Consider the following 115,343-nt stretch of genomic DNA (forward strand, 5'->3'; position numbering starts at 1 on the left):
CGTCGGCGACCCGCACCGAATTGGTCACCACCGTCAGATCCGGCACTTCCAGCAGGTGCCGGGCCAGCGCGTACGTCGTGGTACCCCCGGACAGCGCGATCGCGCTGCCGGGCACCGCCATCGCGGCGGCCGTCCGCGCGATGGCCTCCTTGGCGTCCGGCTCCAGGCCCGACTTGGCCTCGAAGCCCGGCTCGTGCGTACTGGCCTCGACCACCGGCACCGCACCGCCGTGCACCTTCTCGACCACACCCTGCCGCGCCAGCGCGTCCAGGTCCCGGCGGACCGTCATGTCGGAGACGTTGAGCCTCCTGGTCAGCTCTTGGACCCGGACACCGCCGCGCCGCCTGACCTCGTCGAGGATCAAGGCACGGCGCTGCTCCGCGAGCAGGTTCTGACTGTCGGTCACGGTCGGTCCGGTCCCTTCGTACGGCAGTACAGGCATGAGGGCCGTTCATCCTCGCACGGGTGCGCGGCGGCCGGACCTCGGGGAGATTCGGTGAGATTCGGCGAGACCGGTGCGGCGGCCGCCCGTGATCCGGGATCCTTGGACGCCGCGCCACGCCGCACCGTGCGCGGAAGACGATCCTCCCGATCCTCCCACCACGAGAGCGAGCCACAGAAGTGCCCCGTGTCACACCGACACCGCCTCGCGACGACAGCGGAGCCGCGCTCGAACTCCTGGTCCACGGAGTCGGCGGCACCACCCCCAGGAGATGCTCGGCGACCCGCGTACGGTCCGTGTCACCGGCGACGAGACCGCCGCCGTGTACCGCCGTACCGAGGACGCCGAAGCGGAACTGCGCCCGGGAGATCCGGACGGCGGCCCCCGCGACCGGCCGGTCCCCGAGGCATACGTCTGGTGCAACCTCACCTCCGGCAACGGCGCCCGCGCGCTGTGGCTGCTCCTGCTGCCCTTCATGGTCGCCAACCTCACCCACTGGATGCAGCCCACCACCCGCGGCCTCACCAGGACCGTGCGCATGTACGGCGTGCTCGTGCGGCTCCTGGCCCTCAGCCTCACCGTGCTGCTGATCGCCGCGGCCTGCGAGGTGGCGCTCGACCTCACCGCATGGCAGTGCGCGGGCTCCTCCCGCTGCTCCGGCGACAAGTCGTGGCTCGGCTTCCTGTCTCCCGAGCGGGGCGGCTGGTGGGCCCAGCCGGGCCGGCGCCTCGCCCTGGCCGCCGTCGTGCCCGCCGCGCTGACCGGCCTCCTCTGGTACCTGTCCCACCGCACCTGGAGCGCGTACGAGTCCCAGCGCCCCCTGCCCGCCGGCGCCGAGCACGACCTCGACGAGCCGACGGCCCGCCCCGTCCTCGGCATGCCCGGCTTCTGGTACGGCCGCCGCCTCGTCGCCCGGCTCCGCGCCGCCCACACCGCCGCCGGTTTCCTCACCGTCGCCGCCGCCCTCGCCGTGGCCGGGGCCCGCCACGACCGCCGGGCCTCGGGCCCGCTCCTGGAAGCGACCGGCCGGGCGCTCGAACTGGCCCTGCTCGCGGGGGCCGCCGTGGTGGTCTGGGTGGTCTGCCGCAGGGGCCGCTGCGAAAGCCGCCTCGACCTGAAGCTCGACCGGGCCGCCGTCACCCTGCTGCCCGGCTCCGCGCTCGTCCTGCTGGCCCTGACCGTGCTGTACACCGCCTGGTCCCGCCCCGGCTGGGTCTCCGAGGGCCGGCTCCCCGGCGACCGTGCCTTCGGCATCATCGTCCTGGTCCAGGGCGCGCTGATCGTCGTGCTCGCCGCCGTCGCGCTCACCATGTTCCGGCGGGCGCCCGACGCCCGTACGGTGATGCGCGGACTCGGCGGCCCCGCCGTCGCCATGCTCGCCTGCGCGCTCGGCGGCGTCATGACCGGCGGCGTCGCCCAGCGCGTCGCCGACTGGCTCGACGGAGCGGGCACACCGGGGGAGTCCGGCGGCGTCATCGTGGGCCCCCCCGTGCTGCTGACCTGGCAGGCCTCCGTCATCCCGCCCCTGCTGGTGCTCCTGCTGGTACTCGGCGCCTTCCTCGCCGTGCGCACCCGGCGCGCCCGGCGGGCGATGTCCGACGGGATCGAGGCGGAGTACCCGGACGCCGAACCCGACTCCGTGCGCACCCGCCGCATCGCCCGCACCCGCGCCATGGCCGCGCTCACCGACCGGGCCCCCGCGATCCTCGGGGTCGTCTCGGGCGCCACCCTGCTGCTGGGAGCCGCCGCGCTCGTCGGCGCCTGGACGACCGGGAAGGTGCCGGGCAGGGCCGCGGCGGGCGCCCCCGACTTCGTCGCGTCGGCGGCGCAGGCCGCGCAGGCACTCGGCTCCTGGCTGATCGGCGTCGGCTTCATACTGTTCGTCACCTGGGGCCGCCGCGCCTACCGCGACCCCGCGGCCCGCCGCACCATCGGCATCCTCTGGGACGTCGGCACCTTCTGGCCGCGCGCCGCCCACCCCTTCGCGCCGCCCTGCTACGCCGAGCGGGCCGTCCCCGACCTGACCTGGCGCATGGCCGGCTGGACCGACCGCACCGGCGGGCGGCTCGTCATCTCCGGCCACTCGCAGGGCAGCGTGCTGGCGGCGGCCGCCGTCTGGCAACTGCCGCTGCGCGCCAGGCGCCGGGTGGCGCTGCTCACGTACGGATCACCGCTGGAGCGGCTGTACGGACGCTGGTTCCCGGCGTTCTTCGGCACCGCCTGCCTGGAGGCCCTGAGCGGCGAGGTGCACTGCTGGCGCAACCTGTGGCGCCGTACCGACCCCATCGGCGGCCCGGTACGCGTCAAGGGGGGCGACCGGGGGCCCGAAGTGGACCGGGCCGCGCTCCAGGACCCGCTCGCTTACGGACGCACCAGGGAACAGCCGTTGCCCGCTCCCGTGCTGGGGCATTCCGACTACCAGGCGGATCCCGAGTTCGACCGGGAGAGGGCCGCGCTGCTCGACCGGCTGCCGCCGTCCGCGGTGCCCCGGCAGCGGCCGGACGCCCCGCTGGATCAGGGAAGTTCCGGCAGGTCCTCGGGGTAGAGGAAGGTCAGGTCGTCCGTGTTCATCTCGGTGAGCCGGGCGACCCGTCCCGCGTGCCGCTCCACCATCGACTCGAAGGTCTGGCGCGCGGTGCGGCCGTTGCCGAACGCGGGTCCCTTGGGCAGCGCCGTGAAGTACTTGAGAAGCGCTTCGCCCGTTCCCGTACCGAGCCGGTACTCGTGCTCCTCGGCCTGCTGCTCGACGATCCGCAGCAGCTCATCCGGTTCGTAGTCGGAGAAGGTGATCGTGCGTGAGAAACGGGACGCCACACCGGGGTTGACGTTCAGGAAGCGCTCCATCTCCGCCGTGTACCCGGCGACGATCACGACGACCGCCTCCCGGTGGTCCTCCATCAGCTTCACCAGCGTGTCGATGGCCTCCTTGCCGAAGTCGCGCCCGGAGTCCTCGGGGGACAGCGCGTACGCCTCGTCGATGAACAGCACACCGCCGCGCGCCCGGTCGAACGCCTCCTGGGTACGGATCGCCGTCGAGCCGATGTGCTCGCCCACCAGGTCCACCCGCGACACCTCGACGAGATGACCGCGCTCCAGCACCGCGAGCGAGGCCAGGATCTCGCCGTACAGCCGCGCGACCGTGGTCTTTCCGGTGCCGGGGGAACCGGTGAAGACCAGATGGCGGCGGACCGAGGCGGCCTTGAGCCCGGCCTCCTGACGGCGCCGGCCGATCTCGATCATGTCGGTGAGGGCGCGCACCTCGCGCTTGACGCTCTCCAGGCCCACCAGCGCGTCCAGTTCACCGAGCACCGCCTTCGGCGTACGGACCGGCTCCGCGTCCGCGAGAGGGGCGGCCACGGGCTCTGTGGCGTGCTGTCCGGGGACCGCGCCGAGCAGTCCGGTGGTCTGCGTCGCGGTCAGCGCGGCGGGGACCTCGGGCGCCGGGGCCCGTACGCCGCTCTCGTCGCTGGTGCAGTCCTCGACGAGCGGGCCGTCCTCGGCGAACTCGTAACCGCCGCGCGCGCAGCGCTCCGTGCGGCAGCGGGTCAGCGTCGTACGGCAGCCGTCGATCACGTGGAAGCCGTAGCCGCTGCTTCCCGTCACCCGGCAGCCGTGAAAGGTGCCGCGGCCCTCCGCGGAGACGTAGAAACCCGCTTCGGCGGGCGAGGTGACCGTGCAGCGCTCCACGCGCGGGTCGGCGCCCTTGGTGACGATGACGCCGGTCTGCGCCCCGTCGATGGTGCAGCCGGAGAGCGTTCCGCCACTGCCGTGGTCGCGGAACCACGCGCCGGTCGCCGTCTCGCGGATCCGGCAGTCGTCGAGCTGCGCGGTCGCGCCGTCACTCACCGAGACCGCCGTGTTGCGGACCTGGGACAGGTCACTGTCGACGACATCGACGCGCGAGCCGCGGTCGAGGACGAAGAGCGCGTCGGGGACGTCGTGCACCCGGCAGGCCTCCAGGACGGCGGTCGCGCCGTCGCTGATCCAGACGGCCGGATAGTCGCCCGTACTGTCGTGGATCTCGCACTGGTTGGCGTCCACACGCGTGCCGGGGTCCCAGACGGACAGCCCGTTGCGGCCGAACCGGCGCACCGTGGAGCGGGTGAGCGTGAGGACCGCGCGCGAACGCAGATCGATCGCGTTCTCCGGGATGTCGTGGATGTCGCAGTCGGAGAGCGTCAGCACGGCATCGGTGTCGAGGGTGACGCCGTCGGCCGAAGTGCGGTGCACCGTGCAGTCGGTCAGGTGGGCCGATCCCCGGGCGGCGACCTGCACGCCGCTGCCCTTGACCTCGTACACCTCGCATCCGACGGCCTCCAGGCCGCTGCCCTCGCCGTTCACGGAGAGGCCCGAGCCCGAGGTGTGGTGGATGCGGCAGCGCTCCAGACGCGGGTGCGCGCCGCCGCGCACCGAGACGCCCGACTGGCCGGCCGCTACCACCTCGCACTCCTCGAACAGCCCGCCCGCGCCCTCCAGTACGCCGATGCCGACGCCCGCCGGGTTGTCCACGGTGCAGCGGCGCACGGTCGGCCGGGCCGCGCCGCGCACCTCTATGCCGACGGCGGAGCGGGTCACGATGCGCAGGCCGACGAGTTCGGGGGTGCCGTCCTCGACGAGCAGGGCGGGGGAGGCCGCGTCCTGCCCCTCGACGTGCAGGTCCTGGAGGACGGCGGAGGCGCGCACGGTCAGTGCCACACCGTCCACGGGGGCGATACGGACCGAACCGACCGTTCCCTCGGGGCCGCGCAGGGTCACGGCGCGCTGGACGACGAGGTTCTCCCGGTACGTACCGGGAGCGACGGTGAGCACGTCACCGTCCCCCGCGGCCTCCAGGGCTGCGGCGAGGGAGGCGTATTCGCCTGTGCGGCGCCGCCACCGCGATGTGCCGGTGTGCGTCACCTGGACCGTGCCCTGTGCCATGGCGTTGCTGTGCCCCCACCTTGTGCTGACGATCTGGCCGCTCCACCGTAGCGCGCGGGAGGGCGGCGAGTTGACCGGTCAGCCGTGGTTCAGCTGCCCGTACCCGTCCGTCCCCAGTCGGGACCGGCCTCGGCCCACGCCCGGTCGAGCCGGGTGTACCGGCGCAGCACGAGCCGCCATACGAACAGGCGCCTGCCGCCCTCGAGGAACGCCGCTGTCGCCGCCGCCGCGCCGATGCCCGCGAGGGTGGCGTGGGTGGAGGCCGTGACGCCGTCCATGGGGCGCCCGACCACCTCGCCCTGTTCGTCCGTCCAGACCGGGAAGCGGTCGCCCGGCTGTGCGGCTCGCGGGGAGGTGGACACCGTCCCGGTGCGGCGACTGCCGTCGGGCGCCTTCCAGTTGGCCACCACCCGGGTGTGGGCCGCGCGCTCCGAGGAGACCTCGGGGTCGGCGATGACGGCCGGACCGGGCGCGGCCCGGACGACGAGGGCCGTCGTCCGGTGGCGCTGCTCGTGCTGCACGCGCACCGACTCCCGCAGTGCCGCATGGGTGAGCGTGCCGCACAGCCAGCCCGCGGCGGGCGCGGCGAAGACGATCAGCAGCACGGTGGCGAAGGCCACCCATGCCTCGACGAGATCGGTCGTACGGCACAGCGGATTGCCCCGCCAGCGCCATACACCGGCTGCTGCCCGCACAGTCCCGCACCCCCTTCCCCTTCCGTGCCCGCCCCCTCAACGCGCCTGTCGGCCCGGCGGGTTCCCACGGCCACGAGGTCCTACACGAGGTTCTGCCCGAGGATTCTGACGGGATCACCGACCCGGAGGGTCCCGGTACCTTCCGGCACGAGATTCTGCCCGAAGATCAGCTGGTCGCCCGAGCGGCGGTGCCGGGCGAGCGTACGCAGGGGCTCCTTGCCGCGCTCCGCCGTCCGCTGGTCCGTGGTGGTGACGACACAGCGGCCGCAGGGCTTGGCGACGCGGAAGGTGACCTCGCCGATCGCGATCCGCCGCCAGCCGTCCTCCGCCCAGGGGGCGGTGCCGTCCAGGACGACGTTCGGCCGGAAACGGCTCATCGGGAGTGGTCCCTCGTCGGGGTGGTCGCCCTGCGCGACGAGCGAGTTGAGGGCGTCGAGGGAGGCCAGAGTGGTGACCAGCAGGGGGAAGCCGTCGGCGAAGCTCACGGTCTCGCCGGGCTTCGCGTAGCCGGGGTCGACGGGGCGGCGGCGTGCCGGGTCGTCGAGATGGACAAGACGCACTTCGGTGCCCAGGTAGTCGCTGAACCAGGCGTGTGCCCCCGCGTCCGCCTCGACCGCCTCGACCTTGTCCTTCCAGATGTGCACCACCGTGGTGGCCGCCGGCTCGGGCACGGCGACACTCAGCGCCTCGCGGCCGGGCGCGGACAGCCGTACCCCGCCGCCGGGCAGGAGTTCGGCCCGCGCCAGGGCGAGATGTGGCTGCGGACGCTGCGTGACCACCCTGCCGGCCGGGTCGACCAGCATCCACCTGCGGTCCCCGGCCGGACCCCACGGCTCGACCTTCACTTCGTTCGGCGCACACCCTGCCACCGACTTGACCGGGTAGACATGGACCGCGTGGAGAAGTGAATTCGGCATGCGGCCAATCCTGCCAGCCGGGTCGGACAGTCGTGCGGCCGGTCAGTACCCCCGGCTCTGGTACTGGTGGTTGTACGGGTCGTCGTACGGCGTGGCCGTGGGCACCGGGCGCGGCGCCGCGGGGCGCATGGCCTCGTACCCGGTGGCGGCGGGCTGGCGCGGCTGCTGCTGGTACTGCTGCGGACCCGGGTAACCACGGGGGCCCGTGGCCTGCTGCGGGATGTACGGCGCGGGCGCGTACTGGAGCGGCGCCGGCTGGGGCGCGGCCTGTTGCGGATAGCCGTACGAAGGGGCGGGAGCGTAGTGGGAAGGTGCCGAAGGAAGCGCGGGAAGCGCCGCCGGGAGAGCCGGCAGATAGCTGTTTCCGGTGTCGTACGCGGAAGGCACCCGGATGGGAGCGATCTGGGGCGTACCCCGCTCTGCGACGAGGGAGTCGTAGATCGGGGTGTCCGTGAAGGACGGGGCGGGGGAGTAACCGCCGCCGTAGGTGGCGCGGGGGGAGCTCATGACACCTAAGTTAAGCCGAAGATGTTCTGGTTGGGGAGCCGGATAAGAGGGTTGTTTTACGAGTTGCGAGTGAGGACGGAACCCCAATACGAGCGAACTTGGGAAAAATGGTCGCCGCGCGGTGTCGGGATCATGTAAAGGGTGCATTGGCCATGGGTTACCCGGGGTTGCCAGGTGATCTTCGGGCTGCCGCAGGAGGGCCTGTGGAGCGCAGAGGAATAGGTTGGCCGTACGTAGATCCTCAGACACTCGGACCCGTGATGGGGGCGATCATGTCCATGCTTAAAGGAACCAATGTGCCGGTGCCGGCACAGGCTGTGCGCGTCGAATTGGGATGGCGTTCAGGCCCCGGTGCACCGGACGTCGACGCTTCGGCCCTCCTGCTGGTGTCGGGAAAGGTCCGCTCCGACGCGGACTTCGTCTTCTACAACGAACCCGCCCACGTCTCGGGCGCGGTCCGGCACGAAGGGAAGAGGGCGTCCGGGCACAGCGTGACGGACACGCTCTCCGTCGATCTCGCGCGCGTGGAGGCCGCGGTGGAGACCGTGGTGGTGGCGGCCTCGGCGGACGGCGGCAACTTCGGACAGGTGCCGGGACTGTACGTACGTGTGCTGGACGCCGTGAACGGTACCGAGATCGCGCGTTTCGACAGCCAGGACGCGAGCGTCGAAACGGCTTTCGTCCTCGGTGAGCTCTACCGGCGGCAGGGCGCCTGGAAGTTCCGCGCCGTGGGACAGGGATACGACAGCGGCCTGGAGGGTCTGGCGAGGGACTTCGGCATCAGCGTCGACGAGCCCCAGCAGCAGGCCCCGGCCTCGATCCCGGTCCCGGCCTCGGTCCCGGCTCCGATCGCGGCCCCGGCCCCGGCGGCCCCGCCCTCCGCTCCCGTACGCCTCACCAAAGTCACGCTGACCAAGGAATCCCCGGTCGTCTCCCTCGCCAAGCAGGGCGGTACCACGGGCACGATGCGCGTGAACCTCAACTGGGAGGTGCGCAAGCAGTTCAAGGGATGGGGCGCCAAGCTCGGCAGGGCCATGGCCCTGCACGGCGACCTCGACCTCGACCTGTGCGCCCTCTACGAACTCACCGACGGGCGCAAGGGAGTCGTCCAGGCCCTCGGCAACGCCTTCGGCTCGCTGCACCAGCCGCCGTACATCCACCTGGACGGCGACGACCGCACCGGTTCCGTGAGGACGGGCGAGAACCTGACCATCAACCTCGACCACAAGGACGAGCTCCACCGCGTCATCATCTTCGTCGCCGTCTACGAAGGGGCGCGTTCCTTCGCCGACCTGCACGCCACGGTCACGCTCACACCGCAGCACGGCGCCCCCGTCGACTTCTCGCTCGACGAGTGCACCGTGCCGTCCACGGTCGCCGCGCTCGCCCTCATCACCAACGAGGGCGGCGATCTGACCGTGCGCCGCGAAGCGCGCTACCTCGTACCGGAGCGCGGCGTCAGCCCGCAGCGCACCATCGACCACGCCTACGGGTGGGGCATGAACTGGACGCCCGGAAGGAAGTGACGGTCCCGGAGTCTGCGCGGGTCCCGGCGGCCGGCGAGGCCCGGCGGCAGGCGTGGGGACCGGTCAGCGCTCCGGTGCGGTTTCGGGGCGGGGGTACGTACGCCCCTTCCAGGCCGCGCCCCGCCCCCGGTAGTGCTGCACGGCGGAATCGACGGTCATCAGCAGATAGAGGACCGCGGTGAACGGCAGCGCCGGGGCGAGCCACAGCGGCTGCCGGTAGTAGCGCAGTACAGGAAGGTACGTGGCGGTCATCACCGCCCAGGCCAGGCCGCCGGCCCGGGCCGCCACGCCGTCGACCGACAGCAGACCGGCGCACAGCGTGAGCGGGGGAGCGAGATACACCAGCGCGAGCCCCGCGACCGTTCCCGCGAGCAGCGACGGGCTGTGCCGCAGCTGGGCGTACGCACTGCGGGAGACCATCCGCCACAGATCCCCCAGGCGCGGATACGGGCGCACGCTGTCCACCCGCTCGGCGAGCCCCAGCCAGATCCTGCCCCCACCGCGCTGCACGGCTCCGGCGAGCGACACGTCGTCGATCACCGCCTGCCGGATCGAGTCGGGCACGCGCGCGCGTGCCGCGGCCCCGGTCCGCAGCAGCACACAGCCGCCCGCGGCGGCCGCCGTCCGCGCCCCCGCCCTGTTGACCCACCGGAACGGATAGAGCTGCGCGAAGAAGTAGACGAACGCGGGAACGACCAGCCGCTCCCACCCACTGACGACGCGCAGCCGCGCCATCTGGGAGACCAGGTCGAGACCGTTGGCGCCGGCCGCGGCCACCAGTTCGCGCAGACTGCCCGGGGCGTGTGCGATGTCGGCGTCCGTGAGGAGCAGGTACTCGGGTTCGCTGCCGGGTCCCCGCGCGCGGGCCAGCGCGATGCCGTGCCGCAGGGCCCAGAGCTTTCCGGTCCAGCCCGGCTCCGGGGCGCCGGGTGAGACCACGGTCAGCGGCAGTCCGCCGTGCAGGTCGGCCAGCTCCCGCGCCAGCGCTCCCGTACCGTCCTCGCTGCCGTCGTCGACGAGAAAGACCTCCGCACGTCCCGGATAGTCCTGCGCGAGGAGCGACGGCAGGCTCACGGGCAGTACCTCGGCCTCGTCGCGCGCCGGGACGACGACGGCGACATCCGGCCACCCGTCGGGCTCCTCGCGCCGCGGCAGCCGCTGGTCCGTACGCCAGAAGAAACCCCGGCCCAGCAGCAGCCACACCCACGCGGCCAGTGATCCCACGGCAATCCAGGCAACGGCGCTCATCCGCCGCAGTCTGCCCCACCCCGGAGCCGCCGCGAGGGCGGTCGACTATGGTGACCGGGTGAAGATCGCGCTCATGGACTCGGGAATCGGCCTGCTCGCGGCGGCCGCCGCGGTACGTCGGCTGCGGCCCGACGCCGATCTGGTCCTCTCCTCCGACCCCGACGGCATGCCCTGGGGGCCGCGTACGCCGGCCGATGTCACCGAACACGCGCTCGCCGTGGCGCGGGCCGCCGCCGCACACCGGCCCGACGCGCTGATCGTGGCCTGCAACACCGCTTCCGTGCACGCTCTGCCCGCCCTCCGCGCGGAGCTGGAGCCCGGCATCCCGGTCATCGGCACCGTGCCCGCGATCAAGCCGGCCGCCGCGGGCGGCGGCCCCGTCGCCATCTGGGCCACCCCCGCCACGACCGGCAGCCCCTACCAGCGCGGCCTCATCCGTGAGTTCGCCGACGGTGTCGACGTCACCGAAGTGCCCTGCCCGGGTCTCGCCGACGCTGTGCAGCAGGCCGACGAAGAGGCCGTCGACCGGGCCGTCGCCGCGGCCGCCGCCCTCACCCCCCGCGAGGTGAGGGCCGTCGTCCTGGGCTGCACCCATTACGAACTGGTCGCCGAACGCATCCGTACCGCCGTCCGGCCGCACGGTCTGCCGCCCGTCGTGCTCCACGGATCCGCCGAAGCCGTGGCCGCCCAGGCGCTGCGCCGCATCGGCGCGCAGCCCGCCCCCGCGGCCGCGCCGGGCGCCGGCCTCACCGTGCTGCTCAGCGGCCGGCACTCCGCGCTGCCCGGCCCCGCCCTCGCGTACGCCGAAGGCCGTCTGCTCGACACGGTCGACGCCGCGCGCTGACCACCGCCGGGCCGGGGCCGGTCCGGCGCTGCCCCGAACGCGGAACGTGAGTACGCTGATCGTATGAGTGACCACTCCTCCGGCAAGGCGCGCGGAAAAGAGCCCACTCCCGTGATATGGAGCGGCCGTGCGACCAACCGCGCGCAGTGGCTGCTCGCGGTCGCCGGCGGCGGCTGCCTCGCGCTCGGTATCCAGCTGGCCTTCGGCTCTCCCTGGAGCGTTCCGCTGCTGATGTCGGTCGTGGGCTGCCTGGCGGCCGGCCTGCTCATCCTGTTCGGGACCGTCGCTTTCGTTCATGTGGCGGTCAAGGTCGACAGCGAGACGTTCGAGGTGCGCTGCGGCCACATGGGCCTGCCCCGTCGGCGCATCCCGCTCGCTCATGTGATGGGCGTGGAATTCGATCCGAGCATCACGCCACGGCAGTGGGGCGGCTGGGGCTACCGCTGGCGCCCCGAGAAGGGGATGGCCGTGATCGTCCGCAGGGGCGAGGGAGTCGTCCTGCGCCTCGGTGACGGCCGGATCTTCACGGTGACCGTCGACGACGCGGAAACGGCGGTACGCGTCATCCGCGCGCGCCTGCGCGCCGCCGCGACCAGCAAGACCCCGTAACCGGAGCCCGTAACCGGGGAGGAACCGCCGGGTGGGTTCTACGGCTGACGGCTGCGCGCCCGCGTCTTCGGGCCCACAGCGGCCGCGCCGTCCTCCGCGCAGCCCCCCGTTCCGCCCTCCGCGGTGATGTGTGTACGGGTTGCGCGGGAACGTTGCCTCAGCTGCCGAGGCCGCCCTCTCCGGACCCCGCCCGGCCACCGTAGACTCCGCTGGGTGAGCGCCGCCCCCACCGCCGTGGACCAGCCCGCAGAACAGCTGGCCCCGCACTCCGATGCCCCCTCGCGCGGGAGAAGCATGCTGACCCGGCTCGCGGCCCCCGTGGCCGCCGTACTCTCCGGTCTGCTGCTGTACGCCAGCTTCCCGCCCCGCCCGCTGTGGTGGCTGGTGCTGCCGGGCTTCGCCCTGCTCGGGTGGTGTCTGCACGGGCGGCGGGCCCGGGCCGCCCTCGGTCTCGGCCTCCTCGCCGGTCTCGGCTTCCTGCTGCCGCTGCTCAGCTGGACGGGAGAAGAGGTGGGCCCGGTGCCGTGGCTCGCGCTCGCCGCCGCCGAGGCCCTGTTCGTCGCCGTGTGCTGCGCCGGTATCGCCCTGGTGACCCGGCTGCCGCTCTGGCCGGTGTGGGGCGCCGCCGTGTGGGTCCTCGGCGAGGCGGCACGCGCGCGCGTACCGTTCGGCGGCTTCCCCTGGGGCAAGATCGCCTTCGGCCAGGCGGACAGCGTCTTCCTGCCGCTCGCGGCGGTCGGCGGCACGCCCGTCCTCGGTTTCGCGGTCGTGCTGTGCGGCTTCGGACTCCACGAAGCGCTGCGGCAGCTCCACACGTACCGCTCGACCCGCCGGACACCGCGCGGAGGAGCGGCCCTTGCGGCACTGAGCGTCGTCGTACCGGTCACGGCCGCCCTGGCCGCCCTGCCGCTCGTCGACAACTCCGCGCAGGACGGCACCGCGACGGCCGCCGCGGTCCAGGGCAACGTGCCGCGGCTGGGCCTCGACTTCAACGCCCAGCGCCGCGCGGTGCTGGACAACCACGCACGGCGTACGGAAGAGCTCGCCGAGGACGTCGAGGCCGGCAAGGTGCCCCGGCCCGACTTCGTCCTGTGGCCGGAGAACTCCTCCGACCTCGACCCCTACCGCAACAGCGACGCCCGCACGGTGATCGACCGCGCCGTGCGCGCGATCGGCGCCCCGACGGTCGTCGGAGCGGTGCTCACACCGGACAGGGGCAAGCTGCGCAACACCCTGATCGAGTGGGACCCGGAGCGCGGCCCTGTCGCGACGTACGACAAGCGGCACGTCCAGCCGTTCGGCGAGTACATCCCGATGCGTTCCTTCGTGCGGCTCTTCAGCTCCGACGTCGACCGCGTCCGCAGGGACTTCGGCCCCGGCGACAAGGTGGGCGTCTTCGACCTCGCCGGCACCAAGGTCGGGCTCGCCACCTGCTACGAGGCGGCCTTCGACTGGGCGGTGCGGGACACCGTCACGGGCGGGGCCCAGCTCATCACCGTACCCAGCAACAACGCCACCTTCGGACGCAGCGAGATGACGTACCAGCAGCTCGCGATGTCGCGGGTGCGGGCGGTCGAGCACAGCCGGGCCGTCGTCGTTCCCGTGACCAGCGGGGTCAGTGCCGTCATCCGGCCGGACGGCGAGGTCGTGCGGAAGACGCGGATGTTCACGCCGGACGCCCTGGTCGCCGAGGTGCCGCTGCGCTCCTCGCTGACCCCCGCGACGCGCCTCGGCGCGCTCCCCGAGGGCGTGCTGGTGGTGCTCGCCGGAGCCGGTCTCGGGTGGGCCGTCCTCCGTGGCGTGCGGGCCCGCCGGCGCACGTCGGAGTGAGTCCGGGTGGGTTCCGGGTGAGTTCCGTCCCGGAAACGCCCCGTTAGGGTCGGACCATGGCAACTCCCGAATTCATCCGCGAGCTCCGGGCCACCGCGGGTCACCAGCTCCTCTTCCTGCCGGGCGTCAGCGCCATCGTCTTCGACGAGGCGGGCAGAGTGCTGCTCGGACGCCGCACCGACACCGGGAAGTGGTCGGTCATCGGCGGCATCCCCGACCCGGGGGAGCAGCCTGCGGTGACGGCCGTGCGGGAGGTGTACGAGGAGACCGCCGTGGAGTGCGTGGCGGAACGCGTCGTTCTGGTACAGGCCCTGAAGCCGGTCGAGTACCCGAACGGCGACCGGTGCCAGTACATGGACATCACGTTCCGGTGCCGGGCGGTCGGAGGCGAGGCGCGCGTCAACGACGACGAGTCGCTGGACGTGGCCTGGTTCCCGGTGGATGCGCTCCCGGACCTCAGCGAGTTCTCTCTCCTGAGGATCAAGCAGGCCGTCACCGACGAACCCACATGGTTCGAGCCCACCACGCAGTTCTGAAGTATGGGTCGTGACCACATGGGTGGTGTGGTGGGCGCTGCTTAGTGTCGTGGTTATGACCGCGCCCACCACACCCTCACCGCACGTACCCGGACCCGGCCTCGGAGGCCGTACCGCGCTCGTCACCGGCGCGGCGGGCGGCATCGGCCGCGCCTGCGCGCTGCGGCTCGCGGCTGCCGGCGCCAAGGTCAGAGCCGTGGACCGGGACGCGGAAGGGCTCCGCACCCTCACCGGGCAGGCACGGGGCCTGGCGGGCACGGTGGAGCCGCGGACCCTGGACCTCACCGACCTCGACGCGGCGGAGCAGGTGGCGGCGGGCACGGACATCCTGGTGAACAACGCCGGACTGCAGCTGGTCCGCGCCATCGAGGAGTTCCCCCCGGACGTCTTCCACACCGTCCTGACCGTGATGCTCGAAGCGCCGTTCCGGCTGATCCGGGGAGCGCTGCCGCACATGTACGGGCAGGGCTGGGGGCGCATCGTCAACATCTCCTCCGTGCACGGGCTGCGCGCCTCCGCGTACAAGTCGGCGTACGTCGCCGCCAAGCACGGCCTCGAAGGGCTCTCCAAGACCGCGGCGCTCGAAGGCGCCGAGCACGGCGTCACATCGAACTGCGTCAGCCCCGGGTACGTCCGCACCCCGCTCGTCGAGCGGCAGATCGCCGACCAGGCCGTCCTCCACGGGCTGCCGGAGGAGCGCGTACTCGCCGACGTACTGCTCAAGGACTCCGCGCTCAAGCGCCTCCTCGAACCGGACGAGGTCGCCGAGGCCGTGGCGTACCTGTGCGGCCCCCAGGCGTCGTTCATCACGGGAATCTCGCTGCCCCTCGACGGCGGCTGGACCGCTCACTAGCTGGTTGAGTGTGCCCATGTCCCACGACCAGCCACAGAGCGGCAGCGAAACCCCGTACCTGGAGCTCCTCGCGCGCGGGGCCGCCGCCGACGCCTACGAGCGGCCCGTGCTGGTGGCCCGTGCGGACGGCGCGACGCCCGAGGCACTCGCCGCGCTCGAAACCGCGAAGCTCCACGCGCTGCGGGTACGTGCCGAACTGGAGGGGCGGCGGCGCCGCGAGGCCGAGCTGTCCGCGCTCTACGAGACCGCCCACGACCTCGCCGGGCTGCGCGATCTGGACGCCGTACTGGCGGCGATCGTGCAGCGGGCGCGGTCGCTGCTCGGCACGGAGGTCGCGTATCTGAGCCTCAACGACCCGGTGGCGGGCGACACGTACATGCGGGTCACCGAAGGGTCGGTGTCGGCGCGCTTCCAGCAGCTGCGCCTCGGCATGGGGGAGGGGCTCGGCGGGCTGGTCGCCCAGACCGCCCGCCCCTACGCGACCGAGAGCTACTTCGACGACCCCCGTTTCCAGCACACCTGGACCATCGACTCGGGCGTACGCGACGAGGGGCTCGTCGCGATCCTCGGCGTACCGCTCACCCTCGGCAGCCAGGTGATCGGTGTGCTCTTCGCCGCCGACCGCCGCGCCCGCGTCTTCGAGCGCGAGCAGATCGCCCTGCTCGGGTCGTTCGCCGCGCATGCCGCTGTCGCCATCGACACCGCGAACCTGCTGGCGGAGACGCGCTCCGCGCTCGCGGAGCTGGAGAAGGCCAACGAGATCATCCGCGACCGCAGCGGCGTCATCGAGCGTGCCTCGGACGTGCACGACCGGCTCACCGAACTGGTGCTGCGCGGCGGCGGCGTCGACGACGTGGCGCGCGCGGTGTCCGAAGTACTGGACGGAACGGTGGAGTTCACGGACGCTGAGGGGGAGCCGACGGGAGCGGACGGCCATGCGGTGCGGCGCGGTGACGACTGGGTGGCCACCGTCTCGGCCGGCGGGGAACTCCTCGGCGCGCTCGTCCTGCACGGTCACCCCGCCCTGGACCCCGTCGACCAGCGCACACTCGAACGCGCCGCCATGGTGACGTCGCTGCTGCTGCTGGCCAGGCGTTCGGCGGGCGAGGCCGAGCAGCGCGTACGGGGCGAACTCCTCGACGACCTCCTCGACGCCCCGGACCGCGACCCCCGCCTGCTGCGCGAACGCGCCGCCCGGCTGCGCGCCGACCTCGACGCCTCCCACGTGGTGCTCGCCGCCCGCATCGAAGCGCCGCGGACGGCCAGCGTCGAGCGGGAGAGCGCGGACCGCAGGCGGCTCTGGTCCGCGGCCTCGCACCTGGCGGCGATCGGGCAGGGCCTCGCCGCGGCCCGCGACGGCGGCACCGTACTGCTGCTCCCGCTGGACAGCGGTGACAGCGCCGCGGCCCTCGCACGCCGGACGGCGAAGCACCTGGGAGGCGCCCTGCGCGAGCCCGTCACGGTCGGAGCCTCGGGACCGGTGGACGCGCCCGCGGCCCGCCCCGGCGCGGTGGCGGCGGCGTACGAGGAAGCACGCCGCTGCGTCGACGCGCTGCGGCTGCTCGGCCGCTGCGGTGAAGGCGCCGCGGCCGAGGACTTCGGCTTCCTGGGCCTGCTGCTCGCGGACAGCGGGGACGGCCGTTCCGGCGGCGCCGTCGAAGCGTTCGTACGCCGCACGATCGGCGAGGTCGTCGCGTACGACCGGCGGCGGGGAACCGACTTGGTGCGCACCCTGGACGCGTACTTCGCGTGCGGGATGAGTCCTGCCCGTACGAAGGACGAACTGCACGTCCACGTCAACACGGTGGCGCAGCGCCTGGAGCGCATCGGCAGGCTGCTGGGTGCGGACTGGCAGTCACCGGAACGGGCACTGGAGGTGCAGCTGGCGCTGCGGCTGCACGGGCTGTTGTCGGCGATCACGCGCTGAAAGCCACGCGCGGGAACGTCCGAAGACCGTTCCCGCGCGTGGCTGTTCTTCTGCCGCTCGTGTCTGCTCCGCTCGTGTCCGCTCAGACGGTACGGGCGCCGGCGGCCCGTACGGCGGGGCCTTCCTCTCCCTTGCCCGACCCGGCCCCGATGTCCGCCAGATCCCGGTGCCGGGTCTCCTTCGCGCATCCGATCGCGACCACCGTGATGAGCGCGGCGGCGATGACGTACAGGGCGATCGGTGTGGAGCTGCCGTAGTCGTTGAGGAGGGCGGTGGCGATCAGCGGCGCCGGGGCGCCGGCCGCGACCGAGGAGAACTGCGCGCCGATCGAGGCGCCCGAGTAGCGCATCCGGGTCGCGAACATCTCCGAGAAGAAGGCGGCCTGCGGGGCGTACATCGCCCCGTGGAAGACCAGCCCGACCGTGACGGCGAGGAGAAGGCTCCCGAAGCTGCTGGAGTCGATGAGCATGAAGAACGGGAACATCCAGAGCCCGATCCCGACCGCACCGAGCAGGTAGACGGGCCTGCGTCCGAACCGGTCCGACAGGGCGCCCCAGACAGGGATCACAGCGAAGTGGACGGCCGATGCGATCAGTACCGCGTTGAGCGCCGTCTGCTTGCTCAGATCCGCCTTCGTCGTCGCGTAGACGAGGATGAAGGCGGTGATGACGTAGTAGCTGATGTTCTCCGCCATACGGGCGCCCATCGCGATCAGCACATCGCGCCAGTGGTGACGGAGGACGGCGACCAGCGGCATCTTCTCGGTGGCGGCGGAGGCGCTCTTGCGGGCCTCCGCCTGGGCCAACGCGGCCTTGAAGACAGGGGATTCGTCGACGGAGAGACGAATCCACAGACCGACGATCACCAGTACGCCCGACAGCAGGAACGGTATGCGCCAGCCCCATGCGAGGAAGGCGGACTCCGACAGCAGCGCGGTCAGCGCGGACAGCACCCCGGTGGCGAGCAGTTGCCCGGCGGGCGCCCCGGTCTGCGGCCAGGAAGCCCAGAACCCACGCCGCTTGGCGTCGCCGTGCTCCGACACCAGCAGCACCGCCCCGCCCCACTCGCCACCGAGCGCGAAGCCCTGGACGAGCCGCAGCACGGTGAGCAGGACGGGCGCGACGGAGCCGATCGTGGCGTGCGTCGGCAGCAGGCCGATGGCGAAGGTGGCACTGCCCATCAGCAGCAGGCTCAGCACCAGCAGCTTCTTACGGCCGAGCCGGTCACCGTAATGCCCGAAGACAAGAGCTCCGAGCGGCCTGGCGGCGAAGCCGACCGCGTAGGTCAGGAAGGCCAGCAGGGTCCCGACGAGAGGGTCGGAGTCGGGAAAGAAGAGCTTGTTGAAGACCAGCGCGGCAGCTGACCCGTAGAGAAAGAAGTCGTACCACTCGATCGTGGTCCCGATGAGGCTCGCGGCGACGATGCGCTTGAGGGAACTGGGCGCTGGTGGGGCGGATGCTGGGGCGGCCATGAGTACCACTTCCGGACAGTTGGCGGGGACGTTTCCGTGTCGCCACACCGTAGGAACGCCCAGGTCAGTGGCGTATGTGGCGGGGCACCATAGTTCTGTCTGCCGGAGTGCGCGTGACCACCATGGGGACGGTGCCGGAGCCTTGGTGACGGCTTCGGCGAGGCTGTGAAGAGGACTGTCCGAGTTGCGCCGTCCGGGCATGATTTGGGGGTGCCGTGTTCCGCTCAGACGTGTTCCCGCCGTTCCGGCAGGCGGCGCAGATCCCGAAGACGGCGGTCGGCCCTACGCGGACGCCCGTCCCGCCCATCAGCGTGCGGAGTTCCTGGGCGGAGACGAAGCCGGGCAGCCGGCGAGGGCTTGCCCGACGGCGGTACGCCGGCGGGTCGTGCGCCGACTGGTCTCAGTCCCTGTGACCGTCCCAACTGACTTCCTCATGAACACTGTTCCTGCGGTACGACGCCCGGGGCCTACGGAGCAGGTTGCACGGCTCGCAGGCCCCGGGCCGATGGCGATCGCATGCCGTGTGCGCGGCATGCGGCGGATCTCAGTCCGTCGTGGGGGGAGGAGCGGACCGGGCCACCACCCGGGCGAGGAGGAGCGCCACGAGGGTCAGCCCGCCCAGCACCGCCGCCGTACCGGGGTATCCGCCGAGCGCGAGCCCCACACCGCCGAGGCCGGCGCCGAGGAAGACGCCGAAGCTCATACCGGCGGCGTTGATGCTCAGCGCCGTGCCGCGCAGGGAGCCGCAGCGGCGTACGAGCAGCGTGGTGACGCAGGCCGCCACCGTCGCGTGTCCGGCGCCGACCAGCGCCGTCAGCGGGAGAGTGAGGAACAGCGACTCCGTGAGGAAGACGCCGACCAGGGCGGACAGCGCCACCAGCAGCGCCAGTGCCATCAGACGCTCGCTGGGGATTCTCGGCTTCTCCGCGCTGAGCAGTCGTCCGGCGAACAGGTTTCCGAGGAAGAACGACGTGCCACTGAGTGTCCACACGATCGCGAACGTCTCGGGTCCGAGACCGAAGCGTTCGTCGTAGAAGGCCGCGAGGTAGGCGAGGTACCCCATGAAGGCCGCCGTCCGCAGCATGGCGACCAGCAGCAGCGGGACGACTCCGGGCAGGGCCCCCAGCAACCGGAACGACTCCAGATATCCCGGCTTCCCGGCCTTCTCAGCCGCGCCGCCCACATGGTGGCGACGACGGCCCCGGACGAGGAAGTACAGGGCCAGCACGGACGAGATCGTGGCGATGGCCCACAGGTCGCCCTGCCAGCCCCACAGCAGGGCCGGCAGTGCCACGAGCGGCGCCGCGAGGAGGGCGGTCAGCGACTGGGTGGCGGTGATGAGGGTCGCCGCGCGGCCCGCGGCGGCGTCGTTGTCGAAGCGGTCGGCGGCGGCCGCCGTGAGCGCCGGGTTCAGTACCGCCGTACCGGCGCCGACGAGCAGGCAGAAGGCCGCCAGCATCAGGAAGTCACCGCTCGCGCCGAGTGCGGCGGAGACGGCCAGGACGGCGAGTCCGCCCGCGGCCGCCCATTCCTTGCGGACGCGGTCGACCAGCGGAGCCAGCGCTGTGCCCACGGCCAGGGCGGCGAGTCCGCCCAGGCCGCGCAGCTGACCGAGTGCGGCGACGCTGCCGTCCGCCGCGTGGGCGATGGGCACGAGGAAGGTGCTGTAGATGGTGAAGGGCACCAGCCCGACGGCCGAGGCGAGCATGAAAGGCCACAGGAGGCGGGTCATCTTCCAGTCGCCCGGTACGGCTCCGTCGTCCGTCACCGCCTGCCCCCCGGTTGTGTCGGCGGCCTCGGCGGGAGCCTCGGGGAGGCCGTGGCAGCCGGGGTCTCGCTGCTCATGCCTGCTCCGCCCGGTACCGGTAGAGCGCGGTGGCGTCGGCGCTGAACTGGGAGAAGGGGAAGGGCTCGGCGGACAGCGCGGTCACGCCGGCGCCCAGGAAGGCGCGCGCGACGGCGCTGCCGGTCTGGGCGTACACCACCAGCGGGAGTTCGTGTTTGCGGCAGTGCTCGACGATCTGGTCGAAGCTGCCGTTGCTGAGGGTCATACCGGTGGCGACCACGGCGTCCGCTTCGGTGAGGACCTGTGCCATGTCGTCTGTGACGGGGTCGCCCCAGTGAGTGGTGCGCAGGTTGAAGTCGCAGGGCAGGGGGACGCCGCCCTGCTCGCGTATCGCGGCGACGAGCGGGTTGACGACGCCGATTAGCGCGACCTTCGCCCCGGGCGCGATGTCGAGGAGCCCGGCGACGGCCGCGTCCCTGGCCTGCGCGCGCTCCTCCGGCGTTCCGGTGGGCAGGATGACGGTCTCGGCGTTCGCGGCACTGCGGTGCGGCTGTACGCGCCCGAGGTACGCGTCGAGCGCGGCGATGCGCACCGGCGCCGACTCGTGCCGGACGAGGGTGTCGAGGGTGTGCCCGGAGGCGTCGGCGCAGAAGTCGGGGGTGACCTCGCCGGCTTCGAAGGAACAGGCGCCGAAGGCGTCGCCGGACCTCATCAGCAGGTAGTTGTTGCGGTAGGTGACCCGGCTGCCGGCGAGCCGGGTGGTGTGGTGGAGCCAGAAGGCACTGGTGACGGACAGTTCCTGGGGGAGGGGCCCGTAGGCGCCGTCGAGAACGGCCTGCTGGAGCTCGGGTACGGAGTACGGCTGTGAGGGAGGCATGTCGGTTCTTTCTCGGGGGGTGTACGAAAGGGAGGGGAGGTCAGGGAAGGTCGGCGAGCCGCTCCGCCCGGTAGGGGAGGCCCAGGAGCTCGGGCCGCCCGGCGGGCTGGAAGCACAGCAGCAGAGAACGCCGGTCCCGGGCCGTCCGGTTGGGGCCGGAGCGGTGCACGATGAGCCCCGGGAACATCAGGACCGAGCCGGCCGGGGCCTCGACGGTCACCGCGCCACTCACATCGGTGCGTGCGGTGTCCACCAGCAGGCCGGTGGGTTCCGACCGGTCCCGGGGCGCGGGCCCGGCCAGGTGGCTGCCCGGCACGATCTCCAGGGCGCCGTTGTCGGCCGTGACATCGTCGAGGAAGATCATCGCGGTGGCGACGTCCCGGGCGTCGGGTCCGGCGCAGCAGTACCAGTACGGGTGGTCCTGGTGCCAGCGGAACTCCGAACCGACGCCCGCCCGCTTGAAGTTGAGCTTGGAGGTGAACGGACCGAGCCGCTCGCTGCTCACGATCCGGCGCATGGGAGCGGTGATCCGCTCGTCGGCCCACAGGGACTTCAGCGCCGGGTGCAGGTGCGTCACCGGTGCGAGGCTGCGGACCGCGGCCGGACGGGCGTCCGGCTCCCAGTGGACGGTGGTGCCGTCCACCGTCTCCAGCCGGTGCCCGTCCGGCCACACGGTGACGTCGGCCGCCCCTTCCTGTGCCTTCTCCGTCACGCGCGCGAGCACGGATTCCGACGCCTCGCCCAGGGCCGTCGTTTCGGCGGCGCCGAGGAGGCGTGGCAGGAGAACGAAGCCGCGTGAGAGCTGCTCGTCGAGGGACATGGAGGGCACCTTTCGGGCACAGGCACAGGTGGTACGGCCAGGGGCGTCGGCCGGCCCCGGCAGGCGACGCTAGGCCCTCTCGGGCACCAGCACGGGAGCGCCACGCAGCAGCGCGCCGGCGGTCGGCGGCCAGTCCATCGCCGACCACGGGTGCCGCAGTTCGTCCTGCGCCGTGACCTCGTGGGGCCGCATCGACCCGAGGCCGACGGCGTCGGCATGGTGGGAGTACGCGCTGTCCACGTACCGGTGCCCGGTGTCGGCGGCGAGGAAGACGTACGTCCTGTCGGCGTCGCGCTCCCGCTCCCACAGTGTGGCGAGGTATGCGGCGCCCGCCGACAGGCCGGCGAAGATGCCGCTGGCCCGCAGGAGTTCGACGGCGCCCGACATGGCGTAGTCGAAGTTCACCCAGTGAATGCGGTCGTACAGATCGTGCCGCACGTTCTGGAACGGGATGGAGCTGCCGATACCCGCGATGATCATGTCCGGGTCCGAGACGTGCTCGGCGCCGAAGGTGACGCTGCCGAACGGCTGCACCCCGACGAGCGTCACGTCCCGGCCCGCCTCGCGCAGGTACGTGGCGATGGCGCCGGTGGACGCCCCGGTGCCCACGCCCCCGACGAGCGACAGCGGGCCCTCCGGGACCTCCTTGCGGATCAGGTCCGCGACGTCGCGGTAGCCGACGTAGTGAATGGAGTCGTGGTACTGCCGCATCCAGTGGTAGTGCGGGTTCTCCCGCAGCAGTTCCCCGATCCGCTCGACGCGCAGGTTCTGGTCCAGACGCAGGTTCTTGGACGGGCGGACCTGCTCCAGGGTGGCCCCGAGGATGTCCAGCTGGACGCGGAGGGTGCGGTCCACGGTGGTCGAGCCGACGATGTGGCAGTTGAGTCCGTAGCGGTGGCAGGCCAGGGCGAGCGCGTGGGCGTAGATGCCGCTGGAGCTGTCGACGAGGGTGTCACCCGGCTTGATCTGTCCGGTCTCCAGCAGGTGGCGTACGGCGCCGAGTGCCGAGTACAGCTTCATCGTCTCGAAGCGCAGACAGATCGCGCCCGGCGGGACGGCCACGACGTCCGGTTCCTTGACGGCCTCGGCTATGTGCTCGTGCATGTCGTTTCCTCCCGGTCAGGCGGCGTCGCGGCGGATGAGCTTGAACAGGTACGCCTGGCAGTCGTCGCCCTCCCACGTCTGGCGGTGCAGGATGTGGGGCCGGAACCCGGCGTCCATCCCGTGGGCGACGATCCGCTTGAGTTCGGCGGTGTTGGACACGATCAGGTAGATCTCGCCCTCCGGCGCGAGCAGGTCGCGGGTGACGATCTGGTCGAAGAAGCGCGTGACGATCTCGGCGCCCACACAGACATTGCGGACCACGGTCGGGTCGTCGCTGGTCCGTGCGCTGACGGCGGGCGGGTTGAAGGTGATGACGTCCAGCCGGGCGGAGGCGGGGAACTCCTCGAAGAGGTTGGACACCAGGGGCCGGAAGACGGTGTCCGGCCGGTCTCCGACGATGCGTTCGTAGTGGTCGGCGGCCGTCGCCACGCTGTCCGGGTGGACGTCGGCCGCGTAGATCTCCCGCGCCCCGAGCGTGCCGGCGATGACGGCCTCGACCCCGAGGCCGACGCCCATGGCCGCGTACGACCTGTCCTTGACGGGGATGGTGCCGTCCAGCAGCCGGTCGTGGACGATGCGGCTGGTGTCGCCCGGCTTGAAGACCCCCGGAGGCAAGGTGAAGGTCCAGCCGTTGTAGTCGTACGTCCGTGTGGTGTGGATGTCGGACTTGGAGCCGCTGTTGATGGCCAGGATTTCGTCCCGGGGCAGAGTGTCGGGCAGGGAGTCCAGCAGGGCACGGGCGTCGTCCTGGGACGCGGCGGTGCCGGCTGTGGTCCGGTCGGTCATGGGTCCTCCGTGGTCGGGGTGTTGGTGGAAGCTCGTGGTGTCAGGAACTGGACGCGGTCGGCGCGGTCAGGTCCGTGGCCGTCAGGGCCGTACCGAGATCCATGGCGCGTACGAGGCGCCGGGCGAGGGCGGTGCGTGGCGCCCCGGCACGTCACCGGGCGCCACGGCTCGGACGAAGTGGCCGCCGGCGACGAACGACGCCGTGGTGCGCGACAACGGTGAGACCTTGGAGGCCGTGGCTCACTTCGCTTCCCCTGAGCCGGTCGCAGGAGGGCTCGGTTCGGCCATGTCGACGGCCCAGACCTCAGCGGGAGGGCCGATGGTCGACCGGTCGCCGTCACCGGTCGGCAGTGCGCGGAACCGGCCGCAGCGCCGGGACTTCCCCATGCCGTCCGCCCTCGGGCCGCCGTTGTCGGACCCGGCACCGCACCGGGTCAGCGCCAGGGCGCCGTCGGTGAGGGCGAGGAATGCTCGACGGCTGTGAAAGACCGACATGCTGCTCCCGGGAGATCACATGGAGTGGTCCCCGCACCGCGCTGCTGGACGGGGCGGGGGGCCCGAGCAGCATGTAACAAGTGAAAATGATTGTCAACATCGTCTGATGGCCCTTCGGGGGGACTGCCCCTGGGGCGACTTGCGCACACCGTCGCGCCTCGCCCGACCCGGCATGCCCCACGGGCCGCGCCTGGCCGACGAGGAGCTGGCGGCGGCGCCTCTCGAAGCGTGCCGGGCCCCGCGACGCGGCGGGAAGGCGGCGCCGACGCCTGCGGTGAGGTGTGCGTCGATGTCGGGTTCGCCACCCGGTCTGCCGGCCGCGAACCGTACGCGCGCCTCCCCTTCGGTGGTCATCGGCTGGTGCGCGAGTGTGTTGCTCGTGGCGTCCGGCGTACGGGATTCCCCTCCCGCTCGGCCCTGTTGGCGGCTTCGACGGTCAGGGCCTCAGGTGCTGGGGCACCGCTGTCGCCAGGCGTCTGCGGCGGCTTCGGCGGTTCCGCGCGACGGGATCGACCGAGGGCTAGTACTGATTATCATTTTCATATACGCTCACCCTGCTGTCACCCCGCTGTCACTCTCGGACGGGAGTTTGCATGGAACCGCGTGATGCGGCCGCCGGATCGACAGGAGAGGAGGAGGAGTTCGACCGACTGTTCAGCGCGTTGTGGTCGCCGATCGGAGCGGCGACCGTCAAGGCCGCCCGGCTGCGCCCCGGTGTGCATGTCCTCGACGCATGGTGCGGCCCGGGGGCGTCCGCGATCCCGGCCGCCGAGCACGTCGGCCCGTTCGGCGTCATCGACGCGGTCGACCTCGCGGAGTCCTCGCTCGAGCGGGGCCGCGCGAAGGCCGCGATCCACGGCCTCGCCAACGTGCGCTTCCTGCGTGGTGACGTTCTCGACTGGCCCGCACCCCGCGGTGGTTACGACGCCGTCGTGTGTGCGCTCGGTGTTTCCTCGTTTCCCGACGCCGCGGCCGGAACGGAGCGACTGCTGAGGCTGATACGGCCCGGCGGCCAGCTGGCCGTGGCCGTCTGGTCCCGGGACGCGCTCGATCCGCTGACCGAGGTGATCCATCGGGCGCTCGCGCCGGAACGACCGAGCGCAGCCGACGTCCCACCGCCGGCCGATCCGCTCCGACACCTCGGCACATCCCGATCGTTACGGGACTGGCTCGCTGCCCGCTCGCTGTCATCCATCGATGTGCAGTACGTCCCGCTCGCTGTGCCCGGTGACCCTGACCTCTTGTGGTCTCTCACCGGCACCAGGTTCAGGGGCTTGCTCGACGGGTTGTCCGTCGCCGCGGTGGAGCGCGTCCGTCGTCGGTTCACGGAGTGTCTGCTCGCCGAGGGCCGCGACACGATCGATGCGTCCGCGCTCGTGGGCACGGGGACCGTCCGCCGCGTCGCTCGGCCTCGCCGTCCCCGAGGCGCCCGCCCCTTGCCGGCCGCCGGCCGGCCCATGGGGCCGGTGCCGCAGCCCGGTTGACCTACAGGAGTCCCATGTCTCGCCGTCTGTTCACCTCGGAGTCCGTGACCGAGGGCCACCCCGACAAGATCGCTGACCAGATCAGCGACACGATCCTCGACGCGCTCCTGCGGGAGGACCCGGCCTCCCGGGTCGCCGTGGAGACCCTGATCACCACCGGCCTGGTGCACGTCGCCGGCGAGGTGACCACCAAGGCCTACGCGGACATTCCCACGCTGGTGCGCAACAAGATCCTCGAGATCGGTTACGACTCCTCGAAGAAGGGCTTCGACGGCGCCTCGTGCGGTGTCTCGGTGTCCATCGGCGCGCAGTCCCCGGACATCGCGCAGGGGGTCGACACGGCGTACGAGACCCGGGTCGAGGGGTCCGCCGCAGGTGACGAGGGGGACGAGCTCGACCAGCAGGGCGCGGGCGACCAGGGCCTGATGTTCGGGTACGCGTGCGACGAGACCCCGGAGCTGATGCCGCTGCCGATCCACCTCGCGCACCGGCTGTCCCGCCGTCTGTCGGAGGTGCGCAAGAACGGGACGATCCCCTACCTGCGCCCCGACGGCAAGACCCAGGTCACCATCGAGTACGACGGTGACAAGGCCGTCCGCCTGGACACGGTCGTCGTCTCCTCGCAGCACGCGTCCGACATCGACCTGGACTCGCTGCTCGCCCCCGACATCCGCGAGTTCGTGGTCGAGCACGTACTGAAGGGTCTTCTCGAGGACGGTATCAAGCTGGACACCGAGGGTTACCGTCTGCTGGTCAATCCGACCGGGCGTTTCGAGATCGGCGGCCCGATGGGTGATGCCGGCCTGACCGGCCGAAAGATCATCATTGACACGTACGGGGGCATGGCCCGCCACGGCGGCGGCGCGTTCTCCGGCAAGGACCCGTCCAAGGTCGACCGCTCGGCCGCCTACGCGATGCGCTGGGTCGCCAAGAACGTCGTGGCGGCCGGTCTGGCCGCGCGCTGCGAGGTCCAGGTCGCGTACGCGATCGGCAAGGCCGAGCCGGTCGGTCTCTTCGTCGAGACCTTCGACACCGCCACGGTCGAGGTCGAGAGGATCGAGAACGCCATCGGTGAGGTCTTCGACCTCCGTCCGGCCGCGATCATCCGTGATCTCGACCTGCTGCGTCCGATCTACGCCCAGACCGCGGCGTACGGCCACTTCGGCCGCGAGCTGCCCGACTTCGCCTGGGAGCGCACCGACCGCGTGGACGCCCTGCGCAAGGCCGCCGGCATATGAAAGGGGACAGCGAGACGGTGATATCGCCACGCCTGCGCTTGTCGCTCTCGTGGGACGACGGGCGCATCCTTGCGGTCGATCAGCGGGCATTGCCGCGTGAATACCGCCTGCTGCGGCTCGAGACGGTGGACCAGCTGATCGAAGCCATCGCGTCGCTCGCCATTCGCGGAGCGCCCGCCATCGGTCTGGCCGGTGCCTTGGGGGTGGCGCTCTCCGCCTACCGGCACAACTCGGACGGTAGGACCGACGAGGCGGCCGTGAAGGCTGATGCCGCGCGGCTGTCCGCCGCCCGGCCCACCGCCGTCAACCTGGCTTGGGCCGTCCGCCGGGCCGTGAGGAGGCTCGCCGACGGGCCCGAGGCCGTCCTCGCCGAGGCCATGGGCATGCTGGAGGAGGACGCCACGGCCAACCGGGCCGCTGTCGTACGGGCCGCCGATCTGGTGCAGTCGCTGGTCCCGGACCGGCCGGTGCGCATCCTCACCCACTGCAACACCGGTCGTCTGGCAACCGCCGCTGTCGGCACCGCACTGGGCGCGATCCTGGAGTTGCACGAGCGCGGCCGGGTCGCCGAGGTGCTCGTGGACGAGACCCGGCCGCTGCTCCAGGGAGCCCGGCTCACCGCGTGGGAGCTGGGGGAGGCGGGGGTGCCGTACCGGCTGTGCGTGGACTCCGCCGCTGCCGCTGCCATGGCCCGGGGGATGGTGGACTGCGTGCTGGCGGGGGCCGATCGCATCGCGGCGAACGGGGACGTGGCGAACAAGATCGGCACGTATGGTCTCGCGGTCGCCGCCGCGCGGCACGGTCTCCCCTTCGTGATCGTCGCCCCGGAGTCCTCCTGGGACCGAGAGCTGGCCGACGGCTCGGGAATCGTGGTCGAGGAGCGAGACCCGGGTGAAGTGACGGGATTCGCGGGAGTCGAGGCCGCCCCCGCCGGTGCCGCCGTGTTCAACCCCGCCTTCGACGTCACCCCGGCCGAGCTGGTCACCGCGATCGTTTCCGAAGTCCAGGTGTTCCGGCCCCACGGTTCCCACAGCACGAGTTACCCGTGTGAGGTGTCGACATGATTCATACGGTCATCGACGAAGGTGAACGCGTACGTGCCGGAAGCGGACTTGCGGCGGTCTCACGGACCCTGTACGAGCGCGGCTGGATGCCTGGTACCGCCGGCAACCTCTCGGTGCGCCTGCCGGGCGGGGCGGCCCTGATCACCGCCAGCGGCCGGGACAAGGGGGGCATGACCGCGCAGGACATGGTCGTCGTGCGGGCCGACACGGGAGAGGAAGCGGCCCCGGGACAGCTGCGGGCGTCGGCCGAGACGACGATCCACTCCGCGGTCTACCGGACCACGGACGCGGGTGCGGTCATTCACGTCCACTCCCCTTACGCCACGGCCGTCGCATGCCGCACGGGCCGCCGTACACGTCTGACCTCGCTCCGCATCGAGCGGCTCGAGCTGCTCAAGGGCCTGGGACTGGCCGACTCGACGCACACCGAGGTGCCCGTCTTCCCCAACTGGCCCGAGGTTCCGCGGATCGCCGCGGACGTGGCCGGCCATCTGGCCACCACGCCACAGGCACCTCCAGCCCTTCTCATCACCGACCACGGCATCACCACATGGGGACGCGACCTTGCCCAGGCCCGCAACCGGCTGGAATGCCTGGAATCGATCTGCCAGCTGCTGCTGCTCACCGGGTCCGGGCTGCCCGCGGAAGAAAAGGAAGGCTGATCCCGTGACGCTTCTTCAGATCATGTCGGAGGACGACCCCGAGCGTGTGCTGCTGCGCACCCGGGACCACGAGCGCATCACGGAGGCACTGCGAGTCTGCTCGGTGGCGTTCGGCCGCTGGCCGCTCCGCGGCACCATCACACCGGACACCGGCCCGGAAGACGTCCTGTCCCGCTACCGCACCGAAATCGACGAACTCTGCGCGCGGGAAGGGCTGCAACTGGTGGACGTTGCTCAGCTCCACCCGGAGGAGAGCCCGGGGTGGGAGGAACGGGCGGCCGAGGCGCGCTCCACCTTCCTCGAAGAACACCGGCACGCCGAGGACGAGGTGCGCTTCTTCGCCCACGGCACGGGTTGCTTCTACCTCCACCTCGACGGCCGGGTCCACGCGGTGGTGTGCGAGGCGGGCGACCTGCTCTCCGTACCGGCGGGCACCCTCCACTGGTTCGACATGGGTCCGCGTCCGGAGTTCGTCGCGATCCGCTTCTTCGAGAAGGAGGACGGCTGGGTGGGCGACTTCACCGGCGACCCCATCGCCCGGCGATTCCCCGACTCGACGCGCTCCTGACGCCGGAAGCGGCGACGTGATCCTGTCGACGGTGCGGGCGGTGGTCCTCGACATCGAGGGAACCACAGGCTCCGCCTCCCACGTGCACGAGGTGCTCTTCCCGTACGCGCGGGAGCGCCTCGCCGCCTGGTTCGCGGCCCACCGGGGCGAGCCTCCATGGACAGAGCTGATGGAAGAGATACGGACCCACACCGGTGATCCCCGCCTCGACGAGGGCGGGGCCGTCGCGGCGCTGACCGCCTGGTCCGACGAGGACGTCAAGTCACCGCCGCTGAAGAGGGTCCAGGGACTCATCTGGGCCGAGGGTTACGCCCGCTCCACGCTGACCGGCCACGTCTACGACGACGTGCCCGCGGCCCTGTCCCGATGGCGGCAGGCGGGTCTCGACCGTTACCTCTACTCCTCGGGGTCGGCGGCAGCTCAGCGCGACTGGTTCGCGCACAGCGACCACGGCGACCTCAGCCCGCTCCTGAACGGCTACTTCGACCTGTCCAGTGCGGGCGGCAAACGGGACCCGGAGTCCTACCGGGCCATCACACGTGCCATCGGAGTCCCCGCACACGAAACGGTCTTCTTCAGCGACGTGGAAGAGGAACTGGACGCGGCCACCGCTGCGGGGTGGAGGGCTGTGGCCGTACGGCGCCCCGGAGACCCGCGCGGTCCCGAGGTGGCCGGACATCCCACGGTCCCCGCCCTGGACGGCATTCGGCTGCACCGACGGACAAGACGGGAAAAGGAAACACGCACATGAGCGTCAGCGGCAACACCCCGGTGGCCGACACCGGCGTGATCGGAGGCAGTGGTTTCTACGAACTGCTGGACGACGCGGAAGAGGTCCGGATCGCCACGCCCTACGGTCCACCGTCCGATGCCCTGATGCTGGGCACGGTCGAGGGGCGGCGAGTGGCGTTCCTGCCACGGCACGGCCGCGACCACCGCATCCCGCCACACAGGATCAACTACCGGGCGAACCTCTGGGCGATGCGGTCCGTCGGCGTGCGCCGGATCCTGGCCCCCTGCGCGGTCGGCTCCCTCCGGCGCGAGCTGGGACCGGGCACCATCGTTGTCCCCGACCAGATGGTGGACCGGACCAGCGGCCGCATCCAGACCTTCTACGACGAAGGCGCCGTCCACATCTCGTTCGCCGACCCCTACTGCGAACACGGCCGCGAAGCACTCCTCAAAGCAGCTGCCGCGGCCGGGATCGAGGCGGTCGACGGCGGCACGATGGTCGTGGTCGAGGGCCCCCGGTTCTCCACCCGCGCCGAGTCGCAGTGGTTCGCGGCGGCCGGCTGGTCACTGGTGAACATGACCGGGCACCCCGAGGCTGTCCTGGCCCGGGAACTCGCCCTCGGCTACGCCGCCGTAGCCCTCGTGACCGACCTGGACGCGGGCATCGACGCGACGGAGAGCGTTGCCCAGGAAGAGGTCTTCAAGGTCTTCGCCGAGAACACCCGGCGCCTCCGCCGCGTCGTGCTCGATGCCATCGGAATGCTCCCCGAGAGCAACGGCTCCCCCTCCGCCCGCGCACTCGACGGCATGACCCTGCCTATCGGCCTGCCCTGAGCCGGTTCACATCCACGGGCGAACACCACCCGCCTGATCAGTACGTTCCGTTCAACCTGGAAGGCCGAGTCCTATGTCACCGCCAGCGATCACTGCGCCATCGACGAGCGGCGGCGCCGATACGTCAGCCGGCGCGGCACCCCCCGAACCCGCGACGGGGGTGAAGGGCCGGCTCGCCTCCCGTAAGGGTCTGGTGCTTGCCTGCGCCGTTCTGTTCGTCGTTCTCCTCGCCTCGATGGTGGTGGCCATCGGCCTGGGGGCCGCCGTGATCACGCCGGGGGAGACCGCCCGGTACCTGTGGGCGGCTGTCAGCGGCGGCCGCATCGCCGCGGACGAGGTCACCACGTACCAGATCATCTGGCAGATCCGCACCCCACGGGTGCTGCTCGCAGCGCTCGTGGGAGCTGGGCTGAGCGCGATCGGCGTGGCCATCCAGGCCATGGTGCGCAACGCGCTCGCCGACCCCTTCGTGCTGGGCGTCTCCTCGGGCGCGTCCGTCGGAGCCGTCGGTGTCACGGTCACCGGAGGACTGGCGGCGCTGGGCATCTACGCGGTGTCGGCCGGTGCCTTCATCGGGGCCCTGGTCGCGTCGCTCCTGGTGTATGCCGCCTCCTCCAGCCGAGGCACGCTCTCCCCGCTGCGCCTCGTCCTGACGGGCGTGGCCATGTCCCTGGGCTTCCAAGCGTTGATGAGCCTGATCATCTACTTCGCGCCGGACAGCGAGGCGACCAGCATGGTCCTGTACTGGACCATGGGCAGCTTCGGCGCCGCGAGCTGGGGCGCGCTCCCGGTCGTGTCGGTGGTCGTCGTCCTCGGCCTGGTCGTGCTGTACCGGTACGGCAGGGCGCTCGACGTGCTGGCCCTCGGGGACGAGACCGCCGCGAGCCTGGGGGTCAGCCCCGACCGTCACCGCAAGGCCATGCTTGTCCTGGCCTCCCTCGTGACGGGAGTGATGGTCGCCGTCAGCGGCGCCATCGCCTTCGTCGGACTGGTCATGCCCCATCTGGTGCGCATGGTCGTCGGAGCCACCCACGCACGCGTACTGGCCGTGGCGCCACTGGCCGGAGCGATCTTCATGGTCTGGGTCGACCTGGTGTCCCGGACGTTGGTGGCACCGCGCGAGCTGCCCCTGGGCGTCATCACCGCTCTCGTCGGGGTGCCGGTGTTCGTCACCCTGATGCGCCGCAAGGGCTACATGTTCGGAGGCCGCTGACATGGACCTCAGACTTGACGGGCTCTCGGTGGTGACCGACGGCAGGAGTCTGGTACGCGACCTGTCCCTGGAGGTGGAAAGCGGCCGGGTCGTGGGCCTGGTCGGTCCGAACGGGAGCGGCAAGTCCACCGCTCTCAGGTGCGTGTACCGTGCGCTCCGCCCCAGCTCCGGCACCGTCTGGGTGGGCGAGGAGGATCTCTCCCGCCTGACCGTGCGCCGCTCCGCGCAGGTCGTCGCGGCCATGACCCAGGACGGCGCCGTCGATCTCGACTTCACGGTCGAAGAGGTCATCGCACTCGGACGCGCGCCGCACCTTCAGGGCAACCAGGCGCTCAGCCGCCGGGAATGGGAGCTGTGCGAACGCGCGATGGACCGGCTCGACATCCGCCACCTCGCCCGGCGCGGAGTCCTGACGCTCTCGGGCGGGGAGCGCCAGCGTGTCCTGCTGGCCCGGGCGCTCGTCCAGGAACCGAAGATCCTGGTGCTGGACGAGCCGACCAACCACCTCGACGTACGCCACCAGGTCGAACTGCTCTCGCTCCTGCGCGGCTCGGGACTCACCGTCCTGGTCGTGCTGCACGACCTCAACCTCGCCGCGGCCGCTTGCGACCGCCTCGGGGTTCTCTGCGAAGGCCGCCTTGTCACCACCGGCACCCCCGACGACGTACTCACCACGGACCTCGTCCACGAAGTGTTCGGCGTCAAGGCCAGCATCGTGTCCCACCCGCTGACGGGTGACCCGCAGTTGTTGTATTCGCTCGACCCTTCCCTGTGAAAGGCACCACAAGTCATGTCCATGACTCGATCTCCCCGCTCGATGCGGCAGCACACCGTCCTCGGCTCCGCGCTCGCGGCCACACTGCTGCTCAGCGGCTGCGGCGCCGAAGTGGAAACCGACGCCGACGCCAAGGCATCCAAGAAGGTCACCGTCAAGAGGTGCGGTGAGCCGGTCGAATACACGATCCCCGAGCGCGTCGTGGCATACGAAGGCGGAAGCGCCGACAAGCTGTTCAGCCTCGGGTTGGCCGACCACGTGCACGGCTACGTGATGCCGCCGGCGAACCCACCGGTGGAGGAGTCGCCGTGGGCGAGCGACTACGCCAAGGTGAAGATGCTCAGTAAGGATCTCCTCAACAAGGAGCTCGTGGTCGAGGCCAAGTCCGATTTCGTCCTGGCCGGCTGGAATTCCGGCTTCAAGGATGAGCGGGGCATCACCCCGGAGATCCTGGACAAGCTCGGGATCCAGAGCTTCATGCACACCGAGAGCTGCTTCAACTACCCCAAGTACCCGGAGAAGCTCACCCCGTTCGAAGCCCTTTACTCCGACCTCGATCGGCTGGGCAGGATCTTCCAGGTCGAGGACAAGGCGGATGAGGTCGTCGGCGGGTTGAAGAAGCGGGTGGAGGCCGTCAGGGCGAAGGCGCCCAAGGGCGACCCGGTCCCGGTCTTCCTCTACGACTCGGGCACCGACCAGCCCTTCACCGCGGGCAACCAGGTCCCGCCCAACGACATCATCAAGACGGCCGGCGGCAAGAACGTCTTCGACGGCCTCGACCAGCGGTGGACGCAGGTGAACTGGGAGGCCGTCGCCAAAGCGGAGCCGGAGGTCATCATGATCCTCGACTACGGGGACCTGCCTGCCCAGAAGAAGATCGACTTCCTGAAGAAGTCCCCTCACACGAAGGGGCTGCCCGCCGTCAAGAAGGACAACTTCTTCATCCTCGACTACAACGAGGGTGTCAGCGGGCCGCGCAACATCGACGGCCTGGAGAAGTTCGCGAAGTACCTGGGTGAGCTCAAGAGCTGACCGAGCCGCAGCGCGCCGGGGCCGTGCCCGATCGCACGGCCCCGGCGCTTCGAGCCGCGATCACTGGGTCCGGGCGGCTTGTCCCGTCGGGAAAGCGCGGACGAACGCCGCACCCCGATCACGTCGGGGAGATCGAGCTCGAACCAGCGCGCCCCGCCGTTGTCGACGCGCTCGTAACGCGTGGTGGGACCGGTACCGGTCCTGAGGACCGTGCCGGACGGGTGGGAGGCGAGGAAGTCCCTCGTCCATCTGTCGGACAGGGCCGTCCGCGGGGCCGTACCCACGAGGCTCGGCAGACCGCCGAAGCGTCCGGAGCCGCAGGGCGGCGCCGCCACGATCTCCGCGGCACGTTCGTCGCGCAGGGCGGCGTCCTCCTTGCGGTGCTCCACCGCCCGTCCGTGGGGCGGAATGAGGAGTTTCTCCTGGACCGCGCCCGGGAAAGGGCCGTGCGTCGTCACTCCTGCCTCCACCCCGGCCCGCCTCGGCGGGAGTCCGGTGCTCACCCCGGCTCCCTGGGGGGCGTGAGGAAAAGGGGCCGGGCCGGACGGTGCCGTGGCTGCGACCACCGTCCGGCCCGGAGTGTGCGGGGCCGGGGGTTCAGGCTGCCTGCTCGTGCTCGCAGGCGTCCTCGATGCCGTACGTCTCCCAGGCGGGGAAGTCGTCGTCGGCGGGAACGGTCTCGCCCGGCGCCAGCAGGCAGGCGTCGAGGGCCGCACGGAGGGTGTCGGCGCGCAGGCCGGTGCCGATGAAGACCAGTTCCTGGCCCTGAGTGGTTCCCGGACCGCGGGCGCCGGACGGTTCGAACCGGGCGACGGCGCCGGCCTGGGACCACAGTCCGGTCACCCGGGGCCGGCTGGCGAGCCAGAAGAAGCCCTTGGAGCGCAGGACGCGCCCGAACGTTCCGCTGTCAAGGCCCTTGGTGACGAAGGCCCACAGCCGTCCGGGGTGGAAGGGCAGGTCGGAGCGGAACACCAGCGAGGAGATGTCGTACTCCTCCGTCTCCGGTACGTGGTCGCCGTTGAGCTCCTTCACCCAGCCGGGGGCCTGCTGCGCCTTCTCGATGTCGAACAGGCCGGTGCCCAGGATGTGTCCGAGGGGGACCTGCCCGCGCACGGCGGGGATGATCCGCGCTTCCGGATTGAGCCGGGAGAGCGCGGCGCGGAGCCGGCGTGCCTCCTCCGGCCCGGCCAGGTCGAGTTTGTTGAGCACGATGACGTCGGCGAACTCGACCTGGTCCATGAGCAGGTCGCTGACGGTGCGCTCGTCGTCCTCGTACTGGTCGAGGCCCCGCGCGACGAGTTCGTCGCCGCCACCGAGTTCCGCCAGGAAGTTCGCGGCATCCACGACGGTCACCATCGTGTCCAGGCGGGCGAGGTCGCCGAGGGTGGCCCCGTCGTCCCGGGGGAAGGCGAACGTCGCGGCGACCGGCATGGGTTCGGAGATGCCGCTGGACTCGATGAGCAGGTAGTCGAACCGGCCCTCGCGGGCGAGCCGGTCGATCTCCTCCAGGAGGTCGTCACGCAGGGTGCAGCAGATGCACCCGTTGGTCATCTCGACCAGGCGTTCCTCGGTGCGGGACAGGGCCGCTTTGCCACCGCGCACGAGCGCGGCGTCGATGTTGACCTCGCTCATGTCGTTGACGATGACCGCGACCCGCAGCCCTTCGCGGTTGCCGAGCACATGGTTGAGCAACGTGGTCTTCCCGGCCCCGAGAAACCCCGAGAGTACGGTCACGGGCAGCCGGTCGGTGGACGTCATGAGCCCTCAGCCCTCCGGGTGGACGAGGCCGCGCTCGTACGCCTTCATCAAGCGCTGCGGGACCTGGTGCACGACGCCGTCGACGGTGACCGGGACCAGCTGGGGCGTGGTCGCCTTCCACTGGGCGCGGCGGTGACGGGTGTTGCTGCGGGACATCTTCCGCTTGGGGACGGCCATCGTGAGACTCCTCGGTCCGGTTCTGACACGAAGAGGCTATATGAAAATGGATGCCATTATCAATCTTTCTCCGTGTGCCTGAGGAGGGGGGGCGGACCGCTCACTCCGGACCGCGCGGTTCAGCGACAGCTCGGCACCCGTTACCAGCGCGTCGTCCGGCGCGCCCGTGATGCGCTCGACATCGAGATCTGGTCCGTGGCCCCGATCTCGTTGCGCCGCTCGCCGTGGTAGTCGTTCCATGGTCCCGGCGTCCACCGCAGGGGGGTTGACGTTCACCGGCCCGTCGCCGGGATGGCGCACCGCCACGAACAGGGCGACGACGGCCAGTACGACCGCCAGCACCACATCGGCGCGCACCGCTCGCCGGGACAGCGGGGCGGCCTTCGCCTCCGGGCGTAGCGCGTCGATGAGCTGCTGGTACCGGCTGCGCCGGCCTTCCGTCTCCATCCGCACGTTGTGCTGCGCTCTCCGCCCGGCCCGCGTCCGCCTGTCCGGCCAGGGCGTCGCCCCGGAGGCCTACTTCTCAGGTATGACTCCGCGGTCGAATCCTCCGCGGGGACGGCCTGATGTCGGTTCCGCGGCCGACGCGCCCCCTGCGCGGCCGCCTCCAGGTTCACGGGATCGGCAACGGCATGTGCCTCTCGCGACCGTAAGGACGGACAACTCGTATGCATCAGCTGATCGAACCGGAGGGTGTGGCGAAGCGTTACGACAGCGCCGGCACACCGGCGCTGGGGCCGCTCACGCTCGGCGTCGCCAAGGGTGAGGCCCTTGCCGTCACGGGCCCCTCCGGCAGCGGCAAGTCCACGCTGCTGAACCTCGTCGCCGGCCTGGACAAACCGACCGATGGCGCCGTGATCGTGGCCGGGTGACGGATGGACCAGCTGGGCGAGCACGCCCTCGCCACGTTCCGTCGCGAGCACATCGGCATGGTCCTCCAGTTCTTCAACCTTCTCGACGACCTCAACGTCACCGACAACCTCCAGGCATCGCCCTGGGGGTCGTCCTGGGAAACCTCCTGGCAGTGCCGCTGCCGGCGGACACCGAGGCGGTGTACGGCACCGCCTCTCTTTCGGTGGCCTGGTGGGTGGACGTCACGGTTCCGGCCGCCGCCCTGGTCATCGTGGGGCTCGCGGCGCTGGTCCCCGCGCTACGGGCCGGAAGGCTGCGTACGATCGAGGCCATCGCGGTCGGCCGGTCGCCGCGCACGGGGCGCGGCCAGCGGGCGCACCGGGCGATGGGGCTGTTGCCGCTGCCGCGCCCGGTGACCTACGGTCTCGCCACCCCCTTCACGCATCCGGTCCGTACCCTCGCGATGCTGCTCGCGGTGGCGTTCGGTACGGTCGCGGCAACCTTCGCGGTGGGGCTGACCTCGTCCCTGACCGAGATCGGCGCCTCGCAGGACCCCGACAGCCGTGCCGCGGTGACGGTCACGACCACCAGGCTGACCAACATCGCTCCCTTTCCGCCTCCTCCCGCGGGCGGCGGCGCGGCAAGCCCCTCACCCGTGGCCGGACCCGGGGTTGCCGACCCGGCGAAGGTGCGATCCGCCATCACGTCGCGGGCGGGCACGGGGTCGTACTACGGCAAGGCCCGGACGGAGGTCGCCGTGGCCGGGATCTCCGGCTCGGTTCGGGCCAGCCTCTACGAGGGCGATGCGCGCTCCGGCAGCTACGAGATGCTCTCCGGGCACTGGATCACCGGTACGGGGCAGGTCGTGGTGCCCACGCGCTTCCTGGAACGGACCAGCACCAAGGTCGGTGACACGGTGCGGGTGACCTACGAGAAGGAGGCCGCGAACCTGCGGATCGCGGGCGAGTCCTTCGACACCTCGGGCAGCGGGCTGGAGATCCACGCGGACATGGCCGACTTCGCATCGGCCGAACCCGGTGCCTTCCTCGTCGAGACGGAGTCCGGCGTCTCCGCCGACGAGTACGCCCGGAAGATCGCCGCGGTCGTACAGCCGCTGGGCGGCGACACCACGGCCAACACCTCCTCGGGGCAGGAGGGCGTCATCCTCATCATGTCCGCGATGGCGGTGCTGCTCACCCTGATGCTGGTCTCCGTGGCCGGCCTCGGCATACTCAACTCCGTGGTCCTGGACCCCCGGGAACGCATCCACGACCTGGGCGTCTGCAAGGCGATCGGCATGTCGCCGCGGCAGGTCACGAGTTTCGTGCTCGCCTCGGTGGCCGTGATCGGTGTGCTCGGCGGACTGGTCGGCGTGCCGGCGGGGTACGTGCTGCACGGCCTCGTCATGCCGGTGATGGGGCGTGCCGTGGGCACCGGTCTGCCGTCGCCGGTCCTCGATGTGTACGAACCTGTTCAGCTGCTCCTGCTGGGGCTGGGCGGGGTCGTGATCGCGATGCTGGGCGCCCTGGCCCCGGCCGGCTGGGCGGCCAGGGCGCGTACGGCCGCGGCGCTGCGCACCGAGTAGCGTCCGGCGGAGCGCGAGCCGCTGGGACAGATCCGCCGGGCCCGCGGAGCCGGGCCGCCCAACCGTCGTGTTCCGGCCCCGGAACCAGCCGCGGAACGTCGCGTGCTCCGGCCCGTCGGGGTCTGGTACCGCCACGGTGCCTGCGCTGACGTTCAGCTGGTTTCGTGGGCTGTGTCCGCGTTGTTCGTCGTGACGGGTGCGGGCCGGCGGTGGGTGAGGCGGGTGATCAGGCGTCTGATTCCGGCGAGGCCGGGGTGGGTGGGCCGGGAGGACCCGTTTCTCCTCTTCCCCCGTCCGGCCCCCTGGCCCGCAGGACGGTCAGGCAGGCGGGCGGCCCTGGCCAGGCCATGTGGCAGTGGCGGGCCGGGGAGGGCAGGGCCCGGCGCCGCGGACTGCCGCGCCGCTGTGAGGAAGCGGACGGAGTCACGCGTCAGCCCCGGCCGAGGACGCAGAACTCGTTGCCCGCCGGGTCGGCCAGGACGACCCAGGAGACGTCGCCCTGACCCACGTCGGCCCGTACCGCGCCGAGGTCCTCGAGCCGGGCGACCTCCCTCGCCTGGTCCTCGACGGGGTCGGACATCACGTCGAGATGGATGCGGTTCCATACGACCTCGTCGTCGGGCGTGCGACGGAACTCCAGGTACGGTCCGACGCCCTTGACGGAGCGCAGCAGAGCGCGGTCGTCGGTCAGCTCGTGGACGGTCCAGTCGATCGCCTCGCCCCAGAACCGGGTCATGGCCCGTGGGTCGGCGCAGTCGACGACCACGGCGGCTATCGGCCCGGTGTCCCGGTAGAGCTCCCGGGGCTCCAGGACGCTGAACACGTTGCCCTCCGGGTCGGCCATCACCGTACCCGGCGCGTCGTCCCGGCCCGCATCGGCGGGCGTCGCCCCGAGCTCCTTCAGACGTGCTACCAACTCCGCCTGATGGGCGTCGGAGGTGGTGGCGAGCTCGATGTGCACGCGGTACTTCACCGTCTCCGGGTCCGGGACGCGGACGAGATCGATGCAGACGGCGGACGGATCCGGCCAGTCGAAGCCCACGGGTTCCAGGTTGGTGACGCCGGGCCCTTCACTGGAAACACCCCAGCCGAGCACCTCCGCCCAGAACCGGCCGAGCGCCGAGTCGTCCCGGGCCTTGAAGTTCACCTGAACAAGCTGCAACGTCATGCCGCACACCCTAGATGGTCTCCCATCGGGCAGGCGTGCGAGTCCAGGCTCTTCTGCTGCGTATATGGCAATCAGGCGATCGCGAGTGGGCGGCCGGGGCGAAAGGCCCCCGCCCCCAGCGTGCGGCCCTTCCCGCCGGTGATGAGAACGGCTTTCCCGGTGCTCGTCTTCTTCCTGCCCGAGACGGAGGCGCGGCGGCCGGGATTGCCGGCCCGTGGGCGGCGTACCTGGACTTCCGTGCCCTCGATGCGCAGCTCGACGCCTTCGGCCGACGCGTACGCGAAGACGTCCGCCGGGGTACGAGGGCGTAGGCCAGGGTGGCCGACGACGGCGAATCCACGGGCCGCCGGGAGCGGCCGGACCTCGTGGACGGCGCGGGTGGCCGCCGAACAGGCCAAAACGGTACGAAGGTTCGGACCCGAGTGCCGGGTACGCAGCGCACGGCTCACTCGTACAGCGATCAGGCGCCGCGTTTCTGGCCAGGGTGGGTCTGTGCGCGTTGCCCGGTTCAAACCGCGTCGGTCGGCCTCGGGGCATGGACCGGGTGGGGTCAAACGTGGCGGCACCGGGGGCGCCACGGCGGGCGGTGCGGGCGACCGGATCCAGATGCCTTCCACTGTGCTGTCCACGGCGTGGCCGGTGTGGTCCGCGAGCCGTGTGAGCAGCGTCGGTCCTGCGGGTGCTGTTCCGCGTCCGGTTCTCCGTTTTCCGGGTGACTACATGAGGGCGTGGGGGGTACTCAACGAGGTTTTCTTTCCTTGGTTGACGGGCGGCGGACGGGGCACGTGCTCAGGTATGAACGGCGACCAGAACCTCCACCGTCCGCAGGCCCGGCGAGCTGACAGCGACCGGGCGACGGGGGAGCCGGCCGGCGCCGGTGCTGCCGCTTCGCCCGCTCGCCGGGACTTCCCGGGCGCCGTGGGCGGTGCGGTGCCGGGCCGGCCGGTGCTCGCGGGCCGGTGCGTGTGGGCCGGTGAGGCGTTCGACGTGACGCCCGGGGTGATCGGGGACGCCCGGCGGTTCGTCACCGGTTTCCTGGCCCAGCTGCACAGGGACGGCTGGATCGAGGTCTCGCCCCGGCTGACGGAGATCGCCCAGCTGGTCGTCAGCGAGCTGGTGACCAACGCGCGCAAGTACGCGCCGGGTCCCTGTGCCGTCGAGGTGGAGCTGTCCGGTCCGGTCCTGGAGATCACGGTGTCCGACACCAGCCCGGTCCTGCCGCTCGTCCTGCCCGCCGATCCGGCCCGGGTCGGTGGGCACGGCCTGGAGATCGTCACCGCGGTGTGCGAGGACTTCGCGGCACAGCGCGAGCCCTCCGGCAAGCGTGTCAAGGCCCGAGTCCCCACCGGGCCCGCGGCCGAATAGCGAGCTGGTGCATGCGTGGGGCCTGGGCTGCGGGCCGGTGTCAGCCGTTGTCGGGCCCAGCGAAGGAGCTGCTTCCCGTGTTTGCGGTCGGCGAGGGCGTGTTCGACGGTGACGCGTCGGGATGAGTGGGGGTGGTGGACTCACCGACGGGCTTCGTGGACCTCGGGCGGGATGATCTCGTTCGGCTTTCCGGGCGGGGGATCGCCCGTCCGGGGTGGCCACGTCCGAGGCCGGGGCAGCCGTCGTCCAGCAGCACCTCGACGTTGGGGGAGTCCTGGAAACGGAAACCGGTGCGTGCGGTGCGTGCGGTGGTCGCGTCATGCGTCCGCCCAGGCAGCAGGGCATCGGTCCATAACGTGTGATCGCGGTGGTCGGCGACACGACGGTGGCCTTCACCGTGTTCCATTGCTCCCTCCCGCAGAAGAACGCGCGTCGTCCGCCGCGGCCGGCCACAGGCCGGCGGACCTGGACCCCGGCGGCGTCCAGCCGCAGCTCGATGCCCTCGTCCCGCGCATGGGCGAACACCTCGACCGGGGTCCGAAGCCGCAGTCCGGGGCGGCCGGGGACCGCACAGCCCCGATCGGCAGGCAGCGTATGTGCCTCCCCGACGACCCGGGCGAGTGGAGCGGCCGACACCGAACAGCCGACTCCAGCACCGAGTGCGGCACATCGTGCCGCAGGTGAACCAGTGTGGCCACCGAGCGGTCCACGAAGGCCGGCCGATGCCGGGCACCGGCCCCTGCCGTACGCTCCCTTGCCCCGCCACGTGTGCCGTGACGACTCCCCTCGGCAGTGGCCGGCCAGGAGCGGCCGACTCCTCGGTCAGACGGCCCGGATGCTGACGGGACACCCCGTGAACAGCCGATGCGCGAGAACTCCCCGGGCCGCCACGATCGGGTCGTGCCATCCCCGCCGCTGACGCGCTCACCCGCAATCACGCACCAGCTCGTAAGGGCCCGCAGAGAACTAACTCGTGCATTCTTCGGCTTGAACGCCCAGCTCAGCGCGTCGCACGCCCACATGTTGTTCCTCTGCGGACCCGAAGAGCGTGTCACCGCACCGCCCGGGCTGCGCGCCCTGCGGGCGTCGGCGGAGCCCCTGACGCGGCAGTCTCCGGCCTCCCGCCTGAGAACAGGCCGCGTGGCGTGGACACACACCTGCCTGGTGCGTCGACGCTTCGATGAGGTAAATATTTGCCGTGGGGCAATATTTTGAGGCGACTCCTGTAGTCGTAGAGGGCCCTTGTGGGGGCACTCAGGGCATAGGCAGGCACTCCGCCTCCCTCGGCTGGGTGCCTGCCTATGCTTCCTGATTGATCCACTTTTATGCGAAATGGTCTTACTGTGAAGAACCTTCTGGCTGCGGGGCGAGCTGTACGGTCGGCCGCACCCCACGCGCTCTTCGACGGAGTGCGAGCCGCCTTGATCGAGTACTACGAGGCCGTTGACGTCGACCTGCTGATGGCCGATTACAGCCTCACCTGCCTGCAACCGGTGACGGCCTTGCCTCATACGGCGCAGCCGTTGTCGGTGGAATCCAGTCCGGAAGGCCGCGCGTTCGGCAGTCAGGAGCCGTTCGGCCAGTACGTGGCCCGAGACGGGGCCGTTGATCTGCATCTGCCGGTGACGGTCCGCGGAGACAGGCTCGGGATCCTGACCGTGCGTCTTCCTGAACACAGATGCACGCCCGACACCGTTGCGGAACTCACCGAGATCGCTGAAGTGCTCGGGCATGAAATCGTTGTCGCCGAGCGCGACACGGACTTGTACCTGCAGGCCCGGCGCGCCACCCGCCTCACCTTGGGATCGGAGATGCAATGGCAGCTGCTGCCCGCCAGGGCTTGTGCGCGTCCTGAGTACGCGATCGGGGCGCAGCTCGAGCCTGCTTACGACATCCACGGCGACAACTTCGACTGGTCGAGCACGGCCGAGAGCCTCACCCTCAGCGTCACCAACGGCATGGGTGACGGGATCCAGGCATCCCTGCTCACCAACCTGGCGGTCAACGCCCTGCGCAATGCCCGCAGGGCCGGCATCGGCATCGCCGATCAGGCCGCCCTGGCCGACCAGGCCGTCTACGCGCAGTACCGCGGAGAGGTCTACGTCTCCACCCTGCTGCTGTCCTTCGAGCTGGCCACCGGGCGCGGGCAGGTAGTGGATGCCGGATCACCTCAATTGTGGCGGCAGAGGGGCAAGGTCGTGGAGCACGTCGACTTCGAGGCGCAGCTCCCGCTGGGAATGTTCGACGAGACCGCATATGTGGCCCAGGAGTTCCAAGTGTTGCCCGGCGACCGCCTGATCTTCGTCAGCGACGGCGTCTACGGCGCTCCCTCCGGGACCGGCGAGGCGTACGGGGAGCGCGCTCTGGCACGCGCCATCCAGTCTGCCGGCCTGTTGCCGGCTGCTGCGGTGCCGCGGGCGCTTCTGCGGGAACTGGCGTCGTACCGCGACGCGGACGCTGAAGACGACGCGCTGGTCCTGTGCCTGGACTGGTTCGGCCGCACGGATTCCGGACAGTGCTCCTGAGGGGGGCCTTGCCGGTCCGCTGAGCGTGAAGGTTCAGATCCAACTGACCTCCTGAGAGCCGGAGTTCCGGCTCCGGGAGCAGCCGGTTGCGAGGGGAGGGGGTGCTGGTTGCGAACGGGAGGAAACCCTTTCGCCTGTTCACCTTTCAGCGCACACGGGAAGGGTGAAGCTGCGCAGAAGCCCGCAGCAGGGGCAGTCGGCGTATCGGGCACGGCTACTGACCGGCCGACAGATCATGCCGGTGGTCGGAGGACGGCCTGCGGTGAGGGGAAAGGGTGGGGGAGGCCGACGCTCTGGTCGCTGCTGTCGTCGCCGGCCTCCGGAGTCCGCTGCCGATCGCGCAGACCATCGCCCAACTGGGCATCGACCTGCCCACGATCATGACCCGGGCCACCCTCGCGGACGCTCTGTCCGAGGCGATCAAACTCACTGCCGGCTCTCTGGTCCCGTACGACGCACCGGCCCCTCGGTGACCGGCCGTTCGAGCGGCGTTCCCCTTCTGCGCCTGGGCGACGTGCTGATCACCGGGTTGCTCAACGAGTTGGACGACAAAGCCGCTCCGACCTTCACGCACGGGCTCACGGAGCGCATTTCGGCCGACCGCGTACGCGACGTCTTGATTGACATCTCCCGGCTCGAGATCATCGACTTGTTCGTAGCGCGTACGCTCATGGAGTCGACCACGATGGCCAGGCTGCTGGGTGCACGCGTGATCGTGGCCGGGATGCGGCCGCCCGTCGCTATCACGCTGGTCGAACTCGGGATCGAACTCGTCGGCGTGGAAACGGCTCTCAACGCTGAACAGGGCATGGCTGCCCTGGGCTGGCACCAAAGTTCGCAGCCCCCGGAAGGGGCCCGACATGACGCACCTCGCTAAGACGACCTCCGGCGCTCCCGTTCCTGTCCCTTCCGAGAGCTGCCCCACACCCAGTTGCGCCGCGAAGGAACCCATTACCGAGGTGGCACTGACCACCGAGGAAGACCTGCTTGCGGTTCGCCATGCGGTGCGGGCGGCGACCCTCGCTGCCGGCTTCGGCCTCGTCGATCAGACACGGGTGGTGACGGCCGCCCGTGAGCTGGCGCGCAACGGCTACATGTGCTGCGCCTCCCGCGCTCCTGCTCCGGAGCGACGGACAGGCCCGCTACCTCGAGGTGAGAGGCAGAGGCATCGGCTTCCCCCTGCCGGGCAGCGAGCAGGTCCTGCACGCCGGGATCGGCCCGGGCGACCTCCTGATCCTCTACACCGACGGTCTCACCGAGAGCCGCAGAGACCCGATCGAAGGCGAAAGGCGCCTCATCGAGACGGCGCGCCGGCACGCGTCCAGGCAGCTGGCTGAGATCCCCGGATCCCTCGCGGCCGACACGCGCTCAGTGGTCCTCCACTCCGACGACACCCTGGCTCTGGCCATCCGCATCACCGGGAGCGGTGCGTGATGCTGCCCGTTTCGGGACGCGGGGCCGCGACCGCTGGGCGTCCCCTTCCTGACCGCGTCCCTCACGCCTTTTCGATGGCCGGAAAGCCAAGAGCCGTGACCAGCCGTGACCACGTCCGCGCCCACTGACTGCTCCGGTGCACACCGGAGCATGTGCTCCTCAGGAACCGGACCCCGCCCCAGCGCCTGTCGCGCAACGGTCCTGCTCGCATTGCTGAACCGTTCGGCCCCCGTTGGCTTTCGCACCGGCAACGCCCGTGCCGGACACACGCGAGGTGGGCACCGGCTCTCCCGGAAAAAAACTGGGTGACGAACCCCCATCCGGCTGATCGCCTTTCTCCGCCCGGCCGGTCCGACAACACCCTGATGAACGGCTGCAGGCCGGTGCGGGTTCAGCGGCCTTTTCCCTGCCGGTCGAGGTGGGACAGCCGCACGGCCGGAGCCGGAGCCGGAGCCGGAGTCGGAGCCGGAGGCTGGGCAGGCAGGGCAGCCGCCCCAACGGCAGAGACGGCACGCATGTGGACGCCGGACGAATTGGCGGGAGCTGACAAATCACTCTCCCGGGTGAGAGAATGGTGCAATGCCCCGCACTCTGCATTCCGCTGATCATGGTCAGGTGGCTCACGCCGCATGCGCGGTGTCGGAGCTCCTTCAAATGCTCTGGGGACGTGGGCAGGAAGCCGCCCCCTCGGGTCCCGTTTCTCCTTCGCAGCTGCGTGCGCTCACGACGCTCGAAGGCCAGGAGGGTCTCAACCTGCGAGCGTTGGGCGAGGCACTCGGGACTCGGCCGTCATCCGTGAGCCGTCTGTGCGACCGTCTGGAAGCGTCCGGGCTCGTCGAGCGATACCCGAGTACGACCAGTCGCAGAGAGATCGAGGTGCGACTGAGCCGGCGAGGGCGCGCTGTGCTCGCCGAGTTCCGGGCTTTCCGGGCAAGTGAGGTCGAGACGGTGCTGCAGAAGATGTCCCTGTCGCAATTGGCGGCACTGGCCGAAGGCCTGGAAGCCTTCCGAGCCGCCGCCGCAAACCTCGGCCTTGCCGTCGAGGCCAGCGGGCAAGAGCGCTCTGCGGGCATCGCCCAGAGCTTGCCCCACACCGGTTGACGCGGCTTGCCGGCCCGTCCCGCATCACGGCTCGCCGCTGCTCCATGCCGAAACAACCGCAACAGCGGCACCAGGACCGGTTGGTCGGCCCGGCCGTGGGCTTTGTGCTTCCAGGCACCTGTCGCACCACAGGGGTCAATCCAGGAGCCATCGCGAGCTGTTACGGAGAACGGTCCGTCAAGAGCAACGACCTCCTCGAGAGCGAAGTGGTCATTGCCGCGCCAGAAATCACGATCGCCATCCAGGAGACGGACGCACTGTTCATCTCGGAGCCGTACGGAACCTGGAAGCCAGTGAAGTAAAGCCGCAGACTCCGTCGGCCACGTCCGCGTCACTGCACGGGTGGCGCATGAGCCCCCATCAGGCCAAGGGCCTTCGCCCCTCGGGGGCCGGGCACAGCACCGCGCCGACGTCGGCACACTCGCCGGTGAGTGGCGGGGTGGTGATCAAGCAACACGCGTGCGTGCAGCCCGCCTGCCCGGGGCCACCGACGACCGGTACCGTTGCCGCCCGGCAACCGTTCCGGTGCTGCCGGATTCGCCCACCGTTTCTCCGGTACGAGGCTGACGGTCCCCGTTGCTCATGATGGCCATGCGGGTCCATCGGAGGCAGGATGGAGGGTGTGGTGAACGCGCCGTGGTGATCGACACCTTCGCCATCCACGTGCAGCCTGATGCTGGGCGATGAGAGAAGAGATCATGACTGACCTGTCCAGCGGTTGGCTCGGCGCGGCCGAAAGCGCCCTGAGGGCGGCGCCGCCCACCCGTCTGCTGTCCACGGCACGCTCCCTGCTCGCCGCCTACCTGGACGCCCGCTGGGTGAGCCTGCTGCTCGCCGACTACGGTCTGACCTCGCTCCAACCCGTGACCTGCCTGCCGCACACGGGAGAAGCGGTGCCCGTGCGCGGAGAGCACCCGGCGGGCCGCGCCTTTTCGACGGAGGCCGCGGTCGTGGAGGTCACGGCAGAGCCGGGCATGGTCACCGTGCACCTTCCCGTCACCGTGCGCGGAGACCGGCTGGGCGTGCTGTCCGTGCATCTGCCGGAGCCGGCCAAGGGAACTCCGGGCGTGCTGGAGCTGGCGGCCTTCGCCACGGCGATCGGGCATGAACTGCTCGTCGCCGAGCGAGACACCGACCTCTACCTTCAGGGCCGCAGGCGCAGGCGTCTGACCCTGGCGGCGGAAATGCAGTGGCAGCTGTTGCCCGGCCGAGGGTTCATCCAGGACGACTACACCCTCGGCGCCCACCTCGAACCCGCCTATGCGATCGGCGGGGACAATTTCGACTGGACCAGCACCGACGACCATCTCACCATCACGGTGTCCGACGGCAAAGGGACGGGAATCCAGGCAGCCCTCCTGACCAATCTCACGGTCAGCGCGCTGCGCAACGCGCGCAGGGCCGGGATCTCCCTCGCCGACCAGGCATCCCTCGCCGACCAGGCGATCTACGGTGAGTACGCGGGAGCGCTCCACTCGGCGACCCTCCTGTTGCGCTTCGATCTGGCCACCGGGCAGGTCCAGGTGGTCGACGCGGGCTCCCCGCAGCTTTTCCGCCTGCGGCAGGAGGTGGTGGAGTTGATCGGGCTGGACGCGCAGATGCCACTGGGCATGTTCGAGGAAACGCAGTACTACGAGCAGTCACTGACCGTGGAATCGGGAGACCGCCTGGTCGTCGTCAGCAGCGGCGTGCACCAGGCCCGGTCGCAGGACGGCAGGTTCTTCGGTGAGGACGCTCTGCGCGAGACCATCGCTGCCACGCGCAGCTCGTCGGCGCACGAAACAGCACGCGCCGTGGTCGACGGACTGGTGCAGTACCACGGCAGTCACGACCTCGCACAGGACGCCGCCGTCGTGTGCGTGGACTGACGCGGTAGGCCCGCCTCTGCGTGACCGGCACTCCGCTGCTCCGACGGGCCGGTCGGCTACCCCTCCGCCTGGTCGGTCTCGGTGAGCTGAGCAGCCCTCGAGAAGGCCAGCAATCCGTTCAGGAGGCCCGTGCGTTCGGCTGAGGGCATTCGGCTGAGCACCTCCCCGAACCGTGCGCAGCGGCGGGCGAGCAAGGCATCGATCAGTTCGTTTCCCGCCGGCGTCAGGACCAGCTCGATCTCCCGCCGACTGGTGCGGCCGGGTTCGCGGCGCAACAGGCCGGCTGCTTCGAGGCGATCGCACAGCCTGCTGACAGCAGGTGGAGTGGCGCCGACTTCATCGGCCAGCCGTGTGAGGTTGACGCCCGGCTTGCGCCGCAAGATCAGCAGTGCTTCCCACTGGGGCGCCGACAGCCGGGGCGAGGAGGTGCGAGACGTCTGTGTCCATGCGGTCACCAAAGCTTCTGTGGCCTCAGCCACCTGGACCGGCAGGTCACGCAGAGGGCCCTCCGGTGGTCCCGCGAGGTCCATACGGCCGTCACTCCCATGAACAGTTGTGCACCCCTGCAGGAGGCTGATGCTCTCGCGGCACGCATTGGACGAATCTATTACTCGCCGTCTGCCCGCTCTGTCGAAAGTATCCCCACCAGGGGTCATGCTTCCCGGAGTGCCGCGACCGAGGCGAGACGACTGAGCTGACTGGCCCCCCGGTGAGGCCGTACGCGCCACCTTGAGTTCTTTGTGCCTGTGACGCATGGACGCATGCACTCCGTTGTCCTGCTGGAACCACGCCCGTCCCTGCTCCGCCGCATCCGCTCACCCCGCCGGGGTGCCATGGGTCCGGGCCGGCACGGCGCTGATCGTGCTACCGGAGCCAGGGCCGGCTGTGATGGTCGCGCTGCCGCCGTTGAGGTCGAAGGCGACCTCGCGCGGAGGAGCGGGGCCGGGGTCGCCGACTGCGGTGCTCACCGTGTCGCGGTCGGCGCGGGGGTGAGGCTGTCGGTGAATGCTCGGGCGACGGCACGGGTGCGATGCGCATCGGCCGTACCGTCACCCGTCGTCCGGTGCGAGGTGCTCGAGTTGGCCATTTTCGTGTCGTTCACGCACGTGCACCCCACCTGGATCGGTTGTGCCGGTTTGCGGAACGGGCGCGCCCGCACAGGCGGCTTCCACTCGGGGACGGCGGAATCCCAGCGCCTTCGACGAGAGGAAATCTGCTGTGTCGGTAGTAGACATTGCTGTGTGGCGGGGTAGGGTTTTGCTCGTAGTCAGGGCCGCAAGCAGAGGCGCGGCAGAGCAGAACCGCCGCGCATGCACGCTCGGGTGAGTTGTGGCACGGCAGCGGCACCTCAGGGCCGGATGCGCCAGGGTTCTGAGGTCGGCTGCCGGGCCGACGGCTCAAAGGGACCGCGAGCGGTTCCGTGGTTCCAGCAGTACGACAGGTTGATCGCAAGGAAAAGGAGGCGGACGCCATCAGGATCGCCCGGGCGAGGAAGAGTCCGCCCGGGTACCGAAGACCCCCGAAAGGAAGGTGGTCCCCGGTCACGCGACAGCGATCCCCGAATCCCCGCCCGTCCCCCTGGGCGGAGAGGCGGAAACAGGAATCCGGCGCAGAAACAGCCGGTAGATGGTGTTGACCCCCGGGGCCCTGGTGCCATCCAGCACCAGGGCCCCTCGTGTGTTCGGGCCGAGAGGGAGCACCCGAGCCCCGTCCTCCTGGGAACAGCTCGGACACGGCCCTGGAGCGGGGGTGGCGACACCGCGACCACAGAGGGACCCAGCCGATGAGCTGCTCCAGCGACAGGGGGGTACGTGTGCGAGGTCAGGGCGCTCGGTCCGAGGGAGAGGGACGACCGCCCATGAACGCGTCGGTGCTGATTGGTGCTGACCGGCGGGATCGTGCGGGACGTGTAGGACGGTGACGATGGGCGGGTCAGGGCGCTGTCTGAGCGACTGGCCCAGCGGGCGGACACCGGAGCATCCTTGCTGCTGCTCCAGAAGAAGACCTCTGATGACAGCGCTGGACACTGGCCCTGCTCTGCCGGTGATGTGTGCGCCGCCCGGACAGGGGCCGACCGGCACGGCCTTCAAGCCGTTACTGGATCAGTCGCCGTGTCCACTGCGCCATCCGCCGTCGGGGCGTCGGCGCGTCCTGTACGGCTTGGGGCCGGCTGGAACGGAAGAGCCAGGGGAGAGCCCTTGGTGTCCTCTGTCCTGCGACAGCGAACTTCGGGCGCGTGCCGCCGAACCTTTGCTCTCCGGCCGAAGCACGTACGCGCTGAAGCATGTGCCGCAACTGTGATGCCTGTGGAGACAGTGGGCAGAAGAGTCCGCAACGTGAAGGAGGCAGATGTGGTGCGTGATCGGATCGGACTGGCGGAGGTGCTGGCAGCGGCGGAGGATGCCGCGCCGGTGGGCTCCCTCGATGTCGTGGCGCGCAATCTGCGTGACCGGTTCGGCGTGAGATACGTGTCGTTCCTGTTCGTCGACCTTGTCGGTCGACGTCTGTTGCGGGTCAGTGAGAAGACGGCTGGGGAACAGGGGCGCCACGCCGATCAGGTCCCTCTCGCCGGCAGCATCTACGACGAGGTCCTGCGCGCCCAGAAGGTGATGCGGACGCCGGAGGGGGAGCGGGGGCAGCGGGTGCTCGCCCCCGTCACGAACCGCGGCGACACCATCGGGGTCCTGGAGCTGTTTCTCGCCGAGGTCACTCAGGATGTGCTGGAGCAGGTCGAAGAGGCGGCGCACGCACTGGCGTACATCATCGTCACCGACCGCCGGTTCACCGACCTCTACCACTGGGGCAACCGCACCACCTCGGTCAGCCTGGCCGCGGAGATCCAGCGCCAGCTCCTGCCCTCGGCTCCTTCATGCGAGGCCGCCGAGTTCGCCCTCGCCGGCGCTCTGGTCCCGGCTTCCGACATCGCCGGTGACACCTATGACTACACCCTCGACCACGACACCCTGCACCTGTCCGTGACCGACGCCATGGGCCACGACGTCGACGCCTCGCTCATCGCCACCCTTCTGGTCAACGCCTCCCGCGGCGCCCGCCGTGCTGGGGCGGACCTTGCCGAGCAGGCCCGCCAGGCACACCAGGCCCTCCTCGACCACGGCCGACGGACCTTCGCCACCGGGCAGTTGCTGCGCATCGCCCTGGACGGCACCGGCGCCCAGCTCGTCAACGCCGGCCACCCCGGGCCGCTACGGCTGCGCGACGGCACAGTCGACGAACTGCACCCGGCCGCGGACCTGCCCTTCGGCGTCGCCGGGCAGGGCCCGTACCGGGTGCAGGACCTCGACCTGCGCCCCGGCGACCGCCTCGTGCTCTACACCGACGGCATGCAGGAACGCCAAGCGAAAACCGCCGACCTGCCCGGCCTCCTCCGTAAGACCGCCGCCGAGCACCCCCGCGAGGTCGTGCGCACCCTGGTCGCCGCGGTCACCGACGCCTGCGACGGCCATGTAAGGGACGACGCCACCGTCCTGTGCCTGGACTGGTACGGCCCCCAAGCCGAAGGCCGCCGCGCGAACGCCTGAGCTGTACGCGGGGCCGCGGAACCGTGTGTCCGGTAACCCGGTCGCGGGAGGAGTTGCTGCGCTTCTTGGAGCGGGTCCAGGTCCGGCAGTCCGGCAGACCCGGCCGGACCGGTCCGCCTCGCCGCCGACGCCGACCCGCCGGCCGTGGCCAAGGAGATGGTCGCCCGCATCGTGCGCGCCGGGCCCGGGGCCTGACCGGGGCCGCTTCCGGACGCGTCCGGAAGCGGCTGGTCTCGAAGGGGGTCTGCAAGAGGTGGAAGGGCGCCGTGGAAGGGCGCCTGCGAGCCCTCCGCGCGGGTGGCGCAAGGAGAAGGCGTGCGAGACCGAGGACGCCGTCGTCGGCGCGTCCACCGGGGCCGCGGCCGCTCCCCGCACGCTGCTGGGCCACAAGGACGCCGGCGGGCGTCCGGATACGCCGGTGCTCACCCCGGCCGGGGTGAGCACCCGTGGACGCGGCGGTCATTCTCCGAGGGGCGGGGACCCGTGAGGCTCCGCATGTCATCCTCGTTCGCCCCGAGCTGGTCGTGGAGGTCGTCGTCGGTTTCGCCCGGGACGGCTCGGGGCGCCGGCGGCACCACGCCCGGTGGCGCCGGGACCTGACCGCAGGGGTTCCCGCGCCGCGCATCGCCCAGTCGGCCGGCCTGGACCCCCAGGACATCGGCGCCTCACCTCGGCAAGCCCGCTGGCACGCCGTGTCGGGCGGGCCCTGTTCCCCATCCGACACCAGATGGTCCGGTGCTGGTCCGGTGCTGGTCCGGTGCCGGGCCGGGGTGAGCCGGCCGGTGCAGCCGGCTCCTCCCACGGGCGCCGCAGTTCGCCGTGGCGGTGCGGGTGGCGGCCGTCGGCTCGAGGCAGGTCTCCGGCTGGGCGAAGCTCCGGGCCCGTGCGTCGGCGGCCGTCCGTTCGTCCCGGGCCGCCACCGGCCCGCCGCTGTCGCAGCATCGGGCAGCAGACCCGCCTCACGGTCTTCGGCGTGGTCGGTGCCCCGTGGCCGGGGCACATGATCGGGCGAAGGCCGCCTCGCTGTCTGGAGAACACACAGGCCGACAGCCCAGCCCGAGGCCCCCACCATGCGTCGCACGAACTGCCGGCTGGGAACCCGTGTCCGCTCGTCCTGCCCGACGGGCTCATCACCACCGTGCTCGGGGCCGCGTAGGAGTCGGACATCAGAACTTGACCTGTTTCAAGGCGAATTGGCTTCGTTCCTGGAGGCGACATGAGCAGCGCCCTTCTTGTGACGGACGTTCAACAGGCCATTGTGGACATCGCAGGCGGCGACTCCGGATATCTGTCACGTCTGCGCAGGGCGATCGACGGGGCCCGGGCGGCGGACATCCTCGTGGTCTACGTGGTCATTGCGCTACGTGCTGGCTTCCCGGAAGTCGGCACGCGCAGCAGGGCTCTCACCGCCATCGCGCAGGCCGGTCTCTACGTCGAGGGCGCACCAGGCACCGGGATCCACCCCGAGGTCGCGCCCCGGCCGGGTGACGTGGTGGTCACCAAGAGGCGGGCGAGCGCGTTCTCGGGCAGCGATCTCGACGTGGTGCTGAGGGCACGCGGTGTCGACAGCCTCGTGCTCACCGGCATCGCCACCAGTGCTGTGGTGCTGTCCACCCTGTGCCGGGCGAACGACCTGGACCTCGGCCTCACCGTCCTCTCCGACGCCTGCCTGGACACCGACCCGGAGGTGCACCGGGTCCTCACCGAGCGGCTGTTCCCGCAGTGGGCGGATGTTGTCACCGTCGGCGACTGGGTCGAGGCGATCGCACCTCGATAGCGGCAGACCGGGCGGGCGACAACACGGATGGTCGGCTCCGGCGGGCCTGCCTGTCTCCGCGGGCCGGCCGAGCCGCAGTCGGGATCCGACTCGGACAACGTCCGCCCTGCCTGGATACGGTGAGTCCATGAGCGGTGGTGACCAGCCGAACGCGGACGAGATCGAGGCGTGGTTCGCTGGTGTGGCGGAGGGGCGCGTGAGCCGCGATGCGGCCGACCGATGGGCCGGACGTTGGTACGGCGACGACGAACTCGAATGGGGCGGTCTGTCCCGTTGGGCCCTGGGCCTCCTTTGTTCCGGCATTCCACGGGGGCGCTCGGACGCGACCTTCGCAGGGAGGCCGCTGTGCCGCATGGTGATGCCGGGGCTCCGGCGCGTCGGGGCCGGCGGGTGTGGCGCCGTTTCGCTCGGCGGGTCTGCCGGTAGCTGATGAGGGCTGCGGCTGTGCCGGTGAAGGTGGGGAAGTGCTCGGTCCCGCGCTCGTGGCGCCGGGGCACCAGCCTCGGATCCGATCGGTTCTCGAAAGACCGAGGGCCACCTCTTGACCTCGGTGACCCCGGCCACTACTTTGCGGTAGACGCCGATCCATGACTACCGGAAGGAGGCGACCAGCGGATGTACACCAGCTCTGATCTCGGTCGCCTCGCCCGCAATACGGTCTGGGTTCCGGGTCGAATCGCACACGGCTGCTGAGCACGCCGTTCTGATGTGCCCCTTCGTGGCACGCTTCGGGTTTCCCCTCACCATTTTCCGGCACGTCGCTGTTGCGTGCCGTTTTGCGCCCGCTTCTCTCACGTGGCGCGTCTGAACACAGAAAGCTGCCTGAAATTGGCGAACATGATGAATCGACCGATCGCGCACCGGAACGAAGGCATGTCGTGGTAGCGGCGCGGATCACGGTCAACGGGAAAGACACACCCATTTCACCGGCCGCGCCCCACACCACCGTGCTGGATTTCCTGCGCGAGCGTGGTCTCACCGGCACCAAGGAGGGCTGCGCCGAGGGTGAATGCGGCGCCTGCTCGGTCCTGGTGGCCCGTCCCGGGGTGAACAAGCCCACCGACTGGGTGGCGGTCAACGGCTGTCTGGTCCCGGTCGCGGCGCTCGACGGTCAGGAGGTCATCACCTCCGAAGGTCTCGCCACCGCCGGCGAACCCGGCAAGCAGCCCACCCTGCACCCCGTGCAGGAGGAGATGGCGGTTCGCGGCGGCTCCCAATGCGGTTACTGCACACCGGGGTTCGTCTGCAGCATGGCCGCCGAGTACTACCGGCCCGACCGCTGCGCGCACCCGGACCCGGCCGACGGCGCGAACCTGGCCGACAACGCGGAGCCGGCCGGCAGTGCTGACGCCGAGCACGGTCCGAACGGTTTCGACCTGCACGCGCTGAGCGGCAACCTGTGCCGCTGCACCGGTTACCGCCCGATCCGCGATGCCGCGTTCGCCGTCGGTACGCCCACCGACGAGGACCCGCTGGCACAGCGTCGTGAGCAGTCCCCGCCCGCACCGGTCGCCACCGCGTACACCCGGGAAGACGCCGCGTTCCTGCGGAGGAGCACCCTCACCGAAACGCTCCAGCTGCTGCGCGAGCGGCCCGACGCGGTGGTGGTCGCCGGCTCCACCGACTGGGGTGTGGAAGTGAACATCCGTTCCCGCCGGGCGGATTGCGTGGTCGCCGTCGACCGGCTGCCCGAACTGCGGGAGCTGCGTGTCGGATCCGACTCCATCGAGATCGGGGCGGCGCTGACGCTCACCGAGATCGAACGCCGCCTCGACGGCCGTGTCCCGCTGCTGGCGGAGCTGTTCCCGCAGTTCGCCTCCCGGCTCATCCGCAACGGTGCGACCCTCGGCGGCAACCTGGGTACGGGCTCTCCCATCGGCGACAGCCCGCCGGTACTGCTCGCGCTGGAGGCATCGGTGGTACTTGCCGACGCCGACGGCGAGCGCGAGGTCCCGCTCGCGGACTACTTCACCGGCTACCGGCAGAGCGTGCGCCGTCCAGACGAGCTGATCCGCGCGGTGCGCGTCCCGCTGCCGCTGTCGCCGGTCGTGGCCTTCCACAAGATCGCCAAGCGGCGCTTCGACGACATCTCCAGCGTGGCAGTCGCTTTCGCGCTCGACGTCGAGGACGGGATCGTCCGCACGGCACGCATCGGCCTGGGCGGCGTGGCCGCCACCCCGATCCGCTCCCTCGCCACCGAGGCGGCCCTGGAGGGCAGGCCATGGGCGGCGGAGACCGTCGAGGCCGCGGCCCAGGTGCTGCGGGGCGAGGGCACGCCGATGAACGATCACCGCGCCAGCGCCGAGTACCGCTCCGCGATGCTCGGCCAGAGCCTGCTGAAGCTGTACGCGCGAACCACCGAGGCGGTGCCTTCATGAGTCATCTGTCCGATCGCCCCGAGAAGCCTGTCGTCGGCGTCCGCATGCCGCACGAGAGTGCCGTCCTGCACGTCACCGGCGCCGCGCTCTACACCGACGACCTGGTCCATCGCACCAAGGACGTGCTGCACGCCTACCCGGTCCAGGTCATGAAGGCCCACGGCAGGATCACCGCGCTGCGCACCGAGTCCGCGCTCGCCGTGCCCGGTGTGGTCCGCGTACTGACCGGTGCCGACGTGCCCGGCGTCAACGACGCCGGGATGAAGCACGACGAACCGCTGTTCCCCGACGAGGTCATGTTCCACGGCCACGCGGTCGCCTGGGTGCTCGGCGAGACCCTGGAAGCGGCCCGGCTCGGGGCGGCGGCCGTCGAGGTGGAACTCGACGAACAGCCCTCCCTGATCATGTTGCGGGACGCGATCGCGGCGGGCAGTTTTCACGGCGCCCGGCCCGCGATGCTGACCGGCGACGTCGACGCCGGCTTCGCCGACTCCGCGCACGTGTTCACCGGCGAGTTCCAGTTCTCCGACCAGGAGCACTTCTACCTGGAGACGCACGCGGCACTGGCCCATGTCGACGAGGCCGAGCAGGTGTTCGTCCAGAGCAGCACCCAGCATCCTTCGGAGACCCAGGAAATCGTCGCGCACGTGCTCGGTCTGCACAGCCACGAGGTGACCGTGCAGTGCCTGCGGATGGGCGGCGGCTTCGGCGGCAAGGAGATGCAGCCGCACGGGTTCGCGGCCGTCGCCGCGCTCGGCGCCAAGCTGACCGGCCGGCCGGTTCGGCTGCGGCTCAACCGGACCCAGGACCTGACCATGTCCGGTAAGCGGCACGGGTTCCACGCCCAGTGGAAGATCGGTTTCGACGCCGACGGCCGCATCCAGGCCCTGGACGCCACCCTGACCGCGGACGGCGGCTGGAGCCTGGATCTGTCCGAGCCGGTGGTGGCCCGCGCGCTGTGCCACATCGACAACACCTACTGGATCCCCAACGCGCGCATCACCGGCCGCATCGCCAAGACCAACAAGGTCTCCAACACCGCCTTCCGCGGCTTCGGCGGACCGCAGGGCATGCTGGTGATCGAGGACATCATGGGCCGGTGCGCGCCCCTGCTCGGCCTGGACCCGATGGAGCTGCGGGAGCGCAACTTCTACCGGCGGGGTCATTCGACGCCGTACGGACAGCCGGTCGTCCAGCCCGAACGGATCTCCGCCGTCTGGGAGCAGGTCAAGGACAACGCCGGCATCGCCGATCGCAAGCGCGAGATCGCCGCCTTCAACGCCGCGCACCCGAACACCAAGCGGGCACTCGCGATCACCGGCCTCAAGTTCGGCATCTCGTTCAACCTCACCGCCTTCAACCAGGGCGGCGCGCTGGTGCTGATCTACAAGGACGGCTCGGTCCTGATCAACCACGGCGGCACCGAGATGGGCCAGGGCCTGCACACCAAGATGCTGCAGGTGGCCGCGACCACGCTGGGCATCCCGCTGCACAAGGTGCGGCTGGCTCCGACGCGAACCGACAAGGTGCCCAACACCTCCGCCACCGCCGCCAGTGCCGGGGCGGACCTCAACGGCGCGGCGGTGAAGAACGCCTGCGAGCAACTGCGCGAGCGGCTGCTGCAGGTGGCCGCCACCCAGCTGGGTTCGAACGCCTCGGACGTGCGCATCGTCGAGGGCGTCGCGCGCACGCTGGGCAGTGACAAGGAGCTGCCCTGGAACGACCTGGTGCGTACCGCGTACTTCCAACGGGTTCAGTTGTCGGCGGCCGGTTTCTACCGGACCGAGGGGCTGCACTGGGACGCGAAGACGTTCAGGGGCTCGCCGTTCAAGTACTTCGCCCATGGCGCCGCCGCAGCCGAGGTGGAGGTGGACGGCTTCACCGGCGCGTACCGCACCCGGCGGGTGGACATCGTGCACGACGTCGGCGACAGCCTGTCCCCGATGATCGACATCGGTCAGGTCGAGGGTGGGTTCGTGCAGGGCGCGGGCTGGCTGACACTCGAGGACATGCGCTGGGACGCCGGTGACGGGCCGAACCGCGGCCGGCTGCTGACCCAGGCCGCGAGCACCTACAAGCTGCCGAGTTTCTCGGAGATGCCCGAGGAGTTCAACGTCACGCTCCTGGAGCACGCCACCGAAGAGGGCGCGGTGTACGGGTCCAAGGCAGTGGGTGAGCCTCCGCTGATGCTGGCGTTCTCGGTACGGGAAGCGCTGCGGCAGGCCGCCGCCGCGTTCGGGCCGAGCGGAGTCGGCGTCGAATTGGCCTCGCCCGCGACGCCGGAGGCGGTGTACTGGGCGATCCAGGCGGCTCGCCGGGGCGGTGCCTCCCCGGACGGCCACGCCCGCGACGGGTCTGCCGCCAACGGCCACGCCGGAAACGGACCCGTCGACGGCACGGTCCGAACCGACGCGGAAGCGTTGAGCGGTGCCTGACATGACGTGGATCGCCGCGGTCGCACGGCTGCGAGCACGCCGGAAGCCCGGCGTGCTGGTCACCGTCGCGACCGTGCGCGGCCATGCCCCGCGCGACGCCGGCGCGAAACTCGTCGTGGGGCGGAGCGAGACGTGGGGCTCGATCGGCGGCGGCAATGTCGAGGCCGTCGCGATCGACCGGGCCCGGGAGATGATCGGCGCGTCCAAGCCGGAACCGGAGCTGATCGATTTCGCCCTGAACGACAAGGTGACCAACCGGCACGGCGTGCAGTGCTGTGGCGGCACGGTCTCGGTGCTGCTCGAACCGCTGCCGGTGGTACGGGCGGTGGCGGTCTTCGGCGTCGGGCACGTCGGGCTGGAACTGGCGCGCATCCTGGCACGTCAGGACCTCGACCTCCATCTGGTCGACAGCCGCTCGGACCTCCTCGCCGAGGAGCGGCTCGGCGTGCTGGCGGACGCGGTGGCGCAGGTGCACGTGCACCACACGCCGCTGCTGCCCGAGGAGGTGCTGGCGGATCTGCCGCGCGGCACCCACGTCCTGATCATGACCCATGATCACGCCGAGGACGCCGCGCTGTGCGACGCCGCCTTGCGCACGACCCATCTCGGCTCCATCGGGCTGATCGGGTCGGCGGCCAAGTGGGTGCGGTTCCGCAAACGCCTCGCCACCGAGGGCGGTCACGACGAGGCCACCATCGACCGGATCAAGACCCCGATCGGGCTGGCCGACATCACCGGCAAGGAGCCCGCGACCATTGCCGTGAGCGTCGCCGCCGATGTGCTGCGCACCTTCGAAACCGAGAGGAACTGACGCTCCCGCCGGATCGGCAGGGGTGCCCCGCGCTCGTGCGAACGCACACTTGCGGGGCGCCCTCCCGGCGCGACTGTGCCCGTCACTTCAGCAGGCGGGTCACACCGGGGCAGGAGCCGGCTCGCGCCCTTCGACGACCCGAACCTCGTCCTCCTTGCCCCGGGAGCCGTGCCGGGTCGCCGGCGTGGGACAGAGGGCAGCGCGGCACGGAGAGTCATTCGAGGACGACGAGATGGTCGGCGGCGCCCCCGCGCCACTCGATCAGGAAGACGGTCGAGTCGTCGCTGGTGCGTCCGCCGCGTTCCTGTTTCAGGGTGCGGGAGAGCCACAGGGCTGCGGCGCGGATCTCTTTGTGCGGGTGTGCCTCGACGCAGCGGACGAGGCGTTCCTCGCCGAACGGTTCGCCGTCGGCGTCGCGTTCCTCGATGACGCCGTCGGTGTAGCAGAGAACCCGGTCGCCCCGCTGGAGTTGGTACTGGCTGATGGGCGGGTGTTCGCCGCCGAACCCGACCGGCAGGGTGGTGGGGCCTTCCAGCCGTCCGTGAACCCGGTGGTCGCGGATCAGCATCGGCGCCGGGTGGCCGGCGTTGACCCATTGGAGGAGGCCGGTGGTGACGTTCAGGTTCATCATCTGCGCGGTGACGAAGTGGTCGGGTCCGAACTGCTCGGCGATGGCCTTGTCCATGTACGCGTACTTCTCGGACAGGTTGATGCCGGAGCGTCTGGCGTGGCGGTAGGCGCCGACGGCGACGGTCGCCATGGTGGCGGCGTCCAGACCGTGGCCCATCGCGTCGATCACGGCCGCATGGAGGATGTTGTCGTTGAGGGCGTAGTCGAAGCTGTCGCCGGCGATGTCGTAGGCGGGTTCGACGGCTCCCGACACGGCGACCTGGGGTACGGACATCGTCAGCGGTGGCAGCAGGGACCACTGCATCTCGGCGGCGACGCTCATCGGTTCGCGGCGCCGGGCCTGGAAGAACCGGTCCGTGTAGGCATGTTTGGTGACCAGCATGTCGGCGACCAGGCCGGCGAGTCTGCGCAGCAGGCGCCGGTCGTCGTCATCGACGGTGTCCAGGGTGAGGACCATGACGCCCACCTCGTCGCTGCCGTCCAGCAGAGGCAGATGGACCCGTACGCCGTCGGCCTGCCGCACCTCGACAGCGGACGCACGCAGGAACGCGGTCCCGGCCGGTGAATCGGCGATCGCCTCCGGCTCATCCACGACCAGCCTTCTGCCCGGCAGCGGCACGAGGAGTTCCTGCGCGTAATCCTGCAGAAGGATCGAGACGTCACGGCCCCCCACCCTGGCCACCTCTTCCGCGATCAGCGGAGCGATCAGCTGCGGCGGCATCTCGTGCGCCCGGTCCAGCAACACCCCCAGCAGTCGCTCGCCGAACCCCTCCGACCGATCCACCCTCCGGTGATCAGCCCGCCGCTCACCGTCCGCCACAACCGCTCCCTCTGACGTGCCCGTGGGCTGCCGGTCCCTTGTCCGAGGCGTCCACGGTCCTCACACCCCAAAAGCCTGGCATCAACGATCATTGCCCGCTGCCTCCCGACACGCAGACCGTAAGGGCTCTTGTTCCTGACGTGTCCCTCTGATGGCCGCAGAGAGGAAGGGGGCCCGGTGACCGGCAAGCACGCCGACGTCTGCATCGGTACCAGCGTCTGCGCCGCCCGCCGCCACCCGCATGAAGACGTTGATCGGTACGGGCTGCCCCCTGATCCCCCGCCCGGGCGCTGGAACACCTCGACGGTCTCGGCCTGGACGGGGAAGCCGCCGGGCTGTTCCTGTCCGGCGCCGCACGCCGGATCTTCCAGTGGCGGGAGAGGCCCGAGCGGTCCGGCGCCCGGCAGGCGGTCTGCGACCGTTTCCCGCGACGGTGGGACGCAGGCGTCTTCCGGCCCCTGCGGGAAGGGGCGATCGCCGGAGCCGCCCGCGGAAACCGCGGCTGACCGCCGGGGTTCGGAGTGCGAGAACGCCCTCGGGTGGTTCCGGGGGTACGGAACCAGCCCATGCGTCCGCACGTGTAGGTGCGCACTGGTTCAGTCGCGGCCGAAATGCGACAGGTGCCGGTGTCAAACATGGGCGCCCGGCGAAACGGGCCTCGGTGGCTGGTTTTCGCCCTGCGCGAGTCCCCGCTCTCCCGGGCACATGCCTGGTGGGCAGGCCGATGGCGAGGCGGACCAACTGTGCTCTCCCACACGCAGCTTCAGTACCGTGCGTATCAGTATGTGAGCAAGACGCCTTTCGTATCGCACAGGTTGACTCAAACTACAATGCGTAGCATTTTGGCCAAAGACAGTAAACGATCTTGGCTGTGAAGGGTCGGGTTGTAGATCATATTGCTGTCGGCCAGTCTGGGACGGGGAACTGCTGCCCGACGTACGACCTCCGCGTCCCCTCTGGACGCGGGGGAAGCGCGGAGGAAGGCTTGTTGTGGAACGCTATTTCGCCAACGAGTCCCACGAAGACCTACGACGGCAAGTACGCGACTTCGCCGAGCGCGAAGTACGGCCTCGAATACCCGAGATGGAGGCCTCGCGCACCGCGTCGCACCCACTGTCCCGTCTGATCGCCCGGCAGGGCTGGATCGGCGCGACCATCGACCGGGCGTACGGGGGGATGGGTGCCGGGCACCTGGCCAAGACCATCATCATCGAGGAGCTCGCCCGTGTCAGCGGAGCGATGGGGGCGATGGTCCAAGCCAGCCAGCTGGGCGTCGCCAAGATCATCCACTTCGGCAACGACCTCCAGAAGCGGACCTGGCTGCCGCCCATCGCCGCCGGAGACGTGCTGCCGACCATCGCGGTCACCGAGCCGCAGTCGGGCGGGCACGTCCTCGGCATGGAGTCCACCGCGGTCCGTGACGGCGACGGCTACCTCCTCAATGGCAGGAAAGTCTTCGTGGGCAACAGCCACGTGGGCGATCTGCACGGTGTCGTCGTCCGTACCGGCCCCGGATCGAAGGGGCTGTCGGCCTTCCTCGTCGAGTCCGACCGCCCCGGTTTCTCGCTGGCCGAGCAGATGCCCGCCATGGGTCTGCACGGATTTTCCTTCGGCGAGCTGCGGTTCGACAACTGCTGGGTGCCGGCGGCGAACCGGCTCGGTGAGGAGGGCCAGGGCCTCGCCGTGGCCTACAGCTCCTCGATCCTGTACGGCAGGGCCAACCTCGCCGCGGTCAGTCTGGGCATTCACCAGGCCGTGTACGACGAGACCCGGGCCTTCTGCCTCGAGCGCGAGCGGTACGGTGCACCGCTCGGCGAGCTCAACAACATCAAGATGAAGCTGGGCCTGATGCACCACCGGCTCATGACCGCGCGATTGACCGCCTACCACGCCGTGCACCTGCTCGGCCAGGGGCTGCCGTGCGACGCGGAACTCATGAACGCGAAATACCTCAACTACGAGTCCGCCGTCGATTCGGCCCGCGACGCGATGAACATCCACGCCGCTGCGGGCCTCTTCACCGACCGCCCCGTCGAGCGGTTCCTGCGGGACGCGCAGCACATCTACGCACCCGCCGGCACCTCGGACGTACAGCTGCTGCGTCTGGGCGAAGTGGCGCTCGGAACGGCCAAGGGCCAGTGGTCCGAGCGCCTGGCGCACCTGGTGCGGACCGCGCCCCCCGAGTACCGCGAAGCGGAGCGGCTGGCGACAGCCGGCCACGCGATGTGAGAAGGGGAAAAGTTACGGGCACAGTGCCGTGCACGTGACTCCCGCACCTGGTTCAGGCCCCTCCCGGGGAGCGCGGCCGTCTCCTTTTGTTCAGATCCGGCCCCGGGTCTCCGCGTTGTGAATGCGGTCGACCAGTTGCTGCGCCATGAACTTGATGGTCTCGACGCCCCGCGACCCCCACTGCCGGGCCTCCGTATCCACCACGCAGATCGTCCCGAGCGGCATGTCCGTAACGGGATCGATGAGCGGTGTACCCAGATACGTGCGGATGCCCAGCTCGTTCACGACCGGATTCCCCGCGAACCTCGGATAGTCGAACACGTCTTCCAGGGGGAACGCCTTGCGCCGCAGAACGACGTGCGGACAGAAGCCGTAGTCGAGAGCCATCTCCCGGCCGACCTGGCCCTGCTGTTCCTGTGGGGCCAGCTCGACCGTGCGGTCGGAATCAGGGGTGTAGAGACCGGCGAAGAACTGGCGGTGCTCATCGATGAAGTTGACCATCGCATAGCGCGCACCCAGTTTGTGGGCCAGGTCCCGGGCGAAATGGTCGAACTCCGGGACGGGGCTGTCCCCCCGCAGGCCGAGCTCGCGCAGACGGGCGATTCGGGCCGGTGCGTCGCGGTCGTCGGCGTTCAGGCGCAGATGGCCGGTCGGGTCGGATGAGAGGTCGTCGGCTTCAGAGGGGGACATGGTGTTCCGTTCGGCTGAGGGGGACGGTTGCGTCGAGCGAGGGTCAGTGCATCAGGTCGGGCTCTGCCACCGGCGTCCCGGGAGCGAAGCTGAGGATGTGCTGTACGAGTGCGATCAGCACGCTGGTCGCTGAGGCGCACTGGCGCGCATCACACATCACGACGGGCACGTGGGGCTTGAGGTCGATGGCCGCGCGGACTTCATCGGGGGTGTAGTGGTAGGCGCCGTCGAATTCATTGACGGCGACCGTGAAGGCGATGCCGCGCCGCTCGAAGAAGTCGACGGCGCCGAAGCAGTCCTCGAGCCTGCGGGTGTCGGTGAGGACCACCGCTCCGAGCGCGCCCGCGGAAAGTTCGTCCCACATGAACCAGAACCGCTCCTGCCCGGGCGTGCCGAACAGATAGAGGACATGGTCCTTGTCGAGGGTGATGCGGCCGAAGTCCATGGCCACGGTCGTGGTCGACTTGTCCTCGACGCCGACCAGGCTGTCCGTGCCGGCGCTGGCCTGGGTCAGCCGCTCCTCGGTGCTCAGCGGCTCGATCTCGCTCACCGCTCCGACGAAGGTGGTCTTGCCGACCCCGAAGCCCCCGGCTATGAGGATCTTCAGGGCGGTGGGAAAGGGATCAGAGCCGCTTTCGTAGGCCACGCAGCACCGCCTCCAGTGTCTCTCGATCGGTCAGGGCCGCCGACTCGATGACACGAGGCGCCCGTGTGGTGAGCGCCTCGTGCTGCACGAGGTCGGCGAGAAGTACTTTGGTGACGACGGCCGGCAGCCTCATGTGGGCGGCCACCTCGGCCACCGAAATCGGGCCGTCGCACAGGTCCAGGGCCTGCTCGTGTTCAGGCCCCAGATAGGTCTGCGGCCGCGCGCCGGTCGCGAGCACTAACGTCAGAAGATCAAAGTGCGTCGAGGGGCGGGTGCGCCCCTCGACAACGGTGTAGGGCCGGATCAGATGCCCGGCCTCATCGTCGACCCAGAGCGCGTCTGGCTCGTCCGTCATCCTCAAAGCCTGCCCTCGGGCGGTGCACCCATCGGCTGGCGGGCAGGTGTGGAGAGGAACGGACGTACGGACTTCACGAGCATGCCCATCTCGTAGCCGAGCGTGCCGGGATCGGTATTCGGTCCGGCGAGCACGGCGAGCACGGCGCCGCTGCCGGCCGAGGAGACGAAGAGCAATGCGGTGGTCAGCTCCACCACCACCTGACGCACCTCGCCGCCGTCGGCGAAATGCTGGCCGACTCCGCGCCCGAGGGAGCTGAGCCCTGATGCCAGAGCGGCCAGGCGGTCCGCCGAGTTGTCGTCGAGATCCACGCCGTGTTCGGCCTTCGTGGAAGCGACGGCCCTTTTCAGGCCGTCGGAGGACAGCAGTAGTGCGTGCCGGGTCCCCGGCACCTTCACCAACAGGTTCTGCAGGAGCCAGTCAAGCCGGTCGGCGTGGCCAGTACGGATGTCGCTCACGGTGGCGTTCTCTTTCCTCGGGGGGTTAGTAGCGGTCGCTGTCGGCGGGACTGCCGTCGGACGCGTCATCGGCAAGGCCCCAGCCCTGCCGGAAGGCACCCAGTAGTCCCGGAGTGGGCTCCGCTTCCTGCTCGTCCCCCGTCGTGCGAGTCCTGGGCGTCTCCCGGAGCTCCGGCACCAGGTTTTCCTGTGCCCGGCGCTTGGGCAGCTGAGGCCGCCGGCCGTCGGCGCCGGCATCCGAGGAGCGCATGTCATTCCTCGGTGTCACTGGCTCGGCAGCCCGGTAGTGCTGCGGCGGTGTGGGGGACCGGTCCCACGCGACGGCCTCCGGCTGCGGCTGCGAGGCCGCTTGCTGAGCGGCCGCAGTCCGGGGTGCCGGCGGGCCCTGGACGGAAGGGTTCTGTACTGGCGCCGCGGGGGCGTGCTGCGGCGTCTCGGTCCCCTGCTGCGGCGCGGCGGCGGACTCCTCGCCCAGCAGGCGGTGCGGAAGCACCAGGACTGCCTGCACCCCGCCGTAGATGTTGGTTTGCAGTGTCACCGGGATGCTGTGCCGACGGGCCAGCGCGGACACCACGAAAAGACCGATACGGCCGTCGGCGAGCAACTTGCCGACATCGATGTGGTCGGGGTCGGCAAGCAGCTCATTGAGCCGGGCCTGATCCTCGACGGGAATGCCCAGACCACGATCCTCGACCTCCACGGCGAGGCCGGCCGTGACGATGCGGGAGCGCAGCAGCACCTGGGTGTGGGGGTCGGAGAACACGGTGGCGTTCTCGATCAGTTCGGCCAGCAGGTGAACGACGTCGGCGACGGCGTGGCCCTGCAGCGTCCCCTCGATCGGCGGCACGAGCTTCACCCGGGAGTACTGCTCCACCTCGGCGATGGCCGAACGCAGCACTTCGTTCAGCGCCACCGGGCGGGTCCACTGCCGGCGGGAGACGGTGCCGCCGAGCACCGCGACGTTCTCCGCGTGCCGGCGGGTGCGGGTCGCCAAGTGGTCCACGAAGAAGATGCGCTTGAGGAGTTCGGGGTCTTCGACCTCACGCTCGAGATCGTCGAGTTCTTTGATCTGGCGGTGCACGAGGGACTGCAGCCGCCGCGCGAGGTTGACGAAGACCTCGACCTTCGCCCGGTTTCCCTCCGGAGCCGGCCGGGGAGGCTGGGCGGTGGGCGCGGCAGGACGGGCCGCCTGTACGAGAGCCGCCCCGGCCTGCCACTGGCCGAGCTGGATCGCGTACTCGAGACGGGCGAGCGCATCGCCTTCGGCCGGGGCCTCATGGGCGAACGGAGGCAGCTCGAAGCGCTCGCCGTTCCTCAGCCGACGCAGCAGGGCCTGCAGGTGTAACTCACCGGCGGCGGCGGTGCGGTACAGCCGCTCGTACCGCTGCGCCCGCGCCTGGGCCTCGGAACGGGACGCGACCACGGCGCGGGCCAGGAAACCACAGCCGAGAACAGTGGCGGCAGCGAGAACGGCCCAAGTGGTGGCGTCGGCAGCGCCCTCCTGAGAGAGTAGGACGAATACGACGGTGGCAGCCGAGACCACTGCCATGCCTGCCACGGGTATGACGGCGAGCCGCGTCAGGACGGAGCGCGAGCGGGAGTCCGGGGCAGACTCCTGGGCCGACGTTCTGCCGTGCCTCTTCCGTCCCCGCGTCGGGGGCGCGGAGATGGGCCGACTGGGTTCCGGGCGCGCTGAATAAGTTGGGGGTTCAGACATCGGAGTCCTCTCGATCGGCCTCGGAACAGGGGGGAAGCACCGCAGGCCGACCGTCAACACGGGGGAACCATCGGACAGTTAATAGCATCGGTACCCTACGACACCCTCATCCAGGTGACGTAATCACTCCGGGGCCTCCGTCCGCCTCGAAACGCACGCTCGAAAGCAGGCCTCAACGGGCCCTTCCCGGCGGCCACCTTGAGCAGTCGGGCTTCTTCCCGCTGTCCTGATGGTTGGTCACGGCCCAGTGGCAGCACCGGGCATGCGTATGTCTTCGGCAGTAGTGCATGAGTTTTACTGATCGATAATGAGAGTAAGGGGTATGGCCGACAGCGCGGAAACACACCCCCCTCGCTGCGACGCGCCCGTACCGCACTGACCGTCGCGGGTGCCGATGCCCTGGTCGCGCCGGCCCCGCCGCTCGCGGGCCGCCCGTTCCCCCGCGGGGCCCCGCTCCCGGCGGGGCGTGGTGCCCGGCCGGGAGCGGGCCGCTTCCGCGCTCCTGCCGCCGATCAGGGGTTGCCGGGCGGCCGGGTGCCGCGAGCGTGGAGCCCGACGGCCAGGGGCGCCGCGGTGAACATCGAGGAGTAGGTGCCGACGACGATGCCGATGAGCAGGGCCAGGGCGAAGTCGGTCAGGGAGTCCCCGCCCAGCAGGGTGAGAGCGGACAGGATGAACACCGCTCCCATACCGGTGTTGATGGTGCGCGGAACCGTCTGCAGGATCGCGGTGTTCGTGACCTTGGCGAAGGGGGACTTGCGGTCGCGCGCCCACAGTTCCCGGATGCGGTCGAAGACGACGACGGAGTCGTTGACCGAGTAGCCGATGACGGTGAGCAGGGCGGCAAGGAACACTCCGTCGATGGGCTTGCCGAGCCAGGCGAAGACGCCGATGAGGATGAGAGCGTCGTGTGCCATGGCGGCGACCGCCGCCGTGCCGAAGGTCCAGCGGAAACGGACGGCGAGATAGAGCAGCTGGGCGGCCAGGGCCGCGGCGAGGGCGATGACGGCGCCACGGCGCAGCTCTTCGCCGAGGCTGGGACCGATCAGCTCGTCCCGGACTTTCTCCGCGGTGCCCGCGAGGCCCCCGACCGTCTCGGTGATCCGGACCTCCTGGGCGTTCGACAGCTGATCGGTGCGCACGGTGAGCGTGTTGTCCCCGGATGCCTGGACGACCGCGCGGGGGAAGCCGGCGTCGGCCAGGGCGTCGCGGGCACGGTCGGCCGGCACGGGTGCCGCGGTGGAGTATTCGATGAGCCTGCCGCCGGTGAACTCCACGCCGAAGTCGAGCCCCCGGACCGCGATGCCTGAGGCGGCCAGGACGAGGGCCGCGGCGGAAAGGGCGAGCCAGCGGCGCCGGTGGCGCATCAGGTCCGGACCGCGGCGGCTGAGCCGGTCGCGCACATGGCCGGCTCCGGCGATGCCGGTGAGGCGGGGCCGTCGTCGTACGGGGCCGCGGGCGACGGTGAAGTCGGCGAGGACCCGGGTGACCACCAGGGCGCTGAGCATGGAGGCGAGGACACCGATGCCCAGGGTGACGCCGAAACCGCGGACGGGTCCGGAGGCCAGGAAGAACAGCAGGCCGGCGGCGATCAGGGTGGTGATGTTGGAATCGGCGATGGCGCTGAAGGCGTTGCGGAACCCAGCCCTCAGAGCGGAGCGCAGACTCGGGCGGCGGCGGGCGGCGTACTCCTCGCGGGCCCGCTCGAAAACGAGCACGTTGGCGTCGACCGCCATGCCGATGGCCAGGACGAACCCGGCGAGCCCGGGCAGGGTCAGGGTGGCGCCCAGAGCGGCGAGTGCGGCGTAGGAGATCAGTCCGTAGCAGCCCAGGGCCAGGACGGCCAGTGTGCCCATGAGCCGGTAGACGGCGATGAGGAACAACGAGGTCAGCACGGTGCCGATGACGGCGGCCTGGGTGCTGGCCCGGATGGCCTCGGCCCCCAGGGTGGGGCCGACGGTGCGCTGCTCGACGATCTCGACCGGTACCGGCAGGGCCCCGCCGTTGATGAGCAGGGCCAGTTCCTTGGCCTCTTCCACGCTGAAGGAGCCGGTGATCTGAGTCGATCCGCCGGTGATGCCGGTACGGCAGTGCACGGAGGGGTCGACCTGCGGCGAGGAGATGACCTTGTCGTCCAGGACGATGGCGACGCGGCGCGCGGGATCACCGGCCGGGGCGCAGGCCGCCGTGCCGGTCAGCTCGGCCCAGCGGTCCGCGCCCGCGTCCTTGAAGTCGACACCGACGAACCAGCCGGCGAGGTCCTGCCGGCCGATCCCGGCTTCGGCGCTGTCGACGTCCGCTCCGGTCAGCTCGGACGGGCCGAGGTGCAGGGGCTGCCCTTCCTCGTCGGGCAGGACCTGTTCCTTCGGGCGCTTGGGAAGCGGCTTGGGCGCCTCCTGGCCGGGCTCGGCGGTGCCGAGCACGGGGTGGAAGGTGAGCTGGGCGGTACGGCCGAGGACGTCGGCGGCTTCCTTCGGGTCCTGGACACCGGGCAGTTCGACGATGATCCGGTCGTCGCCGGAACGGGCGATGGTGGGCTCCGCGACGCCGAGCGCGTCGACGCGGCGGCGCAGTACCTCCATGGTGCGGTCGGTGGCCGTCGTGTCGGCCTCGGCGGTGGGGGAGTCGCGGGTTTCCAGCACGATCTGGGTGCCGCCGCGCAGGTCGAGGCCGAGGCGGGCCGGAACGGTCGCGGCGATGTAGAGCGACAGGGCTACAACAGCGAGGGCGAGAAACGCCCGTACACGCATGGTGCGCGTCAAGAGTGCCTCCAGCAGGCATACCGCAGCCGCCACGGGCGGTGCGGAAGAAGACAAGGGGGAATGTCAGGTGCCTGCGGGAGGCGGCGGTGCCCGCCCGGTGTGACGCGTGGTGTGCTCAGGAGGTGCCGTCTCCGGCGCGGGCCGCAGGGGTGCGCCCGGCTCGGGCCGCGGCGGCGCGGGACACGAGGGGAGGGGGGTGCTGCCGGGCGGCGGAGCGTGCCGCTCGCCCGGGGTGTCCCGGCAGACCCGTGCGGGCGTGCCGCAGAGGACGGTGGCGCACGGATCGTCGGCGTGCGTGCCGCCGCCGTCCGAGGCCGCGGCCGCCCGCGGGGCCGGTGCGCTCTGCGACGGTGGCGCAAAGGTGCCGAGAACGGTGAGGAGCCCGGTGAGAGCGAGCAGTACGGTCAACAGCCCGAGTGCGGCTGCCTGGTGCGGACGGCCGCTGCGGGGGGCGGCGCGGCGGAGCTGGGCCATGCGCGCCTCCTCCTCGGCGGCTCGGGTCGCTCACGGCCCGGCGCGGGGCGTGAGCGGCTGTTCTCCAGTCGGTACGGGCGGGGTCAGGGCTCGATCAGGCCGGCCCGGATGGCGTAGCGGGTCAGTGCCAGGCGGTCACGCAGACCGAGCTTGTGCAGCAGGTTCGCCCGGTGGCGCTGGACGGTTTTGACGCTGATGAACAGCGTCTCGGCGATCCCCTTGGAGGAGTGGCCCTCGGCGACGAGCTTGAGGATCTCTTCCTCGCGGGCGGTGAGGATCCGGTCCGGGACCTCCTCGCCGCCCCGGGCCCGGTCGAGGTAGTTGCGGATGAGGGCGGTGACGGCGCCCGGATAGAGGAACGACTCGCCGCGCATCGCCGCCCGGCACGCGTCGACCAGGTCGCGGTCGGCGACGGACTTCAGGACGTATCCGCAGGCTCCGGCCTTGAGCGCCTCGAAGAAGTACTGCTCGTTGTCGTACATCGTCAGCATGAGGATGCGCAGGTCGGGCCGGAGCGCGGACAGCTCCCGTGCGGCCTGCAGCCCCGTCATGCGCGGCATGGCGACGTCCAGGACGGCCAGATCGACGGTGTGGGCGCGTGCCATGGCGATGGCCTCCGCGCCGTCACCCGCCTCGGCGACGACCTCGAGGTCGGGTTCGCCGTCGAGGATGAGCCGCACGCCGCGGCGGACCAGGGCGTGGTCGTCGGCGAGCAGGATCCGGATCGGAGCTTCCTTGTCAGGCATGTCCTGCGTCCTTCATTGCGGCGGCGGGTACGGACAGGGACACGCGCGTGCCCTTCCCGGCGCCCGAAGCGATGTCGAGTGCGGCGCCGACGAGCAGGGCACGTTCGCGCATCCCGCGCATCCCGGCGCCTTCCCGGAAGATCCCGCTCCCATGACCGTCGTCACTGATGCACAACACCACCGAGGCGGCGCTTCGTCGCAGGCTCAGCTCGACCCGTTCCGCCTCGGCGTGGCGGGCGACGTTGGTCAGCCCCTCCTGCGCCACCCGGTAGAGCACCAGTTCCGCCTGCGGGTCCAGCGACGGCAGGGGCGAGTCGAAGTGACGTGTGACCCGCAGACCGGTGTGGGTCGCGAAATCGGTGGTCAGAGCTGTCAGCGCACTGATCAGACCGAGGTCTTCCAGGACTCCGGGGCGCAGTCTGCGCGCGAGCCGGCGCACTTCGTCCAGACTCTCGCGCGTGATCTCCTGTGCCTGCTGCAGCTCGGGGCGCAGCGAGTCGGGGGCCCGGTTCGCGGCTCGCTTCAAGCCGAGCAGGACGGCGGTCATGCTCTGCCCGACCTCGTCGTGCAACTCCTGGGCGATGCGCCGCCGTTCGGATTCCTGGGCGGACAGGGCACGGGCACTGCTCAGGGCGCGTTCGGCTTCCAGCCGGTCCAGCATGGCGTTGAAGGTGCGGATCAACTCGGCCACCCCGCCGTGCCCGGCCACCGGCAGCCGCTGCCCCGGGCGCAGCAGGTCCACCCTGGTCATCAGCCGGGTGAGCCGGTCCAGCGGGGTCAGTCCGATCCGCAGCAGGGCGGCGTTGGCGACCAGCATGACGGCCAGGCCGCCGACCAGGATCACGGCCTCGGTGAGCAGCACCGGCACCGAGACGGTCACCGGCGCCCACAGCAGCAGCGCCGTGGCCGCGCCCAGGACAAGGGCATTGAGTCCGAAAATCCGCCAGAACAGGGACACAGCGGGTTGAGCCTCCTTGATCGTACTGTCCCCACCACTATCGGCTACGACTGGACAGGGCCCGCGCCGGGCGACCGGCTCGTGGCAGGCGGCCCCATGCCGCCCCTGACGACCAGCCTGCCCGCAGCCCGGGGCCCGGGTCGAGGGGATGGCCCAGCCATCTGCGCCCCGCGGCCGGGCGCGCTGCCCCCGGCCGCATACATCCTCAAGCCCCCCGCAAATGGGTACCGCGGCCGATGGCCTTCCGCGGGCGGGCCGACCAGGGTGGGGGCCAAGAACCCCGGAGCCGGCTCGTCGCCATGGCCGCGCAGTCGTGGCACGCGCCCCGCCGGCCCGCCCGCCCCCGAACGCGCCCCGCGGACACCACCGCCGTCGACAAGGACCGGACCCCATGCCGCTCGACACCGCCCGACCCGAATCCCGCCCGGAACGCCTCACCGCCCACGAGGCCCGCCAGCGACTTGAGCACGAGCGCGACTCGCGGCTCGTACAGCTCAAGGCGATCGAAGAGGCCGGGCGGGAGGCGGACGACCATCCCATGGCCGTGCAGAAGGACTCCCTGCAGCGCGTACTGAAAGACATCGGCGCCGCCTTCGGCCGCGTCGACGACGGCACCTACGGAACCTGTCAGGAATGCGCCCAGCCCATCCCGGTCGAACGGCTGGAGATCCTGCCGTACGCGCGCTGCTGCGTCGGGTGCCAGCGCCGCTCCGCCTGACAACGGCCGTCAGCGGCAAGTGGATCGCTCTCGTGTTCCGCTCCTGGGGAGGCGTGAAGAAGTGAAGAACCAGGTCATCGGCGTCGACGGTGCGGGCCTCAGCCCCGCCGACCTCGCCGCGTTGCGCGAGAGCCTGCAGGAGCAGCGGCTCTTCCGCCGGGAGCAGTTGCAGCAGATCGGAGCAGCCGCGCAGACGCGTACGGACCGGATACGCGGGCGGCAGGCCCCCGCACAGATCGAGGTCCACATCAAACTCGCCGCCTCCGCCCGCATGGTCCTGGCCGATGTGGAAGCCGCGTTGGAGCGGATGGACCGGGGCCAGTACGGCAGGTGCCACCTGTGCACGCAGCCCATCGCTCCGGACCGCCTGAGGATCGTGCCGCAAGCCCGCTACTGCGCCCGCTGCCAGCAGGTCAAAGAGGCGGGACGGTGACCGCCGTGCGCCCCGGTTTCACGTCCACCCGCCACTTCCCGAGGGCAACCCGGCCGGTGTGCCGGCTGTGCCCGGGTATCGCACTCGACCTGGGCAGCGCCCGCACCAGGGCCTGGATGCGGGGCCGCGGGATCATCCTCGACACACCCACCGTGACCTTTCCGGGCACCGGCGCCTCCTCCCCCATCCAGCGCGGCGCCATCGTCGACCCCGAGGGCACCGCCCGGATGCTGGAACGCCTCCTGGCCCGCCACATCCCCGCCTCCGGCCGCCCTCTGATCGTCCTGACCACACCCGTCCTGGGCGGCGTCGCCTACCGCAAGGCAGCGCGCACCGCGCTGGACGTACTCAGGCCACGCACCATCCTGACCATTCCCAGTGCCCCGGCCGTCGCACTGGGCGCCGGCAAAGACATGACCCGTCCCCTGCTCATCGTGGACATCGGCGCCCACCTCACCGAGGTATTCCTCCTCGACGACGGCGCCGTCGCCGACGCCCACAGCATCGCCCTGGGCACCGACGACCTCGACCGCACGGCCACCCACCGCGATGTCACCGAAGCGGTGACCGCGAAGGTCGCCGACATGCTCAGACTGGACCACACCTCCCAGACGCTCGACGCCCTCCGCAACGGAGTCCTCCTGGCCGGCGGTGGCGCCCTGCGCCCCGAATTCGCCCACCAGCTCACCGGAGAACTCCGCGTGCCCGTGCGGCCGGTTCCCGGGCCCCACAACGCCGCCCTGCGCGGTGCGGCGAAAATCCTCGAATCAGCCCACGGTCACCCTTCCGTCACGGGCCTGGCCGATCACCCGCCGAAGAGGTAGCCCACGCCGCCGGTCCACCGGCCCCCGCAGCCGTTGCCGCAGGTGGCCGCGGTCGTAGCCCTTGCCGTCGTGGAGCTCTGCGGTGCGGTGGTACGGGGCCGGGACGGGATCTCCCCGGGACGCGGGTCTCCTGGTCCTGTCGAAGGTCTTCGCGCGATGCGGCCGACGGCGCGATCGGAGGACTGGCGCTATATCGCGATACGAGTCCCAGCCGGGTCCGGTCAGGCTCGGTCAGGAAAAGGGGAGGGATCGGCGGCATTGCTCCGCAACCGTCGCCCGGGTGTGAACGACACGTCGACAGGGGCTGGGCTGACGCGTTCACGACGTTTCCGATGGCCGGGAAAAACGCGTGGACCGTCCGGACGCCGTCGCGGGACACTGCGATTCCTGGCCTTCGTACTCGCGCCGACACGTCGCCGCGAGCCGCGCGGGGCTCCGCCGTTGTGCCCGGCCTGTCGGAAGACGATCCGACCGAGGGCATCCGACCGAACCGAATCGCTCCGCGGCCAGTACCGCAACGCCGCCTCCCCGCAGACGCGTGGAGCGGGCTCGCCGCACGACCGCACAAGGTGGGGACGGGATTGCCTGAAGCGCGTGAGGAACCGCCGGGCAGGGGAGCGGTGCTCCTGGCAGTGCGTCACTACGGACGGGAGTTGGCCCGGCTCCGGTGGCTGACGGCCCCCGCGATGCTGTTGCCGGCACTGGGCAACATCGGCATCAGTTACATCGCGCCGCTGATCGTCGCGAAGCTCGTCGGCCACATCGCCGACGAGGGCGGTACCGCCCTCGGTCCGATGCTGCCTTACGTGCTCGGCTTCGCCGGAGTCCTGCTGCTCGCGGAGGCGCTGTGGCGCATCGGCCTGCACTTCCTGAACCGCCTTGACGCCCGGGGCATCGAGCACCTGTACGTGATCGGCATGGACGAGCTGTTCGCCAAGGACGCCACGTTCTTCCACGACAACTTCGCCGGCTCGCTGACCAAGCGGGTCCTGAGTTTCGCCTCCCGCTTCGAGGAGTGCGTCGACACTCTGACCTTCTCGGTCGTGGGCAGCCTCGTGCCGCTGCTGTTCGGTTCGGTCGTGCTGTGGAGTTACGAACCGCTGCTCGTCGTAGGTCTCCTGGCGATGATCGCGCTGACCGCGCTGTGCGTGACGCCCCTCATCCGGCGCCGCCAGGCACTCGTCGACCAGCGCGAGGAGGCGATCGCCCGGGTGTCGGGTCACGTCGCCGACAGCCTGATGAACATGGACACGGTCCGGGCCTTCGGCGCCGAGGAACGCGAGGCCGCCGAACACCGGTCCCGTGTCGCGGAGTCACGGCGGCTCACGTTGCAGTCCTGGGATTACGGCAACCTGCGCATCGACACGCTGGTCGCTCCGATGTCCGTGCTGACCAACGTCATGGGCCTGCTGCTCGCGGTCGCTCTCGGCGGGGGCGAGCACGGCGTGGAGGCGGTCGTGGTCGCCTTCACGTACTACACCAACGCGACGCGGATCATGTTCGAGTTCAACCAGATCTACCGCCGTCTGGAAAGCTCGATGACGGAGGCCGGGCAGTTCACCGAACTGCTGCTGACACAGCCGACCGTGCTCGACCCGGCGTCGCCGGAGCCGCTGCTGTCCAAGGCCGCCGACGTCCGCTTCGAGCAGGTGACCTTCGCCCACGCGGGGGCGAAGCCGCTCTTCGAGGGCCTCGACCTCGAGGTGGGCAGTGGCGCGAGGATCGGTCTCGTCGGCCGGTCCGGCGGTGGCAAGACCACGCTCAGCCGGCTGCTGCTGCGTATGACGGACATCGACGCCGGCCGGATCCTGATCGGCGGGCAGGACATCAGCACGCTGCGCCAGGCCGACCTGCGCAGCCTGATCGCCTACGTGCCGCAGGACCCGGCGATGTTCCACCGCACGCTGCGGGACAACATCGCGTTCGCCCGGCCGGACGCCACCGACGCCGAGATCCGCCGCGCGGCCGACGCGGCTCACGTCACGGAGTTCGCCGACGCGCTGGCGGACGGCTTCGACACCATGGTGGGCGAGCGGGGCGTCAAGCTGTCCGGCGGACAGCGGCAGCGGGTCGCCCTCGCCAGGGCGATTCTGCGCGACGCGCCGATCCTGCTGCTCGACGAGGCGACCAGCGCCCTGGACTCCGAGAGCGAAGTCCTCGTCCAGAAGGCGTTGTGGCACCTCATGGAGGGGCGGACGGCACTGGTGGTGGCGCACCGGCTCAGCACGGTCGCCACCATGGACCGACTCGTCGTCCTGGACCGCGGGCGGATCGTCGAGGAGGGCACGCACCGGCAGCTGCTCGCGGCGAACGGCGCCTACGCGAAGCTGTGGCAGCACCAGTCGGGCGGCTTCCTGGACGACGCCCCCGCGCAGGCCGGCCCGGCCTGAACCGCGCAGCCGGGGGCAGTGCGCCAGGGCGCGGACGCGTGACCTCGGGCGCCGGCGTCCGAGCGGCGTCCGGGGCGCCCGTCTGCTGCCACCGGCGGGCCCGGCGCGGCTGTCGCCGCGAAGGGCGCGTGGCCGGTGGGCTTCGGCAGGCCCGGCGCCGTAAGCGCTGGGTGAAGGCAGACGCGGACTCGGGGGACGGACGTGACGGTGCCCGTCCACCCCGCCCGGCGGACAGGAGGCACGCGGTCCCTCACCGGAGGCCGCGGCCCGCCTCCGGCACGGTCGTCGAGCCAGGGCCGGGACGGGCGTCAGCCCGGCGGGGCCTCCGACGCGCGCCAGGCGGTCGCGAGTCCTTCCAGCCATGCAGGAGGCAGTTCCGCGTGCTCCCATTCCGTCCGGAACGCTGATGGTGCGGCGGCGAGGCGTTCGAGTACGGCGATGCTCGTGGGGGAGTGGAGGAGGGAGTAGCGGCCGTGGACGGCGATGCGGCTGCGGGGCCCGTACCGCGCGTACAACTGAGCCAGCCGCTCCCGGTGGGACTCGGTGAACTGCTCCAGCCGGCCGGCGTACCCGACCCGTTCCACGATGCTCATCGTGCCGAGTACCGCGGTGAGGACCTCGTCCGACACCTCGGGATCGAGGTCCGAGACGTCACTGAACGCGAGGTAGAGCGGCGTCACGGCGACCTTCGCACGCTCTACGTCCACCCTCCCCACGGGGTGACGGCCTCGCGCGCCGTCCTGCGGGAAGCCGGACATCGCCGGGCCGATGGCACGCTCAAGGGCTCGCTCGGCGATGCGGGCGAGTTCGTCACCGACGGCCCGGGCGCCGTCGTGCCAGCCGATGCCGTACGACTCCCCCTTCTCGTCCGGGGCGCCCTTCTCCTTCTCTGCCTCGCTGTGCGCGTCTGCGATCGCGCCGGCCTCGACGAGCGCGATCAGCTCTTCGGCTTCGCTCCGGAGCATTCCCGTGCGGCCCAGGAGTTCGAAGAGGGTCTTCTTCGCGTTCATGACGCTGGTGGAGTCCAGCGGGTGCCGGTCCGTTTCGGCGGTGTTGATCGTGTCCTCCTCGTCGACCTTGGTCCGGTGCTTCCGCGGGTGTTTCAGCAGGACGTGGCTCTTCTGTCGCACTCTCCGTGTCTCGGCTGTGAGGTTTCCGGCCGGCGGCGGCCGCCGCCCGCCTCCTCAAGTCTCCACGACACGGCCGGTCGTCGCCGCGCCCAGGGCTGTTTCGGATCGTTCTGAGCCCGTACGAGCCGGGCGGAAGAGAGCGCAGACGGGCGTCCCGGGGACGGTACGGGTCCACAGACGCCGGATCACCCGGTCCCATGCGCCCCGACCGGCCGGCGGGCCCGGCTCCTGCCGTACGGCGGGGCCGGCGCACACCTCCGTGCCCCGCTCGGCCGGGCGGGGAGCATCCCCACCCCGGAGGCGCTCCGGAGGCCCGCAGCTCCCGCGCCGGCCGGCCGCGGCCCTGTGTGCGAGCCGCTCTGTCCGGGGCCGGAGAACCGTGGCGTCAGCTTGAGGCTGCCGGCCCGGTGGGCGGGCAGGCGCGCGCGGCGTGCCGGTTTTCGTCGGGGCCGGCCGCGGGCGGAAGCCGCAGACGCCGGCGCGGACCTGGCCACGCTGCGCGTGCACGACGGGGTTTGCACCGGATTCTCCCCTGGCGGGGCTCCCTTCCGTAGGCGCTAAGCTGCAAGCGCCCCGCGGGGGAAGTCCGGTCGAAGTCCGGCGCTGACCCGCAACGGTAGGCGGAGCCCGACACGTGGCCCCGTAAGCCCGATTACCCGCGGTGGTGATGGCTCCTGTCAATTCGCCGTGGACTGCGAGAGGGCGCTGCGCAGGGCGCCCGGCGTCCCGGGCCGCTCCTTTGCTCACGCAGGTGCACGGCCCGAGGCGAAAGCGAACCGCCCGTGGCCACACCCCTCGAACTCAAACCCGCCCTGCCGCCGCACCTGCCCCGCGCCGGCGCCGGCCCCGCGCCGCCCCAGCGCGTGTCACTTCCGCTCCTCCTCACCGCCCTGTGCGCCGCGCTTGTGCTCTCCATCCTCTGCGGGGCGGGCATCGGGGCGTCGGGGCTCTCCTGGGGGGAAGTGCTGCGCTATCTGTGGGCCGGACTGACAGGCGGCCTCATATCCCCCGACCAGGTCCCGGCGTACACCATCGTGTGGGAACTGCGCTTTCCGCGGGCCGTACTGGCCGCAGTCGTCGGGGCCGGCCTGTCGGCCATCGGCGTCGCCGTGCAGGCCATGGTCCGCAACGCTCTCGCCGACCCGTTCGTGCTCGGCATCTCCTCGGGCGCGGCCGTCGGCGCCAACGCCGTGCTCCTGTTCGGAGCCTTCGGCGCGCTCGGTCTCTGGGCCCTGTCCACGGCGGCCTTCCTCTCCGCGCTCCTCGCCATGACGCTGGTGTACGCCATCGCCCGCACCGCTGACGGCCTGACCCCACTGCGGCTCGTCCTGACGGGCACCGCGATGTACTACGGCTTCTCGGCCGTCACGACGTTCATGGTGTTCGCGGCCGAGCGTGGCGAGGCGGCCCGCTCCGCGATGATGTGGCTGCTCGGCAGCCTCGGCGGAGCCAACTGGGCCTCCGTACCGATCGCCGCCGGAGCCGTACTCGCCGGCCTCGCCCACCTCACCGTGTCGGCGCGCCGCCTGAACGCCCTGGCGATGGGCGACGAGACCGCGGCCGCCCTGGGGGTGGACGCGGGGAAGCTGCGCAAGGAACTCTTCCTGGTCTGCGCGGCCGTCACCGGGGCGGTGGTGGCGGTGAGCGGTGCGATCGGTTTCGTCGGACTGATGGTCCCGCACGCCGCACGGATGCTGGTCGGCGCGGACCACCGCCGGCTGCTGGCCGTCGCGCCCCTCGCGGGCGCCGTCCTGCTGATCTGGGTGGACATCCTGTCGCGCGTGGTGCTCGCGCCCGTCGAGCTGCCGGTGGGCGTACTGACCGCGGTCATCGGTGTGCCGTGCTTCGTCCTGCTGATGCGCCGCCGCTCCTACACCTTCGGAGGCGCGTGATGCGGATCGACATCGATGAACTGACGGTCGAGATCTCCGGTGCGCGGCTGGTGCGGGAGGCCACGCTGCGAGCGGCCGCCGGGCAGGTCGTCGGGCTTGTCGGGCCCAACGGCAGCGGGAAATCCACCCTGCTGCGCTGCGTCTACCGGGCCCTGCGTCCCTCGGCCGGTACAGTCCGGCTCGACGGCGCTGACCTCCACGCCCTGAGCGCGCGCGAAGGCGCCCGTCGGCTGGCCGCACTGCCCCAGGAGGTGGTCACCGAGTTCGACTTCACGGTCGCCGAAGTCGTGGCGATGGGGCGGCTGCCGCACCAGCGGTCGGTGGCCCGGACCACCGACGAGGACCGGCGGACGTGCGAGGCCGCCCTGGCGCAGGTCGGCGCCGGTCATCTCGTCGGCCGTGGCTTCCTCACCCTCTCCGGCGGTGAGAAGCAGCGGGTCCTGATCGCCCGCGCGCTCGCTCAGCAGCCTCGGGTACTGGTGCTCGACGAGCCCACCAATCACCTGGACATCGCCCAGCAGCTGGACGTGCTGGCCCTGGTGCGCGGCAGCGGGCTGACCGTGCTCACCGCACTGCACGACCTCAACCTCGCCGCACTCCACTGCGATCTGCTCCATGTCATCGACAGCGGCCGGATCGTCGCCTCCGGCGCTCCGTACGACGTGCTCACCCCCGAGCTGCTGGCCGAGGTCTTCGGCGTACGGGCACACCGCGTACCGCATCCCGAGTCCGGCGCCGTACAACTGCTCTTCGACCGTCTCCCGCCCACCCACCCCGCTTCCTGAGGAGCCACTGTCTCCATGCCGAACCCCGTACGCCCCGCCGCACTCGCCTTCGCCGCCGCCCTGTTCCTCACCGGCTGCGGCGCGCAGGTCACCTCTCAAGACGCAGAGAACAGCGGTGCCGAGGCAGGCGGCGGCCACTATCCGGTGACCGTCGAGAACTGCGGTCGGAAGAAGAGTTACGACAAGGCCCCGGAGCGTGTGGTCACCAATGACGTCGGTATCACCGAAATCATGTTCGCGCTCGGGCTCGAGGGCCACATGGCGGGCTATGTGATGCCCGACGACAAGGGCGATCTCACGTCCGTTGCCTGGAAGGACGGTTACGAGAAGACCGAGTGGCTCTCGAAGAAGACGATCAACAAGGAGCTGGTCCTCGACGCCCGCGCCGATCTGGTCTTCGCGGGCTGGAACTACGGCTTCAACGAGGGGGAGGGCTTCAGTCCCGCCGAGCTGGAGAAGGTGGGCGTCGACTCGTACCTGCTGAGCGAGTCGTGCCGCAACGGGCGGGGGAAGGCGCGCGGCGTGATGCCGCCGCTCGAAGCCCTCTACACCGATATGCGGAACCTGGGGAAGATCTTCGACATCGAGGACCGTGCCGAGGCCCTCGTCGCGGACTTCGAGAAGCAGGTGGCCGCAGCGCAGTCGAAGGCCCTGAAGGGCAGCGACCGCCCACGCGTCTTCCTCTACGACGACGGGCGGGACAAGCCGCTGACCTCGGGACTGTACGCCGGGCCGCACGACATCATCACCAGGGCGGGCGGCGATCACGTCATGAAGGACCTCAAGGACAGCTGGGCGACGGTGGGCTGGGAGACCGTGGTCGAGCGTGACCCCGAGGTGATCGTGATCAACGATTACGGGGACACCACCGCGGACCAGAAGCGGAAGTTCCTGAAGTCCTACCCGCCGCTCGCCGGCGTCTCGGCCGTCAAGAACGACCGGATCGTCGTCCTCGACTACGCGGAGCTGGTGGAAAGCCCGCGCAATCCGGCGGCCATCGCCTCACTCGCCGCGGACCTGAGGAAGCTTTCCTCGTGACCTGAGTGGTTCCGGCCGCCGGCCCGTCCCTTCACCGAGGTTCCTTCGCCGAGGACAGGGAGCCGTTGACGGCGCCGGCGCGACCGGTCCGCGGCTTCCTCATCGGCTAAGGCGACGGCCGGAGTCCGGCGGATCCGGCTTCGCCCGTGCACTCGGCCGGGATCGCGTAGTCCATGACCCGGCCGGTCTCCTCGGCCCCGGCCAGGTCCTTCAGTACGTCGGCCACGACCTTGTAGCAGTCCGGGGACGGCCTCGACGGCGGGGCGGCCATGCCCGGGGACATCGCCCACCTCACCGCCATCACACCGGGACGGAACACGGTGGTGGCCGCGGCCCACAGACCGGCGGTGCGATACAACCTCCCCCTTGCTGTGGGCGAATGTCCGAACGAAATGACGAGGCCGAGCGGGTCACTGCCGCGTGGCGGCAACTGACCGGCTGGCTGCGGGTGCACGCCCCCGTTTCGTACGCCTCCCTGCTGCCGCCTGCCGCGGAAGAAGATGTCCGCGCCGCCGGGGACCTGCTGACGCGGTACCTCGGATACGGCCTGCCGGCGGAACTGACGGCTCTGTGGCGGCTGTGCGGCGGCGTGGAGCACCAGTACATCGAGGAGAACGAGGACGAGGGCGAGGTCGGCTCCGGGAGGTTCCTGCCGGACGGGGTGCTGCTCACCCCGGCCGAGGCGGTACGCCCGAGGCTTTCCGGAAGCGACCGGCGCGACCACTGGGACGGGGCCCAGGTGGTGCCGTGGCTCACGGGGGACGAGGCCGGGCCCGAGTACGGCCAGTACGTGTCCGCGGCCGGCGCCGGCCACTGGTCGACGATGACCGGGCCGGAGGTGTCCGAGCCGCGCCACCCGTCGGCAGCCGCCTGTTTGGAGGCCGTCCACCGCACCCTGACCGTGGGGCCGGCCGACCTGACGGGTTCCGATGTTCCCGGCATCACGTGGGGCTGCCTGGTGCGGGAGGACCCGGAGCATCCGGGCCTGGACGACGCTCTCGGGCACTGGGCGCCCCTCCACTGAACGGAGTCTTCGTCCGGCCGTACTGCTCGGCTTTCCCGTTGTGCCTCGGCGTACCGGGCGTGGCCCGCGGAGCACCCGTGTGCCACGGGCGGCGCACCGAACACGCGCCCGGTGCGGGCGAGGCGGGCGAGCCCGTCCACGGCGGAGCGGGGATTCGGCATGGGTCGTCGAACGCCGCTCTCCTCGACGGCGTCCTGGACCAGGGCTCCGGTCGGGCGCCGTCGGCGCTGCTGAAGGCCCTCGGCAGACGACGCAGGGCGAAGACGCCGAGTGCGGCGTGGAGAATGCCCGCGATGACGGCAGCGGCGTGCAGGCCGGTGACGAAGGCCGACTTCGCATCGCCGGCCACGGCGGACGTGAGACCGGGACCTGCGACGTCTCGTGGAGAGTACCGGCGAGGTCAGGCCCCTGGAGCCGGAAGACCAAGGGCCGCCAGCGAGCCGAGGAGTGCGATGCCGGGGGCGTTGCCGATCTCGTTGCTGGTCTCGGCGATTGCCGCCGCGGGCCCGGCGCGCTCCGCGGGAACCGCAGCGACGGCGGTGTCGGCGGTGTCGGCGACGACGCTGAAGGAGATGCCGTAGCCGATGCGGTCCGGCCGTTGGGCGGCCCCGGCCACCGGGCGGGCGGCGACGAGCCGGGGCTCAGCTGCCCGGATGGGCCCTCGCGGCCGGCTTCGCGGGCGGCGCCTGCCGCTGGGCCGCGATGTCGTGCGCCGGACGCGGGTCCCGGCGCGGGGCCCACGCCTGCGCGGACTCGGGGGCGCAGGCGTGCGGCACGGCCGGGACGGCTGCCGGGGCGGTGGCGAAGTCCTGAGGGGCCCCGGTGATCTCCGCCGGCCGGGAACGTTCACGCGGGCGCGGGCGCGGGCGCGGGCGCGGGCGCGGGTCCGGAGCCCGGGTCCTTGAGGAACCGTCGCTGCCCGTCCAGGAATCCGTCCGCGAAGAGCGAGCGGGGGGCGAGGAGCGCGGTGAGCGTGAGCTTGAGGTCCGACCGCTCGACGGACTCCTTGAGCAGTGAATGGGTCGCGTCCGGGTAACGCGCGACCGTCAACGCACCGTCCGCGTCCAGAACCTCGCGGTAGACGCGCTCCGTGTCGGCGGTGTCCACGTTGCGGTCGTGGCCTGCGAGGGCCAGCAGCACCGGTACGCCGCGCAGGGCGCGGAGGTCCCGCGTGGCGTCCGCGGTGTAGTTCTCGGAGATGAAGTTCCAGCGGCCGGCGGTCATGCCGTTCGCGTCGCCGCCCATCGCCCTGACGTACTCCTCGAAGGTCGCGCGGCGTTCCAGCAGCCGGCGGACGGTGTCGCTTCTGTCGATCTCGGCGTTGGTGCGGGCTGCCGACGCGCCGTCGGCGCGCAGCTCGGCGAGCAGGTTGTAGCGGCCCTGCCGGAGCCAGTTGACCGCGGGCGAGACGGCGATGACGAAGCTGACGGGCGTCCTGGCGGCGACCTTCGGCAGGACCCAGCCCGCCTGGCTGGCACCCCAGAGCCCGATCCGGTCGCCGTCGATGTCCGGGCGGGCGCGCGCCCAGGCGATGGCGGCGGCCGCCTCGTCGGCCCGGTCGTCCATGGACTGGTCGAGCCAGTCGCCGGGCGCGCCCGCGACGCCGGGCTTGTCCCAGGACAGGGAGGCGTACCCGGCCTTGGCGTTCGCTTCCCACAGGGGCTTGTAACCGTCGTCGTGGGTGGCGTCGACGGGGCCGTCGCCGTGGACGTACACGACCAGACCGTGGTGCCTGCGGCCGTCCCTGGGGGTGGCCAGTACGCCGTTGAGGGTGTGCCCGCCGTGGCGGATCGAGACCCGCTGCTCGTCCATGCCGTAGGAGTTCTGCCACAGCACCACACCGACGAGGCCGGCGGTCACGAACAGGACCGTGGCGAGTGACCACGCGGCGATGCGGAGCCCGCGCCGTCGGGGCTGGATCTTCGGACACATGGGATCTGACCGCCTCTGTTCGGATTCGCGCAGCACTCAAACTATCACTGTGGGAACGGTCGTCGATGGGATGATAGCTTTGAGGCCGGGGTTACGGAACGAAGGGGGGCACGGCATGGGACGGGACGCGACGGGCGCCGGCGCGGGGGCGGTAAGAGTCCGGCGGGGCGTTCCGGCCGGAGCCGAGCGGCGGGCGGCCGAGCTGTACTGGGACGCTTTCGGCCGCAAACTCGGCCCTGCCCTGAACCCGCCGGACAAGGCGGTGTCCTTCCTCGCCGCCCACCTGAACGCCGATCGGGCGGTGTGCGCGCTCCTTGACGGGCAGCTCGTCGGCCTCGCCGGCTACCAGCTCGGCGGCCGGGCCCTCACCGGGGGATCGGCCTCCGCCGTACTGCGTGCGTACGGACACCTGCGAGGACTGCACCGGCTCCTGCTCCTCGCCCTGTTCGAACGCCGCCCGGCCCCCGACCAGCTCGTCATGGACGGCATCGCCGTGGCCCCGGCCATGCGCGGCCGCGGCGTCGGGAGCCTGCTCATCGAGGAAGTGGCCGCCGTCGCGGCGGAAGAGGGCTGCCGGGAGATCAGACTGGACGTGATCGACACCAACCCTCGCGCCAGGGCCCTGTACGGGCGGCGCGGCTTCACGGCCGTGCGGACCGAGCACACGCCCTGCCTGCGCGGGCTGCTGGGGTTCGGTGCGGTGACCACCATGTGCCGTCCTGTCGCGGCGAACGGACCGGGAGGACCGCGCACACCATGACCGACCACATCGAGATCCCCACCCGCATGCTCGTCCACGCGCTGGTCCGCGAGGACGGCACCGTCGGCGCGGACGAGCTGTACACCGTCGCCAACACCCTGGGCATGAGCGACCAGCAGGTGCGGCTGTGCGTCAAACGCCTCGTGGCCGAAGGCCGGTTCATCCACGAGGGCCGGGGCCGCAAGGCGCAGCTGCACGCGACCGCGGACACCACGCGTGCCCTCGCCCCCAACGCGGACTTCCTCCGGCACGCATTCCAGCAGGACGCCGGACTCGCGCCCTGGGACGGTGTCTGGCACCTGGCCGCCTTCGCGGTGCCCGAATCGGCGCGCACGACCCGGGACTCCCTGCGCGAGACGCTCCTCCACCTCGGCGGCGCCCCGCTCCAGGGCGGACTGTACGTCTGCGCCAACACCTGGGAGCCGTACGTCGAAGAAGCGGCCCACCGCCTCGGCGCCCACGGCGCGCTCACCCTCCTCACCACGACGGACCTGCGCAGGGGCGACACCCGGGAGCCTGCCGAACTCGCCCGCGGTCTGTGGCCCTTGCAGGAGATCGCCGATCGCTACGACCGCCTCGACCGCCTCGCCCGGCCCCGTCTCGCCCGGCTCACCGACCCTGCCGGACTCTCCCCGTCCGCGCTCCTCACCATCGCGGTGGAGCTGGCGGCCGAACTCACGCGCGCCATGGAGCCCGACCCGCTGCTGCCGCCCGAACTCCTGCCCCGGCCCTGGCCCGGCACCCGGGCCAGGGAGACCGTCGCCCGGTGCTGGGCGGCCCTGCACGAACGAGAACGCGGCGAAGCCCGCCCGGTCCTCTTCCGTCTCTACGCCGACATCACCCGAGGGGTGGCGGACCGGGCCGCGCGCTGAAGGAGCAACGGGCGCCGCGGGCAAGCCCGCCGGGCACAGGTACCGCGAGCGCACCCGCCCTCCCGGGCGGATCGCTGCGCAGAACCCGCCCGGCCCCTCCCGGGCCGCCGGCCACCTCGGAGCCGTCCGGGCCGACGGCCCTGCGCATCGCCCCGCGGCTCTCGCCGCCGTCTGCCCGGAACTGACCGAACCGGCCGCGCACGTCACCATCCCGCCGAGTCGCTGGAGCTTTTGCGACGGTCTCGAACCCGACCGGGAGGCCGTCGCGGCCGGGGCGGTGACGGCGACGGCCCCACCCAGGATCACCTCGCCCCGCGGTGAACCCGGCGGCCCCCGTGATATCTCACCCGCGTGTTCGGAAGGCGCGCATATTTGCGCAGACGGAGGTGGCGGAAAAGGAGAGAGTTCAACGGTCCCATTCCACCAGCCGGTCCGCCATCGGTGCACATCGAGGGAAGAAACAGATATGACGCAAGTCGCTGGCCTGACCTTTCGCAGCTCGCTCAAGGCGACAGCGCTCCTCGCCGTCGCCACGAGCGTGATGGGCCTCTCGGCCTGTTCCACGTCGTCGTCGGACTCGGACAGTGACAAGGCCGGCAGCAAGCCGGCGGCCGAGGTGCTCCGGGTGGCCGCCGCCGACGCCACCGACACCACGGGCCTCGACCCCCGCTCGGTGAGCGCCGGCGCCAGCTCCATCGTCGCCGCGCACGTCTTCGACTCGCTGGTGGTGCTGGAGGACGGCGAGTACAGGATGCAGCTCGCCGAGACGCTGGAGCCCAGTGCCGACGCGAGCCGCTGGACCATCAAGCTCCGCAAGGGGGCGCTCTTCCACGACGGGGAGCCCGTGCGCGCCGCCGACGTCGCCTACAGCATGCGCACCCTGGCCGCCCCGCCGAGCAACCGCGCATCGGTCTACGCCGACGTCGACACCGCCAAGATTAAGGTGGTCGACGACCGGACCCTCGAAGTACCGATGAAGCGTGCCCGCGCCGACTTCAAGGAGTCGGTGCTCGCCGTGTTCTCCGTCGTCTTCCCCGACGGTACGAAGGACTTCAGCAAGCCCGTCGGCTCCGGACCCTACCGGTACGAGAAGAGCGACGCCCGGATCGTCCGGCTCACGGCCAACACCAAGTACTGGGACGGCGCGCCGTCGATTCCCGTGCTGGAGATCAACCGCATCGCCAGCCCCGCCGCCCGCCTCGCCGCCCTCAAGGACGGACAGATCGACTACGCGGTGGGTGTCAGCGCCACCGGTGCGCAGACGGAGAAGAAGAACCCCGCGGTGAAGATCCAGCGCGGTGGCATCGCCAACTCCAACGCCCTGTCGTTCGCCATGAACCAGAAGCTCAAGCCGTTCGACGACCCGCGGGTCCGCAAGGCCGTCCGGCTGGCCGCCGACCGGCCCGCCCTGGTCTCGCACGCCCTGCTGGGCTTCGGCGCCCCCGGTGAGGACGTCGTCGGCAAGGACCTGCCCGGCTATGCCAAGGGCGTCACCGAGCGCAAGCGCGACGTCGAGCAGGCCCGCGAGCTCTTCCGCGAGGCCGGCGTCGACAAGCTGACCCTGAGGGCCGCCGACGTGGTCCCCGGGATGCTCTCCGCCGCCAAGCTGTTCGCGCAGCAGCTGGAGGAGACCGGGGTGAGGCTCACCGTGCAGGAGGTCCCCGTCGACACCTACTACGCGGACCTCAAGGGCCTGGGCACCCACCCCTTCCAGGCCTTCTACTACGTCAACCGCCCGGCCGCCCTGCACCTGGCCGCGACCACCAACCAGCAGGCCGTCTTCAACGTGACCGGCGCCGGCCCCGACCACTGGCGCAAGCTCGCCGCCGCACAGCTCGTCGTCGACGAGGCCGGCCGTGAGAAGGCGTTCGATGACCTGCAGAAGAACTTCTACGACGGCGGCGGCGACCTGGTGTGGGGCTTCCAGGAGCAGCTGGACGCCTCCCGTCCCGGCGTCGAGGGAGTACGGCTGAGTCAGTCCACGCAGCTGTTCGGCGACGCGAAGGCGACCATGAACTGATGTCCCCGCGAAGGCTGTTCTCCGCCGTGGCGCGCCGCTGCGCCGCCACTTTGCTGACGCTGCTCGTCGTGTCGATGGCGCTGTTCGCCGGCGCCTCGGTGGTGCCCGGCGACGCTGCCGCCGGCTGGCTCGGCGGCAACGCAACGGAGGAGGAGATCGCGGCTCTTCGCCACGAATGGGGCCTGGACCGCCCGCTGGCCGTCCGGTACGCCGACTGGATCACCTCGGTATTGCGGGGCGACCTCGGCACCAGCCTGACCTCCCAGAGGCCGGTGACCGAGATCGTGGCCGAACCGCTGTGGGCCACGACCCTGCTGGTGGTGATCGCGGGCACCGGGACGATGGTGCTGGCACTCGCGCTGGGGCTCGCCACGGGCCTGCGCCCCGGCGGCAGGCTGGACCGGACGCTGTCGGGGGCGAGCCTGGTGATCGTCGCGATCCCCAGCTTCGTCACGGCGAGCCTCCTCGTCCTGCTGTTCCCCGGCACGCTGGGGCTGCTGCCCGCGGTGTCCCACCCACCGCTCGGCGGCACACCGCTCGACCGGCCGGAGATCCTGGTGCTGCCCGTCGCCTCGATCGTGCTGTTCGCCGGGGCGTGGGCGGGGCGGGTCGTCCGGGCGACGGTCGTCGACGCCAACGGCGCGCCGAACGCCCGCGCGGCGCGGCTCGCCGGACTGCCGGAGTACCAGGTGGTGTGGCGGCACGTACTGCCGATGACGGTGCCCGCCAACGCCCAGATGTTCGGCTGGCTGATCAGCAGCCTGTTCGGAGGCACCGCCGTCATCGAGGTGATCTTCGACTATCCGGGGCTGTCGCGGGTCCTGCTGTCGGCCGTGCACAACCACGACATGGCCGTGCTCGAAGGCGTCGGACTGCTGCTGGCCGCGATCATCATCGTGTCGTTCATCGTCGCCGACCTGGCCGGTCTGCTGGCCAACCCGAAAGCACGGACGGGGACTTCATGACCAAGGACCTGCGCAGGGCCGCGCGGACCCTGCTCCGGATCGGTGTCGCGCTGCCCGCCGTCGTCGTGATCGCCCTCGCGATCGCGGGCCCCTGGCTGGTGGGCACCGACCCCGACCGTATCGTCGCGGCGCCGTACGCGGGGGCGGGCGACGGGCTGCTGTTCGGCGCCGACTCGGCGGGACGCGACGTCTGGGCCCGGGTGCTCACCGGCGGCCGGGCGCTCATCCTGGTGCCCGTGCTGGCGGTGCTCGTCACCACCGTGCTCGGCACCGCCGTCGGCATGGTGGCCGGCTATCTCGGCGGGGTCGTCGACGCGGTGGTCTCCCGCCTGGACGGGGCGATCCTCGCCCTGCCGCCGATCCTGGTGCTGCTGGTCCTGCTGCACGGCTGGGGCTACTCCGCCGCGGTGCTGGTCCTGGTGGTCGTGATCACCGGGGCGTCGTTCGTCTCCCGTATCGCCCGTGCCGCGACCGTGCAGGTGATGCGGCAGGGATACGTCGAACACGCCGTCGGGCTGGGGGAGAGCGTGCCGTCCGTCCTCGCCCGCGAGATCCTGCCGAACATCGTGCGCCCCATCCTCGCCGACGCCGGGACCCGGCTGGCCATTGCCGTAGCCCTCACCTCCGCCGCCGGCTTCCTCGGCTTCGGCGCGGACGAACCCAACTGGGGTGCCATGATCAGCGAGAACATCGAGGGCGTCACCCTCACTCCGTGGGCCGTGGTGGTCCCGGCCGTCTGCCTCGGCACCCTCGCGGTCGCCGCCAACCTCGGCATGGACCGGCTCGCCGCGAGGACGGACCGGTGATCCGCGTCGAGGACCTCTCCGTCGTCGACGGAGCCGGCCGGGCCGTGCTCGACGGGGTGTCGCTGGACATCGGCCCCGGGCAACGTGTCGCCGTCGTGGGCGAGTCCGGGTCCGGCAAGACGACGTTGGCGCTCAGCCTCCTGGGACAGGTCAATCCGGGGCTGCGCGTCGCCGGAGGCCGGGTCGTCGTCGGCGGTGAGAACGTCCTCGGCCTGCCCGCCGGGGCACTGCGGTCGTACCGCCGCAGGACCGTGGCGTATCTGCCGCAGGACCCGGCGTCCGCCCTGACCCCCACGCTGCGGGTGCGCGGACAACTGGCCGAACTCGCCGACGACCGCAGCGACGAGGCGCTGTTGCGCCGGCTGGCCGACGTGGGACTGCCCGCCGACCCGAAGCTGCTCGGACGCTATCCGCACCAGCTCTCCGGTGGCCAGCAGCAGCGCCTCGCCCTGGCCCGGATATCCGCGGGGGACCCCTCCGTCCTCGTCGTCGACGAACCGACCACCGGCCTGGACGCCGTCGCCCGCAACCGGGTGCTGGGGCAAGTGGGCGAGCTGGTGGCCCGGCGCGGGGCGTCCCTGCTCTTCGTCACCCACGACCTGCCCGCGGCCGGGCTGGTCGCCGACCGGCTGGTCGTCCTGCGCGGCGGGACAGTCATGGAGGAGGGGCCGCTCACCGGGGTGATGGCGGAGCCGGCCGCGCCGTACACCCGCGAATTGATCCGCGCCGTACCCGTCATCGGCGACATGCGCGGCCGGCCGCAGGACGCGACGGCCCCCTCCACAGCGGCGGAGGAAGCCCCGTCGGCCCTGCTGCGGGTCGAAGGGCTGAGCGCCGCGTACCGGCAGGGCGGCCGCAGCCGCACCGTCGTCGAGGGGGTGTCCTTCAGCCTCGGTGCGGGGGAGTGCCTGGCCCTGCTCGGGGTGTCGGGCAGCGGGAAGACCACCCTCGCCCGCTGCGTCAGCGGCTTCCACCGGCCCTCCGCCGGAACGATCACCCTCGACGGACAGCCCCTCCCCGCGGCGATCGGGGAACGCGGCACCGAGCAGCGCAGGCGGATCCAGGTCGTCCCGCAGCACTCGGTCGGCTCGCTCAATCCCCGCCGCTCCGTGGGCGCCGCCCTCACCCGTCCGCTGCGGCGCCTGCGCGGCATGAACCGGGCCGGGGCGGCCGCGGAGAGCGCGCGGCTGCTGGCCCTGGTGGGGCTGGAACAGCGCATCGCGGACCGGTACCCCGCGCAACTGTCCGGGGGCCAGTGCCAGCGCGTCGCCATCGCCCGTGCGCTCGCCGCCGATCCGGACGTGCTGATCTGCGACGAGATGACCTCCAGCCTGGACACGCGGGTCCAGGCGGCGGTCCTGGACCTCGTCAACCGGCTGCGCCTCGAACTGCGGCTCGCCGTCATCGTCATCACCCACGACCTGGGGGTGCTGGCCAGGACCGCCGACCGGGTACTGGCGCTGCACGAGGGCGTCGTCTGCGAGGAGGGCCCGGTGGCGAAGGTGCTCGGGGCACCCGAGCACGCGTGGACGCGGTCCCTCGTGGAGGCGTCGCGCACCACCGTCGCGGAGACCCTCAGACCTTCTCGCTGATGCTCAATCCGGGACAGATCGGCCGGGGCGCCGACGGGACGATGGCAGCAGTCAGCCAGCGACCCAAGGAGCGCCCATGGATCAGCCGTCCCCGGCCGTCACCCCCGACGAGCGGCCCGTGCGGGTACTGTCCACCGGATCGGAGGCCGACCCGTACGCGCTGTACGGCGAAATGCGCGACGAGGGGATCGTGCACCTCGTACGGGAACCGAACGGCCTCCACCGGTGGCTCGTCCTCGGCTACGCCGAAGCCCGCGAGATCTTCGCCGACGCCCGCTTCTCCAAGGACCCCACGCGGGCCTGGGAACAGCTGAGGGACGCCGGATACGTCACCGGTGAACCGGGCGACCGGGCCGACTACCTCTACCACGTCGCGAACACCGACCCGCCGGACCACACCCGGCTGCGCAAGCTGATCGGCAAGGCCTTCACCATGCGGCGCGTCGAGGCGATGCGGCCCCGGATCCGCGAAGTGGCCGCCGGACTCCTGGACGCGATGGAGCCGCTCGGCACCGTCGACCTGGTGGAGTCCTACTCGCATCCGCTGGCCACCGTCGTCATGTGCGAGATCCTCGGCATACCGGACATCGACCGGGCGAGTTTCCGCACCTGGGCCACCGCGATCCTCACCGCCCCGAGGGCGCGGCGGACGGCGCGATGACGAAGGCCGAGGGATACGCCGCGATGCGGGATTTCTTCACCGCTCTGATCCAGCGGAAGCGGGCCGCGGCCGGCACCGGCGACGACCGCTCCGACGTCCTCACCGCCCTGATCCACGCGACCGACGACGGGGACCGGCTCTCCGGGACGGAGCTGATCTCGACGGTCATGCTGCTGATGAGCGCGGGCCAGGAACCCACCGTCAACCTGATCAACAACGGTGTACTGGCGTTGACGGCGCACCCCGGACAACTGGCGCTCCTGAGGGAGAAGCCCGAACTCGCCGGGAGCGCCGTCGAGGAGTTCCTGCGGTACGACCCGCCGGTCCAGCTGTCCACCACCCGGGTGGCCGTCGAGGACGTCGAGGTCGCCGGGACGGTCGTGCCCGCCGGCAGCATCGTCGCCCTGTCCATCGCGGCAGCCGGACGTGACAAGGAGCAGTTCGCCGGTCCCGACCTGCTCGACATCACCAGAGCCGACAACCCGCACCTGGCCTTCGGGCACGGCATCCACCACTGCGTCGGCGCCCCGCTGGCCCGGGTGGAGGGCGAGATCGGCATCGGGATGCTCATCGAACGCTTCCCCCGGATCGGCCTCGCCTGCCCGCGCGGGGACCTGCGCTGGCGGCCCACCCGCATCATGCGCGGTCTGGTCGAACTGCCCGTCACCCTGGACACGCGCGCAGAGGCGGCGAGCTGATGGGCACCGACAGTGAAGCCCGCATCGTCGGGCAGTGGGCCGCGATCTACGACGCGGTCTACGAGAGCGCCGAGGATTCGTCCGGCGCCGACTTCGCCGGCTGGCGCAGCAGCATCACCGGTGAGAACTACTCCCCGGCCGAGACCGCCGAATGGCTGGACGGCACGGTGGACGAGATCCTGAGCCTCGGCCCGGACAGCGTCCTGGAGATCGGAGCCGGCACCGGCCTGGTCGTCGCGGGGCTCCTGCCGCACGTCGGACGGTATGTCGGTACGGACATCTCGGCGACCGCGGTCGCCCGCATGACCAGGGACCACGGGCCCCACCCGGGCACCGAGTTCCGCGTCGGGGACGCCGACGCCCCCGACCTGCCCGACGGGTTCGACGTCGTGGTCCTCAACTCGGTGATCCACCACTTCCCCGGGCCCGGCTACCTGCGCCGCGCCCTGGAACGCGCCGTGAAGGCCTGCGCCGTCGGCGGCACCGTCTTCGTCGGCGACGTGCACAGCCTCCCGCTGCGCGAGGCCCTGCGCCTGTGCGTACTCGCCGGCAGGTCCCCCGGGGAGACGACCGCGGGCCGGGTCCGTGAACTGCTGGCCGAACAGGCCGCACAGGAGCGGGAACTCGTCATAGAGCCGGCGTTCTTCCCCGCCTTCGCCGCCGAGCACGGGCTGGTGGCCGACATGCGGCTCAAACCCGGGGTGTGCGCCACGGAGATGAACCTCTTCCGCTACGACGTACGCCTGCGGCCCGCCGGCACACCCCTGATCGTCCCGGGATCCCACCGCACGGTGCCATGGGACGGGCGGACGGCGGCCCGGCTCGTGGCCGATGCGGCAGGGAAGGGCGGGGCGGTCACCGTCACCGGCCTCCTCCATCCCGATCTCGCCCCGCCGGTCACCGCCCTGGGCGAACTGCGCGGCCTCGACGCCGTCGCGCGTGTGGACGTCGGCGCGCTGCTGGACGGCGCGCACGCGGCGGGGGAGGGCGGCGTTCGCCCCGGCGAACTGCGTGCGCTCGCCGCCGCGAACGGACTGGCCTGCTACTGCCTGCCGGCGGCGCGGGAGTCGGCCCGGTACGACGCCGTGCTGGCCCCCGAGGGGGCCGCTTCCGGGCCGGCGGCCGAGGCGGCCCCCCTCTCCGGCCGGGAACTGACCAACGTCCCCCGTCTCCAGTGACACCGCACGTACACCCGAGGAGTGACAACAGCATGGCACCCCAGGAAGAAACCGCCGCTCCGGCGCCCGCCGCGCACAACGTGCTGAAGAACGTAGACGGAGCCGATATCGTCCTGGCGGCCGATTTCGGCACAGCGGGCCGCCCCTCCGCGACGTTCACGGAACTCGTCGCCCAGCTTTCCTCTCCCTTCACCTTCTGGGAGACGATGCCGCCCCCGCACGGGGAAGAGGCCGGAATGAGCGCCGCCCAGCACGTCGAACGCTGGATACGAGACGTGGAGAAAAGCGGCCGGACGGTCCGCGCGGTCATCGGATTCTGCAGCGGAAGCGTCTACGCCGCCGCGCTGGTCGAGGAATTGGCACGCCGGCAGGAAAAGCCGGGACTCATTCTCATCGACCCCGACCTCGCCGAGCGCCACATGGTCATCGGACACTACGAGCGTTTCATGACGGCCCGCCTCTCGTCGGTGCTGCCTGCGCACGAGGTCGAAGCCGCCGTACGGGCCGGCCACGACGCCGACGAGTCGGCCGCCACCGCGCTCGAACTCGCCGCCGAGCTGGGAAAACTCTGCCTGCGCATCCTGCCCGACGCCTGTGAGCGCGGCGGCATGACCGGTGAACGCAGCCAGGAACTGGCCGAAATCTTCACCAGCTACCTGCACTGGCTCGCAGCGGGCAGCGAACTCGACGCCCGGCGGGTGTGGCGTGAGGCGACGGCCGTCAACTCGCGGTCGGAGGGTTTCGGGCTCGACGCCTTCCCCGAGGAGGAACGCGCCGGCCTCGTCGCCCGGGTCGTCGATTTCGACCTCCCGCACCTGGAACTCATGCGCACCCCCGAGGTGGCCGCACTCGTCGACGGGCTGCTCCAAACTGAGCAGCCCGCCGAGGGGTCTCTGTCCTAGCGTTCCAGAAAAGCGGACAAGAACGAACGGAAGGAATCCGGCTGCTGATGAGTACCTCGAACGCATCACCCGCAGAGAATGAAGAACGACGCGCCCAGATCGTGCCACCCGCCGCTCACCAGACGGAAATCGACGCGACCGGTCTGCTGCATTCCCAGAATGCCGGGGTGGTGGTCCAGAAGGTCGGGCAGCTCAAGTCGGAATACCGCAACGAGGGCCGGATGTTCGCCCGCGAGGTGGCGAAACACGTCAACGCCCAGCAGGTGGGAAAGGCCACTGCCTTCGTCTACGAGGAGAGCTTCGGCTACGAGGACCGGATCCACTTCCTCATCCACCTGAAGTCCCTGGACACCTACTACGACATGGTCGAGATGGGCGACCGGGACCGGGCGTTCCGCGAGTCCATCGCCAAGGAACGCGTCCAGGCGGAGGGGGACGGCTCCGCCGGCGCGTGGGACCGGCTGTTCGTGGACGGCAGCGTCCGCTCGAACGTCCTCCTGCCCTGGGCGGACCGCGCCGAGGAGCCGCTGAACTCCGCCAACGCCGGTATCGTGCTCCTGCGTTCGGCCAGGATCGGCCACGGATTCCTCGCCGAGGGCCGAGAGGCCGCCACGGAGATCGCCCGGACCGTGAACAAGCGGTTCACCGGTGAGGCGTCCGCGGCCCTCTTCGACGAGGCGTTCGGGGACGCCGACCGCGTGCACTGGTTGCTGCACCTGAAGGACCTCACCGTCTACGGCCGGCTGCGCGAGGCGCTCACCGCCGAGGCCCGGCCCGGCACGTTCGTCGACGGCACGCTGATCGAGACCGCCCTCACGCCCCACCACTGGGGCCTGTACGCCACACGGCAGCAGCAGTCCCGTTAGACCCCCGGACCAGCGGAGGTGGCACGATGACCGTGGTGTGGGCGTTCCCCGGCCAAGGGGCGCAGCGGGTGGGCATGGGGGCCGAGGTCCTCGACCGCTACCCCGAACTGGTCGGGCAGGCCGACCAGATCCTCGGGTACCCGATCCGGGAGGTGTGCCTGCACGGTGCCGCGCCCGGGCTGAAGGACACCCGGTCGGTGCAGCCGGCGCTGTTCGTGGTCAACGCGCTCAGCTGGCTCGCCCTGCGGGAGGAGCGTCCGGCCCCCGACTATCTCGCGGGCCACAGTCTGGGCGAGTACGTCGCGCTGTTCGCCGCCGGGTGCTTCGACTTCGCCACGGGGGTCCGGCTCGTACGGCGGCGCGGTGAACTGATGGGCCGCGCCGAGGGCGGGGGCATGCTCGCCGTTCTCGGCGCCGACCCCGACCGGCTCACCGGCCTGCTGCTCGACGCGGGCATCGACGACGTCGACCCGGCCAACCGGAACTCGGCGAGCCAGGTGGTGCTCGCCGGGCCGCGCGACTCGCTGGACCGGGCGGCCCGGGCGGTACGGGACGCCCGGCTGGGACGGTGTGTCCCGCTCCAGGTCAGCGCACCCTTCCACTCCCGCTACATGACCGCGGCGGCTGCCGAGTACGACTCCTTCCTCGCGACGGAGGATCTCGCCGACCCGCGGATCCCGGTCATCGCCAATGTCACCGCGCGGCCCTATCCGCCGGGCCGTGTCCGGGAACTGCTGGCCCGTCAGGTGTCGTCGCCGGTGCGGTGGTGGGAGAGCATGAGCCACCTCGTCGAGGCGGGTGTGGGCGAGTTCACCGAGGTGGGCCCCGGCCGGGTCCTGACCGACCTGTGGACGGCGATCGTCAAGCACCCCGCCCCGCGCGCCCCGGCCACGGCTCCGTCGGCGGCTGTGCCCGTGCCCGTACCGGTGCCGGACCCCGCGTCCGCGTCCGGCGGCCCCGGAGCGGTCGCCGCACCCGAACCCGTATTCGCACCCGCGCCCACGCCTGCGCTCACGCCCACGCCCGCATCCGCGGCCGTGCAGGCCGGGCGGCTCGGGTCCGCGGAGTTCCGGGCCGACTACCGTCTGCGGCACGCGTACGTGGCCGGCTCGATGTACAAGGGCATCGCCTCCACCGACCTCGTGGTCCGTATGGGCCGCGCCGGGCTCATGGGTTTCTTCGGCTCCGGTGGCCTGACCGCCGGCGAGATCGACGCCGCGATCCGGGACATCGGCGACCGGCTGGGGCCGGACGGGGTTTTCGGCGTCAACCTGCTGGCCACGCCCGACACCCCGGCCGCGGAGCGTGAACTCGTCGAACTGCTCCTCGAACACGACGTCCGCCATGCCGAGGCCGCCGCGTTCACCGGGGTCACCGCGCCCGTCGTGCGCTTCCGCTTCGCCGGAGCGCACCGGGCGCCCGACGGCACCCCCACCGCCGTACGACATGTGCTGGCCAAGGTCTCGCGGCCCGAGGTCGCGACCGCGTTCATGAGCCCGCCGCCCCGCAGGCTGCTGGACTCGCTCGTCGCCGAGGGCGGCCTGAGCGCCGCCGAGGCCGAGATCGCGGCCGGGCTGCCGGTGGCCGGGGACATCTGCGTGGAGGCCGACTCGGGCGGCCACACCGACGCGGGCAGCCCCTACGCGCTCATGCCGGCCATGCTCCGGCTGCGGGACCGGATCATGGCGGAGCACCGCTATCCCCGCTCCGTGCGGGTGGGCGCGGCCGGAGGGCTCGGCGCGCCGGAGGCGGTCGCCGCGGCCTTCGTGCTCGGCGCCGACTTCGTGGTCACCGGTTCGGTCAACCAGTGCTCCCCGGAGGCCGGCACCTCCGACGCCGTCAAGGACCTGCTGGCGACCCTCGACGTGCAGGACACCGCCTACGCGCCGGCCGGTGACATGTTCGAACTGGGCGCCCGCGTCCAAGTGGTGCGCAAGGGAACCCTGTTCGCCGCACGGGCCAACAAACTGCACCAGCTGTACCGCCGGTTCGAGAGCCTCGAAGAGATCGACGAGCCGACCCGCAGGACCCTCGAGGACCGCTACTTCCACCGCTCGTTCGACGACATCTGGGCCGAGACCCGCGGCTATCTGGGCCGCCTGCGCCCCGACGATCTGGCCCGGGCGGAGCGCAGCCCGAAGGCCAGGATGGCCCAGGTCTTCCGCTGGTACTTCGTGCACTCCACCCGGGCGGCCCTGGAGGGCGTGCGGGAGGAACAGGTCAACTACCAGATCCACTGCGGGCCGGCCCTGGGCGCCTTCAACCGCCTGGTCGCCGGCACCCCGCTGGAGGCGTGGCGCGACCGCCATGTCGACACCATCGCAGAGCTGCTGATGACCGGCGCCGCCGAACTGCTCGACGGTTCCCTGCGCGCCTGGTCCCTTGCCACTCCGGGAGACTGACGTGAGGGAAGACGAACTGGCCGAACGGCTGCTGCGCGTCCTCGCGGAGGTGATCCCCGGCCAGGACCCCGGCGCGGACCCGGCCCGGCCCCCCGCGCCGGCCCTCGGACCGGACCTCGCGCTGCGCGGGCTGGGCCTGGAGTCCCTGGCACTGACCCGCCTGTGGTTCCGGCTCCGCCAGGAGTTCGGGGTGGACATACCGGTCTCCTGGCTGCGTACCTGCGAGACCCCCGCCGAGCTGCAGGAAAGGATCACGGAAGAGGCCGCCGCCGGGGCCGGCCCGGCCGAGCCCGGCCACCCCGCCGCCGAAGCCGGACCGCCCGCGGCAGACGGCGGAGCCGGTGACCGGTACGCGCCGTTCCCCCTCACCGACCTCCAGCAGGCGTACCTCGTCGCCAAGGACCCGCAGCTCGGCGACGACACGATCGGCTGCCACGTCTACCGCGAGTTCGAGGTGGCCGGCCTCGACGTGGTGGCGCTCCAGGACGCCTGGCACCGGGTCGTACGGCACCACGACATGCTGCGAGCGGTCATCACCCCGGACGGCCGCCAGCGCGTCCAGGAGCCGGAGAGCGTCGAGCAGGCCCCGCTCGCCGTGGGCGGCATCGCCGCGGCCCCCGAGGTCCGCACACGCCTCTCGCACCGCCGGTACGCGCCCGGAGACTGGCCCATGCACACGGTGGAGGTCTCGCACGATCCGGGCGGGCGGTCCCTCGTCCACCTCAGCATCGACGTCCTGCTCACCGACGGCCACGGCCTCGGTGTCATCCTCGACGACTGGTGGCGCTGCTACCGGGACCCGGCCCATGAACCGGCCGCCCCGGCCCTGACCGTACGGGACTGTGTGCTGGACCTCGCCGCCCAGCAGCGCACCCCCGCCCACCGCGCGCACCTCGACCACTGGACCGAGCGGCTCGCGGGATTGCCGGACGGTCCGCCGGTGACCGGCGACCCGGTCCGCGGGCCGGTCGTACGCACCGCGCTCGACGGACGCGTCGGCCGTGCGCAGTGGCAGGCGATCGGGCGGCTGGCCGCCGACTGGGAGGTGTCACCTACCGCGTTGGTGCTCACCGTGTTCGCCGAGGCCTTCGGCCGGCAGCGCCACGCCGGACCGCTGTCGCTGGTGCTCACCACCAATCACCGCTCCCGGCTGCCCGCCGAGGCGGAGGACCTGGTCGGCCCCTTCACCTCCAGTCTCGTGCTGCCGCTGCCGAACACCCTCGACGATCCGCTGCGCGAAGCCGCGCGGGACGTCCACGGAAGGCTCTGGGAAGGGCTGGACCACGCCGCCGTCTCCGGCGTCCGCGCCCTGCGCGCCCTGCGGGCCGAGGACCGTACGGCACCGGTACCGAGCCTGCCCGTCGTGTTCACGAGCCTGCTCGGAACCGGCCGGCCCGGCGCCGACGGCTTCGCCGGTGACGTCACCTTCGCCATGAGCCAGACGTCCGGTGTCGCCCTCGACCACCAGATGTGGGAGCGGGACGGCGAACTCCGCATCCGCTGGGACGTCGTGACCGGACGCTTCGCCCCCGGTGAGGCGGACGACCTGTTCGCGGGCTTCCTCAACTCGCTGCACGCGCTGAGCGACCGGCCCGCCGTGCACCGTGCGATGAACGAACTGCAGCAGGCCTACTTCGTCCCCCGGGCCATCACCCCGCCGGGGGAGTGGGACGGCTGCCAGGTCTACCACTCCTTCGACGTCGACGACCTCGACCCGCGGCGTCTCGCCACGGCCTGGCAGCGTCTGATCGCCGCGTACGACGTCCTGCGGACCGTCGTCACCCACGACGGCCGGCTCGCCGTCTCCCCCCATGTACCGGACCACGTCGCCGTCCCCCTCCAGGACCTCACCGGTGCCGACGACGCCGAGGAACGCCTGGCCACCCTGCGGCAGCGCATGGCCGGCCGGGCGTTCCCGCTGGGCAGGGGCCCGCACTGGGACCTGAAGGCCACCCTCCGCTCAGGCCGCGCCACCGTCCACCTCACGACCGACCTGACCGTGCTCGACGGGCGCAGCATCCACTTCCTCGTACGTGAGCTCTTCCGCCTCTACGCCGAGCCCGACGCCGTGCCCGTCCCGCCCGCCCCCCGTACCGAGTACGAGGCCGCGCAGAAGGAACTCCGCGGCACTCCCCGGCAACAGGAGCAGCTCGGCCACTGGCGCCGGCGGGTCGCGGCGCTGCACCCCGGGCCCGCCGTGGAGCCCGCGGGCCGTGACCGTGCCCGCCGCCGCCTCGAAGGCACGGTCACCGGCTGGCGCGCCGTACGCAGGCGGGCGGAGGAGGCGGGCCTGAGCCCCGACGACCTGCTCGCGGCCGCCTGCGCCGAGGCACTCGCCGAGCACTACCCGGTCCCCTTCAGCCTGCCCGTGGTGCGCTGGACCGAGCAGTCGGCGCGCTACCGGCCCGGTGAGTTCACGGCGCTCAGCTGGGTGACCCGCGAGGACCGCGACCTCGGGCTGTGGGAGCAGGCGGCCGCGTTCCGCCAGGTCCTGAGCGGGGACCTCGGCGCCGACGACGTGAGCGGCCTGGGCGAACTGCGCCGCCGCGTGATGCGGGAACGGCGTGACGGCTCCTTCGAACTGCCGGTCGTCTACACCGGTCTGCTGGACCTCTCCGCGCAGCAGCTCCCGGACGGCGCACGCCTGGGACCGTGGCTTACCTGCACGCCGGACGTCGCCCTGGACTGCATCGCGATCGACGAGGGCGACATGCTGCGGTTCTACTGGGACGCCACCGTCTCCCGGTTCCCCGAAGGGCGCCTGGAGGCCATGTTCGCCCGCTACCGCCGGACTTTGGAGAGCCTGACCGCGCACCCCGCCCACGGCCACGGGACCGACATCCCGTTCCCCGCCGGCCGCCGGGCCCACACCCTGTTCGAGGAGCAGGCGGCGGAGCGCCCCGACGCGATCGCCGTACGCTGGGCCGGCGGCACCATGACGTACGGCGAACTGAACCGCTGGGCCAACCGGATCGCCTGGTCCCTGCGGGAGCGGGGCGTGGGCCCGGGCACCCCGGTGGGCATCAGCGTGCACCGCGGCCCCGCGATGGCCGCCGCCGTCCACGGGGTGCTCAAGGCCGGCGGGTTCTACGTCCCGCTCGAACCGTCCCTGCCCCGGGCCCGCGCGGCGGCGATCATCGACGAGGCGCGGGTCGAGACCGTGCTCGGCGACGAGCGCGGCGGCGTCCCGGTACCGGACGGCGTCACCCTGCTCCCCGTCGGGGCCCCCGGCCGGCCCGAGCACGACCCGGAGCCGGCAGGCTCCGTCGACGACCTCGCCTACGTCATCTACACCTCCGGCAGCACCGGCGCGCCCAAGGGCGTCGAGGTCTCCCACCGGCCGCTGCTCAACCTGCTGAACTGGTGCCGGCGCACCCACGGGTTCGGACCCGAGGACGTCGGGCTGTGCGTGACCTCGCTCGGCTTCGACCTCTCCGTCTTCGACATCCTGGGCCTGCTCGGACACGGTGCCTCGCTCTACATCGCCGACGAGGCCGAACAGCACGACCCGCATCTGCTGCTCGACGTACTGCTGCGCGAACCGGTGACCTTCTGGAACTCGGCCCCCACCACGCTGGGGCAGCTGGCCCCGCTGTTCCCCGGCCGGAAGGGGGAGCCCGGCACGGAGACCCTGAGGCTGGTCTACCTCAGCGGCGACTACACGCCGCTGCCGCTGCCGGACGAGGTGCGCGCCCTGTTCCCCGGGGCCCGGATCGTCAGCCTCGGCGGAGCGACCGAGGCGACGGTGTGGTCGAACTGGTTCGAGATCGGCGAAGTCGACCCGTCCTGGCGGAGCATCCCCTACGGACGGCCCATCGACAACGCCCGCTACTACATCCTCGACGAGGGCCTGCGGCCGTGCCCGGCGGGTGTGGAGGGCGACCTGTTCATCGGGGGCGACTGCCTGAGCCTCGGCTACCACCGGCGGCCCGAGCTCACCGCGGAACGGTTCGTCGACGACCCGTTCCACGAACGCGCCGGCGCCCGCATGTACCGCACCGGTGACCGGGCGAGCTTCTTCCCCGACGGGGTGATCTCGTTCCACGGGCGCGCGGACGACCAGGTCAAGATCCGCGGTTTCCGCGTCGAACTCGCCGAGGTGGAGCACGGGTTGCGCAGCCACCCGGGCGTCAGGGACGCCGTCGTGCTGGCCCGCCCCGACCGTACCGGGGACCGCAAGCTGGTCGCCTACCTGGTCCCGGCCGACACGGGCCCGGCCCCGGCCGTCGGCGCACTGCGGCGGCACGCCGCGAAGACGCTGCCCGACTACATGGTCCCCAACGTGGTGGCGTTCGTGGACACCTTCCCCGCCACCTCCAACGGCAAGCTGGACCGCGACGCGCTGCCGTGGCCGGTGGAACCGGGCACCTTCCACACCATGGCTCCCGCCCCGGGGCAGGGGAACGGCGCGGCGGAACCGGAAGCGGCGGAGACACCGGACCACGAGTCCGCCGCCGGCAGCGGGCCCGGCGGGCCGGACGCGGCGCAGCTCACCGGCGAACTCGCCGAAATCTTCGCCGGCCTGCTGGACATGTCCGCCGTCGACACCACGGCCGACATCTGGGACCAGGGCGCGACCTCGTTCACGATGGTCCAGGTCTCAGGCGTCCTCCAGGAGCGGTACGGGTGGCGTGTGCCGGTCTCCGCGCTGCTCACGGACCCCACCGTGGCCGGAATGGCCGAGGCGGTGGCGCGAGCGGCCGACGCCGCCGAAGCACCGCGCCGGGCACCGGAAGCGGGCCGGCCGCCCCGGCCCACCGCCACGGCCGGCTCCGGCCCGGTGGCCGTGCCCGATTCCGCGGCAGGCTCCGGCTCCGCGGCAGGCTCCGGCTCCGTGGCAGGCTCCGGCTCCGCGGCCGGGTCCGGTCCGGCGCCGCTGTCTGCCCCGGAGACCGGTGCCGCTCCCGCGCCGGTGGTGCACGAGGCCCCTTCCGTACCGGTCATGAGCGGTGACGCCGGGGCACGGCATCCGCGGGCCGGGGCCGAGGGGCCCGGCGAGGTGGACTTCTTCTCCGCCGAGGAGCGCACCGCCTTCAAACAGGCCCGGTGGGACCTCAGACGTCCCGCGGCCGGCAGCCCGGTGGTCGGCCTGGGCGCGGCGGACGTGGCCGAGCAGCACTTCCTCCGGAGGCGGAGCCGACGGGAGTTCGGCGGCGGACCCGTGCCGCACGAGGACTTCGGGCGGATGCTCGGCCTGCTGTGCGAGCGGCGGGCATCCGGCCGCACCCGGCGCCTGTACCCCTCCGCCGGGGACACCTACTCGGTCCAGGTCTACGTCCACGTACGGCCCGGCGGTGTGGAAGGCATCCCCGCCGGCCTGTACTACCACCATCCTGTCGAGCACGCGCTGCACCTCGTCGACCCGTCGCCGCGACTGGACCGGTCGGTGCACTTCGTCTACAACCGGCCGGTGTTCGACGGCGCGGCCTTCGAGCTCTACCTCTTCGGCACGGCCGACGCCGTCGAGCCGCTGTACGGGGCCGACTCGGAGCGCTTCCAGCTGCTGGAGGCCGGGTACCTCGGCCAGCTCCTGCTGACGGCCCAGACGCAGACCGGTGTGGGCCTGTGCCCGATCGGCACACTCGCACTGGACGCCGTGCGCGAGCGTCTGGGACTGGGCGAACGCCATCGCTTCCTGCAGGCGTTCCTGGGCGGGCCGCTCACCGGCGACCGGGCCGGTGCGGACTCCGGCGGCCCGCTCGCGCTCTTCACGGGAACCCCGGCCGGGAACACCGTGGCCGGCCCGGGGGCCGTCCACGTCCGCGCCGACGGGGACGGTGACCGGCGGGCCGTGGTCGTCGGCGCGGCGGGACGCTTCCCCGGCGCGGACGATCTCGGCGCCTACTGGCACAACCTCAGCCGTGGCGTACGTTCGCTCACCGCCGTTCCCGAGGGGCGCAGGGCGCAGTTCACCGACGCCGCGCCCGCCGGCGGCTACCTCGCCGACATCGACACCTTCGACAGCCTCCTCTTCCGGGTCGCCCCGGCGGAGGCAGCCGCGCTGGATCCGCAACTGAGGCTGCTCCTGCACACCGTCTGGGAGTGTCTCGACGACGCGGGCCACACACCGGCGTCCCTGGCCCGGGCCGGCCGGGTGGGCGTCTTCCTGGGCGCCATGTGGCAGGACTACCAGCACGTCGGTGCCGACCGTGCCAGGGCCGGCGAGCCGGCGGCCATCTCCGCCACCGCGTCGGAGTCGGCGAACAGGCTCTCCCACTTCCTCGGCTTCGAGGGGCCGAGTCTGGCCGTCGACACGTCCTGCTCCTCGTCGCTGACCGCCTTCCACCTGGCGGTGGAGAGCCTGCGCCGCGGCGAGTGCGAGTCGGCGGTGGTCGCGGCGGCCAACCTGTTCACCCACCCCTACCATGTGCGCCTGCTGGCCGACCTCGGCCTGCTGGCCGACCGGCTGCCCGCCGGGGCCTTCGACGACAGCGCGCCCGGCTGGTCGCCGGGCGAGGGCGTCGCCGCCGTCCTGCTGCGCACCGCGCCCGCCGCCGACCGCGACGGGGACACACCCGTGGCGGTGGTCGAAGCCACCCGCTCCGGCCACCTGGGCGGGGCGGGCCGGTTCGCCACCCCGCAGGCGGCCGCGCTGGAGCGGTCCGTGCGGGACACCCTCGCCGCCGCCGGCGTCGCGCCCGCCGACGTGGACTACGTGGAGTGCGCGGCTGCCGGTGCCCTGCTCGCCGACGCGGCGGAGATCGAGGCCCTGGGAGAGGTCTTCGACGATCCCTCACGCCCGGTGCCCGTGGGCACCGTCAAGCCGAACATCGGGCATCTGGAGGCGGCCGCCGGCCTGTCCCAACTCGTCAAGGTGCTGCTGCAGTTCCGCCACGGCCAGACGGCACCCACCCTGTTCGGCGGGACGGCCGGAGCCGGCTGGCCCAAGGGCCTGTGCCGTTCGGACCACCTCGCCTTCTGGCCGGGCGAGGAACCCGCGCGTGCGCTGGTCAACGCGGTGGGCGCGACCGGATCGTACGGTCATGCCCTGCTGCGTGCCGCCGTGCCGCCGCACGGCGGCACCGCCGGGGACACGGGCGAACGGTATGCCTTTCCGCTCTCCGCGCAGACCGATGCCGGACTCGCGGCACTGGCCCGACGACTGCACCAGCACCTGGAGACGGGCCGGCCGGCTCCGCGGGACGTCGCCTTCACCCTGCAGTCCGGCCGCCGCCACCTCGAACGCCGGGCCGTGGTCGAAGCCGCGACCCTCGGCGAACTGTGCGCCGCCCTGGCCGCCCTCGGCCGGGGCGAGCCGGTTCCCGCCGTCGGTGACCCGCTGCTCGGGGACTGGCTGTCCGGCGCGCGGCACCACTGGCCGCGCCCCGCCGGCGCCCGCCGTATCCCCCTCCCGAACCAGCCCTTCCGCCCTGCCCGTCACCGTCTGGACGCCGCGCCGGACGTGACGGCACCGGACGTGACGGAGTCCGTGCCGGGGCCCGCGCCCGCGGCCGCCTCCGTGCCGGGCGGGCCCGGTCCCGCCACGCTGGAGCACCTGGTCGCGGTGTACGCACAGGTGTCCGGCGTGCCCGTGGACCGGCTCGATCCCGATGCGCCGCTGGAGGACTACGGGCTCTCGTCGGCCCAGATCGTGCGGATCACCGCGCGCCTGACCGAGGACCTCGGCAGGGACGTGCCCAGCACGCTCTTCTTCGCCCACCGCACCCTGGCGGGGGTCGCGGGCGAGCTCGACGCGCCTTCCCCTTCGCCCCGTACCGCCGACGGGGCTGCCGCGCCGGCCACGGTGTCCCGTACCGCCGACGGGGCCGCGCCCCCGGCCGGAGACGGACGGATCGCGGTGGTGGGCATCGCCGGCCGCTACCCGCAGGCCGGGAACGTCGAGGAACTCTGGCAGCACCTGCTCGCCGGACGGGACCTCGTCACCCCGCTGCCCGAAGGCCGCCGGGGCACCCAGCCGGTCGGCGCCGAGCCGCCGACCGGCGGATTCCTCGACGAGGTCGCGGGCTTCGACCCGCTGTTCTTCGGCATCACGCCACGCGACGCCGCCGCCATGGACCCGCAGGAGCGACTGTTCCTGCAGACCGCCTGGCACACCCTGGAGGACGCCGGCTGGACCCGGGCCGTACTGCGCGAGCGCCACGGCGGGCGGGTCGGCGTGTTCGTCGGCTCGATGTACAACGAGTACCCGTTCTACGGGCTGAACGGGCCCCGGCCGGTCGGTTCCGCGATCGCCGGGATCGCCAACCGGGTGTCCTACTTCCTTGATCTGAGCGGCCCGAGCATGACCGTGGACACCATGTGCTCGTCGTCGTTGACCGCCGTCCACCTCGCCGTGTCCGCGCTGCGCGGCGGCGAGTGCGAGGCGGCCCTCGTGGGCGGCGTCAACCTGTCCCTGCACCCCAACAAGTTCGCCGCCCTGGAGGCGTTGGGGATGGCCTCCACCGACCACCGCTGCCGCAGCTTCGGCGCGGGCGGCGACGGGTTCGTGCCGGGGGAGGGCGTGGGTGCGGTACTGCTCAAGCCGCTGGCCAGGGCCCTCGCGGACGGTGACCGGATCCACGCGGTGGTGCGCGGCACCGCCGTCAACCACGACGGCCGGACAAACGGGTACACCGTGCCCAATCCGCTGGCGCAGGCGGATCTCGTCGCCCGCGCACTGCGGGACGCCGGTGTCGACCCGGACGGGATCGGCTACGTGGAGGCGCACGGCACCGGTACGTCGCTCGGCGACCCCGTCGAGGTCGACGGCCTGCGCCGGGTGTTCGGCGACGCCCCGCGGGACGGCGGACGGCAGTGGCCCATCGGATCGGTCAAGTCGAACATCGGCCACCTGGAGGCCGCGGCCGGCATCGCCGGACTGACCAAGACGGTCCTCCAGTTCCGGCACGGCATCCTCGCGCCGTCCTTGCACGCACGGGAACTCAACCCCGGGATCGACTGGGAGAACGGCCCGTTCCGTGTGCAGCGCGAGGCCGGGCCCTGGCCGGCCGGCACACCCCGCCGGGCGGGCATCAGCTCCTTCGGGGCGGGCGGTACCAACGCGCACATCGTCGTCGAGGCCCCGCCGGAGCGTCCGGCCTCCGAGTCGGCTCCCGAAGAGGACACCGAGCCCCGGCTGATCGTGCTGTCGGCCCGGACCGAGAAGCAGCTGGACCGACTGGCCGAGCGCTGGCGGGACATGCTGCGCACCCGTCCGGCGCCGCTGGCGGACCTCGCCCGCACCGCGCAGCTCGGCCGGGAACCCATGCGTGAACGGCTGGCCGTCGTCGTACGGGACACAGCCCGGCTCGCCGATGTGCTCGACCGCCACCTCGCGGGCGACACCTCGGCCGTCGTACGGGGCCGGGCCGGCACCACGCCCGGCGCGCCCGCTTCACCGGACCTGCCGCTCGACGCCCTGGCCCGTCACTGGGCCGGCGGAGGCGACGTGGACTGGGCCCGGCTGCACCCCGGCCCGCGCCGGCCCGCCGTCGACCTGCCGGGCTACCCGTTCGCCACGGTGCACTGCTGGCCGGAGCTGCCCGCGGCGGCGGATCCCGGTGCGGCCGGGCCGCCGGACGCCGGTCGGCCGGCACCGGTCGGACACGGTCCTGACGGGGCGCCGGCCGCCGGTCCGCCCACCGCGGCCCCGGCCGCCCCCGCGGAGTCCGTGCCGCTGTACGCACGGGACTGGCAGATCGAGGCGTTCCCGGAGCCGGGGCCCGCGCCGGCCGGGACGGTGCTCTGCCTGCTCGGCGACGAACGGCCCTCTCTCGCCGCGGCCTTCGCACCCGCCGAGGTGGTGACCCTGCGTCAGGGAACCGACTTCACCGACGTGTCCACGGCCCTCGCGTGCGTGCGCCGGGTGCTGGCCCGCGGACCGGTCACCGGCTTCCTGGACCTGTGCGCGCTCGCCGAGGAACCGGCCGACGAGCACGACGCCGGCCCGTGGACGGCCCGGCTGGCGATCCTGCAACAGGTGCTCGCCGCACGCCCGGCCGACGGCCTGCGCGTCCTGACCGTCACCAGTGGCCTGTTCGCGCTGCCCGGCGTTCCGGTACGGGCCGCAGGCGCCCGGATGTCGACCTTCGTCCGGTCGCTGGGCGCCGAGTACCCCTGGGTCCGGTCGACCGTACTCGACAGCGACCGTCCCGACCGGCTCGGCGAACTCCTCGCGGTGTGGCGGGACTCGGGCCCCTACGGCGAACTCGGGCTGCGCGAGGGCCGGCGTTACCGGCCCGTCCTGGTCCCCGTGCCCGCCGGCCCGGCGTCCTGGCGGCCCGACCCCGAGCGGGTCTATCTGATCACCGGCGGCACCCGGGGCCTGGGCGCCCTCGCCGCCAGGCACCTGGCCGCCCGAGGCGCCCGCCGGCTGGCCGTGCTCGGCGTGCGGCCGCTGCCGCCTCGGCACGAGTGGAGCGGCGGGCACCTCACCGGGCCGGCCGCGGAGGCCGTGGCGAACATCCGGGAACTGGAGCGGCTCGGCGCCCGTGTCATGACCCACACCGGTCCGCTGAGCGAGCGCGGCACGCTCGCGGCGTACCTGGACGAGGTGAGGACCGCGCTCGGCCCGATCGGAGGCATCGTGCACTGCGCGGGCCGCCCCGGCAGCGGCCCCGCGCCACTGGTCCGCAAGGACATCGCCGACGTACGGCGGGTCCTCGAGCCCAAGGGCGACGGGCTGGACGCACTGCTGGAGCTGACCGCCGCGGACCCGCTGGAGTTCGTGGTGCTCTACTCCTCCGTCAGTTCCGCCGTCCCCGCCCTCTCCGCGGGCGTCGCCGACTACGCCGCCGCCAACGCCTACCTGGACCTCGTCGCACGCCACCGCAGCGGTGTCCGGGCCGTGAACTGGCCGGTGTGGCGGCAGACCGGCGGCGGCACCGGCCGACCGGACGCGGCAGCCCCGGCCGGGCTGGACGCCCTGAGCGACGTGGCCGGGCTCGCCGTCCTCGACCAGGTGCTCGACGGTCCTGCGGCCTCCGTGCTGCTGCCGTGCCCGGCCTCCGGCGGTGCCTTCGACGCGGAGGGGGCGCTGCGTGCGAACCGGCCGCCGGGAGCGCGGGCCACGGCCCGGGCCGCCGCCGTGCCGCACGATCACGGTCACGGCGCGGAGCCCGCGCCGTGGCTGGTGGAGCTGTTCGCGCGGGCGCTGCGCATCCCCGCCGCCGAACTGGAGCACGACGTCACGTTCACCGACCTCGGAGTGGAGTCGGTGCTCCTCGGCGAACTGGTCACCCGTATCGAGGAGGTGACGGACCGTCCACTGGACCCGGCAGCTCTCCTGGACCACCCGACGCTCGGGCGGCTGAACGCCCATCTGGCCGAAGCCGGCCTCACCGCGGCTGTCGCAGAAGCGGTACCCACCGCCGTCGGGCCCCCCCTCCGGCCGGCCGGGAACGGGACACCCGGTGGCCGGATCGCGGTGATCGGCACGGCCTGCCGCTTCCCCGGTGCTCCGGACCTGGACGCGTTCTGGCACCTGCTGCGCACGGGGGGCTTCGCGGTCACCGAGGTCCCCGAGGGCCGGTGGGACACCGCCGGCCTGTACCGGCCGGAACGCTCGCCCGGGTACAGCGTCAGCAAGTGGGGCGGATTCCTCGACGGGCTGGAGGACTTCGACCCCGAGTTCTTCGGCATGACGGAGCAGGAGGCCCGTGACCTCGACCCGGCGATCCGGCTGACCATGGAGACCACGGCCGCCTGCCTGCGCGACGCCGGCTACACCGACGAGGAGCTGCGCGGCCGGGACGTCGGTGTGTTCATGGGCGCGAGGATGTCGGGGTACCGGCGGCGCATCGGCCTGGAGGAATCCGCCAACGGTCTCGGTGGCGACCAGAACTTCATCGCGGCCCGGGTCGCTCACCAGTACGACTTCCGCGGCCCGGCCCTCGTCGTCGACAGCGCGTGCTCCTCGGCGCTGGTGAGCGTGCAGACGGCGGTGCGCAGTCTGCTGGCGGGGGAGTCCGCCGCCGCCCTGGCGGGCGGGGTCGAGGTGCTCCTCGACGAAGAGCCCTACCTCGAGTTCAGTGTCGCGCGGGCGCTGTCGCCACGCGGCCGGTGCGCCACCTTCGACAAGGACGCCGACGGTTTCGTACCGGGCGAGGGCTGCGGAGTGCTGCTGCTCAAGACACTGGAGCGGGCCGTCGCCGACGGGGACCGCATCCGTGCCGTGATCGACGCCGTCGCCGTGGGGAACGACGGCCGCACCATGGGCCTGACCACCCCCAACCCGGTCGCCCAGGCCCAGGTGGTGCGCACGGCGCTCGCCGGGGCCGGGGTCGGGGCCGGCGAGGTGGGACTGATCGAGGCGCACGGGACCGGCACGCTGATCGGCGACCCCATCGAACTGCGGGCGCTGACCGAGGCGTTCCGTGAGCAGACGGACCGCACCGGTTTCTGCGCGATCGGCAGCGTGAAGTCCAACATCGGGCATCTGCTGAGCGCGGCGGGGATCGCCGGTCTCGTCAAGGCGCTGCTCGCGGTCGAGTACGCCGAGATCCCGCCGACGCTGTTCTGCGAGACGCCCAACCCCCGGTTCGACTTCGCCACGTCGCCGTTCGCACCGGCGACCCGTGGACGGGAGTGGACCGGACGGCGGGTGGCCGGCGTCAGTGCCTTCGGGCTGGGCGGCACCAACGCCCACGCGATCGTCTCCGAGCCGCCCGGCGGGCCGCGCCCGGTCCGCTCACCCCTGCCGGCGCCGGTCTTCTCGCGCCGCCGGCTGTGGCGGGAGCGCCCGCCACAGCCCCGGCAGCAGGCTGTGGAGCCCGCCGGGCCGACGGCCGCCGGGCAGCCGGACACCGGACCGCTGGTGGCGTCCGTGCTCCAACTGAGCTTCCGCACCCATGGAAAGGCAGGAGTATGACCGCGTTCGCACTCGACCTCGCTTCCGGCCGGCCCCCCGTCGCCCGGGTCACGGGCGCCCCCGGCGCGACGGCCGGGCTGCGCGCGGCCGTCGACGAAGCGGTCGCCGCACACGGCGCGGTACTGCTGCGCGGATGGCGGATAGCCGACGAGGCGTCCGCCGAAGCCGCGGTCCGCGCGGTCACGTCGCAGCCGATGGCCGAGTACGAGCCGTTCGCGCCCAGGACGGAGTACCGGCCCGGACTCCACTCGTCCACCGAGTGGCCGCCGGACCAGCCCATGTGCATGCACCACGAGCTGAGCTACGCCCTGCGGGCACCGGGCAGGCAGGTCTTCGTCTGCCTGACCGCACCCGAGCACGGCGGCGCCGTCGCGCTCGCCGACGGCGCCGCCGTACTGCGGGACCTGCCCGCCGCCCTCGTGAACCGCTTCGAACGGCACGGCTGGCAGCTGCACCGCACCCACAACGGCCCCGTGGGCGTCACCTGGCAGCAGGCCTTCGCCACCGAGGACCGGGCCGGACTGGAGCTGTACTGCAAGGAGAACGGCATCAGCTGCACCTGGGGGCCCGGCGGCACGCTGCGCACCAGCCGCGTCCGGCCGGCCGTGGTGCGCCACCCCGGCTCGGGCGAACGCGTCTGGTTCAACCAGATAGCGTTCCTCAACGAATGGACCATGGACCCGGCTGTGCGCGAGTACCTGCTCTTCGAGTCCGGGCCGGACGGGCTGCCGTTCAACACGCTGTGCGGCGACGGCACTTCGCTGGACCGCGCCACCGTCGACCTGATCAACGAGGCCTACGAGGCCCACACCGTCCGCGAGCCGTGGCAGGACGGGGACGTACTCGTGGTGGACAACCTCAGGACGGCGCACAGCAGGGACCCGTACCAGGGCGAACGGCGGGTCGCCGTCGCCCTGGCCGATCCGGTGACGGTCAGTCGAAGCTGAGCGAGCGGTACAGCGACACGTCCGGGCTGATCAGGGAACAGGCCCGGACGGTCGCACCCACCTTCTCCACGTAGCCCGGGTCCGCGGTGTCCAGCAGCACCCCCAGCATGGTGCCGCTGTGCGCCGCGACCACACCGAGCGCCCCCACCTCGCGGGCGATCCGCGCCACGTCGGCCAGGGCGCGCTTGGGCCACAGCGCCTGGTTCATCTCGGCACTGCGGGTGGCGATGCCCCCGACCTCGGCCAGGTCGCGCCGGGCCACGGCCGAGGTCATCCGCTCCAGCAGGACCGCGTACTCACGGCGGTCGGCCGCGCTGAACGGCTTGGCGAGCCGGTTGAAGGCGACGGTGTCGACCGTGCCGCCCTCGTCCATGCCGACGATCGTCATGGTGGGCAGCGATCCCAGCAGCGCACGCAGTCGCACCCGGCGGTGGTCGAAAGCGACCACCCCCGGGTAGAGCACGCCGTCGGTCGGTTCGACCCGCCGCAGCAGGCCCTCCAGTCGGCGCGGCGGCAGATCCAGCCCGACGGCGTTCGCCACCGCGCGGGCCGTGGCCACCAGGTCGGCCGAGGAACTGGCCATGCCCTTGCCCTCGGGAAGGTTGCCGTCGAGGGTGAGCACCCCGCCGGGCGGGCCGCCCGCGCACTGCAGGACCATCTCGGCCATCCGGCGGGCCTTGCTCTTGGCCGGCGGGTCCACGGTGACGCCCGCCAGCTCCGGGTCGACCCGGTAGCAGGCCATGGTCCACCGGGCGACCGGCAGGGTGACGAGGAAGTCGGCGCCGGGTGCGGGGAGCCTGCCCTGCAGCAGTTCCCCGAAGGTCCCGAAGCAGGTGCTCACCCCGGTGGCGCCCCGGTACAGGACCGGGGAGCCACCGGCGGCGGGAACGCTGTCCACCCGCATCAGGCCCGCGGGCAACGGGCGGCGACCAGGGCCGCCACGTCCGGGGCCCGGGTCCTGACGAAGTAGTGGCCGCCCTCGTCGAAGCTGTACAGCGCGACCGAACCGGCGGCCTGCTCCCAGAGCTTGTAGCGCTGCTGCGGCTCCCGGGTGGTCGGGTCGTCGGCCGTGACGACCACCTCCACCGGGGTGGTGAGCCGGGGCGGCCGCGGGGTGTCCTGCAGGGAGAGCAGGTAGTCGTTGGTCGAGCAGACGTCGTGCCGGTAGGCGTGACCGACCTGCTCGGAACGTTCCGCCTTGAACATGTCCAGCTCGACGTAGACGCTGTCGCCGCGCAGCCGGGCGGTGATCTCCCGGTTGGTGAGAGCGGTGACCTCCGTGCTCTCGCGGCGGAGTTCGGCCGGGTCCTCCAGCAGCAGCGCACCGATGAACACCCGGTCCGCGGGCCGGCCGGCGATCTCCAGCAGCCGGGCCGCCTCGATCGCGTACGTACCGCCGGCGCAGTGGCCCCACAGCATGACCGGCCCGTCGGGCAGTTCACGGACCACCCGCCGGGCGATCGCCACCACGTCCTCGAGAGGCTCGTCGGGCCGGCTGATGTCGTGGCCGGGCAGTTCGACCGCCGACACCGCGATTCCCTGTGGCGCCAGCTCCCTGGCGAGCAGCTGGAAGTTGACCGCGTTACCGCCCGCGTAGGGGAAGCACACCAGCGTCGCCCGGATGCCGCCGTCCGGTGCGGACAGCTGCTGCAGCAGGCTCTCGGAGCCGGCCGGACCCGCCCCGGCCGCGACGCCGCCGGGCCCGGCGGCCGCGGCGTCGATCACCGCGGCCAGGTCGCGCAGTACCGGGTTGGCGACCAGTTCCCGCAACGACACCAGGCGGTCGAGCTTGACCATGAGCCGGACGGCGGCCAGCGACGTGCCGCCGAGGGCGAAGAAGTCGTCGTCGCGCCCGATCCGGCCGACCAGCACCCCCAGCACCTCCGCCCACGCGGTGGCGAGCCTGCCCTCGGTCTCGGTGGCGGGCGGCAGATAGGCGGAGACGCCCTGCCCCAGCTCGCCCGCGAGCCCCGCCAGCAGTTTCTTGTTCGTCTTGCCGTTCTCGGTGAGGGGCAGGGCGTCCAGGCGGTGGAAGTACGACGGCACCATGTACTCGGGCAGTGTGCCGGCGAGGAAGTCACGGAGGTCGGCCGTCTGCACGTCCTCCGCGCCGGTGTGGAAGGCCACCAGGTGCTTGGTCTCGTCCTGCGCTCCCGAGATCACGACGGCGGCCTCCGAGACCCCCGGCATCTGGAGCAGCCGGTTCTCTATCTCGCCGATCTCGATCCGGTACCCGCGCACCTTCACCTGCTCGTCCCGCCGCCCGAGGAACTCGATGGTCCCCTCGGGCAGCCACCTGCCGTAGTCACCGGTCCGGTACAGCCGGGTGTCCGGCAGGTACGGGTCCTCGGTGAACGCCTGGGCCGTGCGCTCCGGGTCGTTGATGTAGCCGCGGCCGACGCACACCCCGGAGAACGTGATCTCCCCGGGAGCACCGAGCGGAACGGTACGCAGCCGCTCGTCGAGGATGTAGGTGTTCACGTTGCGCAGCGAGCGGCCGACGTTGACCACGGCGAGATCCCGCTCCGGCACCCGGTCGAGCACCGCGTGCATGGTGTCGTCCGACACCTCGGTCGCGCCGTAGGCGTTGACCAGCCGGATGTCCGGGTAGAGCGCGAACCACCGTTTGACCAGGTTCACCTTGAGCGCCTCGCCGGTGACCGAGACGGAACGCAGATCGCCGAGGGCGCGCCGGCCGCCCTCCAGGTTGGCCAGCATCACGTCGAGGTAGGCGGGAACGATCTGGATCACCTGGATCCCGCCGGCGGACACCAGGTCGATGAACCGGTCGACGTCCAGCTGTGTCCCGGTGTCGACGATCAGTGTCGAGCCGCCGGCCAGCAGCGGCGCCAGCATCTGCCAGAGCGAGATGTCGAAGCACTGGGAGGCGGTCTGGGTGACCACCTCGCCGGGTTGCAGCTCCATGTCGTCGACCTTGGCGTACAGGTGGTTGAGCATGCCCTCGTGCTCGCACATCGCCCCCTTGGGGGCACCGGTCGAGCCGGAGGTGAAGTAGATGTAGGCGAGCTGGCCGGGCGCGACCGGGCGGCGGGGCGCGTCGCGGCGCGGTGTGCGACAGACGTCGGACACCAGCAGCGTGTGACAGGCGCGTCCGATGTGCTCGACCGCCGTACGCAGGACTTCCTCGCTGCCCGGCTCGCTGACCGCGAAGCGGCAGTCGCTGCGCTCCAGCTGGCCGCCCACCCGGCCGGCCGGGAAATCGGGCCTGACCGGCAGGTAGACACCGCCTGCCTTCAGTACGCCGAGGGTGGCGGCGATCCAGTCGAGGTTGCGTTCCATCACGACCGCCACCACGTCCTCGTCGCGCAGACCGCGTTCGAGCAGGGCGTGGGCGATCCGGTTGGCCCGGTCGTCGAGCTCCCGGTAGCTCCAGCGCGCCTCGCCGTGCACGGCGGCCGTCTCCTCGGCCCGGAGCCGTACCTGCTCCTCGAAGAGCTCCACGAACAGCGGGCCGGGCAGCGGGCGGCGAGGACCGGACAGCCCGGTGCGCTGGAACGCCAGCTCCGGCTCGGAGAGCAGGCTCTGTTCGTGGTGTGCCGCGTCCGGGTCGGCGGCGAGCAGGGACAGGGCCTTCAGGTGGTAGCCCGTCAGCCGCTCGGCGTGGTCCGCCGCCATCACATCCCGGCGGTGGGTGAGCGTCATCACCAGGTCGGCGTCGTAGTGGACCGCGTAGGCGGCCTCCGGCTCGGGTGCTGAACCGGTGCGCAGGTCGAGGAGCGTCTCCGGTTGCTCGGCGGCCACCGGGCCGGCCAGCGCACGGGACGCCTCGGCCACCAGCTCCCGCCAGGTGCCGTCGGTCAGCACGGCGGCATGGGCGGACCGGCCGGAGTTCGTCAGCAGGCCGGTGACCAGGCTCTTCTCGGAGGTGAGGGCGCCGAGCACTTTCAGGTGCGCGGCGAACAGCACCGTGTTCAGGTCGACGCCCAGCTGGTCCGCCCGTGCGCACAGCGCGGAGGCCAGTTCGGTGCCCAGGGCGTCCCGCCGCCGGGCGCGTCCGGGCTCGGGGGCGGCGCCGGCGGTCGTCCACCGCGGCACCACGGTCCCGGCAAGCGGCTGCGTGTCGGTCATGTGGTCTCCTGAGTGCTCGTCAAGCGGGTCGTCAGCGGGTCGCTACGTGCAGATGCGCCGCGGCCCGCTCGGCGCGGTCCGCGGCGGTGACGGCGTCGGGCCCGGTCGCGATGGCGTAGCCGAACCGGTCCCGGAACGAATGAGTGATCCGCAGTACCGTGCCGGGCGTGACCGTGATCCGGGCGTCCTCCACCCCGGGCAGTGCCCGGGCGTCCGTCGGGCCGCCGACCGCCGTGACGGTGCCCGGCCGCCCGGCCAGCGCGAACCGGATCGAGGCATGGGCGAGCGGCCGCGGATCGAGCCGGGCGGTGCCGCCGGCCGCCCTGGCGACCGCCGCGGCCACCAGGTCCACGCCCGCGGCCCTGTCGACCAGGGCCGGGATCATGCCGCCGGCCAGCCGGGGGTTCACCTCGATCACGACGGCGGTGCCCCGGTCGTAGCGCAGTTCGGTGTGGGCGGGGCCCCAGCCGAGCCCCAGCGCCCCGACCGCGCGCAGCGCGGTCTCCGCCAGCTCCGGCGGAGCCGACGGCGCGGGGAAGTCGTGGCCCCGCTCCACGA

General features: G+C 71.6%; 90 protein-coding genes, 5 pseudogenes and 1 riboswitch (2 of these 96 cut by a window edge). Of the genes and pseudogenes, 56 read left to right on the forward strand and 39 right to left on the reverse strand.

Annotation, left to right across the window (positions count from 1 at the left end):
* Positions 1-406, reverse strand: partial view of a DeoR/GlpR family DNA-binding transcription regulator gene (locus tag BN1555_RS30530; RefSeq protein WP_093803760.1) — the beginning only. It extends 434 nt beyond the left edge of the window; the window shows 406 of its 840 coding nt (coding positions 1-406); the start codon lies at positions 404-406; its stop codon lies beyond the left edge, outside the window.
* A gap of 215 nt (positions 407-621) precedes the next feature.
* On the opposite strand from BN1555_RS30530, the pseudogene BN1555_RS30535 reads away from it, so the two are divergent.
* Positions 622-2,987, forward strand: a pseudogene (locus tag BN1555_RS30535) (hypothetical protein).
* Here BN1555_RS30535 and BN1555_RS30540 read toward each other — a convergent pair.
* The 4 genes from BN1555_RS30540 to BN1555_RS30555 all read right to left on the reverse strand — a co-directional run bounded on the left by BN1555_RS30540 (position 2,957) and on the right by BN1555_RS30555 (position 7,481).
* The gene (locus BN1555_RS30540; protein WP_093802366.1) at positions 2,957-5,362 is read right to left on the reverse strand and encodes a right-handed parallel beta-helix repeat-containing protein; all 2,406 of its coding nucleotides are present in this window, start codon (positions 5,360-5,362) and stop codon (positions 2,957-2,959) included. The pseudogene BN1555_RS30535 and the gene BN1555_RS30540 overlap by 31 nt on opposite strands.
* Positions 5,363-5,451: 89 nt before the next feature.
* Positions 5,452-6,057: an Rv1733c family protein gene (locus tag BN1555_RS30545; protein ID WP_093802367.1), complete on the reverse strand. Its 606-nt coding sequence runs from the start codon at positions 6,055-6,057 to the stop codon at positions 5,452-5,454.
* Positions 6,058-6,137: 80 nt separating this feature from the next.
* Complete coding sequence (locus tag BN1555_RS30550) at positions 6,138-6,974, reverse strand: MOSC domain-containing protein (RefSeq protein ID WP_093802369.1); 837 nt, start codon at positions 6,972-6,974, stop codon at positions 6,138-6,140.
* A gap of 42 nt (positions 6,975-7,016) precedes the next feature.
* On the reverse strand, positions 7,017-7,481 hold the full coding sequence (locus BN1555_RS30555) for a DUF6643 family protein (RefSeq protein ID WP_093802370.1): 465 nt from the start codon (positions 7,479-7,481) through the stop codon (positions 7,017-7,019).
* Between the two features lie 260 nt (positions 7,482-7,741).
* Between BN1555_RS30555 and BN1555_RS30560 the strand changes: the two genes are divergently transcribed.
* Positions 7,742-9,007: a TerD family protein gene (locus BN1555_RS30560; protein ID WP_093802371.1), complete on the forward strand. Its 1,266-nt coding sequence runs from the start codon at positions 7,742-7,744 to the stop codon at positions 9,005-9,007.
* A 63-nt stretch (positions 9,008-9,070) separates the two neighbouring features.
* Here BN1555_RS30560 and BN1555_RS30565 read toward each other — a convergent pair whose 3' ends face one another.
* Positions 9,071-10,255 carry a glycosyltransferase gene (locus tag BN1555_RS30565; protein ID WP_093802372.1) on the reverse strand — a complete coding sequence of 395 codons (1,185 nt, stop codon included), beginning with the start codon at positions 10,253-10,255 and terminating at the stop codon, positions 9,071-9,073.
* Positions 10,256-10,313: 58 nt separating this feature from the next.
* Here BN1555_RS30565 and BN1555_RS30570 point away from each other — a divergent pair, with 58 nt between their 5' ends.
* The 6 genes from BN1555_RS30570 to BN1555_RS30595 all read left to right on the forward strand — a co-directional run bounded on the left by BN1555_RS30570 (position 10,314) and on the right by BN1555_RS30595 (position 16,854).
* Entirely contained in the window at positions 10,314-11,099 is a 786-nt protein-coding gene (locus BN1555_RS30570; RefSeq protein WP_176710178.1) for a glutamate racemase, read from the forward strand.
* A 63-nt stretch (positions 11,100-11,162) separates the two neighbouring features.
* Entirely contained in the window at positions 11,163-11,708 is a 546-nt protein-coding gene (locus tag BN1555_RS30575; RefSeq protein ID WP_093802373.1) for a hypothetical protein, read from the forward strand.
* Positions 11,709-12,002: 294 nt separating this feature from the next.
* Positions 12,003-13,538, forward strand: coding sequence for an apolipoprotein N-acyltransferase (gene lnt / locus BN1555_RS30580; RefSeq protein ID WP_093802374.1), 1,536 nt, complete (start codon positions 12,003-12,005; stop codon positions 13,536-13,538).
* Between the two features lie 56 nt (positions 13,539-13,594).
* Entirely contained in the window at positions 13,595-14,074 is a 480-nt protein-coding gene (locus BN1555_RS30585) for an NUDIX hydrolase (RefSeq protein ID WP_093802375.1), read from the forward strand.
* Between the two features lie 55 nt (positions 14,075-14,129).
* Positions 14,130-14,927 (forward strand): 3-hydroxybutyrate dehydrogenase, encoded by a 798-nt coding sequence (locus tag BN1555_RS30590; RefSeq protein WP_093802376.1) that lies wholly within the window; start codon positions 14,130-14,132, stop codon positions 14,925-14,927.
* A 16-nt stretch (positions 14,928-14,943) separates the two neighbouring features.
* Entirely contained in the window at positions 14,944-16,854 is a 1,911-nt protein-coding gene (locus BN1555_RS30595) for a helix-turn-helix domain-containing protein (protein ID WP_093802377.1), read from the forward strand.
* Positions 16,855-16,936: 82 nt separating this feature from the next.
* On the opposite strand, the gene BN1555_RS30600 is transcribed toward BN1555_RS30595, so the two are convergent.
* The 8 genes from BN1555_RS30600 to BN1555_RS30630 all read right to left on the reverse strand — a co-directional run bounded on the left by BN1555_RS30600 (position 16,937) and on the right by BN1555_RS30630 (position 24,193).
* The gene (locus BN1555_RS30600; protein ID WP_176710179.1) at positions 16,937-18,325 is read right to left on the reverse strand and encodes an MFS transporter; all 1,389 of its coding nucleotides are present in this window, start codon (positions 18,323-18,325) and stop codon (positions 16,937-16,939) included.
* A gap of 544 nt (positions 18,326-18,869) precedes the next feature.
* Positions 18,870-20,093, reverse strand: a complete 1,224-nt coding sequence (locus tag BN1555_RS30605) for an MFS transporter (RefSeq protein ID WP_255306263.1) — start codon at positions 20,091-20,093, stop codon at positions 18,870-18,872.
* 73 nt (positions 20,094-20,166) lie between these two features.
* Positions 20,167-20,988 carry a Rossmann-like domain-containing protein gene (locus tag BN1555_RS30610; RefSeq protein WP_093802379.1) on the reverse strand — a complete coding sequence of 274 codons (822 nt, stop codon included), beginning with the start codon at positions 20,986-20,988 and terminating at the stop codon, positions 20,167-20,169.
* Positions 20,989-21,028: 40 nt separating this feature from the next.
* A complete protein-coding gene (locus BN1555_RS30615) occupies positions 21,029-21,808 on the reverse strand; it encodes a phytanoyl-CoA dioxygenase family protein (RefSeq protein WP_093802380.1) in 780 nt (259 codons plus the stop codon).
* 69 nt (positions 21,809-21,877) lie between these two features.
* Positions 21,878-22,912 carry a pyridoxal-phosphate dependent enzyme gene (locus BN1555_RS30620; protein WP_093802381.1) on the reverse strand — a complete coding sequence of 345 codons (1,035 nt, stop codon included), beginning with the start codon at positions 22,910-22,912 and terminating at the stop codon, positions 21,878-21,880.
* 15 nt (positions 22,913-22,927) lie between these two features.
* Positions 22,928-23,698 (reverse strand): class I SAM-dependent methyltransferase, encoded by a 771-nt coding sequence (locus BN1555_RS30625; protein ID WP_093802382.1) that lies wholly within the window; start codon positions 23,696-23,698, stop codon positions 22,928-22,930.
* Between the two features lie 81 nt (positions 23,699-23,779).
* Positions 23,780-23,914: a hypothetical protein gene (locus BN1555_RS40790; protein ID WP_255306264.1), complete on the reverse strand. Its 135-nt coding sequence runs from the start codon at positions 23,912-23,914 to the stop codon at positions 23,780-23,782.
* Between the two features lie 24 nt (positions 23,915-23,938).
* Positions 23,939-24,193, reverse strand: a complete 255-nt coding sequence (locus tag BN1555_RS30630) for a hypothetical protein (protein ID WP_093802383.1) — start codon at positions 24,191-24,193, stop codon at positions 23,939-23,941.
* Between the two features lie 593 nt (positions 24,194-24,786).
* On the opposite strand from BN1555_RS30630, the gene BN1555_RS30635 reads away from it, so the two are divergent.
* From BN1555_RS30635 to BN1555_RS30675, 10 genes are all read left to right on the forward strand, one after another.
* Entirely contained in the window at positions 24,787-25,677 is an 891-nt protein-coding gene (locus BN1555_RS30635; RefSeq protein ID WP_093802384.1) for a class I SAM-dependent methyltransferase, read from the forward strand.
* Between the two features lie 14 nt (positions 25,678-25,691).
* A complete protein-coding gene (gene metK, locus BN1555_RS30640) occupies positions 25,692-26,915 on the forward strand; it encodes a methionine adenosyltransferase (protein WP_093802386.1) in 1,224 nt (407 codons plus the stop codon).
* Between the two features lie 17 nt (positions 26,916-26,932).
* The gene (mtnA, locus tag BN1555_RS40795; protein ID WP_255306265.1) at positions 26,933-27,979 is read left to right on the forward strand and encodes an S-methyl-5-thioribose-1-phosphate isomerase; all 1,047 of its coding nucleotides are present in this window, start codon (positions 26,933-26,935) and stop codon (positions 27,977-27,979) included.
* Entirely contained in the window at positions 27,976-28,641 is a 666-nt protein-coding gene (mtnB, locus tag BN1555_RS40800; protein ID WP_176710181.1) for a methylthioribulose 1-phosphate dehydratase, read from the forward strand. The genes mtnA and mtnB overlap by 4 nt, the downstream gene beginning before the upstream one ends.
* Positions 28,642-28,645: 4 nt before the next feature.
* Entirely contained in the window at positions 28,646-29,209 is a 564-nt protein-coding gene (locus BN1555_RS30650) for a 1,2-dihydroxy-3-keto-5-methylthiopentene dioxygenase (protein WP_093802387.1), read from the forward strand.
* Positions 29,210-29,225: 16 nt separating this feature from the next.
* Positions 29,226-29,960, forward strand: a complete 735-nt coding sequence (gene mtnC / locus BN1555_RS30655) for an acireductone synthase (protein WP_093802388.1) — start codon at positions 29,226-29,228, stop codon at positions 29,958-29,960.
* The gene (locus BN1555_RS30660; protein WP_093802389.1) at positions 29,957-30,775 is read left to right on the forward strand and encodes an S-methyl-5'-thioadenosine phosphorylase; all 819 of its coding nucleotides are present in this window, start codon (positions 29,957-29,959) and stop codon (positions 30,773-30,775) included. Before mtnC ends, BN1555_RS30660 begins: the two co-directional genes overlap by 4 nt.
* Before the next feature lie 235 nt (positions 30,776-31,010).
* Positions 31,011-31,988, forward strand: a complete 978-nt coding sequence (locus tag BN1555_RS30665) for a FecCD family ABC transporter permease (protein ID WP_255306463.1) — start codon at positions 31,011-31,013, stop codon at positions 31,986-31,988.
* Position 31,989: 1 nt separating this feature from the next.
* On the forward strand, positions 31,990-32,763 hold the full coding sequence (locus tag BN1555_RS30670; RefSeq protein WP_093802390.1) for an ABC transporter ATP-binding protein: 774 nt from the start codon (positions 31,990-31,992) through the stop codon (positions 32,761-32,763).
* A 15-nt stretch (positions 32,764-32,778) separates the two neighbouring features.
* Positions 32,779-33,795 (forward strand): ABC transporter substrate-binding protein, encoded by a 1,017-nt coding sequence (locus BN1555_RS30675; protein WP_093802392.1) that lies wholly within the window; start codon positions 32,779-32,781, stop codon positions 33,793-33,795.
* Here the strand turns inward: BN1555_RS30675 and BN1555_RS30680 are convergent.
* The 4 genes from BN1555_RS30680 to BN1555_RS40805 form a co-directional block, all read right to left on the reverse strand.
* On the reverse strand, positions 33,714-34,298 hold the full coding sequence (locus tag BN1555_RS30680; RefSeq protein WP_141662915.1) for a hypothetical protein: 585 nt from the start codon (positions 34,296-34,298) through the stop codon (positions 33,714-33,716). The two genes, BN1555_RS30675 and BN1555_RS30680, sit on opposite strands and share 82 nt — an antisense overlap.
* Positions 34,299-34,392: 94 nt before the next feature.
* The gene (locus tag BN1555_RS30685) at positions 34,393-35,553 is read right to left on the reverse strand and encodes a GTP-binding protein (protein WP_093802395.1); all 1,161 of its coding nucleotides are present in this window, start codon (positions 35,551-35,553) and stop codon (positions 34,393-34,395) included.
* Between the two features lie 6 nt (positions 35,554-35,559).
* A complete protein-coding gene (gene rpmF, locus BN1555_RS30690) occupies positions 35,560-35,730 on the reverse strand; it encodes a 50S ribosomal protein L32 (RefSeq protein ID WP_093802397.1) in 171 nt (56 codons plus the stop codon).
* A 36-nt stretch (positions 35,731-35,766) separates the two neighbouring features.
* On the reverse strand, positions 35,767-36,177 hold the full coding sequence (locus BN1555_RS40805; RefSeq protein ID WP_255306266.1) for a hypothetical protein: 411 nt from the start codon (positions 36,175-36,177) through the stop codon (positions 35,767-35,769).
* Positions 36,178-36,398: 221 nt separating this feature from the next.
* On the opposite strand from BN1555_RS40805, the pseudogene BN1555_RS30700 reads away from it, so the two are divergent.
* Positions 36,399-36,716, forward strand: a pseudogene (locus BN1555_RS30700) (ATP-binding cassette domain-containing protein); the annotation flags it as partial.
* Positions 36,717-36,754: 38 nt separating this feature from the next.
* Positions 36,755-38,167, forward strand: coding sequence for an ABC transporter permease (locus BN1555_RS30705; RefSeq protein WP_255306267.1), 1,413 nt, complete (start codon positions 36,755-36,757; stop codon positions 38,165-38,167).
* 430 nt (positions 38,168-38,597) lie between these two features.
* Here the strand turns inward: BN1555_RS30705 and BN1555_RS30710 are convergent, their stop codons facing one another.
* Both BN1555_RS30710 and BN1555_RS30715 read right to left on the reverse strand, forming a co-directional pair.
* Complete coding sequence (locus BN1555_RS30710) at positions 38,598-39,335, reverse strand: VOC family protein (RefSeq protein WP_093802399.1); 738 nt, start codon at positions 39,333-39,335, stop codon at positions 38,598-38,600.
* An 89-nt stretch (positions 39,336-39,424) separates the two neighbouring features.
* Positions 39,425-39,715 (reverse strand): annotated as a pseudogene (locus BN1555_RS30715) (IS5/IS1182 family transposase); the annotation flags it as partial.
* 415 nt (positions 39,716-40,130) lie between these two features.
* On the opposite strand from BN1555_RS30715, the gene BN1555_RS30720 reads away from it, so the two are divergent.
* The 7 genes and pseudogenes from BN1555_RS30720 (at position 40,131) to BN1555_RS30760 (ending at position 47,628) form a co-directional block, all read left to right on the forward strand.
* Complete coding sequence (locus tag BN1555_RS30720; protein WP_255306268.1) at positions 40,131-40,700, forward strand: ATP-binding protein; 570 nt, start codon at positions 40,131-40,133, stop codon at positions 40,698-40,700.
* A gap of 1,325 nt (positions 40,701-42,025) precedes the next feature.
* The gene (locus BN1555_RS30730) at positions 42,026-43,225 is read left to right on the forward strand and encodes a PP2C family protein-serine/threonine phosphatase (protein ID WP_093802400.1); all 1,200 of its coding nucleotides are present in this window, start codon (positions 42,026-42,028) and stop codon (positions 43,223-43,225) included.
* 305 nt (positions 43,226-43,530) lie between these two features.
* A pseudogene (locus BN1555_RS30735) lies at positions 43,531-43,698 on the forward strand (anti-anti-sigma factor); the annotation flags it as partial.
* Positions 43,695-44,102, forward strand: coding sequence for an STAS domain-containing protein (locus BN1555_RS30740; protein ID WP_093802403.1), 408 nt, complete (start codon positions 43,695-43,697; stop codon positions 44,100-44,102). The pseudogene BN1555_RS30735 and the gene BN1555_RS30740, both read left to right, overlap by 4 nt.
* Before the next feature lie 194 nt (positions 44,103-44,296).
* Positions 44,297-44,659, forward strand: a complete 363-nt coding sequence (locus tag BN1555_RS30750; RefSeq protein ID WP_093802404.1) for a SpoIIE family protein phosphatase — start codon at positions 44,297-44,299, stop codon at positions 44,657-44,659.
* Positions 44,660-45,238: 579 nt separating this feature from the next.
* Positions 45,239-45,760: a MarR family winged helix-turn-helix transcriptional regulator gene (locus tag BN1555_RS30755; RefSeq protein ID WP_093802406.1), complete on the forward strand. Its 522-nt coding sequence runs from the start codon at positions 45,239-45,241 to the stop codon at positions 45,758-45,760.
* Positions 45,761-46,458: 698 nt separating this feature from the next.
* Positions 46,459-47,628 carry a PP2C family protein-serine/threonine phosphatase gene (locus BN1555_RS30760; protein WP_255306269.1) on the forward strand — a complete coding sequence of 390 codons (1,170 nt, stop codon included), beginning with the start codon at positions 46,459-46,461 and terminating at the stop codon, positions 47,626-47,628.
* Between the two features lie 56 nt (positions 47,629-47,684).
* Here BN1555_RS30760 and BN1555_RS39215 read toward each other — a convergent pair whose 3' ends face one another.
* Both BN1555_RS39215 and BN1555_RS40815 read right to left on the reverse strand, forming a co-directional pair.
* Complete coding sequence (locus tag BN1555_RS39215; RefSeq protein WP_176710182.1) at positions 47,685-48,083, reverse strand: MarR family winged helix-turn-helix transcriptional regulator; 399 nt, start codon at positions 48,081-48,083, stop codon at positions 47,685-47,687.
* Positions 48,084-48,443: 360 nt separating this feature from the next.
* Positions 48,444-48,596 (reverse strand): hypothetical protein, encoded by a 153-nt coding sequence (locus BN1555_RS40815; RefSeq protein ID WP_255306270.1) that lies wholly within the window; start codon positions 48,594-48,596, stop codon positions 48,444-48,446.
* A 1,383-nt stretch (positions 48,597-49,979) separates the two neighbouring features.
* On the opposite strand from BN1555_RS40815, the gene BN1555_RS30770 reads away from it, so the two are divergent.
* The 6 genes from BN1555_RS30770 (at position 49,980) to xdhC (ending at position 58,568) form a co-directional block, all read left to right on the forward strand.
* Positions 49,980-51,167, forward strand: a complete 1,188-nt coding sequence (locus BN1555_RS30770) for a PP2C family protein-serine/threonine phosphatase (RefSeq protein WP_176710183.1) — start codon at positions 49,980-49,982, stop codon at positions 51,165-51,167.
* Positions 51,168-52,383: 1,216 nt separating this feature from the next.
* The gene (locus tag BN1555_RS30775; RefSeq protein ID WP_093802410.1) at positions 52,384-52,944 is read left to right on the forward strand and encodes a cysteine hydrolase family protein; all 561 of its coding nucleotides are present in this window, start codon (positions 52,384-52,386) and stop codon (positions 52,942-52,944) included.
* Between the two features lie 127 nt (positions 52,945-53,071).
* Positions 53,072-53,374, forward strand: a complete 303-nt coding sequence (locus tag BN1555_RS38600) for a hypothetical protein (RefSeq protein ID WP_141662916.1) — start codon at positions 53,072-53,074, stop codon at positions 53,372-53,374.
* Positions 53,375-53,822: 448 nt separating this feature from the next.
* Entirely contained in the window at positions 53,823-55,322 is a 1,500-nt protein-coding gene (locus BN1555_RS30780) for a xanthine dehydrogenase small subunit (RefSeq protein WP_093802411.1), read from the forward strand.
* A complete protein-coding gene (xdhB, locus tag BN1555_RS30785; RefSeq protein ID WP_093802413.1) occupies positions 55,319-57,757 on the forward strand; it encodes a xanthine dehydrogenase molybdopterin binding subunit in 2,439 nt (812 codons plus the stop codon). Before BN1555_RS30780 ends, xdhB begins: the two co-directional genes overlap by 4 nt.
* A gap of 1 nt (position 57,758) precedes the next feature.
* On the forward strand, positions 57,759-58,568 hold the full coding sequence (xdhC, locus tag BN1555_RS30790) for a xanthine dehydrogenase accessory protein XdhC (RefSeq protein ID WP_093802414.1): 810 nt from the start codon (positions 57,759-57,761) through the stop codon (positions 58,566-58,568).
* Positions 58,569-58,782: 214 nt separating this feature from the next.
* Here xdhC and BN1555_RS30795 read toward each other — a convergent pair whose 3' ends face one another.
* Entirely contained in the window at positions 58,783-60,018 is a 1,236-nt protein-coding gene (locus BN1555_RS30795) for a PP2C family protein-serine/threonine phosphatase (protein ID WP_176710184.1), read from the reverse strand.
* Positions 60,019-61,008: 990 nt separating this feature from the next.
* Here BN1555_RS30795 and BN1555_RS30800 point away from each other — a divergent pair.
* A complete protein-coding gene (locus tag BN1555_RS30800; protein WP_093802415.1) occupies positions 61,009-62,247 on the forward strand; it encodes an acyl-CoA dehydrogenase family protein in 1,239 nt (412 codons plus the stop codon).
* Between the two features lie 90 nt (positions 62,248-62,337).
* Here BN1555_RS30800 and BN1555_RS30805 read toward each other — a convergent pair whose 3' ends face one another.
* From BN1555_RS30805 to BN1555_RS30845, 9 genes are all read right to left on the reverse strand, one after another.
* Positions 62,338-62,937, reverse strand: coding sequence for a GAF domain-containing protein (locus BN1555_RS30805; protein ID WP_093802417.1), 600 nt, complete (start codon positions 62,935-62,937; stop codon positions 62,338-62,340).
* Between the two features lie 43 nt (positions 62,938-62,980).
* Entirely contained in the window at positions 62,981-63,583 is a 603-nt protein-coding gene (locus BN1555_RS30810; RefSeq protein WP_093802418.1) for a GTP-binding protein, read from the reverse strand.
* The gene (locus tag BN1555_RS30815) at positions 63,561-63,938 is read right to left on the reverse strand and encodes a DUF742 domain-containing protein (RefSeq protein WP_093802419.1); all 378 of its coding nucleotides are present in this window, start codon (positions 63,936-63,938) and stop codon (positions 63,561-63,563) included. Before BN1555_RS30815 ends, BN1555_RS30810 begins: the two co-directional genes overlap by 23 nt.
* Before the next feature lie 2 nt (positions 63,939-63,940).
* Complete coding sequence (locus BN1555_RS30820) at positions 63,941-64,396, reverse strand: roadblock/LC7 domain-containing protein (protein ID WP_255306271.1); 456 nt, start codon at positions 64,394-64,396, stop codon at positions 63,941-63,943.
* Positions 64,397-64,421: 25 nt separating this feature from the next.
* On the reverse strand, positions 64,422-65,945 hold the full coding sequence (locus tag BN1555_RS30825) for a sensor histidine kinase (RefSeq protein ID WP_255306464.1): 1,524 nt from the start codon (positions 65,943-65,945) through the stop codon (positions 64,422-64,424).
* A 680-nt stretch (positions 65,946-66,625) separates the two neighbouring features.
* Positions 66,626-68,875, reverse strand: a complete 2,250-nt coding sequence (gene secD, locus BN1555_RS30830) for a protein translocase subunit SecD (protein ID WP_255306272.1) — start codon at positions 68,873-68,875, stop codon at positions 66,626-66,628.
* A gap of 63 nt (positions 68,876-68,938) precedes the next feature.
* Positions 68,939-69,349, reverse strand: a complete 411-nt coding sequence (locus BN1555_RS30835; protein WP_093802425.1) for a hypothetical protein — start codon at positions 69,347-69,349, stop codon at positions 68,939-68,941.
* Positions 69,350-69,432: 83 nt separating this feature from the next.
* Complete coding sequence (locus BN1555_RS30840) at positions 69,433-70,095, reverse strand: response regulator (RefSeq protein ID WP_093802426.1); 663 nt, start codon at positions 70,093-70,095, stop codon at positions 69,433-69,435.
* Positions 70,088-71,053 (reverse strand): HAMP domain-containing sensor histidine kinase, encoded by a 966-nt coding sequence (locus tag BN1555_RS30845; RefSeq protein ID WP_093802428.1) that lies wholly within the window; start codon positions 71,051-71,053, stop codon positions 70,088-70,090. The genes BN1555_RS30840 and BN1555_RS30845 overlap by 8 nt, the downstream gene beginning before the upstream one ends.
* A 391-nt stretch (positions 71,054-71,444) precedes the next feature.
* Here BN1555_RS30845 and BN1555_RS30850 point away from each other — a divergent pair, with 391 nt between their 5' ends.
* The 4 genes from BN1555_RS30850 (at position 71,445) to BN1555_RS30865 (ending at position 75,418) form a co-directional block, all read left to right on the forward strand.
* Positions 71,445-71,771, forward strand: a complete 327-nt coding sequence (locus BN1555_RS30850; RefSeq protein WP_093802429.1) for a TraR/DksA C4-type zinc finger protein — start codon at positions 71,445-71,447, stop codon at positions 71,769-71,771.
* Between the two features lie 61 nt (positions 71,772-71,832).
* Positions 71,833-72,204 (forward strand): TraR/DksA family transcriptional regulator, encoded by a 372-nt coding sequence (locus tag BN1555_RS30855; protein WP_093802430.1) that lies wholly within the window; start codon positions 71,833-71,835, stop codon positions 72,202-72,204.
* Positions 72,201-73,028: a rod shape-determining protein gene (locus BN1555_RS30860; protein ID WP_255306273.1), complete on the forward strand. Its 828-nt coding sequence runs from the start codon at positions 72,201-72,203 to the stop codon at positions 73,026-73,028. Before BN1555_RS30855 ends, BN1555_RS30860 begins: the two co-directional genes overlap by 4 nt.
* A 620-nt stretch (positions 73,029-73,648) precedes the next feature.
* Positions 73,649-75,418 carry an ABC transporter ATP-binding protein gene (locus tag BN1555_RS30865; RefSeq protein WP_093802432.1) on the forward strand — a complete coding sequence of 590 codons (1,770 nt, stop codon included), beginning with the start codon at positions 73,649-73,651 and terminating at the stop codon, positions 75,416-75,418.
* Between the two features lie 308 nt (positions 75,419-75,726).
* Here the strand turns inward: BN1555_RS30865 and BN1555_RS30870 are convergent, their stop codons facing one another.
* Entirely contained in the window at positions 75,727-76,548 is an 822-nt protein-coding gene (locus BN1555_RS30870; RefSeq protein ID WP_369689003.1) for a hypothetical protein, read from the reverse strand.
* Positions 76,549-77,079: 531 nt separating this feature from the next.
* Positions 77,080-77,227: riboswitch (cobalamin riboswitch) on the forward strand.
* Positions 77,228-77,372: 145 nt separating this feature from the next.
* Here BN1555_RS30870 and BN1555_RS30875 point away from each other — a divergent pair.
* Genes BN1555_RS30875 through BN1555_RS30885 form a run of 3 tightly spaced genes read left to right on the forward strand, consistent with a single transcriptional unit; the run spans position 77,373 to position 80,263 of the window.
* Positions 77,373-78,440 carry a FecCD family ABC transporter permease gene (locus BN1555_RS30875; protein WP_176710315.1) on the forward strand — a complete coding sequence of 356 codons (1,068 nt, stop codon included), beginning with the start codon at positions 77,373-77,375 and terminating at the stop codon, positions 78,438-78,440.
* Positions 78,440-79,225, forward strand: coding sequence for an ABC transporter ATP-binding protein (locus tag BN1555_RS30880; RefSeq protein ID WP_093802435.1), 786 nt, complete (start codon positions 78,440-78,442; stop codon positions 79,223-79,225). Before BN1555_RS30875 ends, BN1555_RS30880 begins: the two co-directional genes overlap by 1 nt.
* Before the next feature lie 15 nt (positions 79,226-79,240).
* A complete protein-coding gene (locus BN1555_RS30885) occupies positions 79,241-80,263 on the forward strand; it encodes an ABC transporter substrate-binding protein (RefSeq protein WP_093802437.1) in 1,023 nt (340 codons plus the stop codon).
* Positions 80,264-80,369: 106 nt separating this feature from the next.
* On the opposite strand, the gene BN1555_RS30890 is transcribed toward BN1555_RS30885, so the two are convergent.
* The gene (locus tag BN1555_RS30890) at positions 80,370-80,621 is read right to left on the reverse strand and encodes a hypothetical protein (protein ID WP_093802438.1); all 252 of its coding nucleotides are present in this window, start codon (positions 80,619-80,621) and stop codon (positions 80,370-80,372) included.
* Between the two features lie 21 nt (positions 80,622-80,642).
* On the opposite strand from BN1555_RS30890, the gene BN1555_RS30895 reads away from it, so the two are divergent.
* A complete protein-coding gene (locus BN1555_RS30895) occupies positions 80,643-81,287 on the forward strand; it encodes an SMI1/KNR4 family protein (protein WP_093802440.1) in 645 nt (214 codons plus the stop codon).
* Between the two features lie 241 nt (positions 81,288-81,528).
* On the opposite strand, the pseudogene BN1555_RS30900 reads toward BN1555_RS30895, so the two are convergent.
* Together BN1555_RS30900 and BN1555_RS30905 are read right to left on the reverse strand one after the other, a co-directional pair.
* Positions 81,529-81,873: pseudogene (locus tag BN1555_RS30900) on the reverse strand (MFS transporter); the annotation flags it as partial.
* Between the two features lie 260 nt (positions 81,874-82,133).
* Positions 82,134-83,219 (reverse strand): alpha/beta hydrolase family protein, encoded by a 1,086-nt coding sequence (locus tag BN1555_RS30905; RefSeq protein ID WP_093802441.1) that lies wholly within the window; start codon positions 83,217-83,219, stop codon positions 82,134-82,136.
* Between the two features lie 115 nt (positions 83,220-83,334).
* Between BN1555_RS30905 and BN1555_RS30910 the strand changes: the two genes are divergently transcribed.
* The 14 genes from BN1555_RS30910 (at position 83,335) to BN1555_RS30975 (ending at position 110,696) form a co-directional block, all read left to right on the forward strand.
* A complete protein-coding gene (locus tag BN1555_RS30910) occupies positions 83,335-83,979 on the forward strand; it encodes a GNAT family N-acetyltransferase (protein ID WP_093802442.1) in 645 nt (214 codons plus the stop codon).
* Entirely contained in the window at positions 83,976-84,851 is an 876-nt protein-coding gene (locus BN1555_RS30915) for a PaaX family transcriptional regulator C-terminal domain-containing protein (protein WP_093802443.1), read from the forward strand. Before BN1555_RS30910 ends, BN1555_RS30915 begins: the two co-directional genes overlap by 4 nt.
* Positions 84,852-85,317: 466 nt before the next feature.
* The gene (locus BN1555_RS30920; RefSeq protein WP_093802444.1) at positions 85,318-86,871 is read left to right on the forward strand and encodes an ABC transporter substrate-binding protein; all 1,554 of its coding nucleotides are present in this window, start codon (positions 85,318-85,320) and stop codon (positions 86,869-86,871) included.
* Positions 86,871-87,836 carry an ABC transporter permease gene (locus BN1555_RS30925; protein WP_093802445.1) on the forward strand — a complete coding sequence of 322 codons (966 nt, stop codon included), beginning with the start codon at positions 86,871-86,873 and terminating at the stop codon, positions 87,834-87,836. The genes BN1555_RS30920 and BN1555_RS30925 overlap by 1 nt, the downstream gene beginning before the upstream one ends.
* Positions 87,833-88,642, forward strand: a complete 810-nt coding sequence (locus BN1555_RS30930; RefSeq protein ID WP_093802447.1) for an ABC transporter permease — start codon at positions 87,833-87,835, stop codon at positions 88,640-88,642. Before BN1555_RS30925 ends, BN1555_RS30930 begins: the two co-directional genes overlap by 4 nt.
* Entirely contained in the window at positions 88,639-90,234 is a 1,596-nt protein-coding gene (locus BN1555_RS30935; protein WP_093802448.1) for an ABC transporter ATP-binding protein, read from the forward strand. The genes BN1555_RS30930 and BN1555_RS30935 overlap by 4 nt, the downstream gene beginning before the upstream one ends.
* Before the next feature lie 76 nt (positions 90,235-90,310).
* The gene (locus BN1555_RS30940) at positions 90,311-90,895 is read left to right on the forward strand and encodes a cytochrome P450 family protein (RefSeq protein WP_093802449.1); all 585 of its coding nucleotides are present in this window, start codon (positions 90,311-90,313) and stop codon (positions 90,893-90,895) included.
* Positions 90,892-91,593 (forward strand): cytochrome P450, encoded by a 702-nt coding sequence (locus BN1555_RS30945; protein ID WP_093802450.1) that lies wholly within the window; start codon positions 90,892-90,894, stop codon positions 91,591-91,593. Before BN1555_RS30940 ends, BN1555_RS30945 begins: the two co-directional genes overlap by 4 nt.
* Positions 91,593-92,771 carry a class I SAM-dependent methyltransferase gene (locus tag BN1555_RS30950; RefSeq protein ID WP_093802451.1) on the forward strand — a complete coding sequence of 393 codons (1,179 nt, stop codon included), beginning with the start codon at positions 91,593-91,595 and terminating at the stop codon, positions 92,769-92,771. The genes BN1555_RS30945 and BN1555_RS30950 overlap by 1 nt, the downstream gene beginning before the upstream one ends.
* Before the next feature lie 32 nt (positions 92,772-92,803).
* Complete coding sequence (locus tag BN1555_RS30955) at positions 92,804-93,673, forward strand: hypothetical protein (RefSeq protein ID WP_093802452.1); 870 nt, start codon at positions 92,804-92,806, stop codon at positions 93,671-93,673.
* A gap of 47 nt (positions 93,674-93,720) precedes the next feature.
* Positions 93,721-94,539, forward strand: coding sequence for a DUF6039 family protein (locus BN1555_RS30960; RefSeq protein ID WP_093802453.1), 819 nt, complete (start codon positions 93,721-93,723; stop codon positions 94,537-94,539).
* A 26-nt stretch (positions 94,540-94,565) separates the two neighbouring features.
* On the forward strand, positions 94,566-96,941 hold the full coding sequence (fabD, locus tag BN1555_RS30965) for an ACP S-malonyltransferase (RefSeq protein WP_093802454.1): 2,376 nt from the start codon (positions 94,566-94,568) through the stop codon (positions 96,939-96,941).
* Position 96,942: 1 nt separating this feature from the next.
* Positions 96,943-109,749 carry a non-ribosomal peptide synthetase gene (locus BN1555_RS30970; protein WP_176710185.1) on the forward strand — a complete coding sequence of 4,269 codons (12,807 nt, stop codon included), beginning with the start codon at positions 96,943-96,945 and terminating at the stop codon, positions 109,747-109,749.
* A complete protein-coding gene (locus BN1555_RS30975; protein ID WP_093802458.1) occupies positions 109,746-110,696 on the forward strand; it encodes a TauD/TfdA family dioxygenase in 951 nt (316 codons plus the stop codon). Before BN1555_RS30970 ends, BN1555_RS30975 begins: the two co-directional genes overlap by 4 nt.
* On the opposite strand, the gene BN1555_RS30980 is transcribed toward BN1555_RS30975, so the two are convergent.
* The 3 genes in view from BN1555_RS30980 to BN1555_RS30990 are tightly spaced (at most 31 nt apart) and all read right to left on the reverse strand, a layout consistent with a single transcriptional unit that may run on beyond the window.
* Positions 110,683-111,594, reverse strand: coding sequence for a GHMP family kinase ATP-binding protein (locus tag BN1555_RS30980; protein ID WP_255306274.1), 912 nt, complete (start codon positions 111,592-111,594; stop codon positions 110,683-110,685). The two genes, BN1555_RS30975 and BN1555_RS30980, sit on opposite strands and share 14 nt — an antisense overlap.
* A gap of 5 nt (positions 111,595-111,599) precedes the next feature.
* Entirely contained in the window at positions 111,600-114,785 is a 3,186-nt protein-coding gene (locus BN1555_RS30985; protein ID WP_093802459.1) for a non-ribosomal peptide synthetase, read from the reverse strand.
* Positions 114,786-114,816: 31 nt separating this feature from the next.
* A protein-coding gene (locus BN1555_RS30990; RefSeq protein ID WP_093802460.1) for an ATP-grasp domain-containing protein crosses the window boundary here: on the reverse strand, positions 114,817-115,343 show its end. The gene runs 676 nt beyond the window's last position; 527 of the gene's 1,203 nt are visible here — the last part of the coding sequence; the start codon falls outside the window, past its right edge; the stop codon is at positions 114,817-114,819.

It is taken from the genome of Streptomyces sp. Wb2n-11, from assembly GCF_001049855.1.
GTDB lineage: Bacteria > Actinomycetota > Actinomycetes > Streptomycetales > Streptomycetaceae > Streptomyces > Streptomyces altiplanensis.

Excerpts from the sequence above, each read along its gene's own strand:
- BN1555_RS30895 (WP_093802440.1), top strand. The coding sequence starts at position 80,643 with ATGTCCGAACGAAATGACGAGGCCGAGCGGGTCACTGCCGCGTGGCGG.
- BN1555_RS30910 (WP_093802442.1), top strand. The coding sequence starts at position 83,335 with ATGGGACGGGACGCGACGGGCGCCGGCGCGGGGGCGGTAAGAGTCCGG.
- BN1555_RS30555 (WP_093802370.1), bottom strand. The coding sequence starts at position 7,481 with ATGAGCTCCCCCCGCGCCACCTACGGCGGCGGTTACTCCCCCGCCCCG.
- BN1555_RS30675 (WP_093802392.1), top strand. The coding sequence starts at position 32,779 with ATGTCCATGACTCGATCTCCCCGCTCGATGCGGCAGCACACCGTCCTC.
- BN1555_RS30610 (WP_093802379.1), bottom strand. The coding sequence starts at position 20,988 with ATGCCTCCCTCACAGCCGTACTCCGTACCCGAGCTCCAGCAGGCCGTT.
- xdhB (WP_093802413.1), top strand. The coding sequence starts at position 55,319 with ATGAGTCATCTGTCCGATCGCCCCGAGAAGCCTGTCGTCGGCGTCCGC.
- BN1555_RS30835 (WP_093802425.1), bottom strand. The coding sequence starts at position 69,349 with ATGGCCCAGCTCCGCCGCGCCGCCCCCCGCAGCGGCCGTCCGCACCAG.
- BN1555_RS30760 (WP_255306269.1), top strand. The coding sequence starts at position 46,459 with ATGACTGACCTGTCCAGCGGTTGGCTCGGCGCGGCCGAAAGCGCCCTG.
- rpmF (WP_093802397.1), bottom strand. The coding sequence starts at position 35,730 with ATGGCCGTCCCCAAGCGGAAGATGTCCCGCAGCAACACCCGTCACCGC.
- BN1555_RS30660 (WP_093802389.1), top strand. The coding sequence starts at position 29,957 with ATGAGCGTCAGCGGCAACACCCCGGTGGCCGACACCGGCGTGATCGGA.
- BN1555_RS30880 (WP_093802435.1), top strand. The coding sequence starts at position 78,440 with ATGCGGATCGACATCGATGAACTGACGGTCGAGATCTCCGGTGCGCGG.
- BN1555_RS30600 (WP_176710179.1), bottom strand. The coding sequence starts at position 18,325 with ATGGCCGCCCCAGCATCCGCCCCACCAGCGCCCAGTTCCCTCAAGCGC.
- BN1555_RS30710 (WP_093802399.1), bottom strand. The coding sequence starts at position 39,335 with ATGACGTTGCAGCTTGTTCAGGTGAACTTCAAGGCCCGGGACGACTCG.
- BN1555_RS30685 (WP_093802395.1), bottom strand. The coding sequence starts at position 35,553 with ATGACGTCCACCGACCGGCTGCCCGTGACCGTACTCTCGGGGTTTCTC.
- fabD (WP_093802454.1), top strand. The coding sequence starts at position 94,566 with ATGACCGTGGTGTGGGCGTTCCCCGGCCAAGGGGCGCAGCGGGTGGGC.
- BN1555_RS30850 (WP_093802429.1), top strand. The coding sequence starts at position 71,445 with ATGCCGCTCGACACCGCCCGACCCGAATCCCGCCCGGAACGCCTCACC.
- BN1555_RS30825 (WP_255306464.1), bottom strand. The coding sequence starts at position 65,945 with ATGGCAGTGGTCTCGGCTGCCACCGTCGTATTCGTCCTACTCTCTCAG.
- BN1555_RS30775 (WP_093802410.1), top strand. The coding sequence starts at position 52,384 with ATGAGCAGCGCCCTTCTTGTGACGGACGTTCAACAGGCCATTGTGGAC.
- BN1555_RS30575 (WP_093802373.1), top strand. The coding sequence starts at position 11,163 with ATGAGTGACCACTCCTCCGGCAAGGCGCGCGGAAAAGAGCCCACTCCC.
- BN1555_RS30620 (WP_093802381.1), bottom strand. The coding sequence starts at position 22,912 with ATGCACGAGCACATAGCCGAGGCCGTCAAGGAACCGGACGTCGTGGCC.
- BN1555_RS30670 (WP_093802390.1), top strand. The coding sequence starts at position 31,990 with ATGGACCTCAGACTTGACGGGCTCTCGGTGGTGACCGACGGCAGGAGT.
- BN1555_RS30840 (WP_093802426.1), bottom strand. The coding sequence starts at position 70,095 with ATGCCTGACAAGGAAGCTCCGATCCGGATCCTGCTCGCCGACGACCAC.
- BN1555_RS40805 (WP_255306266.1), bottom strand. The coding sequence starts at position 36,177 with ATGGAGACGGAAGGCCGGCGCAGCCGGTACCAGCAGCTCATCGACGCG.
- xdhC (WP_093802414.1), top strand. The coding sequence starts at position 57,759 with ATGACGTGGATCGCCGCGGTCGCACGGCTGCGAGCACGCCGGAAGCCC.
- BN1555_RS30565 (WP_093802372.1), bottom strand. The coding sequence starts at position 10,255 with ATGAGCGCCGTTGCCTGGATTGCCGTGGGATCACTGGCCGCGTGGGTG.
- BN1555_RS30550 (WP_093802369.1), bottom strand. The coding sequence starts at position 6,974 with ATGCCGAATTCACTTCTCCACGCGGTCCATGTCTACCCGGTCAAGTCG.
- BN1555_RS30905 (WP_093802441.1), bottom strand. The coding sequence starts at position 83,219 with ATGTGTCCGAAGATCCAGCCCCGACGGCGCGGGCTCCGCATCGCCGCG.
- BN1555_RS30585 (WP_093802375.1), top strand. The coding sequence starts at position 13,595 with ATGGCAACTCCCGAATTCATCCGCGAGCTCCGGGCCACCGCGGGTCAC.
- BN1555_RS30805 (WP_093802417.1), bottom strand. The coding sequence starts at position 62,937 with ATGTCCCCCTCTGAAGCCGACGACCTCTCATCCGACCCGACCGGCCAT.
- BN1555_RS30975 (WP_093802458.1), top strand. The coding sequence starts at position 109,746 with ATGACCGCGTTCGCACTCGACCTCGCTTCCGGCCGGCCCCCCGTCGCC.
- BN1555_RS30590 (WP_093802376.1), top strand. The coding sequence starts at position 14,130 with ATGACCGCGCCCACCACACCCTCACCGCACGTACCCGGACCCGGCCTC.
- BN1555_RS30540 (WP_093802366.1), bottom strand. The coding sequence starts at position 5,362 with ATGGCACAGGGCACGGTCCAGGTGACGCACACCGGCACATCGCGGTGG.
- BN1555_RS30950 (WP_093802451.1), top strand. The coding sequence starts at position 91,593 with ATGGGCACCGACAGTGAAGCCCGCATCGTCGGGCAGTGGGCCGCGATC.
- BN1555_RS30625 (WP_093802382.1), bottom strand. The coding sequence starts at position 23,698 with ATGACCGACCGGACCACAGCCGGCACCGCCGCGTCCCAGGACGACGCC.
- mtnB (WP_176710181.1), top strand. The coding sequence starts at position 27,976 with ATGATTCATACGGTCATCGACGAAGGTGAACGCGTACGTGCCGGAAGC.
- BN1555_RS30720 (WP_255306268.1), top strand. The coding sequence starts at position 40,131 with ATGAACGGCGACCAGAACCTCCACCGTCCGCAGGCCCGGCGAGCTGAC.
- BN1555_RS30985 (WP_093802459.1), bottom strand. The coding sequence starts at position 114,785 with ATGACCGACACGCAGCCGCTTGCCGGGACCGTGGTGCCGCGGTGGACG.
- BN1555_RS30595 (WP_093802377.1), top strand. The coding sequence starts at position 14,944 with ATGTCCCACGACCAGCCACAGAGCGGCAGCGAAACCCCGTACCTGGAG.
- BN1555_RS30635 (WP_093802384.1), top strand. The coding sequence starts at position 24,787 with ATGGAACCGCGTGATGCGGCCGCCGGATCGACAGGAGAGGAGGAGGAG.
- BN1555_RS30940 (WP_093802449.1), top strand. The coding sequence starts at position 90,311 with ATGGATCAGCCGTCCCCGGCCGTCACCCCCGACGAGCGGCCCGTGCGG.
- BN1555_RS30815 (WP_093802419.1), bottom strand. The coding sequence starts at position 63,938 with ATGACGGACGAGCCAGACGCGCTCTGGGTCGACGATGAGGCCGGGCAT.
- BN1555_RS38600 (WP_141662916.1), top strand. The coding sequence starts at position 53,072 with ATGAGCGGTGGTGACCAGCCGAACGCGGACGAGATCGAGGCGTGGTTC.
- BN1555_RS30920 (WP_093802444.1), top strand. The coding sequence starts at position 85,318 with ATGACGCAAGTCGCTGGCCTGACCTTTCGCAGCTCGCTCAAGGCGACA.
- BN1555_RS30960 (WP_093802453.1), top strand. The coding sequence starts at position 93,721 with ATGAGTACCTCGAACGCATCACCCGCAGAGAATGAAGAACGACGCGCC.
- BN1555_RS30630 (WP_093802383.1), bottom strand. The coding sequence starts at position 24,193 with ATGTCGGTCTTTCACAGCCGTCGAGCATTCCTCGCCCTCACCGACGGC.
- BN1555_RS30915 (WP_093802443.1), top strand. The coding sequence starts at position 83,976 with ATGACCGACCACATCGAGATCCCCACCCGCATGCTCGTCCACGCGCTG.
- BN1555_RS30730 (WP_093802400.1), top strand. The coding sequence starts at position 42,026 with ATGCGAAATGGTCTTACTGTGAAGAACCTTCTGGCTGCGGGGCGAGCT.
- BN1555_RS30560 (WP_093802371.1), top strand. The coding sequence starts at position 7,742 with ATGGGGGCGATCATGTCCATGCTTAAAGGAACCAATGTGCCGGTGCCG.
- BN1555_RS30925 (WP_093802445.1), top strand. The coding sequence starts at position 86,871 with ATGTCCCCGCGAAGGCTGTTCTCCGCCGTGGCGCGCCGCTGCGCCGCC.
- BN1555_RS30615 (WP_093802380.1), bottom strand. The coding sequence starts at position 21,808 with ATGTCCCTCGACGAGCAGCTCTCACGCGGCTTCGTTCTCCTGCCACGC.
- BN1555_RS30955 (WP_093802452.1), top strand. The coding sequence starts at position 92,804 with ATGGCACCCCAGGAAGAAACCGCCGCTCCGGCGCCCGCCGCGCACAAC.
- BN1555_RS30885 (WP_093802437.1), top strand. The coding sequence starts at position 79,241 with ATGCCGAACCCCGTACGCCCCGCCGCACTCGCCTTCGCCGCCGCCCTG.
- metK (WP_093802386.1), top strand. The coding sequence starts at position 25,692 with ATGTCTCGCCGTCTGTTCACCTCGGAGTCCGTGACCGAGGGCCACCCC.
- lnt (WP_093802374.1), top strand. The coding sequence starts at position 12,003 with ATGCTGACCCGGCTCGCGGCCCCCGTGGCCGCCGTACTCTCCGGTCTG.
- BN1555_RS30755 (WP_093802406.1), top strand. The coding sequence starts at position 45,239 with ATGCCCCGCACTCTGCATTCCGCTGATCATGGTCAGGTGGCTCACGCC.
- BN1555_RS30665 (WP_255306463.1), top strand. The coding sequence starts at position 31,011 with ATGGTGGTGGCCATCGGCCTGGGGGCCGCCGTGATCACGCCGGGGGAG.
- BN1555_RS30945 (WP_093802450.1), top strand. The coding sequence starts at position 90,892 with ATGACGAAGGCCGAGGGATACGCCGCGATGCGGGATTTCTTCACCGCT.
- BN1555_RS30930 (WP_093802447.1), top strand. The coding sequence starts at position 87,833 with ATGACCAAGGACCTGCGCAGGGCCGCGCGGACCCTGCTCCGGATCGGT.